We start from the raw sequence: 90,364 nt of genomic DNA on the forward strand, positions 1-90,364 counted from the left end.
CACAGCTTAATTTCATATGCCGCTTGCACAAATATGTATCTAATTTCTAGTGTAGTGTTATGATTATAATTTCATAAGGATGCATGTATATTCCATTTATAAGTTTGATTATTCACTTGGATATCATATGTATTGTAATAATTTGAATGAAAAAGTTAAGAAGTTATTTTGAGTTTTAATTTAAGCATTTAGTAATAAGAAGAGTAGTTAAATATTAACGAAACTTCGTTGAAGGTTATAGCCTTTTACTGAATTAACTGGAGAAATATAGGGTGTTTCTTATATTTCATAAAATTCATATTGCGTTCTTATGTAGTATATTTTGGTTTTATTACAACCATTTGGTTGTAATAAGTCGAGGTAAAAGGTGTTGGAAAAACATTATTTATTATAGTATGATATTTTAGAAAAAGTTATAAATTAAGAAATTATTTGTTAAAAAGGGATCTAAAGATATAGGTTATAAATACTAGCTCTTGAATGATACAATAATATATATAAATTATTAAATATAATGAGATGGGAGATTTCAAGATGAATACTGAAGAAAAGAAAGTAAATCAATTGAATACTGCGCAACTGTTGGTGAAGTGCCTTGAAGCCGAAGGAGTAGAATACATTTTTGGTATTCCAGGTGAAGAAAATCTAGAAGTAATGAATGCAATTTTGAACTCAAATATTAAATTTATTACAACTCGCCATGAACAAGGCGCAGCTTTCATGGCAGATGTTTATGGCCGCTTAACAGGAAAAGCAGGTGTTTGTTTATCAACATTGGGACCTGGAGCAACTAACTTAGTAACTGGTGTTGCTGATGCTGATAGTGATGGTGCTCCACTCGTTGCAATTACAGGACAAGTTGGTACTGAGAGAATGCATATTACATCGCATCAGTTTTTAGATCTCTGCAAGATGTTTGAACCAATAACAAGGAAAACCAAGCAAATTGTGCGCCCTGATACTGTAAACGAAATTGTAAGACTTGCGTTTAAATATGCTGAAAGCGAGAAGCCAGGAGCATGTCACATTGATTTACCAGTAAATATTGCAAAAATGCCTGTAAGCATTGGTGAAAAGCCTTTACAAAGAAAGGTTCAACCCAAAGAACATGCAGATTTAACAACTATCGAAGAAGCAGCAGGCGAAATATTTAAAGCTAAGAATCCTATTATTTTAGCAGGAAGTAGTGCTATTAGAAATAATTCTGGAAAAGCAGTTACAGAATTTGCATCAAAATTAAAGATTCCTGTAATTAATACAATGATGGCAAAGGGAATCATTCCTTTTGATAATAAATATTCAATGTGGACAATAGGTATTCCGCAAAAGGATTATGTTAACAAAATTATTGAAGAGGCTGATTTAGTGATTGCAATAGGATATGATATTGTAGAATATGCTCCGGCAAAGTGGAATATAAATGGAAATATTCAAATTGTACATATAGATACAAGTCAAGCTCATATTAACAAGCTTTATCAACCGGTTGTAGAAGTCGTTGGAGATATTTCAGATTCGCTTTATAATATAATGAGAAGAACCTCAAGAAAAGTAGAACCGATAAAAGCATTAGAGATAAAAGAAAAAATGGTAGCTGAGCATGAGAGCTATGCAGATGATAGTGCTTTTCCAATGAAACCACAAAGAATTTTAAATGATGTCAGAAAGGTTATGGGGCCAAGTGATATTGTTATTTCGGATGTTGGTGCTCATAAAATGTGGATAGCAAGGCACTATAATTGTTATGAACCAAATACATGTATTATTTCAAATGGTTTTGCCACTATGGGAATTGGTCTTCCAGGTGCAGTTGCAGCAAAATTAATAAATCCAGATAAGAAAGTACTAGCTATAGTTGGTGATGGCGGATTCATGATGAATAATCAGGAATTAGAAACAGCATTACGTATTGGAACACCAATTGTGGTTTTAATATTCAATGATAGTAATTATGGTTTAATAAAATGGAAACAAGAAGATCAATATGGCAAGAGCTGCTATGTAGATTTTACAAATCCTGATTTTGTAAAATTTGCTGAAAGTATGTATGCAAAAGGTTATCGTGTAGAAAAGGCAGAAGATTTAATTCCAACCTTGGAAGAGGCATTTAAACAAGTGGTGCCAGTAGTTATTGATTGTCAAGTTGATTATAATGAGAACGTAAAATTAACAAATCATTTAAGTGAAGTTTATAAAAATATTTAATATAGGCAAGTGAAATTGTTTTATATTAATTTAATACTTCAAATTTAAATAAGGTAGAAGTAGGGTTAGAATATGGTGAATTTTCTTAATTTAGAGTACTTTTTAGTGGTAGCAGAAGAACTGAATTTTACTAAAGCAGCAAAAAAATTATTTATTTCCCAGCAATCGTTGAGTTGTCATATTTCAAAGCTTGAAAGTGATTTAGAAGTAGAACTATTTAATCGAACAGTTCCATTAACCTTAACGCCGGCAGGAAAGAGTTTGGTGAAAAATGCTACAAAAATGTTAGATTTAAAGAAACAATCTGTAAAAGAACTGGTAGACATTAAAGACTTCAAGCGAGGAGATTTATATATAGGTATATCTCATACAAGAGGAAGAGCTTTTTTACCTGAGATATTACCGTTATATAATGAAAAATTTCCGAGCATTAGTCTGCATTTGTTTGAAGGAAATTCAAAGGAATTAGATGCAGCATTATTTCGCGGCAATGTAGATTTAATTATTGGAATGTTACCATTTAATGTTGAGAATGTTGAATGTGTACCGCTTTGTAATGAAGAAATTCTAATGATTGTTCCAGATAATATATTAGCTAAGTACTTTCCGGATAGTTATGGTATAGTAAAAAGAAAACTTGAAAAAGAGGTTGATATTTCATTACTAAAAAATTGTCCATTCTTAATGGTTAATGCAAAAAATAGCGTTAGAATTGTTGCGGATGAAATGTTTAAGGAAAAGCAGATAAAACCTAATATTATTTTAGAGACAGAAAGTATTGAAACAGTGTTAGCACTTTCAGTAAAGGGAATGGGGATTACCTTCTATCCTAAAACATTAATGAATAATAAAAAGTTGGTATTCGATGAGAATACCTTGCTTGGTGTTAATATTTATCAGTTACAATACAATAAGACACACGGCACACTTGCTATAGGTTATCAAAAAAATCGATATATATCACAAGCAGCAAAGGAATTTATTAATATAGCTAAAAAGAAATATAATGCTATTACTTAATTTCACATACATAAGAAATACCAACCATTAAAAGTATTGCATGCCATTAAATTAAAGAAGTTATATTATTTGGATATATATTGAATATTAATTTTAATTAGAATTTTATTAATATAAAAAATAAATAATAACTAAAGCATCTTCGATAATATACGACAAATAGAGTGAATAATTTATCGGATTGGAGGAAATACATATGATGCGAAGGTTTAATAACCTTAAAATGATGACTAAATTGATTTCTATATTTATATTTTTATCCATGTTTATAGGAATTGTAGGGGGAATAGGAATATATAATATGGATAAGATAAAGTCAAATTCAATGTTAATGCACGATGTCAATCTCAAATCAGTAGAACAACTAAATAACATAGAACAAAATTATCTTAATATTAGAGCTACATTATTAAAAATGACTTACAAGGAAAAAATAGAGAAAAGTGAATTAGACGGACTAGTAAATGATTTTAAGGATTCAACCAAGAAAGCTAACGACCTTTTAGTAAATTATAAGGATAATTTTTCTACAGATAAGGAAAATGCATCTTTAAATAAAATAGAAAATCTATCAAAAGAATATTTAGGCATAGGAGAGAAGGTATCTAATGCAGTTCTGGATGGAGATTATCCAACTGCTCAAAAACAGCTTTCTGGAATGACTGCTACTAGAACGGGTCTTTTTAAAGCACTTGATGAAATAATAAATACTAATATGAGTGAGGCAGACACCGCAGCTGAGAATAACTTAATAGCATATAATGGTTCTAAAATTATGGTTCTAGGAATTACAGCATTAGGATTAATTATAGCTATAATGCTTGGCGTTTTAATATCATTAGTTACTTCAAAGTCATTAAAGAAAATTGTTAAATTTTCTATTGCATTGGGTGAAGGGGATTTGACTAAAAATGTAGATATTAATTCTAAAGATGAGTTTGGTGAAGTTGCTAATTCTTTAAATAAAGCGAAAGACAACATGAAGGCGCTTATAACGGAGATAGTTAACAATGCAAGTGATATTAGTGCTGCTAGTGAACAATTATCAGCTACATCAGAAGAAGTATCTTCGAAGATGGTATTGGTTAATGAATCTACTGAGAGAATAGCTAGGGGAATTCAAGATTTAAGCGCTACAACTCAAGAAGTTAGTGCTTCAGCAGAAGAAATAGGAAATACAACAAATGAATTAACAAAGAAATCAAATATTAGTTTTAAGTCTGCAATTGAAATTAAAGAAAGAGCTATTAAGATAAAAGAAAAGGCAAATGATAATATAGAACAAGGAAATATAATATATGAAGAAAATAGGAAAAATATTTTGAAAGCGATAGAAGATGGAAAAGTCGTGCAAAGTGTTAAACTTATGGCAGATTCAATTGGTGAGATAGCTGAGCAAACAAATCTGCTTGCACTAAATGCGGCAATTGAAGCAGCAAGAGCAGGAGAAATGGGTAAAGGTTTTGCTGTAGTAGCGGAAGAAGTAAGAACCCTTGCAGAACAATCTTCAAATGCTGTTGTAAGTATTCAAGGAATGGTTTATAAAGTACAAGAAGCATTTGATAATATTTCACAAAGTGGACAAGAAGTATTAGAATATCTTGAAAATAACGTTAGACCAAGTTATGAATTACTTAAAGAAACAGGAGTTCAATATGAAAAGGATGCTGAATTTGTTAATGACGTAGCACGTGATATAGCAAATTCGTCTGAGCAGATGAATGAAGTCATAAATCAAATAAATCATGCATTAGAGGAATTAGCATCTACATCTGTAGAATCAGCTAATAATTCTGAGGATATATTAGTCAGTATAAATGAAACGACCCATGCAGTTTCAGAAGTTGCAAAATCAGCACAAAGTCAAGCTGAAACTGCTCAAGTATTAATTGGTTTAGCAGAAAAATTTAGTATATAATACTATTATAGAAGCAATTAAACAGCAGATCGTATTGGAGAAAAAACAATATAATCTGCATTTTTTATTGTGCAAATAAAGAAAATTATTGGATTTTAATTAAATGAAAGTTGAATTTTGTTAGCTTTAGAAATAACGTGATATATAGACTCAAGTGCTTAAATCTATAATAGTAAAGACCAAGAAATATTACTATGGTTGGAATTAAGATAGTATTTCGATATTAATTGTGATAAAATATCACGTGAATTAGCTAAATAATTTTGCATATAATGCAAAAAATATAAAAAAGATGCGTGGAGAAAATAAATGGATAGAAATAAGATGTTTGAAATAAACGAAGTGGCAATGAGGATTAGTGGCTTAGCAATTCAAGCTATGATATATGAAGTCTCTTGCTATCCATCGCCAGGATTAGTATCACCAGTATCTTGTGGTGCTCATAAAGATATGAACTTTTTCACATTTATTGATAGTGCATCAGCATTAAATCAATATTTTACACTATTTGTTCAAGAAGGATTTTCAGATAAGTCCTGTAAGGAAATATTTAATTCTATAAGGAAGATAGGTATAAAAGCTGAAAAAGATATGTTTCTAAAAACTAAAGGCATAAATACTCATAAAGGAATGTTGTTTCAAATGGGAATTACATGTGCTGCGATAGGAAAAGTTATTTATGAGAAAAAGAGTTTTGAACACATACAAGGTATCATAAAAGAGATGACAGCAGGAATAGTAAAGAAAGAACTTGAAACCTTAAAAAAATCTGATGCAAATAGCCATGGTGAAAAATTATTTTTAAAATATAAAACAGATGGAGTAAGAGGAGAAGTAGAAAGGGGTATTCCAACAGTTTTTGAATTTTCTTTAAATTTTTATAAAGAGAATTTTGAATTAAGTATTAATGATAGGTTAGTTCACACTCTTATTGGAATAATGCAAATTTGCAATGATTCTACTATTATCTATAGACATTCAGTAGAAGTGTTAGAAGAAGTTAAAGAATCAGCACGAGAAATAATAGCAATAGGAGGGATGAAAACGGCAAAAGGAAGAGAGAAAATAAATAATTTATGTACAGAGTTTATAAAAAGAAACATTAGTCCTGGGGGAAGTGCAGATCTATTAGGAATAACAGTGTTTTTGAGTCTTGTAGAAGAATATATAAAAGATATTAGAATATAAGTATAATATTATATAGAAAACAACATTTTTTTGTAAATATTGTAGCAATAACAATATAATAGTTGTAATATTTATATAAGATAAATAAAAGAATATAGACATGATGTAAGGAAGTGAATGAATGGACCAAATATTTGAAAAGATTGAGAGCACTGATTTAAGACCTATTAGGGAAATAGTACTTGAGAGGCTTAGGAAGGCAATCATGGATGGAAGTTTTGAGCCTGGAGATAGATTAGTAGAAACGTCTATTGCTGAGGGGATGGGAGTAAGTAGAACACCTGTTAGAGAAGCGTTTAGACAATTAGAAATTGAAGGTTTAGCAGAGAATGTTCCTAGAAAAGGTACTATCGTTAAAGGCATATCAAAGAGAGATATCTTAGAAATATATGAAATTAGAGAAGTTCTTGAAGGATTAGCATTTAGATTAGCGTGTGCTAATATTTCTGAAGCACGAATATTAGGGTTAAAAGAAATGCTTTTAAAAATGGAACAAAGTATTGATAATAATGATATTAAGGAATACTGGAGACTACATGGTGAATTTCATAATACTATAATGGATTTTAGTAATAATCAAAGACTTATAGATCAAATGAAACAGATTTATGAATATTTATCAAAGCTAAGAAATTTCACATTGGTTATGAATAAAAGAAGAATTATTGCCATGGAAGAACATAAAGCATTAATTAAAGCTTTTGAGAATAAAGATGAAATATTAGCTGAACAGATAGGTAGAGAGCATACATTAAATGCTAAGAGGTTTTTATCAAAAGAAATTCACTTGTTTTAATTTTAGTTGTATACAGGTATACTTTACATAGTATGAAAATGAATATCTGTATACAATGTGACATAAAGCGTAAATATTCCTGATTTTTTTTGTAAAAACGATTGCAATGTATTAAAATATATATTATAATATCAATTGTAGAAAGCAAAGTTTTTTATTTTAGTGAATTGTATACAGGTATACAATAGCTATTGCGATATATACAAAAAGTATTTTGATATATATTTTTACAAAACAGATTGTATACAGGTATACAAAAACATTCTATCTCTATTTCAAATTGTATACAGGTATACAAAAGTATAACCTTTATTAATCACAACTCCGAATATGATTTTAATCAGGTATATGTCATAAAAATCTTTGCTTTGTATTATTGAGAAGTGATGCTCAAAGCAGGTATGAAGCTATAAATAATGTAATGTGTATAAAATATTACTATAAATATGAAGGAAGTGATGGTATGGAATACCTTAATTTGGAAGTGGTAATTATTGAAGGTAATGATTATAAAAAATTGAATGAGGTAAAAGAGTTTCTTACCAGACAAGGCTTGAGATTTGATAACAATATAGAATACACAGTTGCATTGTATGATAATGGTAAGTTAATTGCTACTGGTTCATTCGAAAGTAAAGTTTTAAAATGTATAGCTGTAGATGAAGATTATAAAGGGATGGGGATATCAAATAAAATAGTATCTGATTTAATTAGTGAACAATATAGAAGAGGTAATAATCATTTATTTGTATATACAAAGCCAGATAATTATAAAATGTTTAAAGATTTTGGCTTTTATAAAATTGAAGAAGTGCCAAAAAAAGTTCTATTATTAGAAAACGATCCAAATGGAATAAGCAATTTTCTTGAAAGAATTCATAGTAAAAAGGTTGAAGGGAAAATAATTTCATCTGTAGTTGTAAATTGTAATCCTTTCACATTAGGACATAAATATTTGATTGAAAAAGCAGCTAAGGAAAGTGATGTAGTTCATGTTTTTGTGGTTTCAGAAGACAGATCAGTTTTCTCAGCTAACGTTAGATATAAATTAGTTGAAGAAGGATTAAGGCATCTAAAAAATGTAGTGCTGCATAAGGGTGAAGAGTATATAATTTCAAGTGCAACTTTTCCATCTTACTTTATAAAAAAATTAGATGAAGTTGTTAAAATTCATACTTTATTAGATATTAAAATTTTTGCAGAATATATAGTGCCAACTCTAGGAATTAACAGAAGATATATAGGTGAAGAACCGACATGTGAAGTTACTAAAACATATAATGAAACAATGAAAGAAATATTACCAAGTTATGAAGTTGAGGTTATTGAAGTTCCAAGAATAGGCTTTGGAAATAATATAACAAGTGCATCAAGAGTAAGGAAATTAATTAAGGAAAATAATTTCTTGGAATTGAAAAATTTAATTCCTGAGTCAACTTATAATTATTTAATATCAGCAGAAGCTAAGGCAATAATTAATAAGATTTAAAATTTAATAATTTTAAAATAACTAGAATTCAAGGTAGGAGGAAGAGTTATGGAAATAAAAAATACTGCTATGGCAGGAACTCTGGAATCAAGTGATATTACAATAGTAATTGAACCAAATTCAGATAAAGTGATATCAATAAATCTAAAAAGCTCAGTAGAAAAGCAATTTGGTGAACAAATTAAAAAAGTAATAGAGGGTACACTAAAAGAGCTAAATATAGAGAGTGCAATTGTAACTGCTAATGATAAGGGCGCATTGGACTGCGTTATAAAAGCAAGAGTACAGACAGCAGCCTTAAGAGCAGCAGAAGAAACTAACTTTAAATGGGGAGGCGAAAATTAATGTATAAACTAAGAAGAACCATGATGTATATACCAGGAAATAACCCTGGCATGATTAAAGATGGACACATTTATGGAGCAGACTCAATAATGTTTGACTTAGAAGATTCTGTGTCATTAAACGAAAAAGATGCTGCTAGATTTTTAGTATATAATGCATTAAAATCTATAGATTACGAAGGTATTGAAACAGTAGTAAGAATAAATGGATTAGATACATGTGGAATGGAAGATTTAGAAGCTATAGTTAGAGCACAGCCTGATGTTATAAGACTTCCAAAGACAGAAAGTGCACAGGATATTATAGATGTAGAAAATGAAATAGCAAGAATAGAAAAAGAAGCAGGAATACCAGTTGGAAAGACAAAGATGATGGCAGCAGTTGAAGGTGCATTAGGAGTAATGAATGCAAGAGAAATAGCAACAGCTAGCAAAAGACTTATGGGTATAGCAATTGGTGCTGAAGATTATGTAACTGATTTAAAGACAACACGTTCACCAGAAGGAATAGAATTATTATTTGGAAGAAGTCAAATAATATTAGCAGCAAGAGCAGCAGGAATATATGCTTTTGATACAGTATACTCAGATGTAAATAATGAAGAAGGCTTTGCTAATGAAGTTAAATTAATAAAGCAATTAGGCTTCGATGGTAAATCAGTAATTAATCCTAGACAAATAGGACCTGTTCATGAAATATATACACCATCGCAAAAAGAAATAGATAAATCTATTAGAGTAATAAAAGCAGCTGAAGACGCTAAAAAGAGGGGCTCAGGAGTAGTATCTTTAGATGGGAAAATGGTAGATAAGCCAATAATAGAAAGAGCTCAAAGAGCACTTATGTTAGCAGAAGCAGCAGGTGTATATGTTAATGAAGGAGGAGACGAAATTGCTTAAGAATAAAATTGGTAGAGAAGTACCAGAACATATAGAAGGACTTGGAGAACTAAAGGCTTACAATGGACCATTTGATTTCCAACCTGAAAAACGTAAATTTGGACGTAAAATATCTCAAGTGTTGCCTGGAGAAAGTAAATTATTGAATAGCATTGAAGATGCGGTTGTAAAATCTGGGCTTAAGGATGGTATGACAATATCTTTCCACCATCACTTTAGAGAAGGTGACTTTATTTTAAATATGGTTCTAGATGTTATTGCTAAACTAGGAATTAAAAACTTAACATTAGCTCCAAGTTCATTAAATGGAGTACATGAACCAGTAATTGAACACATCAAAAATGGAGTGGTTACTAAAATAATCACTAGTGGTGTTAGAGGACCTTTAGCTGAAGCTATCTCAAATGGAATTTTAGATACGCCAATTATAATTCGTTCTCATGGTGGTAGAGCTAGAGCTATAGAAGCAGGGGATTCACAAATTGATGTTGCATTTTTAGGTGTACCTTGCTGTGATGAATATGGTAATGCAAATGGATATAGTGGAGAATCATTCTGCGGATCATTAGGATATGCTAAGGTAGATGCAGAATTAGCAGATAAAGTAGTACTTATTACAGATAATATAGTTGGATATCCTAATGTGCCTGCAAGTATTGTTCAAACTGATGTAGATTATGTAATAAAAGTTGAGGCTATTGGTGATCCTAAAGGTATAGTATCAGGTGCTACAAGATATACTAAGAATCCAAGAGAATTATTGATTGCTAAATATGCAGCAGCAGCAATTGAAGCTTCTGGTTATTTTGTTCCAGGATTCTCTATGCAATGTGGTACAGGTGGTGCATCACTAGCAGTTGCAAGATTTATAAGAGAAAAAATGATTGAAAAAGATATCAAAGCTAGTTTTGCCTTAGGTGGAATTACAGGGCAATTTGTAGAAATGTTAGAAGAAGGGTTAATTTCAAAACTATTTGATACTCAAAGTTTTGACTTAACAGCAGCAAAATCAATAGGAGAAAACCCAAATCATTATGAAATAAGTGCATCCTTCTATGCTAATCCTCATAACAAAGGGTGTGCAGTTAATAAGCTGGATATAGTTATGTTAAGCGCATTAGAAGTAGATACTGATTTTAATGTTAATGTTATTACAGGTTCAGATGGAGTAATAAGAGGTGCTTCAGGTGGACATTGTGATACTGCAGCAGGTGCAAAACTTGCAATGATTGTTTGTCCATTGATTAGAGGAAGAATACCTACAATTGTAGATAAGGTTAACACAGTAATAACTCCAGGAGAAACAATTGATGTTGTAGTTACTGATAGAGGAATAGCAGTAAATCCATTAAGACAGGATTTAATTGAAAGATTTAAAAAAGCAAAACTTCCTGTATTTACTATAGAAGAATTAAAAGAGAAAGCAGAAAGTGTTACAGGAAAAGCAAAACCAATTGAATATGGAGACAAAATTGTTGGTATAGTAGAATACAGAGATGGAACAATTATTGATGTTATCAGACAAGTAAAATAAATTAAATGGGGAATTGATATGATTAAAGAAAAACAAGTACTTGAACAAATACTTGATGCAAGAGAGAAAAGAGCTGAAAAGCAGAGAGAATTAATTAATATTTATCAAAATACTTTGATTTCTTTTACATTAAATATTCCAGGAGTAGAAAAGCAAAATCCAACATTTACAAATATTCATAAAAAAGGGATTGAATTATTAGAAGAAGAATTGAGTAAACAAAATATAAAATTACTTTGTAAAATAGTTCAAACTACTGCTGATGGTGACGAAGCATTCTTAGTAGTTGATGCAGGTCAATGGGTCATAAAAAGAATTACTACAGCTATTGAAGAAAGTCATAAATTAGGAAGATTATTTGACTTTGATGTAATTAATAAAAATGCAGAACAAGTTAGCAGAAGTGAAATTGGCTTACATTTGAGAAAGTGTTTGTTGTGTAATAATAGTGCAAAAGCATGTGGAAGAAGCAGAAACCATTCGGTTAGTGAATTATTAGATAAGATATATGAATTAATTGATTATGAAAAATAATATACACAGCAACTACTAATACTTGAAAATCATGCAATCCAATTAATTGTATACAAGTATACAATTTAAAAATAAATATTTTACTTAATGGAAGGGTAGGTATAAAAAAGTGAAACAAAATATAACAAGAAAAATTCTACAATCACATTTAGTTGAAGGACAAATGATTGCAGGCGAAGAGATATCAATTAAAATTGACCAAACATTAACTCAAGATGCTACAGGTACAATGTCATACTTAGCTTTTGAAGCATTAGGGATACCAAAAGTTAGAACTGAAGTTTCAGTAAGCTATATTGACCATAATACATTACAAGCAGGTTTTGAAAATGCAGATGATCACTTATTTTTACAATCGATAGCTAAAAAACATGGTATATATTGTTCAAGACCAGGTAATGGAATATGTCATCAACTTCATACAGAAAGATTTGCAGCACCAGGAAAAACATTATTAGGCTCAGATAGTCATACTCCTACTTCAGGTGCTTTAGGTATGATAGCTATAGGTGCAGGAGGAATGAGCGTAGCAATGGCTATGGCAGGACAACCATTCCCATTAGTAATGCCACAAGTAATTAATGTTAAGTTAGCAGGAAAATTAAACCCAGGAGTTGCTGCTAAAGATGTTATTTTAGAAATTTTAAGAATTATGACAGTTAAAGGCGGAGTTGGAAAAGTATTAGAATATACTGGACCAGGAGTAGAAACATTAAGCGTAACTGAAAGACAAACAATAACTAATATGGGAGCAGAACTTGGTGTAACAACTTCTCTTTTCCCAAGTGATAAAGTAGCTTATGAATTCATGAAAGCGCAAGGAAGAGAAAAAGACTGGGTAGAATTATTACCAGATGAAGATGCTGAATATGATGGAGTAATGGAAATAAACCTTAATGAAATTGAACCAATGGTAGCTCAGCCTAGTATGCCAGACAAAGTAGTTAAGATAAAAGACCTTGAAAAAACTAAATTACATCAAGTATTTATAGGAAGCTGTACTAATGCATCTTACAGCGATTTAGCTAAAGCAGCAGCTATTTTAGATGGAAAATGTGTTCATCCAGATGTAAGTCTTTCTGTAGCGGCAGGATCAAAGCAAGTTTTTGAAATGATAGCAAGAGATGGAATACTTCAAAAATTAATTGCTTCTGGAGCTAGAGTACTTGAAAGTGCATGTGGACCATGTGTTGGTATAGGTCAAGCACCTCCATCAGCTGGAGTTTCTCTAAGAACTTCTAATAGAAACTTTAGAGGTAGAAGTGGAACAAAAGACGCACAAGTTTATTTATCAAGTCCAGAAGTTGCAGCAGCTAGTGCTATAGCAGGAGTAATAATAGATCCTAAGGATGTAGTAGATGTAAGTATTCTAGAAACAATAAAAGAATCAATGGATCGTATTGTAGATGACAGAATGTTAGAAGCACCTGTTGAAAATACAGATGATGTTGTTGTAAGAAGAGGACCAAATATTCAACCATTACCATTAAGGGGAGAATTAGATTCAGAAATAAATGCACCATGTCTTATTAAAGCAGAAGATAATATTACAACTGATGATATTATGCCTGCTGGTGCTAAAATTCTTCCACTTAGATCAAATGTTCCAGCTATCTCTCAATATGTATTTAATGGAATAGATCCTACATTTGCTAAGAGAGCTAAAGAAAGTGAAAATGGTGGATTCATAGTAGCTGGAGAAAACTATGGACAAGGATCAAGTAGAGAACATGCTGCTCTTGCACCTATGTATTTAGGAGTTCAAGTAGTACTCGCGAAATCTTTTGCAAGAATTCATCATGATAACTTAATTAATTATGGAATTCTACCATTGAGATTTACTGATGCAGCTGATTACGACAGAATAAATCAAGATGATAAATTAGTCATTAAGAATGTTAAAGAATTAGTAAATAAGAGTGAATTTGTTATATCAAATGAAACACAAGGATTTGAAATTAAGGCGTATGCAACACTTTCAGACAGACAAAAAGAAGTGTTGTTAGCAGGTGGACAATTAAACTTTATTAAGAAATTATTGTAATAATCAATACAATAAATTTTAAAAAGTACTATTATAAAAAACTCAATAATTATAAAAATTCTTTGGGATGCCATTAAAATTATGTGGTGTGATTCAATGACATCTCAAAGAATAAGTGATAAAAAATTATCTAAATATGATTTTACTATTTATTGAAAATTTACGCAAGATATTAACAGGAAGCGATATTTTAAGGGAGAGTTGAAAATGAATAAAGTAAAATGTGCTATAATGCGCGGAGGTACAAGTAAAGCGGCAGTATTTCATTATGATGATATGCCAAAGGATAAGACTAAATGGTCAGATTTCCTTTTAGATGTAATGGGAAGTCCTGATGCAAGACAAATCGATGGTCTAGGTGGAGCTAACTCATTAACAAGTAAAGTTGCTATAATAAAAAAAGCAGAAAGCAAAGAGTATGATGTGGAATATACTTTTGCTCAAGTTAGTTTAACTGATAGAGTAGTTGATTTTAAAGGAAATTGTGGGAATATTTCGTCAGTAGTAGGTCCATTTGCAATAGATGAAGGATTAGTGGAAGTTACAGGCGAAAAGGTAGCGGTAAGAATATTAAATACAAACACAAATAAATTAATAGTTGCAGAAGTAGAAGTAGAAAACGGGCGTGCAAAAACTGAAGGTGAAGCCTATATTCCAGGGGTACCTAATCCAGGTTCACCAATATATCTAGGATTTTGCAATCCTGAGGGATCTGTTACGGGGAAGCTTTTACCTACAGGCAATGTAATTGATTTCATTGAAACTTCAATAGGTAAAATAAGCATTTCAATTGTTGATGCAGCTAATCCTCTAGTTTTTATTAATGCTGGAGATATTGGATTAAAAGGTACTGAATTACCAGAAGACTTTACAGATGAAAAGTTAAAGCTAATAGAAGAAATACGCTCTATAGCAGCTGAAATGTGTGGATTTGCCAGTAAAGAAGAAGCAACAAAAAAATCGCCAGCTGTACCAAAGTCAACAATTGTATCAGCATCAGCTGATTATGTAGACTTAAGTGGAAATGAAAGAAAAGAAGAAGATATGGATTTAGTTGTTAGAATGATGTCAATGCAAAAGCCACATAAGGCGCTTGCAATAACAGGTGCGGTATGTATAACAGCAGCTGCTAGTATTAAAGGAACTCTAGTTAATAAGTTAGTGCAAAACAGTAGTGATAAAATTACAATTGGTCATCCAGGCGGTGTCACAGATACAATTGCTCAATCTAATGGGGAAAAAATTGAATCTGTAAAAATTCTTAGAACTGCACGTAGAATAATGGATGGTCATGTCTATACAAGAGGAAATTATTAAAAGTTTATTACAAAAGAAAAAATATGATAAATTTCTAAATTTGAAAGGGGAACATTATTATGCATTTTAATATTGGAGCTTTTACGTTAAATCAATTTGTATTATTATTTGCAGCAGCATTTTTAGGATTAGCGTTTGGAAAAATAAAAATTGGAAAATTCTCGTTTGGACTTTCAGGAACTTTATTTTCAGGACTTTTACTAGGTTGGGCAGCAGTTGCTTTTGCAAGAGGTATAGGAGAAGGAGATGCGTTATATAAGACAGCACAGAAAGTTGTGACTGGTGGAATTATTTCTAAAGATTTCTTTGATTTCTTCTTAATTCTATTTATCACAGCAGTTGGGCTTTTAACGGGAAAAGACATAGCAAGAGCCTTAAAAAAATATGGATTAAAATTCCTTATAATAGGTTTTGTTATTACATTTACTGGAGTAGCGGCAACATATGGATTCATTGTATCAAGTGATAAATATAGTGCATACCAAGTATCAGGTATATATACAGGTGCACTTACAAGTTCACCAGGATTAGCTGCTTCTCTTGAAACAGTAAAAAATCAAGCTGATAGTGTAGAAACAAGATACCAACAATTATCTAATGAAGATAAGACTAAAGTATTAAAAATGGTTGATAAATCAGGTGCATTAACACCAGAAAATACACCTGAATTAAGTAAGGAACAAATAGATAAGTTTATTAAGACAGCACAAAGTGATGTAAGTTTAGGACACACATTAGCGTTTCCATTTGGATTATTAACAATTATTCTTTCAGTAGTTTTCTTACCTAAACTTTTCAGAATTGATGTGGATAAGGAAAGAGAAGAATTTGCTGCAGGAATGCAAAAAGAAGCAGAAGGAATGAAAGAAGCAGCTGTAACTAGTGAAAAATCAGAAAATATTAAAGAAGGCAAATTTAATCTTATAGCTTTTGCTTTTGTATGTTTCCTTGGATATTTCTTAGGAAGTTTCAAGTTTAGCTTAGGTGCAGGTGAATTTAGCTTAGGAACATCTGGTGGTGTATTAGTAGCAGCACTTACTTGCAGCCACTTTGGAAAAATTGGACCACTTAACTTTAGAATGGATAGCAAAGTATTAGGTGTAGTAAGACAAATCGGATTAGGATTCTTCTTATCTACAGTTGGTTTAATGTATGGTTACGATGCAGTTAGTGTATTTGGAGGTTCAGGTGCAACTGTAGCCATGATGGGATTAGTAGTTGTTGTAGTATCAATATTAATGGGATTCATTGTGGGAAGATATGTATTCAAACTAAACTGGATGGTGTTAGCAGGAGCAATTTGTGGTGGTATGACATCAACACCAGGACTTGGAGCCGCTACTGATGCAGTAGGAAGTGATTACCCGGCAATAGGTTATGGAGCAACGTATCCTTTCGCATTAATATACAAAGTAGTGTTATTAATGATATTACACAAACTGTTTATAATTTAACATAAGAATAAAATCGATGCATTTTACCAAGGATGATTAACGTAATAGTGATTAATTAGTAGAATAAACAAGTAAAAATAAGAGAGATTTATTACTATAAAATAATTTTATAATGTAAATCCAATATAAAATGTACTAAATCTCTCTTAATTATCATTGCTAAATGTGTAACAAAGTATGTGATTTGGAAGAGTATTTAAAAAAGATTAAATAAAGAAAATTTATAAAAATAATAGGAACATTGAATTAGAAAATTATAATCATATGAAAAGGACTTTAATAGAAAATTAAGAGAAGAAAATTTCATAGGAATTAAAATATATTAAAATATTAAGGAGAAGATTCAAAGATGAGTATAAATTTAAATTATCTAAATATAAAACAATATAATAACTTATATAGAAATATTAGTGTAGAAGCACTAACAAAGTTTGCAACCGAAAGGGGAGAAGGTACCTTATCGGATAAAGGAGCCTTAGTTGTAAATACAGGAAAATACACAGGAAGATCTCCAAAAGACAGATTCATTGTTGAAGATGATGTTACAAAAGACACAATAAATTGGGGAGAAATAAACTTACCTATAGATGAAAAAGTATTTGATAAAATTTATGCTGATGTTATGGATTATTTAAAGGAAAAAGATCTATTCGTATTTGATGGTTTTGTTGGTGCTTTAAAGGAATATACCCTTCCAATAAGAGTTGTATGTGAATGTGCTTACCAAGCTATGTTTGCAAATCAAATGTTTGTTAGACCAACTGATGAGGAACTTTCTAAGCATATTCCAGAGTTTAACGTGATTTCAGCTCCAGGTTTTAAGGCTAAGGGAGTTGAAGATGGGTTGAATTCGGAAGCATTTGTATTAATGAATTTTTCAAAGAAAATAATTCTTATAGGTGGAACAGCTTATTCAGGAGAAATAAAAAAATCTATGTTTTCAGTAATGAATTTCTTACTTCCTCAAAAAGGTGTATTGCCAATGCACTGTTCAGCAAATAAAGGAGAAGATGGACAAACTGTCATTTTCTTTGGATTATCAGGTACAGGAAAAACAACATTGTCTACAGATCCTAATAGAAAACTTATAGGAGATGATGAGCATGGCTGGTGCGATAAAGGCGTATTCAATTTTGAAGGCGGCTGTTATGCTAAGGCAATAGGCCTTAATAAAGAAAAGGAAAAAGAAATATATGGTGCAATAAAATCAGGAGCTTTACTTGAAAATGTAGTGATAAATGAAGCTGGGGTTCCAGATTATAATGATGGAACACTTACTGAAAATACTAGAGTAGCTTATCCATTGCATCATATAGAAAATATTGAAGTTAGTGGTGTTGGAAACACTCCTGATAAAATTATATTCTTAACAGCAGATGCATTTGGGGTAATGCCTCCAATAAGTAAATTAACTAAAGAAGCTGCTATGTATCATTTTATGTCTGGTTATACAAGTAAGGTAGCTGGAACAGAAAGAGGAATAACAGAACCTAAAGCTACATTCTCAGCTTGTTTTGGAGAACCATTTATGCTTTTAAATCCAGCAGTTTATGCAAAATTATTAGGTGAAAAAGTTGATAAAAATAATGCAGAAGTTTACCTTATAAACACCGGCTGGGTAGGTGGAGCATATGGAAAAGGCAATAGAGTTAATCTTTCTTACACAAGAGAAATGGTTAATGCAGTAATTGGAGACAAGTTTAAAGATGTCAAATTCAATGAACATCCAGTATTTAAGGTACTTGTGCCAGAAATGTGTCCAAATGTTCCAGGTGAGCTTCTTGATGCGAGAGGTTTATGGGAAAATAAAGAAGAGTACGATAAAAAAGCTGAAGAATTAGCACAAAAATTTAATAAAAATTTTGCGAAATTTAATGATGTATCAGATGATATTGCAAATGCAGGACCAAGCCTATAAATATTTGCATGTAACTTGATGAGTCTATATAGTCCCTTGTACTAAAAGTTGAAGATAGTGATTATAAGGAATACTTACAATGGTATTGGAGGAACAGAATTTATGGGAAGGTTTATTATAGAAGAAGCTAAGAGATGTTTAAATTGTAAGAAGCCAATGTGTAAAGAAGGCTGCCCAGTTAATACCCCTATTAATGAAATTATAGAAATGCTTTTAAATGGAAACATTATGGACTGTGGAGAAAAACTTTTCGAAAATAATCCATTGTCAGTAATATGTTCACTAGTATGTCCGCATGAAAATCAGTGCGAGGGACATTGTGTTTTAGGAAGAAAAGGCAGTCCAGTTCAAATAAGTTTAATAGAAAACTATATATCAGACTATTATTTAAATTTCGATACTAATAAAACAATAAAAAAGGTTAACAAGAAAGTTGCAATAATAGGTTCAGGTCCGGCAGGAATTACTATAGCTATTATGCTTGCGACTAAAGGTTATGACATAACTATTTTTGAAGCACTTGATAATATTGGTGGAGTTTTATGGTATGGAATTCCAGAATTTAGATTACCTAAAACTGTTCTATTAAAATTAAAAGATAAATTATTAAACATGGGAATAAAAATAAGACCAAATACTTTAATTGGGTCGGCTATAACTGTTGACGATATATTTAGGGATGGATATGAAGCTATATTTATTGGCACAGGGGTGTGGAAACCTAGAAATTTAGGTATAAAAGGTGAAACTTTTGGACATGTTCATTATGCTATAGATTATTTAAAAAATCCATCAGTCTATAACTTAGGTAAAAGATTATGTATAGTAGGTGCAGGCAATGTAGCAATGGATGTTGCAAGAACAGCTCTGAGAAATGGCTGCACAGATGTTAATATAATGTATAGAGAAGGGCCTGAAAGTATTGAAGCAGAACCAATTGAAGTGGAATACGCTAAAATTGACGGTGTTAAGTTTGAATTTTATAAAGCCCCAATTGAAATAGTTGATGAAGGTATTAAATATGTGCAAACTAAAATTATAGAATGCACTGATGGAAGTAAAAAAATTGAATACTGTGAATCTACAGAGGCTATTTTTAAAGCGGATTCAGTAATTTTGGCAATTGGACAAGGACCTCGTTCAAACATTGTTTCCAACACTATAGGAATAAATGTTAATGGAGTTGGGTTAGTAGAGGTTGATCAATTTGGAAGAACTAGTAGAAAAGGAGTATTTGCATCAGGAGATGTAGTAACTGGTGCAAAAACAGTAGTCGAAGCTGTAAGAGTATCTAAAATGGTAGCACAGGCCATTGATGAGTATGTTTGTTCACTAGAAGAGTAGATATAAAATACGGTTTGCAATAATTTAAATTAATTGTGAAGGGGAGGTGAAATTGAACTATTACAAAGTAATAGTTCAATTGGCATATGGGTATAAATGTAAAAGAAGAATCGTTAAGATTACATAAAGAGAAAAAAGGTAAACTTGAAGTAGTAGGAACTATGCCATTAAGAAATGGTGAGGATTTAGCATTAGCCTATACTCCAGGTATAGCAGGTCCATGTTTAGAAATTGCTAAAGATAAAGAAAATGCATATGAGTATACAATAAAAGGAAGAAGTGTTGCTGTAATCACAAATGGAACAGCAGTACTAGGTCTTGGAAATATTGGATCACTTGCAGGACTTCCAGTAGTTGAAGGTAAGGCATTATTACTTAAAAGATTTGGAAATGTGGATGCAATGCCAATTTGTATAGATTCTACAGATTCAGATGATATAATAAATACAATAAAAAATATTTCAATAGGTTTTGGCGGAATACATCTTGAAGACATAAAAGCTCCAGAGTGTTTTTATATTGAAGAAAAGCTAAAAGAAATACTTGATATACCAGTGTATCATGATGATCAACATGGAACAGCTATTGCAGTTTTAGCAGGATTATATAATGCATTAAAAATAGTAGACAAAGATTTAGCTAAAATAAAAGTAGTTATAAATGGTGCAGGTGCTTCAGGTATAGCAACAGCTAAACTTTTAATTTCAGCTGGAGTAGAAAATATAATATTATGTGATATAAATGGTGTTGTTGTAGAAGGTGATGCTACATTAAATGAACCACAACAAAAAATTGCAATGGTTACTAATAAAGGTTTAGAAAAAGGAAAATTAGAAGATGTTATTAAAAATGCTGATGTCTTTATAGGTGTTTCAGATGCTAACACATTAACTAAAGAAATGGTAGAGAGCATGAATAAAGATAGCATAGTTTTTGCTTTAGCTAATCCAACTCCAGAAATCATGCCTGATGAGGCAAAAAAAGCAGGAGCTAGGGTTATAGCTACAGGAAGATCTGATTTCCCAAATCAAATTAATAATGTTTTGGTATTCCCAGGAATTTTCAAAGGAGCTCTAAAGTCTAGAGCTAAAGACATATGTGATGAAATGAAAATTGCAGCTGCAAAAGGAATTGCTAATTTAATAAATGATGATGAATTACATGAAGAGTATATAGTACCTACAGTATTTAATGAAGAAGTATGTGATGCAGTTTGCAATGCTGTTACTGAAACAGCAAGAAAGTTAGGTACAGCTATAGATTGGAAATAATCCGTATTAAGATAAGGTAGGATTGTTGCTATAAAAAAAGATTTACATATTAGTGAAAAAGTTAATCCAGAAAAGCTGTTGCAGATTCAATACGTCTGCAGTAGCTAGTTTCTTGCATTTGAAATATTGAGGGTACTTGCTATAACTAACATATATAAAAATAATCAGAAATGCTATTTGTAAAAGAGCAAAAAAATCTATCTTTTGGAGTAGGATTTCTATGCTCTTTTGACTCTTAAATAAATAACTATACTATATCAAGTAAAGAAGTACAGTAAATTTGTTATGATTTTAATATTTGAATTACCTCATCTTTAGTGTAAGTGGTTTTATCTTCTCTGCTTTGAATAGTTTTAATTTTTTCATTTACAATATAATCAAAAGTTTCAATAGAATTATTGAGTTCGTTATTTGTTATGCATACAGATTCATTGCAACATGCGCAAAATCCAAAGCCTGCACATTTTGTGTAGTGTGTACCATAGTCATTTTCATTATTTTTATAGCTCATAATATAAATTCCCCCTTGATTTTTATGTTAATTTTTATTTTCCAATATTTAATAGTTTAAACTAAATGTTTATATTAGTAGGTTAATTGCGCTTTATTAACCAGATTGTGAATATTCTGTAATATAATAATAAACTATAAAGTATAAATTGTAAACTATAAATTATAGTTTATTACTATTGTTTGTTGTTTGATATATATAATTTATCATGATAAACTTAGATTATGTGGTGTGTCAGCATGAAAATTGCTGCGAAATGGAGGTTAAAATGATTCAAAAGCGAAATTTAACAAAGGAAAAAATTATTCAAACTACTTTTTTGTTGGCTGATGAAATTGGGCTTAACCAGATTAGTTTTCCAAAAATTGCAGAAAAACTTAATATAAAATATCCATCATTATATAATCATTACGAAAATATAGAGGATCTTAAAATAAAAATGACAATATACTTTTTAAACAACTTAAATTCAGAGTTAATGAAAAGATTAATAGGAAAAAGTGGTGATAATGCTATTAGAGAGTTTTCAGATGTATATAGAGAATTTGCTATTAAAAATAAGAGTGGTTATAGACTCTATATGAACATTCCAAGTACTGAAAATGAAGAAGTAAAGCGTTTATCAAAAGAAATTAATACTATGATACATAAAATTTTAGAATTTTATAATGAGGATAATGCATTTATAACTCATAAAAGCAGAGCCTTGAGAAGTCTTTTACATGGGTTTGTGTCCTTGAGTTCTCATGGATATTTCCAAACGCCAGTGGATTTAAAGGAAAGTTTTAAAGTAATGATTGATGATTTTATATTTAATATATCGATATCTATACAAAATAATTCCAATATTTGAAGTTGAATTTTCATTATAAAAATTTAATGATTTTTCTAATAAACTATCTGTATTTGATTATAATTTTCTAATAGTCTTTTAAGCCTAAACATTAATAGAGTTAAGGTATTGCTTTATTTTTTGCTTAGTTTCTAAGTGAATTTTCTACATTTGCTGAAGGTGGTGCTTTAGCAGTACTTTGCAAGGGGTTATATTTAATTATTCATTAATAATCTGTAATAAAAGAAGTAAGAATCAATTTTAATTGATTTTTACTTCTTTTATTATATCTTAAAAGTGAGATGATTTTAAATTATTTTCTAATTAAAAAAGAAAATAATAATAATTATGTAATTGTGTGTATAAATATCTAAAAAATAAATGGAGTCAGTGTAAATGAAAAATAAAAACACAATCAATAGTGCAAGAGAATGTACTATAAATTTCAGTATTTGCAGATAAGTATTTATAAAAATAAATAAATTAAGAATAAATGAATGAGGTTGTTTGAAAAATTGCAAAAATAATTTTAAAAGTCTTGTGCGAGCATATAATGATGTGATATTATAAATATACAGTAATGATGGAAATGTGGATTTAAATAAATGTAAGAATTAACTCTTATAAGAGAGAAATTATATAGAAAAAACTACTTGTTAGAAAATAGCAATACAAAAAAACTAGTATTTGCAAGCTATTAAGTAAAATAGAAAGGATGATATTGATGAAGATTACTTATATTGAGCATAGTTGTTTTTCAGTCGAATTTGAAAATGTGGTTCTATTGTTTGATTATTATAAAGGACAGCTTCCTAAGTTTGAAAAAGACAAAATAATTTATGTGTTTTCAAGTCATATGCATCATGATCATTTTAATATGTCAATTTTTGAACTATTAAAAGAATATCCAAATATTAAGTATGTTTTTTCAAGTGATATTAAGATGGCTTTTGGACGGAATTTATTTAATATGCATGGGGTTACTGATGATATTTATGAAAAAATTGAATTCATGAGAAGTAATGATGTTCTTGAAACTATAGATTTAAAAATAGAAACTTTAAATTCGACAGATGAAGGAGTGGCATTTATTGTTACAGTAGATGGTAAGACAATTTATCATGCTGGCGATCTAAATTTATGGGTATGGAATTACAAGGATGAAGATTTTAATGAAAATATGCTGCAAGATTTTGAGAGAGAAATAGCAAAAATAAAAAATAGACATTTTGACGCTGCTTTCCTAGTTTTAGATCCTAGGCAAGGAGAATGGTTTAACTTAGGTTTTGATTATTTTATGAAAAATACTAATACAGATAAAGTTTATCCAATGCACTTTTGGAATGATAATTCAGTAATAAATATGCTAAAAGCAATGAATTGTTCTGAAATATATCGTGAGAGGATAATTTCATATTGATAATTAATAGAATAACTATAACAGTGAAAAATATTTAAATAATCTTAGAACTGAATAAAATAAAAAACATTTATGATAACACAATGCGTATAAAGAATCTTCTCTTGATTACAATAGAAGGTTCTTTATTTTTTTACATGCCAAAAATGGTGCTGTAAATGTCAATATCAAAATGTAACTTGAAAGTACAATGCAAGAATTATACTTATGCAACAATTACCGAAATCAGAGACATTTATCTTCCACAGGACTAGTGAAATTTTCGCTGGATGGGTTCTAAGTGGAAGGTTGCCCCCATTTCTGCATGTTCCTAAAGTAAATTTATGACAAGCAGAAAATGGAACAACCTTCCACTAATAACCATCATCAGCTCAATTTCACATGCCTGCTTCCAGAAAAATGTATCTAATTTATAGTGTAGTGTTGCGATTATAATTTCTCAATGATGCATGTATATTACATTTATAAGTTGAATTATTAATTTGGATATCTATATATAAAATAAAGTCTTAAGTCATCTGATGTGCACAAAACTAATGCTAAACTCCTCTGTTTATAAATTTAACTTCAAAATATGATTGACGAATCAAAATAAATATGCAATAATTTATTTATAGCAACTTACTAAAAGTAACAAAGTATAATTAAGTGCTTTTGTTGACAATAGTAAGTTTTGAGATTTTAATATATCAATTCAACAATTTTGATTAAGTTATTAATAATAAATAGGAGGAGTGCAAAATGTTAAAAAAGATTGATAATAAAAATATGGGGAGGAGTGATCTTGGATGGTTAAGAAGTAAATTTCATTTTTCCTTTGCAGAATATTATAATCCCAATAATATAAACTTTGGAGTTTTAAGAGTTATAAATGATGATTTAGTTGAAGTTAATACTGGATTTGATACTCATCCTCATAGAGACATGGAAATAATCTCATATGTAGTTGATGGCGAATTAACACATGGAGATAGTATGGGGAATAAAAATACAATAACACGTGGTCATGTTCAATATATGAGTGCTGGAACAGGGGTATATCATAGTGAACACAATTTAGGAAAAGATAGATTGAGATTTTTACAGATATGGATTTTTCCTGATAAACAAGGTTATAAACCTAACTATGGAGATTATAGATTTGATTGGAATAAAAGACAAAACAAATGGCTTCATATGGTTTCAAGCAAAGATGGAGATGCACCAATAAAAATAAATCAGGATATAAATGTTTATTCTTTAGAACTTGAGGAAGGAAAAGAGATAAATTTTCAAGTTGATGAAAGAAGACAGGCATATTTAGTTCAAATAGAGGGAAAGGCTTTAATAAACAGTATTGAGTTAGAGGATCGTGATGGAATGGAAATAGTTGAGGAAGATATTATAATCCATGCTAAAGAAAACTCCCACATTTTAATTTTAGAAATGAGTAAAGAAAACTAATATTAAATTAGTAGATTTTATTTATAAGAGAAATAATAAAAAAATTGCAGGCGACTGTGGATCCGTAGATTTTTTTACGCATCTGCCTTTTCGAACGTATGTGAGAAAAATGTGCACATTAGAAAAGGCAGCTATGCTGCATATAAGAACATTTTATGCAGGCGAATATGATTTGTTTTTTATTCTTTTCTTATACACAACTCACCTAAATAGAACTTTTCATATATTATCCACAGATTTTACTGAATTATAAATTACTAAAGAATAAAAAAATATTTTAGATAACTAGGAGGAATGATTAATGTCAAAAGATTTTTTAACTGCAGTAGCAGATAGACGTTCATATTATGGAATTAGTAAGGAAACAGTAGTTTCAGATGAGAGAATAAAAGAGATTATAGAGCATGCGGTTAAGCATACTCCATCAGCATTCAATTCACAAAGTGCAAGAGTGGTTCTCTTGCTTGGAGATCAGCATGATAATTTGTGGAATATTACAAAAGAATCTTTAAGAAAAATTGTACCAGCTGATCAATTCAGTTCTACTGAAGAAAAAATAGATTCATTTAAAAATGGGTATGGTACAGTTTTATTCTTTGAAGACAGTAGTGTAATAGAGTCACTTCAACAAAACTTTGCTTTGTATAAAGATAATTTTCCAATCTGGTCTCAGCAAGCAAGTGGAATGCATCAATTTGTTATTTGGACAGCACTTGAAATTGAAGGATTTGGAGCATCCTTGCAACATTATAATGAGCTTATTGAAAATGATGTGAAGAAAGAATGGAGTATACCCGACAACTGGAAGCTAATTGGGCAAATGCCATTTGGAAAGCCAACAGCAGAGCCGGATGAAAAGAAATTCCAACCATTAGAAGAACGTATAAAAGTATTTAAATAAACTAAAGGTTAGAATTAAAACAAATGATAATTATAAATAGTTGAGGAATTAAAAGATGATGAAATCAATAATTTCAAAGATAAAAAATACATTTAACTAAATATTTAACTTAGTTTGCCTTGTAATTTTAATAATAATTTATTAAAGACTAATATAGGAAATTTATTTGTTTTCTTATATTAGTCTTAATTTTTTCTCATAAATTAAAATTTAGGAAGTTTTACGTTAATTTTTATAGAGAATAATTTGTGCAAATAACAAAAGATATATAGAGTATATGTATATCTTTTCAGATTTAATTAACAATAATCAACGGAAAAGGAGTTGAATAGTAATGAAGAGAAAAATAAAACGTGTAATAATGTTCGTGATACTTATATCATTAACTCTAACTAATATAACCTATGCACAGCCAGCAACAAGGCAAAATGCACCATATGGTCCAAAAGTTGAGGATTTAAAAGGTAAAGAAGATATTATTCAAAACTTACAACAAATGAAAAAAATAAGAGCAAATTTAACTGTTATAGAAATAGCTGAGAGTTCAACAGAAGAACAACTAAAAAATACATATAAAAATTTAGAAAATTACATTCAACAATTAAATATTATTAGAACAAACTTAGAAAATCATAAAAATACATATAACGATTCTTTTCCAGATATATATTTTTCAGAAGAGATTTCATTTGTAGCTGAAAGTTATATTATAAGCATAAGGAATCAACAGAGCTTGATAACAGCTTTGGAAAATAGTAAGGCTGAATCGAAAAAACTATTTTATTCAAATTACTTAATACCTGTATATTATTATCTTACTTTAGGAGACCAAATGGTATCATACGTTGATACATATTTTGTAGTATCATAGTAGACTTAAAGAACAATTTGAAGTAGCATTTAGTAACTTTAATTTATAAAATGGAAGAACAAATTGGGGCAAATGATTAAAGAAACTGATAATTTAAAAAAGAAATTAGCAGTTATTAAATGAAAAGGATATTTTAAATATCTATAAATGGCTGTAACCCTTGAAAATTAAAACTTATAATAAATATTTAAATTAATATTTTGTAATTTGAATTTATCTTAGGTATAGTGCATGCAATATAATTTGTAAACCAAGATGAAACAGATATATTATTAAAATTAAAAAAATATTCAATAAATTATGTGGAAGAAAAGGGTGCTTAAGAAATTTGTGGATACGATACATAAAATATAATTACATTTAATTTGTAAATTCTTTATGACATATTAAATAGACAGTTATGATTAAGCTGGACTGTCTATTTTTAGTGTATATAAATAGTTAAAAAGAGCATTTGTTTAAAAGTAAACGATTGGCATTTCCAAAGCATTTTAGTTAGAGATTTATATGATACAGTAATATTATCAAATGATGAGTATGACTTAGTCAAAGAGACGTTTTACTATTAATTTATAGCGGTTTTTATATGTGGGTTATTAATTTATCTCTTATGAATAATTATAAAACAACTTTACAAAATTCAAAATAATGAAAGCGGGACTTTTTGAATAGCTAAATATCAGGATGAATATCATTTCAAAGAGTAAATGCTAGGAAAAGTAGCAACTTAAGGTAGGAATTTATTAACATACGTAGACTAGAGAATGTAAAAAAATCAAAATTATAAATAAAATTATTAAAATGAAAAAATTAAAAAAGTACTTTACAATTTAATGGAATAAATTTACAATTAAGTAAATAGAAAGTAATAATGAATTTGAAATAGTTAAGAGAGGAAAGTGGAATTAAAGCATATAAGTTTGCTGAAAACTTGACATAAAGCAGAGTACAGTTTAGCAAATTGAAAATAGAATAGCTTAAAAAATATCATTAGAACATAAACAGATATATATGGAAATTAAAATTATTGCATTAATTTAAGAAGGAAAATGAATTTTAAATTTTCATAAATGAAAAATAATAGCTAAATTTAAAAAGAAGTGTCTTGCTAGTAATGTATGTATACTATTATGTTTTAACATGCAAATTAATAGGAGTTACTCCATCTTTTGAAAGTCTTGTGCAATTTGAAATATTTTATGTGTGGGAGATGAATAGTTATGGCTGATGTTGTTATGTGGGTTAAATTTAAAGTGAATATGTATGAAGATACTAAACTTAAGATGATAGATAGTATGGAGAAAAGGGATTTATATCATTATATTTGGGCACGGTCTATTGTTTTAGCTGGTAAAATAAATCTTGGTGGATATTTGTACATTACTGAAAACATGCCACACACAATTAAAACGTTGGCCATAGAATTTAATAGAAATGTTGAAGAGGTAAAAGATGCATTTAAAATACTTAGAAAATTAGAAATGATTGAACTTACTGAAGATAAAGTTTTTAAAATTAAGAATTGGGAAAAGCATCAAAATGTTGAGGGGATGGAAAGGGCTAAGCAATTAAATATTAATAGAGTTGCAAAATGTAGAGCAAAAAAGAAAGCAGCTAATGATAATGGTGAAGGAGAAATTAAACCAGCTTCATCTGCAAGTGATGTTGTTAAAGCAGCTGGAAATGAAGCTGATATTCAAGTGGGTGAAAATACATCTAATGATATTAATCAAGATATCAAGGAAAGTCAAAATAACGATACTACAGAAAATAATAACAAAGATTCCTCAGATAAAAAGTGTAATGTTACATGTAATGCTGAAAATTCAAATTGTAACGTTACAGTAATGGAACAGAATAAGAAAGAGATTAAGAAAAAGAATAAGAATAAGAAGAAAGAGATAGAGAATGAAAATAGTTTGGGTGATATAAATAATAAAAGTTCAACTTGCAATGAGGATGTAAGTAAGTCTAGTCTCTTAGAAAATAATAATACCAAAAGTGAATCTTCAGAGGATGATATTAATCTCAAAGCTTTAGAACTTATACAATATCATGAGAAAATCACAGGTAAAGTTGGTGGATGTGACTATGTAGCACTTAGAGCAGCTATTGATATTCATGGTGTGAAGTGGGTTAAGATGGCTATGGATGTTGGCTTTGAGAAGAATTGTCCTGATATAAAGTATACCATTGGCATATTAAAAAACTGGAGAAGAGAAGGGTACCCAGAAGAAAATATGGAGGTGAAGAAGAATGGGGTTAGAAGCACTGGAACGAGTAACACAACAGATAAAAATATATTTGCAGGATTCAAACCAAAAGAACCACGAAAGCTTACAGAAGCTAAACGAAAGTGGGCAGAGGAAAACCTTATATAGATGCGATAAAGGTTGCTTTACTGGGTGTATTTTTTGTGTATAAAAAGGTATTTCAGCATTTAAAGATTTAATTGTTTATGAAGAATGCAGAAAGGCTTTGGGACAAGAGTAAAGATGCATGTATTGAAGAGTTCTTTGAAAGTTTAATAAGGAGGTTTTGACAAAATATGCTATAATACTAATAGATAAATTGTAATTTATTGATGAGTCATGATTAAAGGAATGAGTAGAATATATGGATAAAGAATATATAAAGAATAAAATTGAAGAATTACTTGATGATTATGAATTATTGAAACATATTGCAATTAAAATGGATACTAAGAATATAGAAATAAATTATGAGGATTGGTTTAATAAATATCCTATTGGAATTATTATAAGTGAATTAAATTTCGATTATGAGTATATTAAAAATAATATTCAGGAATGTTTTATTAAAGCAAAAATATTTGATTGTGCCTGCTCGGAAGAATGGAGTTTAGATTTTTTTAATATATTAGAAACAGAACGAGAAAAGTTAATGGATTTGCAATTTTATAAGAATATATTTACTTATAAGCAAAAAATAATGAGATTTGTAGAATACGATAAGTTTTCGAAAGAATTTATTTGGTTTACATCGTCTAATGGAATGAGCAAAGAGATGCAAAATTATTTTTTAGATGAATTTAAAGATGGAGTTATTATTGAAATAGGCGGTTGTTATGCTAGTGATCATGAATGTTATATTATAGGAGACAAAAAAGTATTTGTAGTTAATTATGGAATATGGGATTGACATATTTTGGATGAATTACAAATTTCAATTTGTAGTGTTGAACATATAAGTTATTATTTAACTTAAAAGGATTAAAATTGTAACGAAATAAATATGAACTAAAAAAATAGAAACTTATCCTAGATAAGCTTCTATTTTTAATCTCTAAACTAAGCTATGTCAAATTTAGTAACATGTCTTAGAGTAACTTGAACGCCTGATTTTTTAACTAAATTGCCAGAATTAGTTACAAAAGCATCCTTGGCAATTATAGTGTACATAAGTGAATTGATATCTTCTTTAGTAATATCTATTTTAACAGCCGGAACATTTAAAGTGCTTTTTTTCACCAGATGATGTTGGAAAAGTCATAGATAAAGTATATTCTATTAACAGGCCTCCAATTTAATTAAGGTAATGATATTAAGCATTAACTAAACTAGAGGATTCATTTACAAAGTAATCTCTAGTCTGAACTGATGAAACAGATTTTATAGTTTCAACGACATCATAGGCGTTTTGAGAAGCAGCATCTTTTCTAATATTGGAAAAAGTTTTTTTGTAAATATGGCATCGTCAGCTTTATCGGTTCCATTTTGTATCTCAGTGCTTAATGATGTTGTGTGAAGTGATTTTGTTACAGCTATAGTCTAAACCTACTTCATTTTGATTTCATATAGGATATATATAAGGCTTAGAAATATCACATTAATATTAAAAAAATTTAAATAAGAGGTTTTAATGTATAAGCACTGAAAAAATAACATCATAAATAAATGGTGTTATTTTTTTATGTATTTTTAATTTAGAAGTTATAGAGATTAGTTATTAAATTTTCAATGGTTAGTTAAATTTCCCGTTAAATTAAATAAATTCAAAATTATACTAAAGTATAATATGAAGTAATTGTAAAAAGTTTTATGATTAATAAAAGGATGATATAAGTGGAAAGTATTCAAATCTGGTGAGGAACCTAAAGATATAGATGAATCACAAATAAAAGAGGAATTAGGAGAATGAAAAGAATAATAATTAAAACGTTATTATCAATAATTGTATTGTTAATAGCATTTGAAATTTTTGCAGTAACAGTCTCTGTTCAGAGGGTTACAAAAGAGGTGACAACAGTTGAGGGGTCTAAAGAGCCTTTGGATAATAATACTACGGAGATATACTGTGAATATATTACTGGTGGTACTGCTGAGTGTGACTGTGTAGTAATAGGGAAAGATGGAGTCTTATTTAATAAATCTGATAATAAGAAATGGGAAGAAGTAATTGTCGTAGGGAATGTTCCTAAGGAAATAAATCATAATATATTGGGAAGTACATTTATATTTCAAGGAAAATATTTAGGTACTAAAAAAGAGAAAAAAGATAAATATTTTAAAGGGGAGAATTATGATTACAAAACATTTAGAGTAGAAAATTGGTATATTAAATATCCAATAAAAAGAAGTTCAATAGAAGAGTTTTATCCTAAAGATGGATTATGTTTAGAGGATATAATTGAATCAGAAGGAATGCCTATTCATGAAGTAATAGAAGATGATAATTAATCATTGGTTTAATGATAAACGAAAGAAAAATAAAAAAAATAAAAAATAGAAAGAGGTACATATTATGTATAACATTAGGCACTTCGGATTATTAAATCATGAAAGGCAATTAGAAATTTTAGAATGTTTTATAAAGGATGATGAAGATTTATTATTTCAGCATAATGGAAGGGATCCAATAAAAGAGGAAGACATTACTTACGAGTATATAATATATGAAAGAGATGATAATTTTGAGTACTTTTGTGATGATGCGTTTTTTTATTATGATAAAGCAGTGAAAGAAAATATAGATAAAGAAGTGAAGAAAATATTGTTTGAAAGTTTATATGATAAAAGTGATATTTATGATTTAGAGATGCGTAATAAAATTGAAGAAAAACTTCTTAAAGAATTAAAAGATGATAATTTAGATATAGATGATAAAGTTTTAGAAAAAATTAAAAATACAATATATATAGAAAATTATAATAATAACTATGATAAAGCAGAAGAAGAATTTGTATCCAAAAGACAGATGTTTATCAACAACTCTTATATAGATGAGGAAGGAGAAAAAAGTATTAAAGGAACAATGAAATGGTATAAACCACAAGATAAAAAGAATGCCTACATGCAATGAAAGCGGAAGTGTTTTATGTATGTATAGCATTGAAGAGAGGTTCAGATTTTGAAGAATATTCATATGCTTTAGCTTATTATGAGACAGCAGAAGATTATGATTTAATGATATTTGAGAAGAATGAGGATGATTTTAAAAATGTAGTTCTTAAAAAAATAGAAGTTAAGAACCCTGAAATTGCAGAAAATATTCATAAAATTTATTTAGAAAGTGATTTAAATTAATATAAAAAGGAAGTAATAGGCAAGCCTATTGTTAATCATCCAATACTCATATAAAAGAAGGTGGCCATTATGATAGAATCTGATATAGAAGCCATAATTATTTGTGAAAGGAATACACCATTTTATAATGAATATAGACCTGGACATTTAATTAAGGAAGATTATTTAACAACAGGAACTCATCAATATTATGGAGTTGAATGTATACCTAATGGTGAGTCGGCATTGGGGACGATAAAATTTATAAGCCCTGAAGAATATCCTCATTGCCTATGGGAAGGAAAAATAATAAATATTCAAGAGGGCAGTAATATTGTAGGTCATGCTGTTATTACTAGAATCTTTAACAATTCATTAAAAATAGAGTGATATTTTTTAAAGATAATTTGTGAATAATTAACTATTGTGATATATAAGTAAAAGTTTTGAATACTGTATTATTCAAGATATTGAATTGGAGTGATTTTTTTTGAAAACAGAAGATCTTATGGCAATAGTAATTATTAGTATATTGTTTTCGATTGCTGTAAAGGTGTTTTTTGAAGCTGCAAAAGATAGGAACAGATATATAAATATATTGAAAAAAGAAATGATAATTTTATTTCCTATAGGAGCATTAATGCTGGCGTATCAAATTTATAAATGTGGTCAATGGAATTTATCACAGGATACATATTGCTATATTGTTGTATTTTTTAATCTAGCGTGTACTTTATTGATTTTAAGTAATAAGTTTTTGAAATTTAGTAGGAATGATAATAATTTAATGGCTCTAAGTATAGGGATAGTCTTTGCTCCAGCAGTTACGATAAGTTTTTTTATAATGCTATGCTGGCAATAAAATTATCTAATAAATAATAATATTTATTAACAAACTAATTTAATAAAATTAGAACTACGTTATAAGTGGGGGGAGAATGTGAATTTAATAAATTATTCTGATGAAGAGATAACTAAACTATGGAATGACTATGCTGATAACAGAAATCAAGGGTTGAAAAAGATAGCTAATAAAAAGCTAAGAGACATGATTAATTTCATAAGCTTAAAAAATAAGGATGAAATCAAACAATTTGTTGATTTTATTTGTATAGAAAGATTTGAAAAAGAGAGTATAAAAGATTTTCAACAACCTCTTATTGAAGAGTTGATATTACCAATATTAATAGAAGGTGTAGAAGCTGAAATAATGCCATACTTAAGGTGGATTTATCAGCTTAAATTATATAGTAATAGTAACTATAAGAAAATTGATAATATAGAATACTATAATTCAGAGAAAATCTTAGTAAAGGCGAATTTAGTTGACCCTAATGATATAAGTACAGTCATATTATTAATGACTCTATATATTGATAATTTGTGGTTCGGTAGTCATCATTTTCCTGAATATATACTATTTGAAAAAGAATATGTAGATGAACTATTAAATAAATCAAGTAAAATAATCGAAACTTATAAAGAGAAATCTCCAAAGTTATCAGGTATGATAAAGGATATTCAATATTATAAAGATTTATATGAAAGTTGGTTCAAATATAAAAATGAATGTTTAAATATTTCTTTTACCGAATGGTGTGTACTAAATAATAAAAATTATTCATGGGTAAAAACATTCTATTATGATGAAAGAAACTAGAGATGATGCTTTGTATAATCATCATCTCTTTAAAAGTTTAATAATATTGCCTAAGGTCACTTGAAAATGAATTTGATTATATTCCAATACTATTTGTTGGATATGATAGTCTTATTGAGGATGCTGAATATCATTATAGAGATTATATTATTGAAAAGAATAATATAATACAGAATTATAGTAAAGCTATAATTGAATTTTTAAAAAAATTTCTAGGTGAGTTGTATTTGTAGGATAGTATATATGAGTGGAGTTGTATTCATAGAAGGGAATAGGCCGAGGTGTATTAGGCATGAACAAACAGGATATTGAATCGAAATTTTATAATGTATTAAGAGGAAATATAACTATTTCAGAATTTGAAGAGTGGGTTTATAGCATTGATGAAGAATTAATAAATGAATATCTTGGAAATGATTTTTTGCTTAAAAACATATTAGATTAACAATGTTAATATTTCTTTGATTTTAAGATAGAACTGTTATAATTGGAACTACTTGGATAGAAGTAGAGGCCTACATTGCAAATTTATAAGTAGAACTAAATTTTGGTGGAGAAATAAAATTATTTTTCAGAATATTTAATAAATTGTTGCAAAATAAATAACAGTTTATTATAATTGGTTTAGGCGCCATAATAAGTAAAATAGTTAAAAGTTTAACAATCAATACGGGATTTATATGAAGAATGAAATGAATGATTATGTTTTAAAGGGAAAAACTATGTTTTTCTTTTTAAAACGTTGATATTGATTGATATTTAACAAACAATGTTTTATGCATAAAATTGTGTTATAAGAGCGTAAACCTAATTATTAACCATTAGAAACCAAAAATAAACACAAATTATTAAAAAGGGGAGAATACTGATGAAGGTGACAAATATCGAAGAATTAATGAAAAAATTAGAAGAAGTAAGAAATGCTCAAAAGGAGTTTTCTACTTTCACTCAGGAGCAAGTAGATGAGATTTTTAGAGAAGCCGCTATCGAAGTTGCTCATCATAGAATCAGCTTAGCTAAAATGGCTGTAGAAGAGACTGGTATGGGAATTATAGAGGACAAGGTTATTAAAAATCATTTTGCATCAGAGTATATATACAATAAGTACAAGGATGAGAAGACTTGTGGAGTTATAGAAAGCGATGAAGCCTTTGGTATGACTAAGGTTGCAGAACCAATAGGAGTTGTTGCAGCTGTTATACCTACAACTAATCCAACCTCAACAGCAATATTCAAATCATTGATATCATTAAAAACTAGAAACGGTATAATTTTATCACCCCATCCAAGAGCAAAGAACTGTACTATAGCAGCAGCTAAAATAGTTCTTAATGCGGCAGTGAAAGCAGGAGCTCCGAAAGGAATTATTGGATGGATAGATGAACCTTCAGTTGAACTTTCACAAGAGTTAATGAGAGAGGCAGATATAACTCTAGCAACTGGCGGACCATCAATGGTTAAAGCAGCCTATTCATCAGGGAAACCAGCACTAGGTGTTGGACCAGGTAATACTCCGGTTATAATTGATGAATCTGCTCACATTAAAATGGCTGTGAATTCAATACTTCTTTCAAAAACATTTGATAACGGAGTTATATGTGCATCAGAACAATCAATAATAGCATTAGATTCAATATATGACGAAGTTAGAAGAGAATTTAAAGAAAGAGGAGCATATATACTTAGTCCTGAGGAAGCAGATAAAGTTAGAAAAGCAATATTTATAGACGGAAGCATAAATGGAAAAATTGTAGGTCAATCAGCTTATAAAATAGCTGAAATGGCAGGAATTAAAGTTCCAGAGACAGCAAAAGTTTTAATCGGAGAAGTTGAATCTTTAGGAGAGGAAGAACCATTTGCACATGAGAAATTATCTCCAGTACTTGCAATGTATAGGGCAAAGAATTTTGATAATGCCATAGAAAAAGCAAAAGTACTACTAGAATTGGGCGGACTTGGACATACATCTGTACTGTATGTAAATTCAATAACAGGTAGGGATAAAATAGCTAAGTTTGGTGGAGCCATGAAGACTGTAAGAACATTTATAAACATACCTGCATCACATGGGGCAAATGGAGATTTATATAATTTTAAAATAGCTCCTTCATTTACATTAGGTTGCGGTTCATGGGGCGGAAATTCTGTTTCAGAAAATGTTGGACCTAAACATCTTTTAAATATTAAAAGTGTAGCTGAGAGGAGAGAAAATATGCTTTGGTTTAAAGTTCCTAAAAAAATTTACTTCAAATTTGGATGTCTTGGATTTGCACTAAGAGAATTAAAAGAAATGAATAGAAAAAAAGCTTTTATAGTTACTGATAAAATATTAGAGGAACTAGGATATGTTGATAATGTTACAAAAGTTTTAGAAGAAATAGGAATTAGCTTTAGAGTGTTTTCAGAAGTAGAACCTGATCCGACTTTATCCACAGCTAAAAAAGGTGTAGCTGAAATGTTGAACTTCAATCCAGACACAATTATATCCATTGGAGGTGGGTCGCCAATGGATGCTGCTAAAATCATGTGGGTATTGTATGAACATCCAGAAGAAAAGTTCGAAGATCTTGCTATGAGATTTATGGATATAAGAAAGAGATTGTATCCATTCCCAAAACTAGGAGAAAAGGCAATGATGGTATCAATACCAACATCAGCAGGTACAGGTTCAGAAGTTACTCCATTTGCAGTTATAACAAATGAGAAATCAGGAATCAAATATCCGCTTGCTGATTATGAATTAACACCGGATATGGCAATCGTTGATGCAGAGTTAATGATGAATATGCCAAAAAGTTTAACAGCTTCTTCTGGAATAGATGCGTTGATTCATGGTATAGAAGCATATACATCAGTACTTGCGTCAGAATATACTAATGGACTAGCACTAGAAGCCATAAGATTAATATTTAAATATTTACCTGAAGCATATGAGGATGGAGCGACTAACGTAAAGGCAAGAGAAAAAATGGCTCATGCATCAACAACAGCAGGTATGGCTTTTGCTAATGCATTCTTAGGTGTATGCCACTCTATGGCACATAAACTAGGGGCAGAACATCATATACCTCATGGAATTGCTAATGCATTATTAATAGATGAAGCTATAAGATTTAATGCGGTGGACAACCCATTAAAACAAACAGCATATCCGCAATATAAATATCCAAATGTAAAGAGCAGATATGCTAGAATTGCAGATTACTTGAACTTAGGAGGAAATTCAGAAGAAGAAAAAGTAGAATTATTAATCAAAGCTATAGATGAATTAAAAGAAAGGCTAAACTTACCAAAGACAATTAAAGAAGCAGGGGTTTCAGAAAAGAAATTCTATGCAACTCTTGATGAAATGTCAGAACAAGCCTTTGATGATCAATGTACTGGGGCAAATCCAAGATATCCATTGATAAGCGAAATCAAGCAAATGTTCATAAATGTTTTTGATAAAGCTGAATAAGAAACTTAAGAGGAATATTGATATTAATAAATTGGGTGAATCTTTTTAGATTCACCCAATTTTATGTATAATTTTTTGATTTTTACATTTAAGTCTTTTTATTTTAACTGTCTACTATAAAGGAAGCATATCAGAAATATAGGTGTCTTTTTGCTACATGATAGGAAGATCTTGTGTTGAGTTCCAGTAGTTTTAGAATATCATAACAAATTAAATACAAAGAGTAATCGATAAAATTAATTTCATAAAGTACACAATAAAAATATCATTATATTAAAATATACAAAAATATATAAAAAGTAACATATTGAAAAAAAATACAAATATGGTAAAATAAAAAATGTAAGCAATTAGGGAAAAAGTATATTAAAAAAATACTTTTTTAGAATTGTTGTAAAAAATATAAAAGGGGTGGTTTTTGTGAAAAACAGAATTATTGCTACAATTATCGGGATGAGCATGATGTTAACTTGTAGTCCTGTCTTTGCAAGGGACAATACTATTGTTAAACACGTAAATAATGTCAAATTAGAGGACAAGTCTACTGAACTATCATCTAAAGCTTCAAATTCAGATATGTTTAAGACAAAATTGAAATTAGGTAAGCCAGAAATTAAATTTAATGAAAATTATTTAAAAAATGTAAAAGAAAATGTAAAATCAAAATCAAATTTCCTTGCAGCAGACAATCAGACTACAACTGGTTCAGCTGTTACTATTAATGATAGTCCAAATAATGCTTACACCATAGACATTGGATCTGTTTATGGTGATTCTATAACAAGTGAAGGGGCAGAAAGATGGTATGCTTTTAACAATTCATTTATTCAAAAGCTTACAGTAATTATGCAGGCACCAAACAGCACTAACATTGACTATGACTTGTATTTATTTAAATACAATGAGCAGACTAACGATTTAGATTTGGTTGCAGACTCATTATATTCAGGTAGTGCAAACGAACATTTAAGTACAATTGGCCAAAAAGGGATCTACTTTATTGGAATAAATTCAGTAAAAGGTTTTGATGATAAAAATCAATTTCAACTTGCAGTAATGTCTTCGGATAAATATGGTTCAAATGAACCTGATGATAACATATTTCAAGCAAAAGAATATGCTAATTCATTATCTATAGAGGATACGATAGATAATGAGTTTGATGAAGATTGGAGTAAACTTCAATTAAATGAAGATACGAATGGTATTTTATCATTCCAAAATTCATCAAGTAAAGGAGATTATGAGGTTAAATTATATGATGAAAACCGTTCTTTAATAGCTACTTTAAAAAATAATAATTCACTAGCCAAAACATTTCCTAAAGGAATTTATTATACAAGGGTGTTAAGTTTATCAGGTGCGGATCCAGATGCCACTTATAAGCTTAAGTTTGAAAAAAAGGTTCCAATAGATTCCAATATAACTCGAGCAACAATAACTAATATTTCTACTAATGCAAATGGTGGTTATATGGATTATGGATATGGAAAGAAATGGAGAGTATATTATGAAATGACTGTCCAAGGAACTGCTTATAATAAAGATGGTATTCCAGTTGCAAATCAACCAATTGCAGCAGGAACAGTAGTACGTTTAAATAATAAACCATGTAACCAAACTGGCATGACTGATGCTAATGGAAATTTTTCGATTTCAATACACCTAGGTCCAGCTGTTGGAGAATACTCATTCGATAATAGAATAAGTACACATTATTATGATATAATACCATTTTTTATGGTAGCTGGTAATGGCGAGATTTCTACAAATGTAAATTCATTATATCATTTTGCTTATTCTATGTATAACTAATTTGTACAATCTCTAATAAAAATTATTACATTAATAAAGTTACATAATATATAACGTAATTTATTATATATTGTGTAACTTTTATTTTTATATTTAATTTTAACTTTTATGACTATTCTATGAAATATTGTGGTGATAATGAGTATGGTGTTAATGGACTAATAGAAGATATAAGTAAATCTGATTATTGCCAATACACGTTTAGAATGCAAATATATAATAGCTCAGAAGCTATAAAAGTATTAAGAGATATAAAAATAGAATTTGTATTAAATGAAAAATCGATTATTACTAAACCTAGTAATAGTGTTAGTGGAATTAAAAGTGCAGGAGTTTATAAATATAAAGGTTTCATAAAATCAAGAGATAAAATAGAGATAGTATACATGGCAGAATTGAAATGAGCCAAGATACTATCTCTATTATTGTATTTGTGGGATAAAATGCGTACAACTTAATTAGTGGCGCAATATAAAATAGTATACATTTCTTATAATTTTAAATCTAATTCATTATCATTAAATTTTATATAAACATAAATTACACACTTATTTACATGGTTAATATAAGGTTATATATCAGAATTGTAATACTTATTATTGGCCAAGTAAAAAGTGAAGATTATCAAGTGTTACAGGATATAGATAATCAATTTTCATTTGTGGTTGCCAAATAAAACCATCGCTTCGAGTAATTTTACCTTGAACTTGATATAATTCTTTTGCAGCATATTGATTTGCTGGTAAAGGTAATGGTGATTGGAATCCTCCCATTTGTTCTATTCCATTGACAAGTTTATAAAATCCAATCCAATATGCTCCATTGCTATCATCAGAAATATACAGTTTTGAAATAAGAGCTTGGTTAGGGATAAAGGAAGCGTTACTTAAATCTATTTCTTGATATGGAGACAACCATGGACCACTGCTACCATAGTTGTTATTTCCAAAATTAAATTTCATGCCCAAATTCATATAACCGGTTGTACCACTTTTATATGCGCCTCCAAAATAGAAAGAGTAATTTTGTTGACTAAAGTTATTTTCTACCCCAGTTTTTGCGTCTACAACTGCATAATAAGTTCCTGGTTTACAGTTAAAATAAATTGCTTCAGGTGCATTTCCAGTTTGTACAGATTGTAGTCCTGCAATTTGTCCATTCGGAAGAATTTGCAATATATACAAATCATAATCGCAATTATTAGGTATATTAGTCAATAATGCGGCTGCTACTCCACCATTTGCATCTAAATCAGATTGAGTTATATCTATTTTATACCAATCCTCATCGGTAGCAGAATTAAGATTTGCTTGAATCATCTGATTTTTAATACCTGATGTTGCCACGCCAGAATTATTGTTTGGCTCATATTTATCAGGTGTGTATGGATCAGTAGCTGAAGCTAAAGTCTTTAAATTAGAAAATTTATTTAATTTATCTTTCAATTTTGACTGCACATTAGTGCTAAAATCATCCATATTTAAAACATTTACCTGTTTTTTGATATTATCCTCCATTGTAGTTTTAAGGGAATCATTTTTAAATGCTAAATCAGATTTGTCATTATTTTCTGCTGCGAAAACATTGCTTGAAAATAATAACTGCATAGCTGCTACTAATGAAATTATTTTATGAAACTTCATCCAATATTCCTCCTATTTCACAAAAATTTAAGTATCATGATATTTCATGACCTTTTGACATAATATTCCTTAAGGAAAAGCATTATTGTTTTAATTTCATATTTATATATTTATTGTATTGCAAATAAATATAACCCTATATAGGAAAAATAAAGCTTTATATGATTATATTACAATAATTAAGAGAGACAAAACATTATGTGAACATAAAAGAAGTAAATTTGGACGTATATGTAGATTAAGTAATGAATATTTACATTTAAGTAATTATATTTATATAGTAGGCTTAAAGTAGTTAAATGTTATGGAATAGAAGTTGTGATCCCTTTAATCTAGAAAATTAAGTTATTTATTCATAGTAAGTGATTTGGAGAAAATTTAGAGATAGTATAAATGACAGCATTGAGGTGAGTCATTGTACTATCTCTATTCTTACATTTAGGAATTAAAAAACATTATGTATAAAAATAGAAAAGAGTTTATGAAAGATCTAAAGCTTGTTTATAAATCAGATACAGAAGAAATTGCGCTAGCGCAGCTTGATGAGTTGAAGAAAAAAATGGGACAATCTTTATGATTCTGTAATTGATTCATGGTATGAAAACTGGGATAAATTATCTACATATCTTTCTTATACTAAAAAAATTAGAAAGATGATTTATACTACTAATACACTTGAAGGTTTTAATAGACAACTAAGAAAATTCACTAAAATTAGAACCGGATTTCCAACTGATGATTCATTACGAAAGTCCCTTTATTTAGCAACAGATTAAGTTATGAAAAAATGGACTTCACCATTTCCAAACTGGGGTGTTACCCTTTTGAAATTTGAGATAATGTTTAAAGATAGAATCAACGAAGTGTTAGCAGTATAGTTTATCCATTTTATGAAATTATGTATATATTATCTTTTGGTGCACAAACTAAAAATATAATACTATCCAGTTTTAGTATTTGAAAAGAAATATAAAAATATAACTGGAAATGAAGTTTCCAGCTATATAACATATCAAATATTTAATTTACACAAGTTATTCTAAATTCTCGTTCATCTCAATCTCAAAGGCTAATCATTGAAATTTATTTTATAAAACTGCTTGTGAATCAGTCATTCCATTTTAACAAATTTTTTATTCCTATATCTGAAGAACTATCAAGTTCCTCCGAAATAATTTTGATGCCCTTCTCTATTTTTTTTTCATCAACATTACTTATATTTAAGCAGATGCAATTTGTTTTTTTGTGCAGCGGTAGGTAGGAGCTATCTGCGGTCGCAATTTTTATATTTCGCAGTTCCAAAGAACTGACAAGTGAATGCGCATGGATATTTTTCGGAAGTTCTATACATGTAAAGCAGCCTGTGTCAGGTATTTGAGTTTTTATTTTAGAATTTAAATATTTACAGCATGCTTTTTTCAATTCATTCATTCTTGTACGGTAAATTTGCTTTATTTGCTTTATATGTTTATCGTACATACCATTTTTAATGTAAAGTTCAAGAGCACCTTGCTCTATAATGTTGCTACAGATCTTCACACCTTTGAATAAATCTGAAAGCTGGGATGGAAATACAATAATTCCAAGTCGCAGCCATGGGAAAAGTATTTTAGAATAACTTTTTATATAGATAACTCTGGATGAATCATCAGAAAACATTGGGTCTACTTTTTTATCTAGGTCGATCTCAGCAAAACAATCATCTTCGACAATATATACATTATACTTTTGAGCAAGTTTTAGTATCTTTCTCTTCTGTTCAGATGAAAATGAGTATCCTGTGGGATTGTGAAACCTTGGCATTGTATAAAAAAATTTGATGTTCTCATTTTTAAAAATATTTTCAAGCTCATCAAGGTTAATACCATCTGAATTTCGTTCTATGCCTATTGTTATTGCATTGCATAGCTTTAGAGCATTCAATATTTCTGAACATGTAGGTTGCTCAACAAGAATTTTTGTCTTTCTGTTTGGTAATTCATTATTTACTAAAATAGATATTGATTGTTGTGATCCTGTTGTTACAAAAACATTCTCTGGTTTGGTAAATATCTGTAAATTCTGCAACTGCTTTTGAATTGTTTCTCTGAGGCTAACGATGCCACCTGATACATCACTTACAGTGAGCATTTTCTCCTTATACAAATCAATTGACTGGTTGAAGCAATGTTGAAGTTCAATATCAGGTATCACTTTGCAACTGTAAATGTAAGGACAAAAATCGATACAATCTGTTTCTGAGATATAATTCTCACGTTCTGATTTTGAAACTAAATAATAGCCGCTTTTAGGTACAGAGTATGCAAGATGCTCTTTTACCAATTCGTTATAAGCATGTATTATGGTATCTTTATTGTATTGCAACATTTTAGAAACTTCCAAAATAGATGGGAGTTTACTTCCAGGTTTCAAATTTTTACTGATTATTTCTTGTTTGATAAAATCTAAAACAATTTGGTATTTCTTTTTCATTTTAATTCTCCAATCAAGAGTAAAATTATATTAATGAATATTACCTAGTTTGTAGGTAAGAATTATAGAATTTACAATAGATGGTGTACAATTTATCCAGTAATTTAATCTTTTCTTCTTAATTATAATCCATAATATTTTCAACACTTATTTTAATTTTATTATATAACAAAAATATGCATAATTCATTTTATTACAATAAGCATATACGATTTTTAGTGAGGAATCAACTATGTATACCTTGAATAGACTACAGGTAAGAGTGATGAGGATTATCAGTAACCCTTAATCTATACCCGTATACTTTGATAAAAACCAAATAGACACTAAGGCAAATTAGATTTAATATATGCTTAACAAAATAATAAAATTATATTAAAAAATTCAAAAAACAAAGAGAAAGGAACATATATTTATGAATAATCAGTTTGTTTACTTGGATCATGCTGCTACCACATCATTAAGGCCCCAAGTTTTGGAGGCAATGTTGCCATATTTTGATAAAAGGTTGTGGAAAGGTTAAGAGAAATGTCACATTTATATGAAGGGGTGAAAGGAGGAAAAAAAGAATATGCAATATAGTGAAAAGGTTATGGATCATTTCATGAATCCGAGAAATATTGGAATTATTGAAAATGCTGATGGTATTGGACAAGTTGGTAATCCACAGTGTGGCGATATTATGAAAATGTATTTGAAAATAGAAGAAGGTATTATTATAGAAGCAAAATTCAAGACCTTTGGCTGTGGAGCTGCTGTTGCGACAAGCAGTATGGCTACTGAATTAATAAAAGGTAGGACTGTTGAAGAAGCACTTAAAGTAACAAATGCAGCAGTTGCTGAAGCGCTTGATGGTCTGCCTCCAATTAAAATGCATTGTTCTGCTTTAGCTGAAGAGGCAATTAAATCTGCAATAGATAATTATAAGGGAAGAAATGGTCTTGTTGCTGAAAAGTGTGATAGTAATGATTATGTAAAAAGATGTTGCGAATTATATCAGTATGAGGAAGATGAATAAGTTTATGACTAGGAGGTATTTCTTTTGGAACAATTAAATCTACTTACAGAAAATAAAGTAACTAAGAAGGCTGTATTAATTTCAATTATGATATCTGCATTACTGCCTACATTTTTAAGTTCATCTGTTAATGTTGCTCTGCCTTCGATGAGTAATGAATTTGGGATGAATACCACTGCTTTAAGTTGGGTGTCGACTGCTTATTTGCTAGCTGCGGCAGCATTCCTTGTTCCTTTTGGAAGAGCAGCAGATATATACGGAAGAAGACGCATATTTTTGTGGGGGTTAATCCTTCTTGCAGTGTCATCAATACTATGTATATTTACTAGATACGGGTGGCAACTTATAGCACTGAGAGTGTTGCAGGGTATAGGAGGATGTATGCTGTCCAGTACAGGAATAGCTATTCTTAGTTCAGTATATCCTGGTAGTGAACGAGGAAAAGCTCTTGGAATGATTGGGATTACAAGCTATGCTGGAATGTCTGCTGGACCGCCTTTGGGTGGAATTCTAACAGAACACTTTGGATGGAGAAGTATATTTTGCATGAGTGCCTTGCTTGGGGTAATTATAATTATTATCGTACTGAAATATATGAATATGGAATGGACAGAAGCTAAGGGTGAAAGCTTTGACGTAGTTGGAACGATTATATTCTGTGCTTCACTGATTGCCTTGCTATGCGGATTCACATTTCTGAATGCAACATATGGTTTGTTTCTACTTGTAGCCGGAATTGCAGGAACAATTGCTTTTGGGGTATGGGCTTTAAAAGTAAAAAATCCTGTTGTGGATATTTCTCTTTTCAGAGGAAATAAAGCGTTTATATTTTCAACTTTCGCGGCATTAATTAATTATGGTCTTACTTTTGTTATTAGCTATGTTTTAAGTCTTTATTTGCAATATATTATAGGATTAAGTCCGCAATATGCAGGAATTGTCCTTATATCCCAACCGCTAATACAAGCAATATTCTCTCCATTTGCAGGAAGGCTTTCAGATAAAATGAAACCTGAGTTGGTATCAGCAATAGGGTTTGTTTTGAATGGAGTAGGACTTTTAATGTTCTTATTTTTAGGCAACCAGACTTCTGTGATTTTTGTAGTGATAGGTTTGATTATAGAGGGGTTAGGCTGTGCGTTCTTCATATCGCCAAATCAAAATTCAGTAATGAGATCTGTAGGTAAGCAGATATATGGAGTTGCATCGGGAATTCTTGCTACGATGAGATTTATTGGGCAAATGGTTTGCATGGGGATAGCTACATTAAGTTTTACAGCTTTTATGGGAAATATGAAAATTACACAACAGGTCTCTTTTCAAGCATTTCTAAAAAGTATGCATATAATTTTTATAGTAATGACTATGTTATGTGTACTTGGTATATGTGCTTCCCTTGCAAGAAAAAAGATTAAGGTAAATAGAGAAATTTAAAAATGAAAATGGAAATATGTATAGTTAAATTATTATGTTGTATTAATAGATAAATCAGCCTAAAGATATTGATGAAAAGTTTTAGGTAATAAAGGGGTATATACTAAAGCACTATAATAGGCTGATTGTAAAAGGCAACAGTTATTTTAAGTGGAGTACATGGACGAAAATAGAGGGTTATTATTTATGCAACATATATTAAAAATAATATAGGATAGTGTAGTGGGAGAAATATCTTTAAAACTTACAAAAAAATTTAAATAATTTTTTTTATTTTTCTACCTTCGATTTTAAAACCTTTATGTTTATAAAATGTATTTCTCCATTCTTTTTCTTGAATATCTATTTCATCTTTGGAGGAGAGTAAGCCATCTATATATTTAAAGTTATTACTAACTGCGTATTCTATTAGCATATCAATGGCAGCAGGCCCTCGTCCCAATCTTCTTGTGCTATTTAAATAATTTCCATACTCATTCTTATTTTCTAATTCTTCGCCATGCTTGTTGTCATCTATATGAATATAATCAGGTTCGGAAGCATTAGGAGATATATGTGTGGTATAAGAAATAAATTCAGTTTTTCCACTTTCATCATATACATAGACATAACCATTTTGATTGTTAGAATCTGCTTCTATATGTAATATTCCTATTGGAATGCTAGCTTATCATTTAAATATTTTTCGGATGTTTTTCTATTATTAGCTTCATAGTATTTAGCATGTTCAAGATGATATTCACAGGTATTACTTTTATATTTTTCATATGGATATATTTTTTTGATATTTGAAATTTAGGATTAGGGTTTGGAACTTTAGTATTTTCATCCCAATCAATATACATTCTTGATTGAAAGGTTTTTTTTAAATATGAAAGAATCTGGAATGGTAAGAAAAATTGATGCTTTAGGAAGATTTGTAATACCAAGTGAAATTAGAAATGTTCTTGGTATTAGTGAGGGAGATCCATTAGAAATAGTAAAGGTTAATAATGAGATAGTTGTTAATAAATATCATAGAGGCTGTATTTTTTGTGGGTGTGAAAAAGGTATTTTAGCATTCAAAGATTTAATTGTTTGTGAATGATGCAGAAAGGCTTTGGGACAAGAATAAAGATGCATGTATTGAAGAGTTCTTTGAAAGTTTAATAAGGAGGTTTTGACAAAATATGCTATAATACTAATAGATAAATTATAATTTGTTTTTAGGAGATATAATGAAAATAAGAGAACAATATACTTGTCCATTAGAATTAGTGCACGATATGATTAAGGGAAAATGGAAATCTATTATATTATGGCGATTGCGCCTAGGCGCTACATCATTGGCTAGATTAGAAAGAGAGATTGATGGAATTAATCAAAAAATGCTACTAGAACAATTGAAAGAATTGATTGAATATGGATTTGTAGAAAAGAAATCATTTGATGGATATCCTCTTCGTGTAGAATATTCATTAACAATAGGGATGGGGATGCAAATAGTCAATGCTCTAAAAATTATGCAATGCATTGGAATTAGCTATTTAAAAGAACATGGTATGGAAAAAGTATTAATTGAAAAGGAAGTTATTTCAGAGTAATACCCACAAAAAAGTTGGTAATTTACGTTATAGATGCTCTTTGCTATAATTTGCCTATAAATAAGAGTGTTGGAGGTAATTACAATGGTAATAACAAGTACAGGTATTATAAAAGGAATGATTCAAGATCAATATGGCAGTCGTGGAGAATATTTTAATGAAAATGGAATTCCTACTTTTTCCCTTCCATTAAAAATAGAAAATGCTCCTGCCAATACTGTTTCATTTGCAATAGTATTAGAAGATAAAGATGCTTATCCAGTAACAGGAGGTTTTGCATGGATACATTGGCTTGCTGCAAATATTAGACGTAATGAATTGAAAGACAATGAGAGTCAGACAGCAGATGATTTTATACAGGGTACAAATAGTTGGACTAGCTTACAAGGAAATCAGCAATTAAGAGAACTTTCTTGCTATTATGGTGGTATGATGCCACCAGATAAAGCACATGTTTATGAGATTCATGTTTTTGCTTTAGATAAAATATTGAATCTAGAAAAAGGTTTTTTATTAAATGATCTATATCATGAAATGGAAGGACATACTTTAGGACAATATACATTGAAAGGAACTTATGAAAAGTAGTCTTATAAAAAAATCAAAATAAACATTCGAAAAGTTACAGACAAATTCCAATTTCGTACTATATAAGTGTAGACATTAAGTGAAATATCACTTAACTATCTACACTTATTTCTTTTATAATAAGGGAATAATTGGTCTGACGTAATTCCAATTGGGTTATAACACCCGTTCGACAAACTGTCAGCCATTCTCTTATTGTAAGAATTCGGTTAAGCAGGTTGAAACCTTCAGAAGGCTTTCGTGTAACTAACGAAAATGAATTTCAATAAGTGTGGATGGAAACAATTATAAACTCATTAAACAAGGAGGTTACTATGATTAGTGTAGGTATTGATGTATCTAAGGAAAAAAGTACTGTGTGTATTGTAAAACCTTGTAGTGAAATTCTTATAAAGCCATTTAAGGTTAACTTAGATCCAGAACAATATTTAAAGTAAACTCAACAATATTTACACAATATTCATAAGATGTGTAGAAATAAAGATTTTGTATTTAGTACATTATTGTAAATAATTATGGTGGACAATTGGTTATGGAACTACATACGCAGTAACTCCAGAAGCTTTTCCAAATGGTTTAGGTTCGACTTGTACAAAAGAACAAGCAATAGAATGGCTTAAGGATGAAGCTAAAAATTGTGCTGAAACAATTAAGTCTGTTTTAGTTAATGCAAATGTTACATTAACACAAAACGAATTAGATGCTTGTATAAGTTTTGCATATAACTGCAGAACTGATGCATTATTAGGCTCTACATTCTGGAAGAACGTTATCTCTGGTGTAAGAGATACAGCTACAATTGTAGCTAATTTACAGACGTGGTCAAAAGCAAATGGAGTGACTAGTACTGGATTATTAAAAAGAAGAAATAGTGAATCAGCATTATTTTTAAATGCAGATTACACAGTAAATATATAATATGATATAATGCATGTGGCTGAATTGCATAAAAATTAGCGAATACAAGGTAGATTGAGTAGAAATACTTAGTCTACCTTTATTTTTTGTCTGAAAAGTTGTATTTGTAAATGTACTTAAATAAAAATAATTCATAGTATATATGTTAAAATAAGTTCTTAGCAATGATTATTGTTACTTTAATATAAAATTATAGGCTATATTTTTTTATCTAAAATAAAAAGTCAGTATCCGTAGCTACCCCACCAGTCCATTTTGCAAGACTAGTATAATTTATGTAAATACTTAATTTAATTTTATATTTAAATATCAATAAATAAAAATTAGTGTCCCATTTTATATATTTTATAGTTTATATAAATAATACTTAACATATAAAATGGAGCACTTTTTTATATAGATTAAGAATCAAATTTACAGAATTTTTAAATTGTCTCTACCTCCAATATTAAAAGCAGCAGAAGTACTATATAAATGAAATTTCTGTTCCTTTTTAACTATCAATTCCTACAACTGCAAATGCACTATCTATTGAGTTAACTTCACTACTAGTTGAACCATACAAATCAGTAGCAGCTTGAGCTAAAGCATCTTTAGCTCCAGAAAAATCAGTAGTTGGATACATATACTCGGTTAATGCTCTATAATATATTTTGGCAGTCTTCGCATTTCCTATGGATTTAGCTACTAAATAAGCAGCTTTGTTAGGAATACCTGAATTGGTGTGAACTCCGCCATCATCTGAGGAAGTATTTACATAGTTACTCATATTATCTGGTTGGTCATATAGTGTTGGATTAGCTAAACTTCTAAGAGCATCTCCTGCTATTTTAGGTGTATACACTTTATCGCCAACAACCCAGTCAGAGGGATCAAATTTCCATGTGCCACCATTTTTAACATTATATTTATCATAAGTTTCAATAAGAACTCCAAACACATCTGAGATAGATTCATTAAGTGCACCAGATTGATCTTCATAATTTAAGTCAGCAGTTCGTTCTGTAACTCCATGAGTCATTTCATGCCCAACAACATCAAGGTCTCCACTTAAATAAGTAAAGGTAGTTCCATCACCATCTCCATAGACCATTTGAGAGCCATCCCAGAATGCATTATTATACTTATTAGCATAGTGAACTGTGGATGTTAAATTCATGCCTTTGTTATCAAGACTAGTTCTTCCAAATAAATTCTTGTAAAAATCATATACAACTCCACCGTAGTAATGAGCACTAACAGCAGCTTTTAAAGTTTCAGTATTAAAAGTACTAGTAGTATTAGTGATTAAGGTTCCAGGTTCTGTTTGTTTATTATTTGCAGTATAAGTTAATATTTGACTTTTAGAAGAAGCTTTTGAAGTATCTTTCAATTGATATTTGCCTGAAGATAAGTAAATGTTGATATTTTTAGTTGTTCCGTCAACAGCAGTGCCTGTACCTGTTGTAGCACCATCATATCTAATTCTATCTTCTTTCTTTAAGATTGTTCCTGAAGAAGCCTCAACATATACATCATAGTTTGTTATAGAAGGTTCGTAAAATTTAATATTAACTTTATAGGTTTTATAAGCTTGTCCATCTTTAATGTAAGCTATGGTTTCAACTGTAGGCTCATAAGCTAATTCTTTATATGAAAATTCTTTTTTGGCTATTTCTACAGCATCTGCTGCATTAAGAGATTTAGTTCCTAGCTGTGAAATATTTTCGATTTTGCTTTCTACTTGTCCAGTAATGTTAGTTACTTGTCCATTTTTATTATAATGGATAGTAACAAATTTGTCTTTTACAGGTATACCAGCAATATATTGTCCAATTTTAACATGTGTAAATCCTAATGAATCCTTTTCGGATTTCTCAACTTTCAGTTTATCTTTTACATTGTCTAATTTAAAGAGTGCTTTGTTTTCATCAATAAAATTGAGTGCAGCTTCAGTACTTGTAATTTTTTCTGAAGATAAAGTTCCTGAAATAAAGAACTTTCCTTCAGATGAGTCGATATTGTACTTAAGATTATTTCCAGTTAAGCCCTTAAACTTTTGTAAGATTTGAGCTTCGGAATTTTGCGGAGAATTTGCAACGTCAGCGGCTGAAGCTGAAACAGATGGGAAGGTTAGGATTAAACCAAAACTTAGTAATAGAGAAATAATTTTTTTACTCATGAGAATACCTCCTAATAAAATATTTTTTATATAATGATTGCAAGATGCAATTATTACCGCGATTTATAAAGTAAGTAATGGATTTTAATACTATGCATTGATTTTGAAAATTTATTTAATTGTATATAAATGTAATTAAGGTTTTAGCTAAATACATTTATTAAAAAAAGGACATACACCTAATAATAGTGCATACCCTCTGGTTTTCCAGTCGGATGTATTCAATTAATATTTAACAAATTTTAGTTATCCTTGTTAAAATTATGTTAATTAGATTGTTTTGTATAATATAACACTAAAACCATAAAATGTAAATAAGTATTTGAAATAATATGTTGATTAACTTGTTTTGTATAATATAATATTTAAACTATAAATTGTAAATGAGCATTTGGAATAATATAATGCCACTTCAAGTAATAAATTTGAGAGAAAAATGTTAATTTAAGAAAATGTGTTACTTTCGAACTGGATATATATACGCTAAAATCAGATGTTTTTTCAATTAGCTTAGCTTGTTTAACAAGTGCCATATTTGCTAGTGGAGCATTATATGTTAATACAGTTACACCAGATGGCTATAAAGTTGATGAAAATGGGGCATGGTTACATTAGAATTAAATATTTATATTTTTAGGGCAGCAAAGAGGAATTAATCTCCATGCCGCCATTTTTAATTACCTATAATTTCTGCAAAAAAACAAACAATTTATAATTATTGTGAGAGTTTGTAGAGCAGTAGCCAGGAGCAATCAACTACTGCTTATTTTTGTGCAAAATTTTAAATAGCATGTTTACAAAATATGTTATAATTAATGCGTGATGATATAATTTAGCGAAATCAAAAGAGAGGATAAATTTGGTGTATACATGATTATCCGTTATTTGTATACTAAATTTAAATTGGAATTTGTTGGACAGTTTAAACTAAAAATTATTTAAGCGAGGTGTAAAAATGAGCGAGCATACGATGATACCGAAATTAGATATTCCAATACATGAATTTCCTGAAACAGATGAGTTGCCGCAAGGAGTAAAAACAGTAAAGTTAAAGGACACTTATGGCTATGGTATAGACTTTTTACCCAATGTTACATACATTAACAGAAAGGGCAAGGACTTAAGCTTACAAATACTAATTCCGAAAAAGGGCAAGGAGGGTGAAAGAGAGAAATGTCCTACGATTATTTATATTCAAGGATCTGGATGGCATAAACAATCACTATACGCAAGTCTTAATAAGCTAATTAGAATGGCTGAGAAGGGCTATGTTGTGGCAATTGTAGAGTACCGCCCAAGTGACGAGGCTATTTTTCCAGCACAAATAGAGGATGCTAAAACTGCATATAAATTCATGAAAATGAACAGTGAAAAATATTTTGTAGATACTGAGAACATGATTTTCTGGGGAGATTCTAGTGGTGGACATACCGCCTTGATGTGTGGAATTACATGCAACGACTACCCCATAACAGAGGATTATAAGGAGCAAGAAGTAAATCCAAAATGTATTGTAGACTGGTATGGACCTACAGAAATTTATGAAATGGCCTGTTACCCTAGTATCGGCGAGCATGATGCCCCAGACTCCCCTGAGGGAATGTTGATTGGTGGACTTAGAATTTCTGAGAACAGGGAGATAGCTGAAAAAACAAATCCTGGGAGATACCTTAGTAAGGAAAAGTCAACACCACCTATTCTTATAATGCATGGGGGAAGTGATGCATATGTACATTTTAATCAGTCCTGCCGCTTGTATGCAAAGTTAAAGGAGCTTAATAAAGAGGTAGAGTTTGTAAAGTTAATTAACTCAAACCACGGATTTTTCGGGTTTAACTGCGACGAATCCTTGAGTATCGTTGATGAGTTTATAAAGAAACATATTATATAGATCACAAACAAATCAAAAACAAATAATATTTTTGAAGAAATGTCATCCTAATAAATTCCAGTTTGTAGTGAAGTCTTAAAAATATATATTATCAACCATAGCCAAATTAAAAGTTTTTCACTAAAGTAATATATGATGAATTATTGATGAGTTAAAAAAATATAAGAAATGAGAGTGTTATTAATGAAATTTGAATATGCAAGTGAATTAGACTTTCAATTTATACTTGATAATGATAGACATTTACCAAAACAATTAATAAAAAATAAACTCAAAGAAAAAGAAATTATTATAGCAAAAGACCAGGATAACAAGGTTATTGGTTGGTTAAGATATAATTATTTTTGGGACAACACTCCTTTTATGAACATGCTATATTTAAATGAAAACTATAGAAATAAAGGAATGGGGAAAAAATTAGTTGGATTTTGGGAAAATGAAATGAAGAGTATAGGATATGAATTGGTTATGACATCGACATTGTCAAATGAGCAAGCTCAGCATTTTTATAGAAAGTTGGGATATAAGGATTCTGGCAGTTTACTATTAGATGACGAACCTTTAGAGATAATTTTTACCAAAGGCATATGATTCACATTTTTCTTAAGATGTATAGAAATAAAGATTTTGTATTTACTACATTATTGTAAATTATTGCAAATTAGTTTTTAAAGTAATAAACCTTAGATTTTTGAAGAAGGTTTAACTATTGAATATAATAAAACTTCTATATAGAAAGGTTAATGAGATGGATAAAGAAATTATTAGAGAAAAAATATATGCCTTATTGGGAGAAATGGGCTTTGAAAAGACATTTATAAACGGAATTGGGCTTTATTCATATGCTGAATGTTACTATAAAATAACTTACATAGAGCGATATAGTTCTTATGTGATTGAATATGCGAGTAATTATGATGAAGCAGTGAAAAATGTGTTTTGGGATGGGGATTGGTATCCAATTTCTTTAGGCGACGCTTTATTTGATAAGCTTAGATATGATTTAGCTAACTTTTATATGCATAAAAATTAAATCATGATATGACATAATTTTCTTAAAAGGTGTAAAAATAGTAATTTGTAGGGAGAAAAACAAAAGTTTATGTATTTAATGTTAGGGTGGGGTTTATGTGGATTCATGATAAAATAAAAAAAGATTTGGAAGATATTTATCCTGGAAGTATCAAGAAATTGAATAATATAAAAAGTATCCCATACGAGAAAGCGATTCTACTGACTGCGTATTTATGGGAAAGCTGTTTTGTTACAACTAATGATATTTGGGTGATTTCATGCCGAGGATTATTATGGCAGATTCCGAATGATTGGATAGAAATCAATGTTGAAGAAATATTACAACATGTAAAAATTGATTGGTCAGATGATTTTGAATATTCGAATATGTGTGCCGTGTTTGTACATATGCCAACTATATTAAAAATACTTATTGATATTGGGAAAAAGAAAGCGACTACATCTGCAGTATTAGAATTTGTTAATGATTTTGAAGAATATTTACCTAATGGGGATAGGTATATTTATCAAAAAACAATGGAGTTATTTGAAAGTGAGAAAGATTTATTAATAGATTAGCATATAGCAAATTCAAATTTGTCAATAACTATATCTGTTATTATTTGATTCGCAACAGGAAAATAGGCCGTAGATCTTAAATGAAAAATTTAAGCATAGATAAGGACTTTTAAGAAGTCTTTTTTATGCTTATTTTTATAGCAAAATTGAATTAAGGAAGGAGAATGATGAAAGTGATATATCTTAGTGTAATATTAGGAATAGCAACAATATATTCAATAAGCAAGTGGATATCATATTTTTATGGACTAGCAGGAATGATTCATTATATGGAAGAGAATAATATGAAGCCACCTACAGATGAAGAAATCAAGAAAGCTATCAAATGGTGTGTTGAAAAGTCATTTAATAGCCTAATGGTTAAATATAAATTTTTAAAGTTAAAGTATTTTACTAGAATTCACCATTAATTTTTTTCTTTATAACTTGTATTGCAATTTCTTTTATAAATGGCAGAGAAAATGTGCCAACCTTTTTACAACCACTTATAATATTATTCCAATTAGAAGGCTCTTTGATATCTTCTAAAAACTCATGACCTTGAAATGTTAAACCATTTATTGATCCTATTAGTGGAACATTTTGCATCATGGCAGGAAGTGTTTGCAGGTCTAAAAATCCACCTTCATACAATTTTAAACAAGTATAATGAATTTCATCTTTATTATATTGAGATAACTTTTCGCATAAGTTATTAAGTGTAATGTGAGCATTAAATTCATAGTCTTCAACTGCAAGAAGGGTATCTCTAATACAATTAGGATCTAATTTCATAAATCTCACCCCCTTTCAAATATATTTTAACATAACATGGGGGAATGCTAAAAATTTTAAAGTATTCTTTATGAGTGCTTTTATATTATGGAGGTGATTAAATAACTACATTAGGAGGAGCATTAATAGGCTTCTTTTTTTATGCAATTCAATGTGGAATATTTAATAAATAAGAAAGAGAGTGATATAAAAATGATAAAAGCATTAATAACAATTTTAGTGAAATTAGTAGAGGCTAAACTAGAAAAGGCAGGAGTAGAAACATTAATTTTAAAGAATGAAAATTATATTACTGTAGCAAAGCAAATATGGGATATGGTAGATGAAAACTTTAGAATTTCACAATCTATTGAAGAAAAATTATCATCAAAGATAGATACATTTAATCAGGCATTATTAAAAGAATTTCCTGAGTTGAAACAGGATGATGTTGATAAATTAAGACAATCTGTTTCTGGAAGTGTTAATGCTGGCAAACAAGCTGTGTTAGATAATTCAACAATTTTAAAACAACTACAAGAAAAAAATGATAAATTAATTGCAGAAAATACAGATCTAAAAAATAAATTAGCTAATATAAATGTTCAATCTACTGTAGTAAATACAGTTCAAGAAACTGTAGCATAAGCTTAGTATTTGGAGCGGTCTTTATGGCTGATCTAATTTTTCATCTAAAATAAGAAAGGAGGAGTAAACAATGAAAGGTTTAGATGTAAGTAACCTTAATGGAAATATAAATTTTAACCAGGTAAAAAGTAGATTGTGTCGAAGTTGTCTATATAAAAGCTACAGAAGGGACAACATATACAGATAGTTATCTAGAGACAAATTATTCAAATGCTCATTACGCAGGACTAAAGACTGGCTTTTATCACTTTTTAGTGGGGACTAATTCTCCTGAGACTCAGGCAACTAGTTTTTATAACGCTATTAAGAATAAAACAAATGATCTTATTCCAATGTTAGACATAGAAAAAAATTTTGACGGATTAATGGACTATGTTATTAGATTTATAAATAAGTTTAAAGAGCTATCAAGTTTTCCTATAGGAGTTTATACTTATACTGGATTTATGGATAATCTATATAATAGAATTGCAAATTATCCATTATGGGAAGCTAATTATAATGATGATCTATGAAACTTACCAAGTAATTCTATATGGAGTGCTAGAGCTGGGCACCAGTATACAGAAAGTGGTCAAGTAAGTGGCATTAATACCAAATGTGATATTAATGAATTTAATGATGGTATATTAATCCAAACAACTGGTTATGTAAGAACAGATTACCTTCCTAATGGTTATCGTGGAGATGGTAGTTTTGAAGGGGTAGATTTAGAATATGTATTGAGTTATTTCAAAGGTGTTAGATGCTATGTTAGATCAGATTCTAAAGGAATATGGATTGAAACTCAAATCTTACCTATAGAAAAATGCAAAGAGCTTCAGAAAACTTTAGGAAGTTGGTTTTATGATATAAAGTAGTTTTTTAAGGGTGTGGGAGTATATTATTCCTGTACCCTTTATTTTTACATAAAATCAATATTATGTTTAATTGTATTAACAGCACAAAACATGCAATAAGTGTAATAAAAGAAATATTTATACATATAATTACTTTAGTGTATAAATATGTACAACTAAAGTAAAAAGTATTTAATTATTTAAATGTTGATGTAACATATTATTTAAATAGCTAGCTATTAATAATATATTACATTAAAACCTATAAATAATAAAAATTAATTCAAATGGAGGGATGATCATGAACACTAAAAGAAACATTTTATCAATTACTCTAAAATTGTGCATGGTTCTTATACTATCTTTTGGTATATTTGCACCAGGTACAAAAGTTTTTGCAGCTTCAAACGATTCAACTGTCGTATCATTACTCAATGCTAGTTATGAATCCCACTATGGAAAATCACCAGAGCAAAGTATTTGGGGACAAGTTTTAGTAAAGAATCTTGCCTACGCAAAGAATGTAACTATTCATTATTCTCATAATGGAATTGATTGGCTTGATACATCTGCCAGTTTTTACAAAAAATTATCTAATAATGATGAAGTATGGAATTTTAAATTATCTGAAGGCTTAGATGTTGGTAGAAAGTATATATTTGATATAAGGTATGAAGTTAATGGTCAAATATACTGGGATAATAACAATGGACAAAATTACAGTATAGAAGGAACAGAGTATAATTCGGGGGTTCAAATTTTTAACAATGGTCCTGTTGAATTATACACTGCTAATAGTATTTTTGATATAAATGGTAATCAGTCAATTTTGGGGACTATAAGTTTACAAAATCTAGCATATGATAAAAATGTAAATGTACTATATTCTGATGACAACGGAAAAACTTATAAAGAAGTAAGTGCTAAATATGGCAATAGCTATAATAATAACAGTGTAGAAAACTGGACATTCTCTATAGACGGATTACCAAGAAACTCAAAAATAGAATTCGCAATTAAATACACAGTAAACGGACAAACTTACTTATGTAATAATTGGGGTTCTAACTTTGTATATAATCCTATTAAGTAAACAAGGGTAAAAGTATTACAATTTGAAAATAATATTTATGTAAAGATGAACCTTTACGTAAATAAGTACCTCGAGATCAGGGAATATAAATTATAGTTTTAAGCTTGTTTCCCCTATAGACTATAGTAAATATAGAAATATACCTGTCACGGGTGCAATGATATGCTCCCCTTATGGTAGAGACATTAAATAATAAAATGTCTATCATAAGGAGGAGTGTTTTTTATGTTAAAAAGAATTTCTAATGAAGTATAATGGTCATAATAAACTTAAACTTCTTGAACTGGAGGAATACATGTTATGACTAAGATATGCAGTCATTAATTTGGCTGCTTATTTTTTTGTGTAAAATTTTAAAAAATAAGTTGAAATACATTTTAAATCATTATAGTATGAATTTAGGCATCGATGTACTCTATAAAAAAGAAGGCAAACTATTGATATTAATATTGAAATGATACCATCATATCGCGTGGCTTATATACGAAGAACAGGCCCTTACGGTTCAGATAATATTAGGTATAGCCCAAGACAATCCTCAATTCACAGAGCCTAAAGATTGTCGTTATGATACATGTTTAGTTGTTTCGGATGAATTTACGGTTAATAATAAGTATATTAATTTTGGAAGAATTATTGGTGGAAAATATTGCATATTTAAAATAAGTCATACAGCAGAGGCTATGCAAAAAGCATGGAATGAGATATTTTCTGAGTTATCAAAAAAGAACCACGAAATTGATAATGAAAATAATATAATTTATTTATAAGGTGGAGAATATGAAAAAAACAATACTAAAACTTATGGTCAGCATGATTCTAATAGCCTGTTTTATATCATTATTAGCTTGTGGTAAGATCAACTTAAAAATCGGTAGTAGTACAAACAGTAATCAAAATAACAAAGAGAGCTTAAATCCCAATATTGACACAAATAAATCAAGATTTGATTCAGTTGAAGAGCAATCTAAAATCTTAAAGGATATGGAAGCATTATCAAGTAAGTTAAATAAAGCCCCTGATTCTAATTCAATTAAAGCTATACTTAATGAGTATTTTCAATCAAATAAAGATACAACTAATTGCATTTATTTTGCAAAAGAAAATGGAGAATTTTACCTTATTCCCAACCAACAACTGCCTGAAGATTATGATGCAAGAAAAAGGGTATGGTATGAAAAAGCTATTGAAAATAAAGTATATACTTCAAAGTTTCAAGATGTAGCAAGTGGAAAGAATATAAGAGCTGTTTCTCAAGCTATATCAAAAGATGGTACAAATATAGGCGTGATTGGAATTGATAAATTTACTGGTCAATCAATTAATAAATAATTATTCTTCTGTGGAATAATTAAGGATAAGAGTTTTAGAATAAGACACAATATTCATAAGATATGCAGTCATTAATTTGGCTGCATTTTTTACAGTAATTCTAAAAACCGAGTATAAGATATTGGGAATAATATTAAAATTTATGAATAAGAAAGTAAGCACTGGAACACCTAGTGTTATGAATAAGTGTTTTGAACTGAAAGAACTTAGGAAGTTGTCTCTATGCAATAAAATAAATTTGACATACTGATATCAATTCTCTTAATGCTTAATTTTGTGCATTTTATACCTATAGGTGGATTGATTACGATATATTTGACAAATTTTCCATATAAGATACAATATTATTATAAAATTTAAGGGGGGAATAACAATGGCTACTATATTTATATTATTGTTTTTAGCATGTATTGTTTGTCTCATTTTAGGAATCATAAAACCTACTTTGGTTATAAAATGGGGAGATTTAGAAAAAAGAAATAGGAAGAGCGTATTAAAATATTATGGAATAGGATTAATATTTACATTTATTTTAATCGCAGTTTTTTCGCCTAAAACTACAAATACAGTAGATAAATCTACAACAGCAAAAGTAGAGAATACAGTAAAAGAAGAACCAAAAGAGAAGACAGAAGAAGAAAAGGCTGCAGAAGTTGCTAAACAAAAAGCAGATGAAAAAGCAAAAGCAGATGCAGACGCTAAAATAGCAGCAGAAAAAGCTGCAAAGGATGTACCTAAGGAATATCAATCAGCATTAAAAAAAGCAGATTTATACGCTAACAAAATGAATTTATCTAAAAAAAGTTTATATGAGCAATTAACATCAGATTACGGAGAAAAATTTCCTAAAGAAGCGGCTCAATATGCTGTAGATAATGTAAAAGCAGATTGGAAAAAGAATGCGTTAGCTAAAGCTAAATCATATCAAAATCAAATGAATATGTCTAAGAGTGCTATACATGACCAACTAGTAGCAGATGCTGGAGAAAAATTTACTGAAGAAGAAGCACAATACGCTATAAATAATTTAGAAAAGTAAGAATGTAATTAAGGGCATGGGAGAAATTCTGTGCCTTTGTTTTTTTGTATAAAAATAGATTTGTTTGCATTAATTTGACAATTGTCATAAAGTATGAAGTATTAATAAAATTCATTTTTGAAGGCTGAATAATGCAATATTTTAAAGTATGATATAATAAACAGATAAATTAGAATTTACGGAGGCGGCAAAATGAATATTAAAAAAATTGTAATTCCAGTTGTTGGAGTTAGTGCATTGTTAACTAGCATATTATTAAAGAAAAAATTGGGATCGGATGCAACCAATGTCGTTTCAGAAGCATTAACAGAGCCTGAAGAAGTCTTTGGAGGTATCCCGTTGTCAAAGCTTAATGAATTAGCTAAAGAAGTTTATCATGGATTAAGTTGTACTATTGATCAGTACGGATATCTAATTTTTCATTCGAAATCGAATAGAGGTCATCAAACGTTTCATACACAAATGACATTAGATAAGGCTGGAAAATTAATAAATCTTGGTGGACATTATCCTGGACAATGGTGGTCGACGGCTGACAAATTTGCAAAAAAGGCTAATGAATTATTTACATTCAAGTAATGAATCAAAATAAACTATTAAAAATATATAGAAGAATAGTACAGAATATTCTTAAAAGGTGTAAAAATAGAAATTTGTAGGGAGAAAAACAAAAGTTTATGTATTTAATGTTAGGGTGGGGTTTATGTGGATTCATGATAAAATAAAAAAAGATTTGGAAGATATTTATCCTGGAAGTATCAAGAAATTGAATAATATAAAAAGTATCCCATACGAGAAAGCGATTCTACTGACTGCGTATTTATGGGAAAGCTGTTTTGTTACAACTAATGATATTTGGGTGATTTCATGCCGAGGATTATTATGGCAGATTCCGAATGATTGGATAGAAATCAATGTTGAAGAAATATTACAACATGTAAAAATTGATTGGTCAGATGATTTTGAATATTCGAATATGTGTGCCATGTTTGTACATATGCCAACTATATTAAAAATACTTATTGATATTGGGAAAAAGAAAGCGACTACATCTGCAGTATTAGAATTTGTTAATGATTTTGAAGAATATTTACCTAATTGGGATAGGTATATTTATCAAAAAACAATGGAGTTATTTGAAAGTGAGAAAGATTTATTAATATATTAGCATATAGCAAATTCAAATTTGTCAATAACTATATCTGTTATTATTTGATTCGCAACAGTAAATTATTACGAATGTAAATTTATTTTTAGATGGGGTATTTGTTATGGATATAATATTTGGTAATTTCAAAAATTGGATTAATAGTAAAAAAGAATTATGGAAAGAACAGGGTTTGATTATGGATGAAATTATTGAATCTACTCATGCTCACCAAATCCATATTAATTTACATTCAAATGATGGTTTTGGACATATCGGGTTGTTTGAGAGTAACAATATTTATTGGGTAGAATTTGAGGCGACCGCAAGAGAATTCGAGGACTTTTATAGGTATTTTGAATTTGAAAGATTACCATGTTTTGATAATGTTGAACAAGAATATATAAGGTTTATAACACTCAGGGAAGATAAATAACATATTAGTTTATTCTCAATATTCATAAAAGATAAAATGAAGAGCAGTAGGAACAATCCACTACTGCTTTTTTATTTACATAAAAATAGAGGCAGTTATACAGGAAATGGTCATAAAGCCACCTCTAAATAATAAATTATTAATCTTCAATAAGATGGATTAATCCCTGATTAAACACTTGTTTGACATGATCATTAGATAAAGAATAATATACTATTGTACCTTCTTTTCGATATTTAACTAATTTAGCTTGTCTTAGTGTTTTTAATTGATGAGATACTGAAGAACGATTCATATTTATTAGTGAAGAAATATCACATACACACATTTCAGATTTTGAAAGTACATGCAGTATTTTTATCCTTGTTGTATCACCAAATATATTAAACAAATCGGCTAAATCAGATAATATATTTTCTTCAAGCATATCTTTTCTTACTTCATCAACTATTTCATGGTGGATTGCTATGCAATTACAGTTATCTATTTTTTCAACTTCATTAAACATAATAAAAAAACTCCTTTAATTTAATTAGTTGTATATGTGTGCACATATACAACTGTTATATAACAATATATGCATAATGAAAAAAAACGACAATAAATTATTATAGAGATAGTATATGGCATCATTGAGGTGAGCGATACTATCTATATTATTATATTTAGGAGACAATATGTAGATATGACGAAGTAAATTATAGAAATGTTCTTTGAAAATTGAATAGTGCGATTTTTACAAAATATGCTATAATTAATATAGAATGGTAAATTATCATGTAACATAGAGGAGGTCATCGAATGGATAATCGTGAAATTCAAATTACCAACAAAAACTTAATTGAACCAAAGCATAAAAATGAGCATGAACCTTATGAATATTATAAGTATGAAGTAACAAAACGAAACAAAAATAGTCAATGTTACGTTGCTATATATGAAATTCCACCTCAGAAAGCAAATTACCCATATCACTACCATCTTAAAAATGAGGAAATTTTTTATATCATTAGCGGTAGTGGTATTTTAGAAACACCTGATGGCAATAAAAGAATTTCAGCAGGAGATATTATAGTTTGCCCTCCATTAGAAAATGGAGCCCATAGAATAATTAATTCTTCACATGATGAAATGCTCATATATTTAGATTGTGACACAGTTAATTATCCAGATATAGCATATTACCCTAAGTCTGATAAAGTAGGAATAATTTTAAATGGAGAGTTAAGTACATTTTATAGAAAGAATATCGATGTAGATTATTATGAAGGTGAATAAATATTTATATTCTTTAAATAAAGATAAATTTAGCACACAATATTAAAATATTGTGTATCAATAAGGAGGGGATAGCTTTGAGTACCATTGGAATTATGGTAAGTATATTTTTGTTAGTAGTCACAGTTCTTATTGTGGAATTCAGAAAGAAAAAGTTCACAATAAAGAAGGTATTTGAAATTATAATTATCATCTTACTTTTAATTAGTTGCATTTATAAGTATTTCCAAAGGTCAAGTAGTTTTATGTTTACAAAAACAACAACTCTTAGCCAAGAGAACATAGATGGTGTTCAAATGTATGAAAATATCGATAGCGAGGAATTTGTGCAAAAGTATGGGACAAAGATTGAAAGAATTGACAATGCTCTATTTGACTACTATAAACTAAGTGATGGTTTAGAAATTGCGACAAATAAACAGAGACAGATTATTAGAGTTATTATTAATAGTGGAACCAACAGTGATATTAAGACAAGCAAAGGTATTGGTTTAGGGAGTTCAGTTGACGATGTAATTAATGCTTATGGCACTAACTATTACAAGAGAACTGAGGAACAAATGCCTTCTTCGCCAGTAATTGGATACGTAGATCATGAAAGAAAGGTAACAATTGAATTTTGGAATGTAGAAAATAAAGTAGTAGAAATAAGATATGATATTACTTCTATGGAATAATATCATACATAAATATGAGCTCTTTAAGTATGAACCGAGAATGCCCAACCACTAGTATTATCATTTGGTATTTTAGAAAAAAAGAACAAAAGACAGTAAATCGTTAATTAATTCGCTGTCTTTTGGCAACCTGCCAAGCTATAAAAGATTAGCAATTGTAGTATTAGTAAATTGCCAATATTTATACTATGGATTATTTTAGCTTTATATAATATAATATTCCACAATAACATTAAGGTGGTGATTTTATTTTATGAAGAATGTGACTATAGATACAATCAAAGATACAATAAGAGATCTTCCGGAAGGTGAACAAGAAGTAATATTATACTTAGCTGAAATATTTAAAGGTGAAGAAGATAAAATATTAGAATATTGTATAAGCGAATTTATTAACGTTAACTAAATAATCATATAAATGCAGTCATTAATTTGGCTGCATTTTTTGGTGCAAAAAAGAGATAGTAATGGGCGTGTTATGGCATGAGTTAAGTAGTATCTCTAAAAAAATTGTAAATAGAGTTTTAGTATATTTGAATTATTGACACTATAAAAAATAAATTAAGTGAAGTGGGTGTATACTTTGGAAAAATTAGGTATTGAATTTGCTGAAGTGAAATCTGATTTTAAAGGAGTGGTTGAATGGGAAAATATAAATTTAATTAATCTGGTTGGAATATATCTACAAAAAACTATTACGAATTTTATAATGAAAATAGTTGATGCTATAAGTAAATTTATTCTTAACTAAAATCTATTTAGAAAGAATATATAAAAAATAATTAATTTAATTTATAATTCGTGGACATTATAAATTAAATTGTAGTAAATTTACAATTTATGTTATAATTAATTCGTGATTTTTTACGACGAACTAAAAGGAGAATTTATTTTGCAGGAAGTTTTAGAAGAACTAGAAATAATTCTAATATCATTACATAAAATGGGCTCTTATTATGGTGAAAAATTTCATACATATGGTGAAGAAATGTATCGTGGAGAATACGAGAAAGAGACAACACGTTTTATAGATGAATGGCGTGTTTGTGAGAAATTAGCAAAGGTAAGAAGTATTTTAAGTGATAGATTCGACCGTACATTAGGTGAAGATTATATGGACGATCTAGAAAGAGAAATGAATGAGATTAGGTATTGGAGTAAACCAGGAGATATGCTATAAAACAAAAATTAATAATTATAATTCGCAATATTCTTTAGAGACTTTATATTAAATTATGATGTAAAAAGTGCCTATTAGGAGGAGTGTATGTTAAATAACGATTATGATATTTGGATAGAAGCAGAACAGTGGGAAGATGTATTGGATGTACACAATGACAATACAGATGTAATAGTAGAATTTAAAAATGGTGCAAGATGGGGCGCTTCATTCTTTACATACAGCAATATAAGCAGACTTGTAGAAAAAAACAGAGTCACAGGAGAATGCTTGAGCGGAAAGTATTATTGGTCAAGTGATATGGTTCTTATAGATGAGATTAGTAGGAAGAGAATAGAGGAAGTTATAAATTACTTAATCTGTGAAGGAAAATTTGAAGTCATTTTTTGTAAAATTTCTGAATAAAAAGTTCACAGTTTTCTTAAATCATAAATTAATAGATATAGTTACAATAGTGTTTGTCCGTTATTTAATATAAATATCTAAATTGAAGAATGATCTATGCACCTGTTTATGGTGATGGTGATCCGCACATTGAAGAAATCTTACCTTACATGATTAACTGGAATCCGTTAAAAAAGCAATCTATGATTCATCATGAAGATGTCAACCAAGCACTATTACTTGCTGCTAGCACATCTGGTATTGGTGGCCGCATTATATAACGTTGCAGATGATAATCCTATTGCTATAGGCGAATTATATAAATTGTATGAAGCACCAGAGCAAACACCTACTGAAGATGGATGGCTTATGTCTAACCTATGGGAATTAACTGCGGATCCAGCTCGCATTAAAGAGGAACCAAATTTTAAGCAAAAATATCCTTCTATTTATGCTGCTAGGGATATGGGAGCTTTGTAATTGTAATTTACAAAAATGATATTTTGAAAATTACATAAATAATGATAAATTCTAAACAAAAAACAGTCATATGAGAGCTTTAAATTCATGACTTTGTAGGAAGTCATGAATCTAGTTGAAACTTTATATATGGCTGTTTTTTATATAAATTTTTGAAACAAAGTCATAAACTTTATACAAAATTACAAATAAACTAGAAAAACAATTTTATCCCTGCTAAAGCGGTCATTACAACGCTTAATTTTCTAAAAAACTTTTCATTAAGCTTTTTAATTGTTACTATTCCTAAAACAGCGCCTAACGTGATTGCAGGTATCATAGAAAAAGCAACAACACTAGTTTTTAATGAGATATTATGCCAGATTAGAATTTGTAGAGGGACTTTTATTAAGTTAATTATAAGAAAAAAACATGAATTTGTGCCTAAAAAGTCATTTTTCTTAAAGCCCATAGCTAACAAATACATTGTAAATACAGGCCCGGCAGTATTACCAATCATAGATGTAAACCCACCCTATAATTCAGTGTATTTTTTACTATTACCTCTTGCTTTTTCAATAGGATACTTTAGTTCATTTTTATCCATTTTAATATTTATAATTTCTTCTAAGTCAACATTTAAAGCATCAGCCATATGAATACAATAAACTATAACATCTGCAAGTTCTTCTAAAACATGCTATTTATTATAGTTCTCTTCATCCCATAAAAATTCTTCTAAGAGCTCCCCTGCTTCAATTGATATTGCTTTTGATAAATTAGCAGGCGTATGAAACTGATTCCAATCTCTATCATTCCTAAACTTTATTAGTCTATTTATTGTGTCTTTCATTATTATCACTCTTTCTATGTATCACCAGTTCTTATATTTATATCACAAATTTACATTTGTTAAATTTAGAGTAATCAACACAAAATGAAATTTCTTAAATTAAGCGTTATATTTGCCACATATCAAAAATATATTATTTAGAAACTTATCAATATAAAAATTACTTTTTACATAGTATATGTATTTATATATGTTATAATACCTGTATTGCTGTTTTTTAATAGGAGGACATATTATGATAGGGACATTACTTTTAAACAGATATAAAATATTAGAAAAAATTGGTGAAGGTGGCATGGGAATTGTTTATAAAGCAAAATGCACCTTATTAAATAGATTTGTGGCAATCAAAATATTAAAAGCTGAATTAAGTGAAAATGAAGATTTCATTGCACGATTTAGAAGAGAAGCTAATTCAGCTGCAAGTTTGTCACACCAAAACATAGTAAATGTTTATGATGTTGGCTCAGAAGGAAAAATTAATTTTATAGTTATGGAATATATTAATGGAAAAACATTAAAGAAATTAATAAAAGAAAATAACAAACTTTCTTATTCAGCCGCTTTAGATATCTCATTACAGATTTCAAAAGCGCTGTTATACGCACATAAAAATAATATAATTCATAGAGATATAAAACCGGATAACATCTTAATAAATGAAGAGAATGTAATTAAGTTAACTGACTTTGGAATTGCTAAAGTATCTGATTCTAAAACCTTAACCAATTCCAATAATATTATGGGTTCAGTGCATTATTTTTCACCAGAGCAAGCCCAAGGAAAGTTAGTTGATTTTAGAACTGATATTTATGCTTTAGGCATTGTGATGTATGAGATGTTCACAGGAAAAATACCTTTTATAGGTGATAATTCAATTTCAGTGGCAATTATGCATATTAAAGAACTTGTTACTCCGCCTAAGGAAATAGATTGTGAAATACCAGATAATATAAACTCAGTGATTTTAAAAGCTTTAGAAAAAGAACCTTCTAAAAGATTTAAAAGTACCACTGAATTTTCTGAAATAATAAATTTAATCAAGGAAAATCCTGAATTAGAAGTAAACTTTGAAATTTGTCATGATACTAAAACTGTTATTATGGATTCGTCAACTTTAACCTTCTCTGATACAAAAATTAATCCTACTGTGATAATGAAACAAGATGAAATTCAACAAACAGAATTAATTACAAAAACATTAGATATTAATAAAAAAAATAAAAGCAAAAATAGTAAAATTATTATAGTTTTTGGTTTTATTATTTTAGCAATTACTTCTTACGTTTTAGGAAGCTTTCTATATAAAGAGACTTCTCAAGATGTTAAAAACGAATCATCAGTAACAGATACTGATACTCCGAGTTCTTCCACCGCAAGTACAGTTGAAAACATACCAAAGGAAGATTCATATAAGCTTGTACCTTCACTTATTGGAAAAACTCAAGACATTGCTAATAGTATTATAAACAATAATGGCTTTACACTGGGCAACGTTACAATGCAATACAGCGATACTGTCCCTAAAGGTACAATTATTAGCCAATCACCTCCGCCAAATACTTCTTCTGAAAAAAATGAAAAAATAGATTTGATTATAAGTCAAGGACAAAAAATTACACAAATATCTCCTCAGTCAAAAGGAAACAATAATGGTAATGGAAACGGTAAAGACAGGGATGAAAAAAACAAACATAAAAATAAATGATCTAAGGTATATACTCTTAGATCATTTTTAATTTAAGCTAGAAAAAAATTATGCAATAGGATTTAAAGAACAAATTAAAAATGTGAATTTATTAATAAAGAACTCAGTCGGGAAAATAATAAAAAACACCAACAATTTAGTTTCCTAAATGCTGATGTTTACTAAAATGGTGACCCATACGGGAATCGAACCCATGATTTCACCGTGAGAGGGTGACGTCTTGACCGCTTGACCAATGGGCCGTACAACATAAATTAGTTTACACCTATTTTACTAATATGTCAATAATTTTTATATTTTTAATTTATCTTAAAATATTTTTGTCAAATTTTGATATTATATAGTTAGAGAGATTTTATATTATCTGATTTATTTGAAGCCTTTAAACATACTAATACATATTATCGAACCAAGCTTTCTTTAGAAGTTTTATTCCCTCAACAATATCTTGTTCTAGCATTGAGCCAAAACCAAGGAGAACCATATTATCTTTATATTTATGTTTTTGCATCCAAAATAATGAGACTGGATAGACTCGAACAGAGCAATTTTTAGCTGTTTCTATCAGAGCTTTCTCTGTTAATCCATTATTAACTTCTAGTAGAATATGTAAACCAGCATTCTGAGCATGAATGGTGACATTTTGGTTAAGAAACTCTTTAATAGCATTTATTAATATATTATACTTTCTCTTATTTATTAGATATATTTTACGTAAATGTCTTTCATAATGCCCTAGCTTTATAAATTGTTGAATTATTTTCTGTTCAAGTAATGGGACTGGGGATTGGTACATTTTAAAATTTTGATGATACTTCTCTAATAAATTATTTGGCAAGACCATATAATTAATGCGTAAGCTTGGCGATAATGCTTTTGAAAAGGTTCCTATATATATAACTGTTCCATTAGAATCAATGCTTTGAATTGATGGAATAGGCTTTGAATTATATTTAAATTCGCTATCATAATCGTCTTCTATTATAATTCCTTGATTTCTTATTGACCAATCCAGCAATTTTAATCTTTTGGCAATTGGTATAACAACGCCAGTAGGAAATTGATGTGATGGTGTTACATACACAATTCTTGATTTACTATTTTCTAATTCATTAATATCAATTCCATCTGCTTCTAAATTTATAGGGTTTACTTTATATCCATTATTAATGAAGATATCTTTTGCTCCAGTATAACCTGGATCTTCTAATGCAATTTGGTTAAAATCTTCCCTCAATAATTGGCATAACAGACTTAAACAATAGCCCATGCCAGAAGAAATAATTATCTGTTCTGATTTACAAGTTACTCCTCTGGATCTTTTTAAATAGTTCATAATTTCTATTTGCAATTCATTTTCTCCTGTACGGGAACCATATGATATCATATCTTCAGCATTTAAAGTAGATAAGCATTTATTTGATATTCTTTTCCATATACGTAAAGGAAAATCAGAAGCACTTAATTTGCCATATTCAAAATTATATTGATAATAGTCATCTGAGCTATTATCAAAGGAATTATAAATGTCATTAGAGATGTTACTGTTTTTTTGTGTATTAGGTTCTATTTTCTGAGATGACATATTTTTATTTTTTAGATTAGATATAAAAGAATTATCTAATTTTAGAGAAAAAAATCCGCTGCCAGCTTTACTTTCAATATAACCTTCAGATGAAAGCTGCATAAATGCACTTTCTACTGTGTTTCTGCTAACATTCAATTGGATTGACAACTTTCGCGTTGAAGGGAGTTTACTACCAGCTATAATTTCACCGGAAATTATCTGGTCTTTTAATTGATTATAAATTTGTAAGTACAATGGAGTTTTTGAATCAATATCTAATACAATCATCTATATAAATCTCCTTATAACTGTATCCTATAAAATAATAAAAACTGGAACTTTTAATCATTACAGTTAGATTGTATAATCAAGATTGTAAAAAGTCAATTAATTGTGTAGCTGCGTAATTTAATTAGTTAAAGCAGTTAAACGATAAATTAAAAAGAATTTAGGAGGAATATAAATGATAAATGAAAAATTACTTGAGGTAATGTCAAATGAAGGTGTGGTGTCTATAGTATCTTGGAATAATGAAGAAGCGCATGTAGTTAATACATGGAATTCATATCTTACGGTAGTAGGAAGTGATAGATTTTTAATACCAGCGGCAGGAATGAGAAGAACACAAAAAAATGTTGAGATAAACGACAAAGTTAAAATTACTTTAGGAAGTAAAGAAGTTATGGGGCATAGAAATATGGGAACAGGATTTTTAATTGAAGGAACTGCAAAATTTGTTGAAGCAGGAACAGAATTTGAAATGATGAAAGATAAATTTCCTTTTTTAAGCAGAGTATTAGAAATAACAGTTATATCAGCAAAACAAACATTATAAATAAAAAATAAGAAGGAGTCTTTGCAGTCAAATTTAATCAACAAATCATAATTTTCAAAATATTTAAAAAATGCACTTGTTTTTTAAGAAAAATCTGTTAAACTATTATTTAGTTAGTAATTTAAATAGAGGTGTATATTACTATTTGATATACTCATCGCTCCTCTAGTATGACTAATAATCATACGAAATTACGACTCCTTTTTAATATTTTGTGGGATATCCATTGGAATTTAACTGGTAGCAGCTAAATTTTAATGGGTATTGTTTTTGTTTGAATTTATTGATATGGATTTTGTGGAAAGAAACTAGAATATAATTAGTAATACTTACTTTGGAAGATAGAGGAGATAAGTATTATTAAAGAGCTGCTTATAAAATTAAAAATCCCTAAAAGGGATTTTTAATTTTCAAGCCAATCTAGAACTGCTGGATTAGCACATGCTGAGGTTTTAGCATCTATCTTTGTAACAAAAATTATATCACCTTTGTTTGCTACAGAACTAACTTCTTGGAAGATCTCATTAGCTGACAAGGTGGTTTTTACAAAGAAACCTTCTGGCATGAATTGAGCCCATCCACCTAGAGATTTTATTTTTCCTACTATATTAGCGGCTCCATGTACATTTTCGTGTTCGTGTTCATGTTCATGTGAGTGGTCTTCACCGCAACCACAATTTTCATCATGAACATGACCGTGAGTATCGCTTATAAAATATGTAATCATATATACTGACATATTAATCAATCCTTTCTAAATTTATATTAGTACAATTAGATTATACATTAATGATGAGAAAAGTAAATAAAATAGTAGAAAAGAATAGGTAAAATGAGAGTTTGAATAATATATTGAATGGGTATACAATATATATTGAAGAGCTTTTATATCTTTTAAATTTAGCATATATACATATATAAGAAAGGTCTTAAAATTATAATATTATAATCGAAGTTTATTTTGAGCTAAAATTGGAGGGAACGAGTAAGATGAATTATGATGTAATAATAGTAGGAGCAGGTCCAGCAGGAATTTTTACTGCATTTGAATTAAATAAGTTAAAACCAGAAGCTAAAATTCTTTTAATTGAAGAAGGCAAAAGAATTGAAAATAGAAAGTGTCCTAAAGAAAAAACTAAAGAATGTGTTTCATGTAAGCCAAATTGTCATATAACATCAGGTTTTTCAGGAGCAGGTGCTTTTTCAGATGGAAAATTGTCACTTAGTCATGAAGTTGGTGGAGATTTACCAAACATAGTTGGAAATGACTTAGCTCAAGAATACATAGAGTATACAGATTCAATTTATTTAAGCTTTGGCGCTGATACTAAAGTTGAAGGTTTAGGTAATAATGAAGCTATTAAGGAGATAAGAAGAAAAGCAATACAAGCAGGCTTAAAGCTAGTGGATTGCCCAATCAGACATTTAGGAACTGAAAAGGCTCAAGAAATATACCTTAAAATACAAAATCATTTATTAGAACATGGAATTGAAATTAAATTTGATACAAAGGTTAAAAATTTATTGGTTGAGGACAGCAAAATAGCAGGAGTTTTAATTGCTGATTCTTCTAAACTAGAAAATGAAGAAGAGATTTATGCAGAGAAAGTTGTTGTAGCTACTGGTAGAAAAGGTGCAGATTGGCTTAAGGATATGTGTATAAAACATAACATAGACCATTCTGCAGGACCAGTAGATATTGGCGTTAGGGTAGAGCTTAGAAATGAAGTAATGGAAAGTGTGAATAATGTTCTTTATGAATCTAAGCTTATTGGATATCCTGCGCCATTTAAGAATAAGGTAAGAACTTTCTGTCAAAATCCAGGAGGATTTGTTAGTCAAGAAAATTATGATAATAATTTAGCTATAGTAAATGGTCACTCTTATAAAAATAAGAAATCAGAAAATACGAATTTAGCTATATTAAGCTCACACAGCTTTTCAAAACCTTTTAATCAACCAATTGAGTATGGTAAAAAGGTAGCTGAACTTGTTAATATGCTTGGAAATGGCAAGATATTAGTTCAAAGATATGGTGATATTTTGGATGGTAAAAGGACTTGGGAAAAAGAACTTTATCAATCAAATCTAAGGCATACTCTTGTAGATGCTGAAGCAGGAGATTTAACTTCAGCAATTCCATATAGAACAATGACAAACATATTGAATTTCATACAAGCTATGGATGTAGTCGTTCCAGGTTTTGCAAGTCCTGAAACTCTACTATATGGGCCTGAAATTAAATTTTATAGTAATAGAATAGTTTTAGATAAGAGTTTTGAAACAAATATAAAAGGCTTACATTGTCTTGGTGACTCAAGTGGCTGGACAAGAGGATTAATGATGGCTTCAGCAATGGGCGTTATGATGGGAAGAATGCTTTAAATGCTTTGAAATAACTACGGTTGAAGGTGAAAAGCGTGTATATAAAAATGTGTTTATGATGGCATACATCAACAGCACTTTCTTTAATTTTTATAAATTAAGGGGTGCTGTTTTTTTGTTGTTAAAAGATATTTTAAACGAGTTTGTTTATGAATTGAAATTAAAGATATTAATGCGTCATTGTCAGATATGATATAAACTTAAAATAAGTGTAAATAACATTAAAGACTTAAATAAAAGGTTTTTTTTTGTTATCCATTTTAAGTAAGATGGTATAAATATTGATAATGAAACATGTAAAAATTTACTGAATTTCTTAGATATAAAGGAATTTGTATTACGATTATAGTTGGATTTAACTGGTATTAGAACTAAAATAAATATAAGGAATGCGCATTCATTTATTATTGAAAATAAGGGAGAAATGATAAATGAGAAATTACTTTAAAAAGTTTAGTATTATGTTTATGATGGCTTTAGCTATTATTGGAATTGGAATGATATATGGTGGAAATGGTGCTAATGCAGCTACAGTTGGACAACAGTTAACATCACCAGAAGATGGATGGAAAAGAATTGACGAAGTGGATAAAAATATTATATACAACGGTACTTATGATAATTCACCTCAAACAGGCAATTCTTGGGGAAATTATGTTAGAATATTAAAACTTAATGGTGGTATTAAATTCAAATTTTATGGAACCCAATTTAGACTTATTGGTATTAATGATCCTAATCAACAGTCATCTAATATACAAGTAAAGATAGATGGAAATCCAGTCGACGCTTTTTCTCAAAGAAAGAGTCCTTGGCAAGGTTACATACTTAGTTATGAAAGTGCTGAATTATCAAATTCTGTACATGAAGTTACAATGACTGATTTGGATTCAACTCATTCTATAAGTAATTTTGTTGTAGATGCAATAGACATTAAAGGAAACTTATTACCATATAATGAATCAATATCACTTGATAAATCAACAATGAATCTAACAGAAGGAGATTCAGGACAATTAATAGCAACAACAACACCAGCAGCAGTAGGAGTAACATGGACTTCAAGTGATCCTTCAATAGCAACAATAGAAGTAGATCCTACTAATGGTAAGCTTATAAAAGTAAATGCGATTAAAGAAGGAACTTGCACAATAACGGCAACTACAACAGATGGCAACAATTTAAGTGCATCATGTACTATAAATATAACTAAAAAAACTGAACCAATACCAACACCAGATCCTCAACCAACAGACACAGAGTATATAACTAATATTGCTCATGCAAAAGGTACCAATACTAATAACCCTGGTGGAGAGGTTACAATTATATTTCATGGAACAGCTGATACTATATTGAGTATAGTAAAAACAGCAGATGTAAAAGACGTATGGGTAGGAGATAATTTCACATATACTCTTGTAATAACTAATACTGGGACAAAGACAGCTAAAGCAGTAGTTGTAAATGATCCAGCACCAAACCATATTGACTTTAATGTTAGTGGAGTAACAACTACTCAAGGAACAGTTGATTCAAGCTCAACAACTAAAAATATTATAGTTAACGTTGGAGATATACTACCTGGAGAAACAGTAACAATTAAAATACCTTCAACTGTAATAGCATAAAATAATTGTTTGAAAAGATAATTAAATATAAAGTTTATAAAAGATACTTGCAGAAATGTAGGTATCTTTTTATGTTGCTACATACTAGGAGAAATGGATGAAACAATCCGATAAAATAGGAGTAGTTATTATTTGAAATATATCACTCCAATTTTTATATAGAATAATTATAAATTAATGTTTGGGAGATAAGAGATTATGAAGCAAAAGATAAACTTATATGTTGATGATTTACGAGACTGTCCAAATGAATTTCAAATAGCAAGAACAGTAGAGCAAGCAAAATACTATCTTGAAAATTTTAATATTGGAATATTATCTCTTGACCATGATTTAGGAGTTGATGAAGAAGGAGATTATTTCTTTTTTAGAACCAGAACTTCATGATGATTGTGGATATGAATATTATAAAAGGCATTAGAATATGATGAACATAGTATAGATGCAAGAGTTGGAATTTGTATAATTTTTTATGAATATCCAGCACCAAAATATAATGTGATTACAGAAGAAGAATATTTAGAACACTTACAAATTTTAATAAATAAATTTGATGAAATTACAGATGAAAATAAGAAATCTAATATAATTCAACTTATGAAAAATTTAGTTGAGTACAGATTAAAAATAATCAGTAAATAAGCATATCAAAGAACTTAGTAAAAGTATATAAGCTTTACTAGGCTTTTTAATATAATTATATAATGTAAAAAATGACAGAAATACTAAAAATATAGCTTGTTTTGCAAGAAAAATATGATATAATTATGAAAAGAGAATATATTTTGATATATTTCGACAATTACTGTATTTTATAATGTTGGGAGTGATTTGAGATGCCAAATGAATACTTAACTCAAATAATATTAGCGATTCGAGAAACTAAATATGATATAATAATGGTGTTTAAAAACAGATTAACCAATGAGGAAAGCAAGTTTATAAGTGATGTTGCTATGGAATACAGTAAAACAGTGTTATTTGCGTCAATGCAAACAATGCTATTTAACAATAATAAAAACGTACTTATTATGAAAGATTAAATTTAATAAGATATTCAAAACAGCTTTATTTTTTATAAGCTGTTTTTTTTGTTGTTAACTCTTGAAGTTAACGGAATATGATTTCATGTATACAATAATATTTTAAAGGTTATTTTTAAAAACAAATAAAATTGGAAACAAAACTCAACATAAAGCATATAACATAATAAGTAAGATAAATTATATAAGGGGAGGTGGAAATAATATGGATATTGCACAATATATTGCTCAAAATGCTTTAATTTTGATTCCTGTTTTATATATTATTGGAATGATTATAAAGAATACAGAGCAAATAAATGATAAATATATACCTGTTATATTATTAATAATAGGAATTTTAGGAGCTATTGGAATAATGGGGGTTAATGCTAATTCGGTGATACAAGGTGTATTAGTAACAGGTGTTACAGTTTATACAAATCAACTAATAAAACAAACTAGTAAAAAAGAATGAAATTAAATTTTAGTCACATATAATGATTAAATCCCATAAAATGTAGTAGCCAATTAACAAAGGAGGAGTTTCAATGGGAAACAATTATAATAATTGCGGCTGCTATCGTAAAGAAAATAAGCATGAAGAAAAATCTTATAAAGTAAAATGTCATAACCATGAGTTTGAAGCAAGTACAGATTTTGAGAGAGATGATGAAGGTAGAATACACAATCATCGTATCGCTGGAGTGACAGGCCCTGCAATAAAATATGGTAAAACTCATGTGCATAAGGTAAATGAGTTGACAGATACTTTTGATGACCATTTTCATGGAATTTGTGAAACTACAGGACCAGCAATTTATCTTCCTAGTGGTAAACACTTTCATGTAATATCTGGAAGTACAACTGTTAATGATGGTCATAAACATGATTTTTATTTTATAACTCAAGTTGAAGATGTTACAAACGTGCCAGAAGACGATAAATGTTAAGTGATTAATATAGGGATAGCTCGATTTTAATAGATAGAAAATTTAGGGGATACAGATAATATTTCTGTATCCTTTATATTTTTTATTGAATAAAGTACTGTTCTAATATATAATTTAAGCAATGATTTTTAGGTTCATATATAATTATTATATGATTAAAAGGGAAAGTGGTTAAAATCCACTACAGCCCCCGCTACTGTGATGGAAGACTAATCTCTAGAGCATATTGAAGTTTAGATATGCAAAAATCCACTGGGAGTTTTCTTGGGAAGGAAGAGAATGTAGGATGAGGCCAAAGTCAGGAGACCTGCCTAAAGGTTTATGTAATGCTACTTCGGAGGGAAGGAACATAACAAAGGATAGAATGTGTTTGTGAAATTATATATTCTTAATTTGTTACATTTTTCCTCTTTATCGGTGATAAGGAGGATTTTTTTATTTGGATATAAGGTCTAATTAAGATTTTTAATCTCTCATCAAGAAATCCTGAAGGGGTTTCTTGACTAATAACAATTGATAATTAGAACATATGTATTAAAAGGAGGATATTATGAAAAAAGCAATTCTAGTAGTTAGTTTTGGAACAAGTCATTTAGATGCACTTAAAAATTCAATTGAGAAAGTTGAAAATAAGATTAAAGGTGAATTTAAGGAATACGAAGTTTTTAGAGCTTTTACAGCGCATTTCATTATAAAAAAATTAAAAAATAGAGATGGGTTAAATATTTTAACGCCTGAAGAGGCTTTGGAAAATTTAAAAACTAAAGGGTTTGAAGAAGTAATCATTCAACCACTGCACTTAATTCCAGGGGAAGAATTTGATTATATAAAAGGGATTTCAGCAAGATGGGAGAACGAATTTAAATCATTAAAACTTGGAAGGCCAATATTCTATTATCAAGGAATGAATGGACTACCTGAAGATTATTCTTTGTTTATAAATAGTATAAAGGAAGTAATTGAAGGAGAAGAAAGTGTAATTTTATTTGGTCATGGTACTGAGCATCCTGCTAATGCTGTTTATGGTATGCTTCAAACTGTGTTGATCGATGAAGGCTATGAAAATGTATTTGTAGCAACTATAGAGGGATATCCAACTATACATAATGTATTGAAAAAGCTAAAAAAGAAAGATATAAAAAAAGCAACGCTTATTCCTCTATTACTAGTTGCAGGAGATCATGTTAAGAATGATATGGCTTCTGATGAAGATGATTCCTTAAAGAGTATACTTGAAAGTGAAGGGATAGAAGTAAAATTACATATGCATGGTCTTGGTGAATTAGACAAGTTTGCTGAATTATATATTAGCAGAATTTATGATTTAATTGAAGATAGATACTTAAATGCAGGAAGAACAAAAAAGCTATAAATTATGTATGCTGCAAAAATAAATATTTAAGATATAAAGACTTCCAAAGGAAATCAATCTTCATTGATATTTTAACATTGACAATTGAAATAAATATATATGAAAGAAATGGAGTGCTGATTATAATGAATAATGCTAATATAAAGGAAATGGAAGGCAAAGAAGTATTTAGCATATCAATAGTAGTAGATAAGCCAATTCTAGTGGGGCAAGATGATATTGTTGGAAGACGTCAGTTAATACCAATATTATCTGGTGAAGTAAAAGGTGAGGGATTTAATGGAGAAGTTCTACCTGGTGGCATCGATAGCCAAATTATTAGACCAGATGGAAAGTGTGAACTTTCAGCAAGATATGCAATTAAATTAGAAGATGGTGCAGCAATTTATATTGAGAACAATGGAATGCGTACAGTTCCAACTGAATATATTGAAGATGTTAAAGCAGGAAAGTTTGTTGACCCTAGTGTGTACTATTTTCGTACAATCCCAACCTTTGAGACATATGATAAAAAATATAAATGGATGATGGATAATATCTTTGTATGCTATGCTACTAGGCTACCAGAAAATGTTTTATTGAAATTTTATAAAGTTTTGTAATTTTAACTTAAGCTTATATAAGTTCTATAGATATCCGAAGCAAGAATTAGACATATGCGGAACGTACCGAAACTAAACGCGCTTAGAAAGGAAAATATTATGAAATCCATAATCATATCATCGAATTGTAGTGGTGGAGGAAAAACAACCTTCACTCTTGGATTAATGAAGGTACTTAAAAATAGGGAATTAGAAGTTCAAGGCTACAAGGTAGGACCAGATTATATAGATCCAGCCTTTCATAAAGAAGTAACCAAGAAGGCGTCGAGAAATTTAGATGCCTTTTTAACGGGTAAGGATGGCGTGGTTAAAAGCTATCTTAAAGGAAATGGTGACGTTGGAATTATTGAAGGCGTAATGGGGTTATATGATGGAATTGGAGCAGGTGAAGAAGCATCAACCTATGAAGTTTCGAAGCTTTTAGGGAACATGCCAATTATATTAGTGCTGTCACCTAAGGGGCAAAGTGCTAGTATATGCGCTGAAATCAAGGGCTTTAAAGATTATAGAAATGCTAATATTGTTGGAGTAGTATTAAATTCAGTAAGCGAAAAGTATTATAATTTATTGAAATATTCAATAGAGAAAAATTGCAAGGTTAAGGTTTTTGGATATTTACCTAAAACTTCAGAAATAATGTTAAGCAGCAGGCATTTGGGGCTTGTTCAAAGCATGGAGGTTCTTAACCTAGAGGAAAAATTGACTATATGTGAAAAGTTAATAGAAGAATATGTGGATGTTGATAGTATCATTAATGAAATGAAAGAGTTTATTCCAAAGCTTGAGCATAAAGAGGACTCCTTTGCTGATTTTAAAAGAAAACAATCTAAGTCATTAAAAATTGGAGTTGCATCAGATAAAGCTTTTAGTTTTTACTATAAAGATAACTTAGAATATCTAGAGGTCTTAGGTGAAGTGATTTATTTTAGTCCCATAAAGGATAAGGCACTACCTGAAGGGCTAGATTTCTTATATATTGGTGGGGGATATCCTGAAGTTTTTAAAGAAGAATTAGCAGCCAATAATACAATGAAGTCAAGCATTAAGGAAGCACTGGAGAATGGCTTGAAATGTTATGCAGAATGTGGTGGACTTATGTATTTAACTGATTCTATAGATGGAATGGAAATGGTTGGCTTTTTTAAAGGTGAAAGTTTTATGACAAATAAGCTTCAGAATTTTGGTTATTGTAAAGTAAGAATTATAGAAAATTGCTTTGGAAAAGAATTAGAAATAAATGCACATGAATTTCATAAATCACGGGTTGATTTAATGGAAGATCAAGTATATGAAATAGAAAAGACTCAATATAATGGTGAAATAGTAAAATGGCAATGTGGTTATTTTAAGAAAAATACTCTTGCTGGGTATGCTCATATTAATTTTTTAGGTAATGAAGAGTTTATATTGAGACAAATTTAGGTTAAGAGTATAATTTGAAAGGATGGTTTAAAGTTAAATGGATTATTTAAAAAATCCTATGGGAATTGAAGAAAAAAGTTTTGAAATTATAGGTAAAGAAATGGGAGCACATTCTTTTACAGAGGAAGAGCTTCTTATAATAAAGAGAACAATACATACTACTGCTGATTTTGAGTATAAGGAATTAGTGGAAATAAGTGAAACTGCCATTGAAACTGCAAAAAAGATTTTTGCTAAAGGTGCTAAAATTTATACAGACACAAATATGGCTTTAAATGGAATTAATAAAATGGCCTTAGCTAAAACAAATAGTAAAGTTATTTGCTATGTAAATGAAGAGATTGTCCATAAAGAAGCAAAAGAAAAAAACATAACTAGAAGTATGGCAGCAGTTGAAAAAGCTTGTAGTGATGATGTAGATATTTTTGTATTTGGAAATGCGCCTACGGCACTTTTCAGGCTTAAAGAATTAATAAAAGAAGGAAAAGCTAATCCAAAGCTTATCATAGCAGTACCAGTTGGTTTCGTAGGTGCTGCTGAAAGTAAGGAAAATATGGATGAGCTAAATATTCCTTATATAAGAGTAAGAGGAAGAAAAGGTGGAAGCACAGTTGCAGCAGCAATAATCAATGCTCTTATGTATATGGTAGTTGAAAGAGAATAAGGCACTATTAAATAAATAACAAGTCCTCTTGCTAATATAAGTTCCTTATTGCAGCAGAACTGCTCTTTTCTAAGGTGCCTATTTTTGAGCTGTTATTTATTTTGATGAGCCTAACTAGAGGTGAATTGATGTTTGAAATGTATATTGAAGCTAATGGGCAGAAATTAAGATGCGGATATACAACGGGAGCATGTAGTGCAGGTGCAGCAAAAGCAGCAACTATGATACTCTTTAATAAGTGTGACGGAATTATAGAAATAGAAATTGCATCTCCAAAAGGAATTAATATAGAAATGCCTATAGAAGCAATTGAGAAAATTGATGATTATATAGAATGCACTATTTTAAAAGATGGTGGAGACGATCCAGATGCTACTCATGGAATAGAAATAAAGGCTAGAGTGAAAAGAATAAAGGAGTCTATTGGAGTAAGTGAGCAGGAAAGAGTTGTTCTTAAAGGTGGAATTGGAGTAGGAGTTGTTACAAAGGATGGGTTATTTGTACCTAAAGGTGAGCCGGCCATTAATCCAGTTCCAAGGAAAATGATAATAGATGAAGTGATGAAGGTCTTACCAGAAGGAGAAAAAGTTGAAGTGACAATCTTAGTACCACAGGGGGCCGAGATTGCAAAGAAAACTTTCAATAAAAGGCTTGGTATTGAAGGTGGAATTTCAATACTAGGGACTACAGGAATTGTTCATCCTATGTCAGAAGAATCACTTATGGCATCAATCAAATTAGAAATTAATCAAAAAGCTATAAATAATGAAAAATTAGTATTAACTTTTGGAAATTTAGGCGATAATTATTGTAAGGGACTTGGTTATAAAGAAGAAGAAATTGTGATTTGCTCAAATTTTATAGGATATGCATTGGAAGCATGTGTTTCATCGAAAGTGAAAGCTGTTATCATAGCTGGACATATAGGAAAAATGAGCAAAGTTGCTTATGGATGTTTTAATACTCATAGTAAAGTTAATGGTGTAAGACTTGAAGTCATTGCGCTAGAACTTGCTCTTCTTGGTTATGATATTTCTTTGGTACAAAGTGTTTTAAAGGAGAAAACTTGTGAAGGCGCAGTAAAGATGCTTGGAAGTGGGTACGATAAACTTTATGAGAATATAGGTGAAAAAATCATTGAAAAAAGTTCAGAACACGTTTATGGAGAGTTAAAAGTTGATGCACTTATGTATTATGGTGCAGTAAAACCTATATTACTTTGGAAGTCTGGAGGTGTAAGGTAAGTGATTTATATAGTTGGCTTAGGTCCAGGACATAAAGACTATATTATGCCTAAAGCAATAGAAACACTAAAAAAGTCTAATATTATTTTGGGTTTTAAGAGAGCAATTGATTCTTTAGATTTTATAAATAACAAAAAAATATACATAAATAAATTAAGCGATGTAGATAAATTAATTGGTGAAAATAAAAACATTGATATTTCCATAGTAGCATCTGGTGATCCGACTTTCTATGGTATAGCAAACTATATGAAAAATAGAATAACTTCAGAAATTCAAGTAATACCAGGATTAAGTTCCTTTCAGTACTTAACCTGTAAATTAAATATGTCTTGGAACAATGCTTACTTAGGCAGTCTTCATGGAAGAAAGGAAGATTTTTTAGATATAATACTTAAAAATAAATTAAGTATTTGGCTTACAGATAAGGATAATAATCCAGCAGTCCTGTGTAAATTATTACATGAAGCTGAAATTGATTGTAAAGTTATTGTTGGCGAAAATTTATCTTACACTGATGAAATAATAACAGTAGGAAAACCTAAAGAATTTTTAAATAAAATATTTAGACCGTTAAGTATTTTAATCATTGATTACGAAAATTGATTATTAATATTTAATCAGCAGCTGTTAAGTTTTAGAATTAATAAATGAGTATTAAAAATGAAATTCTGATCATTGAAAATTGATCATTATCCAAAGAGGAGGTAAATTGGTGGTTTTTATAAAAGATGAGGAATTTATTAGGGGAAAATGTCCGATGACTAAAGAAGATGTCAGGATACTATCTGTTATAAAAATGAATATTGAAGAAGACTCTACAGTTTTAGATATAGGAAGTGGGACAGGGACAATTACAGTTCAAGCAGCTAAGCTTGCAAAAAGGGGTAAAGTACTTTCTGTAGAAAGAGATATGGATGCTTATAATATAACACGAGCTAATGTTGATAAATTTGAATGTGAAAATATCAAAACTATAAATAAAGAAGCTGGAGCAGTATTAGATGTTTTGATTTTTCAAGGTTTAAAGTTTGATTCTGTATTTATTGGAGGTAGTGGTGGAGATTTAGAGAAAATATTACTTAAAGTAAATACAGTAATTAAGAAAAATGGAACAATTGTCATGAATTTCATTACTTTAGACAATGCATATAGAGCTTTGGAAGTGATTAAAAATTTAAATTACAAATATGAAGTTTCTTTAGTTAACATAAGTAAAAATCGTGAAAATACTTTAATGATGATAGCAAATAATCCAATATACATTATTCAATGCATAAGAAAATAATTAATTATAATATTGGTAACTATATATTGCAGTTTACAGTTTATGTCCTTTATAGGTATCTGTGAGTAATTGTGGTTTTAGGTCAAAAAGAAGGTTCGAGGAACGAAATGTGCACCGATAAAAGAAGCAGCTATGCACATGTGAAAAGAGTGGCACTGCTACAATACGGAACTTTCCTGCAACCAAGAACTAATTCACTTTTTGATTCTCACATCAAGATTTCAAAATGGAATCAATCTTCACTTAAAATTGATCAGTGAGTATTAAATATTGATAATTGCAATAAATATATAAATAAATTAGTTACTTAAGAAGAAAGGAAATTTAGAAAATGGCAACATTATATGGAATAGGAGTGGGACCTGGCGATTCAGAACTATTAACAATGAAAGCTGTTAAAACAATAGAAAAGTGTCAGGTTATTGTTGCGCCATCTGCAACAGAAAATGGAGAAAGTATTGCTCTTGAAACAGCAAAAGAATATATAAAGCCAGGTACAGAAGTCGTAATTAAACATTTCCCAATGGGAAAAAAAGATAGAGTTATAAAAGCATTACAGGCTTATGAATTTATAGAAGCTAGACTTAGAGAAGGTAAGGATGTTGCATTTTTGACTATTGGGGATCCTTATGTGTATAGTACATATAGTCACATGCTTAAGCACGTTAGAGATTGTGGCTTTAAAGTTCAAACAATTCCAGGAATAACTTCTTTTTGTGCAGCTGCAAGCTTAGTTAATGAAACATTAGTTGTTGGAAATGAAAGATTAGTAATAATGCCAGCAGCAAATGTTAAAGAAATTACAGATGAAAAATTTGTAGTTGTAATGAAAGTATACAAGCATGAGGAAGAAGTACTAGATGTTTTAGAAGAAAAAGGTTTTGAATATATTTATGCAAGTAGAGTTGGAAGAGAAGGAGAAACAGTCTTAACCAACAGAGAAGAAATACTAAAATTAAGAGATTACATGTCCTTAATTATAGCAAATAGAAAGTAAAATAATTATGGGTTTACAATTAAAGGGAAATAACTCTGGTTTACAATCAGAAAAATATAATAAAAAATATATAAGTTCTAATACTGTAAATTGTAAACTGTAAACTGAAAAAAGAGGTGTTAATAATGATATATTTTATAGGAGCAGGTCCTGGAGCTGTTGATTTAATAACAGTTAGAGGCCGTGATTTACTTGAAAGAGCAGATGTTGTAGTATATGCTGGTTCTTTAGTTTCTAAAGAACATTTAGAATATTGCAGACCAGATGCCCAAATTTATAATTCTGCTAATATGACTTTAGAAGATGTAATGGAAATTATGACAATGGAAGAGCAGATGGGAAAACTAGTTGTAAGATTGCATACAGGAGATCCATCTATTTATGGAGCAATAAGAGAGCAAATGGTGGAATTAGATAGAGTTAGTATTCCTTATGAAGTCGTACCAGGAGTTAGTTCTTTTACTGGGGCAGCAGCAGCAATAAATAGAGAATTTACCTTGCCAGGAGTATCACAAACTGTTATTTTGACAAGAATTGAAGGTAGGACTCCAGTTCCAACAAATGAAGATCTTGAGGTACTAGCATCTATAGGAGCATCAATGGCTATATTTTTATCAATTTCTATGATTGACAAAGTAGTCGATAAATTAAGAAAAGGATATAAGAAGAATGTTCCAGTGGCTGTAGTTGAAAGAGCAACTTGGCCTGATGAAAGGATAATCCTTGGTCATTTAGATGATATTGCAGATAAAGTTAAGGAAAATAATATTACTAAATGTGCTCAAATTCTAGTTGGAGACTTTATAGATAGTGATTTCGAAAAGAGCTTGTTATATGATAAGAGTTTTTCACATATGTTTAGAGAAGCTGAAGCTTCAACTAACGAATAACATTAAACTTCAAATTGGTAATGCTGGAGATAGAACATAATGAATAATGAAGATATGCAAAATTGTGAAGAAAAGAAAGACAATATAATTTTGGAAGAATCAATAAGTATAATATGTCCATCGCCTAAAGGGAAAGAAATTGCTATAAAATTGCAGAAAGCTTTGAATGCTCAGCTTTATATTAAAGAAAATGAAGAATTTAAATTACACGAGATTACTAAGCAGGTTATGAAAGAATCAAAAGCAATTATATTTATTTCTTCAACAGGAATCGCAGTTCGAGCAATAGCTCCTTTTCTTGAAGGTAAAGATAAAGATCCGGGAGTTGTTGTTGTTGATTTAGCTTGTAAATATGCAATCAATATTTTGAGTGGACATATCGGTGGTGGAAACAAACTTACATGTAATGTTTCAAAGATATTAAATATTATGCCTATTATTACTACAGCTAGTGATAATTTGGGGATAATTGCCCCAGACCTTTTAGCACAGCAAAATAATTTAGTGATTGAAGACTTAAAAAAGGCAAAGCATATAGCAGCAGTATTGGTCAATAATGAAATTATTGGAATAAAGGATGATTATGATATGCTTGAAATTAGCAAAGGTTATGAGAAGATAAAAGAATTAACTGAAAACTGTATTTGGATAACTCATAATTTAAAGGATCATACTCTGCAGGAAAACGACAATAATGCAATAGATTATTCTAAAGTTTTGCGCCTTATTAAGAAAGATATAGTTTTGGGGATAGGATGTAGAAGGGGTACATCCTATGAAAAATTAAAAGAGTTTGTAGAAAATTATTTAGTAAAATACAATTTTGATATTAAAGCAGTAGCAACCATAGTTTCAGTTGATGTAAAAGCTAACGAAGAAGGAATAATTAAATTGGCTAAAAACCTTAATTGCCCCTTTAAAACCTTTAGTAAAGAAGCAATTAGAACAGTTCAAGATAAATATGAAAAAAGTGAATTTGTTTTAAAAACTCTTGGAATAACTGGTGTTTGTGAACCATGTGTTGATTTGGCAGGTGGGAAGGTAGTTGTTAGTAAATTAAAACATGAAGGAATGACTTTGGCTATTGGGCTGCTATAAGCCTTATATTGTACTAGTAGTATGAAGATGTGGTATAATATTACCGTATATAGTATTTTTTAGAGTATTACATTGGGAATCAAAGTAAAATGATAGGGGGAGAAATTATGACCATTTTAGACATGCTGAATAAAGTGAATACAGGAAATAATTCAATGGAAAAAGCATTAGAGATTATTAAGGATAATTTTACTAACTTGGTAAATGACAATTATGAATTAGTCATTAGGGAGAATGGAGAATTAAATGTCAAAATTCCAAGCTTAGAGAAGAGAAATGAATATGTATATAAAGATCTCGCAGAATATAAATATCCATTGATAATGTGCATGAGAGTGCAAGAGTTAAAGAATCCAGAGGCATATAATTATATTTTGACAAAGTTTATGGAATTATATAAGGATAAATTAGATTTGTTCTTTAAAGATGTAAATACAATCTATAAACTTAAGGATAACATAGTAAAAACAAAAAATAATACAGACTACATAACATATTCTTCTATGACAATGGGGGTTGTTGGAGCAATATCTTTATGTATATTTAACTTTAATGATATAACAAGACAGATATTTATATTAAGTATTATAGTATTTTTTATTTTGTCAATGGTGCTACAAACAACGAAGGAGAATAGGGTTAAAAAAGTAATAGATGCATATTTAAGTTTGATTAAAACTGACTGGTATCATGAAGAACTTTTAAAAGAAGCTGCTTTTCTTGCAAACTTCATAGGATAAGATGATTCAAGTTAAATGATGAATTATGGAATTTAAAAAAATGAGAATTTGATTGAAGAGTCGAATTCTCATTTTTATCTTTATTTCTAGAGGGGCAATTGACAAATATTTCATTGTATGATATTGTTTAATTTATAAAGGATTTATTGAAAAATAAATCTTATGAAAGGAGAAATGGTAATATGACAAAGAGTGTAAAGGTGATTACTGTTTAAAACTTAATATGGGCGAAAGTGCATTTTGAAAGGTAACATACCTTTTATTTGTGTTAGATTTTCGCAGTTTAAGATAACCTTTCATAAATATACTTACTATTAAGGACGAATAGTGTAACAGGGTTGCCTGTTCTTTTATTATTCCCGCAGATAGAAGCCAGTTTTGAGGTTTGTGTCTGCGGGATTTTTATGCCCATTTTTAAGAATTAGTCATAAAAAAATTATTAAGTGTGTATTTTATGTATTGCTTTCTAAGACTAAAAAAACAGTAATCAAAAAAGGAGAGATGTATAATGAAAAATTTAAAAGTAAGATTTATTAAAAAATTAATAAAGGCATGTTTCAAAGAATAATAAGAAGATTATTTAATGTCATATGCCTAGTTATGGAGGAATATGATGAACAACAATGTAATAAGAAAATATGGATATGATGATTATTATGAAGGAAAAATTAGTGAATTAAATTTATCCTTAGATGAATTAATTCCTGCAAGGGTTATTGAGGTTCAAAAAGAACAATATAAATTAATAACAGAATATGGTGAAAGCTCTGGAAAATTGAAAGGGTCATTATTTTATAATGATAAAATATTAAATGTTTATCCGACTGTTGGCGATTTTGTTTTGGCTAAGCATAATCCTATTGGAGATGATATTATTTATCATGTGCTTGATAGAAAAAGTAAATTTTCTCGACTGGATTCTTTTAATAAAGTTGAACAAATTGTAGCTGCTAATTTCGATTATGTATTTATAATGGTTTCACTTAATAATGATTTTAATGTAAAAAGAACTGAAAGATATTTAACTGCAGCATGGCAAAGTGGGGCAATGCCAGTAATAATACTTACTAAACGTGATTTGTGCAGTGATTATAGTTCCTATGTTGAAAAGCTTGAAAAAGTTGCTCCATTTGTTCCAGTTATTGCAGTAAGTTCAGTTACTGGGGAAGGTATAGATGAATTGTGGAATTATGTTAAGCCTTATAAAACCGCTGTATTTTTGGGTTCTTCTGGAATTGGTAAATCTTCATTAGTTAATGCGCTTTCAGGGGAAGAGATAATGAAAGTTAATGGAATACGAGAAGATGATAGTAAAGGACGTCATACAACTACCCATAGGCAATTAATAAGGCTAAAAAATGATGCTATTGTTATTGATACACCTGGTATGCGTGAACTTGAAATGTGGGATGTATCTGAGGGGTTAGATATAGCTTTTGAAGATATAGAGAATTTAGCTAAAGAGTGTAAATTTGCAGATTGTAATCATGGCAAAGAACCAGGCTGTGCTGTAAAAGCAGCTCTAGAAAATGGAGAGCTATCGGGAGATAGGTGGAATAGTTATTTAAAGCTAAAAAAGGAAACAGCATTTGCAGAGAGAAAAGAAAATATAAATCTCAAATTGAAAGAAAAAGCTAAATTTAAAAGTTTATCCAAATTTCAAAAAGAGGTAAAGAGGAGAGGTTAAAATGCAGGAAATAAATCAAAAAATAATTACAAAACAATATTTAATGGAAAAAGAATATAAAGAATTAAAAGAACTTGAAGAAATTATTAAGTTAGTGGATAAAGTTAATTTAAAGTTAGAGTTGGATTATAAATTAGAACTAAATAATGTTTCAGTATGTGGAACAGAAAGAATAAATGAATTTTTATATTATGAGGATGGTGTTTTAGTTTCCTACCTTGGTATCTCATGTTTTGGAGGAAATCTAGCTGAACTTAATGGTATGACTCATCCAAAATGGAGAAGAAAAGGGAAATTCAAAAAGCTTTTTGAACTTGCAAAGAATGAATGCATTAACAGAAATTTTAAGAAGATATTGCTTTTAACAGATGGCATTTCTGATTCTGGGAAGGAATTTATAAAAGCTGTAGGTGGACAATACGATTTCACTGAATATGGGATGGAGTTATTAAAGCAGACCTCTTTAAAAAATGAAATTACTATTAATTTAAGGAAAGCTGAAGAGTCAGACAACCTAGAAATAGCGAGGCAGGATTTAATATACTTTTCTGATAAGGAAGATGTTGAAAATGTTGAAGAAATAGAAGAAGACAAAATAAGAATAGAAACTGCTAATATTATTGAACTAAATAATATTACAATTGGTAAAATCCATATAAAATATGAGGATAATTCAGCTTTCATATTCGGTTTTGGTATATTACCAGAATTTAGAGGGAAAGGTTTTGGGAAAGCAGCACTTAAAGAAGCTTTGAAAATAATTAAAGAAAGAAATATTAGGAATGTAGGATTAGATGTAGCTGCTAAAAACAAAAGGGCACTTAATTTATATAAATCATGTGGCTTTGAAGAAAAATCGATTATGGATTATTATAAGATCTAATATATAATCTAAAGTAAAGTTTTGAGAATATACATTTTATTATATATATCCAAATTAGTAATTCAACTTATAAATGTAATATATATGTATTATTGAGAAATTGTAATCGTAACGCTATACTAGGAATCATATACATTTTTCTGGAAGCAGGCATGTGAAATTGAGCTGATGAAGGTTGTTAAGCAGATAAGTGAAAGTCCAAATCTATGATTTGGTTTCTTGAACTTAGTTAACTCATTCATGAGT

90 protein-coding genes, 1 tRNA gene, 6 pseudogenes and 1 riboswitch are annotated in these 90,364 nt (G+C 29.4%); of the genes and pseudogenes, 83 read left to right on the forward strand and 14 right to left on the reverse strand.

Annotation, left to right across the window (positions count from 1 at the left end; all coding sequences use genetic code 11):
• The first annotated feature begins 534 nt into the window (after positions 1–534).
• From L3B98_RS24255 to L3B98_RS24330, 16 genes are all read left to right on the forward strand, one after another.
• The gene (locus L3B98_RS24255; RefSeq protein ID WP_238918553.1) at positions 535–2,205 is read left to right on the forward strand and encodes an acetolactate synthase large subunit; all 1,671 of its coding nucleotides are present in this window, start codon (positions 535–537) and stop codon (positions 2,203–2,205) included.
• Positions 2,206–2,277: 72 nt separating this feature from the next.
• Complete coding sequence (locus tag L3B98_RS24260) at positions 2,278–3,225, forward strand: LysR family transcriptional regulator (protein WP_077364320.1); 948 nt, start codon at positions 2,278–2,280, stop codon at positions 3,223–3,225.
• A gap of 196 nt (positions 3,226–3,421) precedes the next feature.
• The gene (locus L3B98_RS24265; RefSeq protein ID WP_238918554.1) at positions 3,422–5,143 is read left to right on the forward strand and encodes a methyl-accepting chemotaxis protein; all 1,722 of its coding nucleotides are present in this window, start codon (positions 3,422–3,424) and stop codon (positions 5,141–5,143) included.
• A 309-nt stretch (positions 5,144–5,452) separates the two neighbouring features.
• Positions 5,453–6,331, forward strand: coding sequence for a triphosphoribosyl-dephospho-CoA synthase CitG (gene citG, locus L3B98_RS24270; RefSeq protein ID WP_015393819.1), 879 nt, complete (start codon positions 5,453–5,455; stop codon positions 6,329–6,331).
• Positions 6,332–6,452: 121 nt separating this feature from the next.
• Positions 6,453–7,127: a GntR family transcriptional regulator gene (locus tag L3B98_RS24275; protein ID WP_015393818.1), complete on the forward strand. Its 675-nt coding sequence runs from the start codon at positions 6,453–6,455 to the stop codon at positions 7,125–7,127.
• 463 nt (positions 7,128–7,590) lie between these two features.
• Positions 7,591–8,616, forward strand: a complete 1,026-nt coding sequence (citC, locus tag L3B98_RS24280; protein ID WP_238918555.1) for a [citrate (pro-3S)-lyase] ligase — start codon at positions 7,591–7,593, stop codon at positions 8,614–8,616.
• A gap of 48 nt (positions 8,617–8,664) precedes the next feature.
• Complete coding sequence (citD, locus tag L3B98_RS24285) at positions 8,665–8,961, forward strand: citrate lyase acyl carrier protein (protein WP_238918556.1); 297 nt, start codon at positions 8,665–8,667, stop codon at positions 8,959–8,961.
• Complete coding sequence (citE, locus tag L3B98_RS24290; protein WP_238918557.1) at positions 8,961–9,860, forward strand: citrate (pro-3S)-lyase subunit beta; 900 nt, start codon at positions 8,961–8,963, stop codon at positions 9,858–9,860. The genes citD and citE overlap by 1 nt, the downstream gene beginning before the upstream one ends.
• Positions 9,853–11,394 (forward strand): citrate lyase subunit alpha, encoded by a 1,542-nt coding sequence (gene citF / locus L3B98_RS24295; protein ID WP_238918558.1) that lies wholly within the window; start codon positions 9,853–9,855, stop codon positions 11,392–11,394. Before citE ends, citF begins: the two co-directional genes overlap by 8 nt.
• Positions 11,395–11,412: 18 nt before the next feature.
• Positions 11,413–11,928 carry a citrate lyase holo-[acyl-carrier protein] synthase gene (gene citX, locus L3B98_RS24300; protein ID WP_238918559.1) on the forward strand — a complete coding sequence of 172 codons (516 nt, stop codon included), beginning with the start codon at positions 11,413–11,415 and terminating at the stop codon, positions 11,926–11,928.
• Between the two features lie 109 nt (positions 11,929–12,037).
• Positions 12,038–13,972: an aconitate hydratase gene (locus L3B98_RS24305; RefSeq protein ID WP_238918560.1), complete on the forward strand. Its 1,935-nt coding sequence runs from the start codon at positions 12,038–12,040 to the stop codon at positions 13,970–13,972.
• Between the two features lie 207 nt (positions 13,973–14,179).
• Positions 14,180–15,289 carry a PrpF domain-containing protein gene (locus L3B98_RS24310; RefSeq protein WP_238918561.1) on the forward strand — a complete coding sequence of 370 codons (1,110 nt, stop codon included), beginning with the start codon at positions 14,180–14,182 and terminating at the stop codon, positions 15,287–15,289.
• A gap of 59 nt (positions 15,290–15,348) precedes the next feature.
• Positions 15,349–16,743: a hypothetical protein gene (locus L3B98_RS24315; RefSeq protein ID WP_238918562.1), complete on the forward strand. Its 1,395-nt coding sequence runs from the start codon at positions 15,349–15,351 to the stop codon at positions 16,741–16,743.
• Positions 16,744–17,092: 349 nt separating this feature from the next.
• The gene (pckA, locus tag L3B98_RS24320; RefSeq protein WP_238918563.1) at positions 17,093–18,661 is read left to right on the forward strand and encodes a phosphoenolpyruvate carboxykinase (ATP); all 1,569 of its coding nucleotides are present in this window, start codon (positions 17,093–17,095) and stop codon (positions 18,659–18,661) included.
• Between the two features lie 102 nt (positions 18,662–18,763).
• On the forward strand, positions 18,764–20,005 hold the full coding sequence (locus L3B98_RS24325) for an NAD(P)-dependent oxidoreductase (RefSeq protein ID WP_077364304.1): 1,242 nt from the start codon (positions 18,764–18,766) through the stop codon (positions 20,003–20,005).
• A gap of 86 nt (positions 20,006–20,091) precedes the next feature.
• Positions 20,092–21,276 carry a malic enzyme-like NAD(P)-binding protein gene (locus L3B98_RS24330; protein WP_238918564.1) on the forward strand — a complete coding sequence of 395 codons (1,185 nt, stop codon included), beginning with the start codon at positions 20,092–20,094 and terminating at the stop codon, positions 21,274–21,276.
• Between the two features lie 283 nt (positions 21,277–21,559).
• On the opposite strand, the gene L3B98_RS24335 is transcribed toward L3B98_RS24330, so the two are convergent.
• On the reverse strand, positions 21,560–21,787 hold the full coding sequence (locus L3B98_RS24335; protein WP_238918565.1) for an alpha-1,2-mannosidase: 228 nt from the start codon (positions 21,785–21,787) through the stop codon (positions 21,560–21,562).
• A gap of 268 nt (positions 21,788–22,055) precedes the next feature.
• Between L3B98_RS24335 and L3B98_RS24340 the strand changes: the two genes are divergently transcribed.
• The 7 genes from L3B98_RS24340 (at position 22,056) to L3B98_RS24370 (ending at position 30,416) form a co-directional block, all read left to right on the forward strand.
• Complete coding sequence (locus tag L3B98_RS24340; RefSeq protein ID WP_077364298.1) at positions 22,056–22,640, forward strand: TetR/AcrR family transcriptional regulator; 585 nt, start codon at positions 22,056–22,058, stop codon at positions 22,638–22,640.
• A gap of 703 nt (positions 22,641–23,343) precedes the next feature.
• On the forward strand, positions 23,344–24,039 hold the full coding sequence (locus L3B98_RS24345) for an MBL fold metallo-hydrolase (protein WP_077364296.1): 696 nt from the start codon (positions 23,344–23,346) through the stop codon (positions 24,037–24,039).
• A gap of 741 nt (positions 24,040–24,780) precedes the next feature.
• Positions 24,781–25,482, forward strand: coding sequence for a pirin family protein (locus L3B98_RS24350; protein WP_238918566.1), 702 nt, complete (start codon positions 24,781–24,783; stop codon positions 25,480–25,482).
• Positions 25,483–25,783: 301 nt separating this feature from the next.
• Entirely contained in the window at positions 25,784–26,383 is a 600-nt protein-coding gene (locus L3B98_RS24355) for a nitroreductase family protein (protein WP_238918567.1), read from the forward strand.
• 334 nt (positions 26,384–26,717) lie between these two features.
• Positions 26,718–27,254 carry a hypothetical protein gene (locus L3B98_RS24360; RefSeq protein WP_015393801.1) on the forward strand — a complete coding sequence of 179 codons (537 nt, stop codon included), beginning with the start codon at positions 26,718–26,720 and terminating at the stop codon, positions 27,252–27,254.
• Positions 27,255–28,474: 1,220 nt separating this feature from the next.
• Positions 28,475–29,635, forward strand: coding sequence for a phage replisome organizer N-terminal domain-containing protein (locus L3B98_RS24365; RefSeq protein ID WP_238918568.1), 1,161 nt, complete (start codon positions 28,475–28,477; stop codon positions 29,633–29,635).
• Positions 29,636–29,870: 235 nt separating this feature from the next.
• Positions 29,871–30,416 carry a hypothetical protein gene (locus L3B98_RS24370; protein WP_238918569.1) on the forward strand — a complete coding sequence of 182 codons (546 nt, stop codon included), beginning with the start codon at positions 29,871–29,873 and terminating at the stop codon, positions 30,414–30,416.
• A 149-nt stretch (positions 30,417–30,565) separates the two neighbouring features.
• Here L3B98_RS24370 and L3B98_RS24375 read toward each other — a convergent pair.
• Together L3B98_RS24375 and L3B98_RS24380 are read right to left on the reverse strand one after the other, a co-directional pair.
• Positions 30,566–30,785: pseudogene (locus L3B98_RS24375) on the reverse strand (DUF2922 domain-containing protein).
• Positions 30,786–30,818: 33 nt separating this feature from the next.
• Positions 30,819–31,042 (reverse strand): annotated as a pseudogene (locus L3B98_RS24380) (DUF1659 domain-containing protein).
• A 369-nt stretch (positions 31,043–31,411) separates the two neighbouring features.
• Between L3B98_RS24380 and L3B98_RS24385 the strand changes: the two are divergent.
• From L3B98_RS24385 to L3B98_RS24430, 10 genes are all read left to right on the forward strand, one after another.
• Positions 31,412–31,954: a hypothetical protein gene (locus tag L3B98_RS24385; RefSeq protein ID WP_238918570.1), complete on the forward strand. Its 543-nt coding sequence runs from the start codon at positions 31,412–31,414 to the stop codon at positions 31,952–31,954.
• A 64-nt stretch (positions 31,955–32,018) separates the two neighbouring features.
• The gene (locus L3B98_RS24390) at positions 32,019–32,576 is read left to right on the forward strand and encodes a hypothetical protein (RefSeq protein ID WP_238918571.1); all 558 of its coding nucleotides are present in this window, start codon (positions 32,019–32,021) and stop codon (positions 32,574–32,576) included.
• Positions 32,573–32,800: a hypothetical protein gene (locus L3B98_RS24395; protein ID WP_238918572.1), complete on the forward strand. Its 228-nt coding sequence runs from the start codon at positions 32,573–32,575 to the stop codon at positions 32,798–32,800. The genes L3B98_RS24390 and L3B98_RS24395 overlap by 4 nt, the downstream gene beginning before the upstream one ends.
• Before the next feature lie 69 nt (positions 32,801–32,869).
• Positions 32,870–33,169 carry a hypothetical protein gene (locus tag L3B98_RS24400; RefSeq protein WP_238918573.1) on the forward strand — a complete coding sequence of 100 codons (300 nt, stop codon included), beginning with the start codon at positions 32,870–32,872 and terminating at the stop codon, positions 33,167–33,169.
• Positions 33,170–33,269: 100 nt separating this feature from the next.
• Positions 33,270–33,641 carry a hypothetical protein gene (locus L3B98_RS24405; protein WP_238918574.1) on the forward strand — a complete coding sequence of 124 codons (372 nt, stop codon included), beginning with the start codon at positions 33,270–33,272 and terminating at the stop codon, positions 33,639–33,641.
• Positions 33,642–33,719: 78 nt separating this feature from the next.
• Complete coding sequence (locus L3B98_RS24410; RefSeq protein ID WP_238918575.1) at positions 33,720–34,439, forward strand: hypothetical protein; 720 nt, start codon at positions 33,720–33,722, stop codon at positions 34,437–34,439.
• Between the two features lie 292 nt (positions 34,440–34,731).
• Positions 34,732–34,884, forward strand: a complete 153-nt coding sequence (locus L3B98_RS24415; RefSeq protein ID WP_238918576.1) for a hypothetical protein — start codon at positions 34,732–34,734, stop codon at positions 34,882–34,884.
• A gap of 423 nt (positions 34,885–35,307) precedes the next feature.
• Positions 35,308–37,896, forward strand: coding sequence for a bifunctional acetaldehyde-CoA/alcohol dehydrogenase (gene adhE, locus L3B98_RS24420; protein WP_238918577.1), 2,589 nt, complete (start codon positions 35,308–35,310; stop codon positions 37,894–37,896).
• 420 nt (positions 37,897–38,316) lie between these two features.
• On the forward strand, positions 38,317–39,711 hold the full coding sequence (locus L3B98_RS24425) for a hypothetical protein (RefSeq protein WP_238918578.1): 1,395 nt from the start codon (positions 38,317–38,319) through the stop codon (positions 39,709–39,711).
• Between the two features lie 119 nt (positions 39,712–39,830).
• Positions 39,831–40,115: a hypothetical protein gene (locus L3B98_RS24430; protein ID WP_238918579.1), complete on the forward strand. Its 285-nt coding sequence runs from the start codon at positions 39,831–39,833 to the stop codon at positions 40,113–40,115.
• Positions 40,116–40,307: 192 nt separating this feature from the next.
• On the opposite strand, the gene L3B98_RS24435 is transcribed toward L3B98_RS24430, so the two are convergent.
• Complete coding sequence (locus tag L3B98_RS24435) at positions 40,308–41,354, reverse strand: hypothetical protein (RefSeq protein WP_238918580.1); 1,047 nt, start codon at positions 41,352–41,354, stop codon at positions 40,308–40,310.
• Between the two features lie 445 nt (positions 41,355–41,799).
• On the opposite strand from L3B98_RS24435, the pseudogene L3B98_RS24440 reads away from it, so the two are divergent.
• Positions 41,800–42,232: pseudogene (locus L3B98_RS24440) on the forward strand (transposase); the annotation flags it as partial.
• A 229-nt stretch (positions 42,233–42,461) separates the two neighbouring features.
• Here the strand turns inward: L3B98_RS24440 and L3B98_RS24445 are convergent.
• Positions 42,462–43,826, reverse strand: coding sequence for a PLP-dependent aminotransferase family protein (locus tag L3B98_RS24445; protein ID WP_238918581.1), 1,365 nt, complete (start codon positions 43,824–43,826; stop codon positions 42,462–42,464).
• 571 nt (positions 43,827–44,397) lie between these two features.
• Between L3B98_RS24445 and nifU the strand changes: the two genes are divergently transcribed.
• Both nifU and L3B98_RS24455 read left to right on the forward strand, forming a co-directional pair.
• The gene (gene nifU, locus L3B98_RS24450; protein WP_238918582.1) at positions 44,398–44,844 is read left to right on the forward strand and encodes a Fe-S cluster assembly scaffold protein NifU; all 447 of its coding nucleotides are present in this window, start codon (positions 44,398–44,400) and stop codon (positions 44,842–44,844) included.
• 24 nt (positions 44,845–44,868) lie between these two features.
• Complete coding sequence (locus tag L3B98_RS24455; protein ID WP_238918583.1) at positions 44,869–46,278, forward strand: MFS transporter; 1,410 nt, start codon at positions 44,869–44,871, stop codon at positions 46,276–46,278.
• Positions 46,279–46,534: 256 nt separating this feature from the next.
• Here L3B98_RS24455 and L3B98_RS24460 read toward each other — a convergent pair whose 3' ends face one another.
• On the reverse strand, positions 46,535–46,720 hold the full coding sequence (locus tag L3B98_RS24460; protein WP_238918584.1) for a hypothetical protein: 186 nt from the start codon (positions 46,718–46,720) through the stop codon (positions 46,535–46,537).
• A gap of 429 nt (positions 46,721–47,149) precedes the next feature.
• Between L3B98_RS24460 and L3B98_RS24465 the strand changes: the two genes are divergently transcribed.
• The 4 genes from L3B98_RS24465 to L3B98_RS24480 all read left to right on the forward strand — a co-directional run bounded on the left by L3B98_RS24465 (position 47,150) and on the right by L3B98_RS24480 (position 48,886).
• Positions 47,150–47,365 (forward strand): AbrB/MazE/SpoVT family DNA-binding domain-containing protein, encoded by a 216-nt coding sequence (locus L3B98_RS24465; protein ID WP_238918585.1) that lies wholly within the window; start codon positions 47,150–47,152, stop codon positions 47,363–47,365.
• Between the two features lie 130 nt (positions 47,366–47,495).
• Positions 47,496–47,861: a helix-turn-helix domain-containing protein gene (locus L3B98_RS24470; RefSeq protein WP_238918586.1), complete on the forward strand. Its 366-nt coding sequence runs from the start codon at positions 47,496–47,498 to the stop codon at positions 47,859–47,861.
• 84 nt (positions 47,862–47,945) lie between these two features.
• Complete coding sequence (locus L3B98_RS24475; protein WP_238918587.1) at positions 47,946–48,449, forward strand: YbhB/YbcL family Raf kinase inhibitor-like protein; 504 nt, start codon at positions 47,946–47,948, stop codon at positions 48,447–48,449.
• Positions 48,450–48,763: 314 nt separating this feature from the next.
• Positions 48,764–48,886, forward strand: coding sequence for a hypothetical protein (locus L3B98_RS24480; protein ID WP_275298500.1), 123 nt, complete (start codon positions 48,764–48,766; stop codon positions 48,884–48,886).
• Positions 48,887–49,860: 974 nt separating this feature from the next.
• Here the strand turns inward: L3B98_RS24480 and L3B98_RS24485 are convergent.
• Complete coding sequence (locus L3B98_RS24485; protein WP_238918588.1) at positions 49,861–51,528, reverse strand: M4 family metallopeptidase; 1,668 nt, start codon at positions 51,526–51,528, stop codon at positions 49,861–49,863.
• Between the two features lie 955 nt (positions 51,529–52,483).
• Here L3B98_RS24485 and L3B98_RS24490 point away from each other — a divergent pair.
• The 5 genes from L3B98_RS24490 (at position 52,484) to L3B98_RS24510 (ending at position 55,422) form a co-directional block, all read left to right on the forward strand.
• Positions 52,484–53,419 carry an alpha/beta hydrolase fold domain-containing protein gene (locus tag L3B98_RS24490; protein ID WP_238918589.1) on the forward strand — a complete coding sequence of 312 codons (936 nt, stop codon included), beginning with the start codon at positions 52,484–52,486 and terminating at the stop codon, positions 53,417–53,419.
• 183 nt (positions 53,420–53,602) lie between these two features.
• The gene (locus L3B98_RS24495) at positions 53,603–54,010 is read left to right on the forward strand and encodes a GNAT family N-acetyltransferase (protein WP_015393779.1); all 408 of its coding nucleotides are present in this window, start codon (positions 53,603–53,605) and stop codon (positions 54,008–54,010) included.
• 118 nt (positions 54,011–54,128) lie between these two features.
• Complete coding sequence (locus L3B98_RS24500) at positions 54,129–54,452, forward strand: hypothetical protein (protein ID WP_238918590.1); 324 nt, start codon at positions 54,129–54,131, stop codon at positions 54,450–54,452.
• A gap of 95 nt (positions 54,453–54,547) precedes the next feature.
• Positions 54,548–55,012: a hypothetical protein gene (locus L3B98_RS24505; RefSeq protein ID WP_236907738.1), complete on the forward strand. Its 465-nt coding sequence runs from the start codon at positions 54,548–54,550 to the stop codon at positions 55,010–55,012.
• A gap of 167 nt (positions 55,013–55,179) precedes the next feature.
• Entirely contained in the window at positions 55,180–55,422 is a 243-nt protein-coding gene (locus tag L3B98_RS24510) for a hypothetical protein (protein ID WP_238918591.1), read from the forward strand.
• Here L3B98_RS24510 and L3B98_RS24515 read toward each other — a convergent pair.
• A complete protein-coding gene (locus tag L3B98_RS24515) occupies positions 55,406–55,786 on the reverse strand; it encodes a DUF2513 domain-containing protein (RefSeq protein ID WP_238918592.1) in 381 nt (126 codons plus the stop codon). The genes L3B98_RS24510 and L3B98_RS24515 overlap by 17 nt on opposite strands.
• 192 nt (positions 55,787–55,978) lie before the next feature.
• On the opposite strand from L3B98_RS24515, the gene L3B98_RS24520 reads away from it, so the two are divergent.
• The 9 genes and pseudogenes from L3B98_RS24520 (at position 55,979) to L3B98_RS24560 (ending at position 62,299) form a co-directional block, all read left to right on the forward strand.
• Complete coding sequence (locus L3B98_RS24520; RefSeq protein WP_238918593.1) at positions 55,979–56,413, forward strand: hypothetical protein; 435 nt, start codon at positions 55,979–55,981, stop codon at positions 56,411–56,413.
• A gap of 70 nt (positions 56,414–56,483) precedes the next feature.
• Positions 56,484–57,273 (forward strand): annotated as a pseudogene (locus tag L3B98_RS24525) (GH25 family lysozyme).
• A 280-nt stretch (positions 57,274–57,553) separates the two neighbouring features.
• The gene (locus L3B98_RS24530; protein ID WP_238918594.1) at positions 57,554–58,345 is read left to right on the forward strand and encodes a carbohydrate-binding protein; all 792 of its coding nucleotides are present in this window, start codon (positions 57,554–57,556) and stop codon (positions 58,343–58,345) included.
• Positions 58,346–58,781: 436 nt separating this feature from the next.
• Positions 58,782–59,115, forward strand: a pseudogene (locus tag L3B98_RS24535) (GyrI-like domain-containing protein).
• A gap of 10 nt (positions 59,116–59,125) precedes the next feature.
• Positions 59,126–59,677, forward strand: coding sequence for a hypothetical protein (locus L3B98_RS24540; RefSeq protein ID WP_238918595.1), 552 nt, complete (start codon positions 59,126–59,128; stop codon positions 59,675–59,677).
• A 373-nt stretch (positions 59,678–60,050) separates the two neighbouring features.
• Positions 60,051–60,716, forward strand: coding sequence for an Ltp family lipoprotein (locus L3B98_RS24545; RefSeq protein WP_238918596.1), 666 nt, complete (start codon positions 60,051–60,053; stop codon positions 60,714–60,716).
• A 192-nt stretch (positions 60,717–60,908) separates the two neighbouring features.
• A complete protein-coding gene (locus L3B98_RS24550; protein ID WP_238918597.1) occupies positions 60,909–61,295 on the forward strand; it encodes a hypothetical protein in 387 nt (128 codons plus the stop codon).
• Between the two features lie 124 nt (positions 61,296–61,419).
• Positions 61,420–61,884: a hypothetical protein gene (locus tag L3B98_RS24555; protein WP_238918598.1), complete on the forward strand. Its 465-nt coding sequence runs from the start codon at positions 61,420–61,422 to the stop codon at positions 61,882–61,884.
• A 103-nt stretch (positions 61,885–61,987) separates the two neighbouring features.
• The gene (locus L3B98_RS24560) at positions 61,988–62,299 is read left to right on the forward strand and encodes a hypothetical protein (protein WP_015393776.1); all 312 of its coding nucleotides are present in this window, start codon (positions 61,988–61,990) and stop codon (positions 62,297–62,299) included.
• 139 nt (positions 62,300–62,438) lie between these two features.
• Here L3B98_RS24560 and L3B98_RS24565 read toward each other — a convergent pair whose 3' ends face one another.
• Complete coding sequence (locus L3B98_RS24565; protein ID WP_015392374.1) at positions 62,439–62,807, reverse strand: metalloregulator ArsR/SmtB family transcription factor; 369 nt, start codon at positions 62,805–62,807, stop codon at positions 62,439–62,441.
• Positions 62,808–63,100: 293 nt separating this feature from the next.
• On the opposite strand from L3B98_RS24565, the gene L3B98_RS24570 reads away from it, so the two are divergent.
• The 7 genes from L3B98_RS24570 to L3B98_RS24600 all read left to right on the forward strand — a co-directional run bounded on the left by L3B98_RS24570 (position 63,101) and on the right by L3B98_RS24600 (position 66,298).
• A complete protein-coding gene (locus L3B98_RS24570) occupies positions 63,101–63,577 on the forward strand; it encodes a cupin domain-containing protein (RefSeq protein WP_238918599.1) in 477 nt (158 codons plus the stop codon).
• Positions 63,578–63,654: 77 nt separating this feature from the next.
• Positions 63,655–64,254, forward strand: a complete 600-nt coding sequence (locus tag L3B98_RS24575) for a hypothetical protein (RefSeq protein ID WP_238918600.1) — start codon at positions 63,655–63,657, stop codon at positions 64,252–64,254.
• A 253-nt stretch (positions 64,255–64,507) separates the two neighbouring features.
• Positions 64,508–64,660: a hypothetical protein gene (locus L3B98_RS24580; protein ID WP_015393769.1), complete on the forward strand. Its 153-nt coding sequence runs from the start codon at positions 64,508–64,510 to the stop codon at positions 64,658–64,660.
• A gap of 177 nt (positions 64,661–64,837) precedes the next feature.
• The gene (locus L3B98_RS24585; protein ID WP_207718186.1) at positions 64,838–65,005 is read left to right on the forward strand and encodes a hypothetical protein; all 168 of its coding nucleotides are present in this window, start codon (positions 64,838–64,840) and stop codon (positions 65,003–65,005) included.
• Between the two features lie 141 nt (positions 65,006–65,146).
• A complete protein-coding gene (locus L3B98_RS24590; RefSeq protein WP_238918601.1) occupies positions 65,147–65,434 on the forward strand; it encodes a hypothetical protein in 288 nt (95 codons plus the stop codon).
• An 87-nt stretch (positions 65,435–65,521) separates the two neighbouring features.
• Positions 65,522–65,839, forward strand: a complete 318-nt coding sequence (locus L3B98_RS24595; RefSeq protein ID WP_238918602.1) for a hypothetical protein — start codon at positions 65,522–65,524, stop codon at positions 65,837–65,839.
• Between the two features lie 198 nt (positions 65,840–66,037).
• The gene (locus L3B98_RS24600) at positions 66,038–66,298 is read left to right on the forward strand and encodes a hypothetical protein (protein ID WP_238918603.1); all 261 of its coding nucleotides are present in this window, start codon (positions 66,038–66,040) and stop codon (positions 66,296–66,298) included.
• A 193-nt stretch (positions 66,299–66,491) separates the two neighbouring features.
• On the opposite strand, the gene L3B98_RS24605 is transcribed toward L3B98_RS24600, so the two are convergent.
• Both L3B98_RS24605 and L3B98_RS24610 read right to left on the reverse strand, forming a co-directional pair.
• Positions 66,492–66,797, reverse strand: a complete 306-nt coding sequence (locus L3B98_RS24605; protein WP_238918604.1) for a TSUP family transporter — start codon at positions 66,795–66,797, stop codon at positions 66,492–66,494.
• A 15-nt stretch (positions 66,798–66,812) separates the two neighbouring features.
• A pseudogene (locus tag L3B98_RS24610) lies at positions 66,813–67,130 on the reverse strand (nucleotide pyrophosphohydrolase).
• 235 nt (positions 67,131–67,365) lie between these two features.
• Between L3B98_RS24610 and pknB the strand changes: the two are divergent.
• On the forward strand, positions 67,366–68,838 hold the full coding sequence (pknB, locus tag L3B98_RS24615) for a Stk1 family PASTA domain-containing Ser/Thr kinase (RefSeq protein ID WP_238918605.1): 1,473 nt from the start codon (positions 67,366–67,368) through the stop codon (positions 68,836–68,838).
• Positions 68,839–69,005: 167 nt separating this feature from the next.
• Here the strand turns inward: pknB and L3B98_RS24620 are convergent.
• Positions 69,006–69,080 (reverse strand) — tRNA-Glu (locus L3B98_RS24620).
• A 149-nt stretch (positions 69,081–69,229) separates the two neighbouring features.
• Complete coding sequence (locus L3B98_RS24625) at positions 69,230–70,693, reverse strand: PLP-dependent aminotransferase family protein (protein WP_238918606.1); 1,464 nt, start codon at positions 70,691–70,693, stop codon at positions 69,230–69,232.
• Between the two features lie 175 nt (positions 70,694–70,868).
• Here L3B98_RS24625 and L3B98_RS24630 point away from each other — a divergent pair, with 175 nt between their 5' ends.
• Positions 70,869–71,240, forward strand: a complete 372-nt coding sequence (locus L3B98_RS24630; protein WP_238918607.1) for a pyridoxamine 5'-phosphate oxidase family protein — start codon at positions 70,869–70,871, stop codon at positions 71,238–71,240.
• A 403-nt stretch (positions 71,241–71,643) separates the two neighbouring features.
• Here the strand turns inward: L3B98_RS24630 and L3B98_RS24635 are convergent, their stop codons facing one another.
• The gene (locus tag L3B98_RS24635; protein ID WP_238918608.1) at positions 71,644–71,979 is read right to left on the reverse strand and encodes a hypothetical protein; all 336 of its coding nucleotides are present in this window, start codon (positions 71,977–71,979) and stop codon (positions 71,644–71,646) included.
• Between the two features lie 251 nt (positions 71,980–72,230).
• On the opposite strand from L3B98_RS24635, the gene L3B98_RS24640 reads away from it, so the two are divergent.
• From L3B98_RS24640 to L3B98_RS24735, 20 genes are all read left to right on the forward strand, one after another.
• Positions 72,231–73,625 carry an FAD-dependent oxidoreductase gene (locus L3B98_RS24640; RefSeq protein WP_077364158.1) on the forward strand — a complete coding sequence of 465 codons (1,395 nt, stop codon included), beginning with the start codon at positions 72,231–72,233 and terminating at the stop codon, positions 73,623–73,625.
• Positions 73,626–74,056: 431 nt separating this feature from the next.
• Complete coding sequence (locus L3B98_RS24645) at positions 74,057–75,256, forward strand: Ig-like domain-containing protein (protein WP_238918609.1); 1,200 nt, start codon at positions 74,057–74,059, stop codon at positions 75,254–75,256.
• 198 nt (positions 75,257–75,454) lie between these two features.
• On the forward strand, positions 75,455–75,643 hold the full coding sequence (locus L3B98_RS24650) for a cyclic-phosphate processing receiver domain-containing protein (RefSeq protein WP_077364152.1): 189 nt from the start codon (positions 75,455–75,457) through the stop codon (positions 75,641–75,643).
• 111 nt (positions 75,644–75,754) lie between these two features.
• Positions 75,755–75,898 carry a hypothetical protein gene (locus L3B98_RS24655; RefSeq protein ID WP_238918610.1) on the forward strand — a complete coding sequence of 48 codons (144 nt, stop codon included), beginning with the start codon at positions 75,755–75,757 and terminating at the stop codon, positions 75,896–75,898.
• Positions 75,899–76,092: 194 nt separating this feature from the next.
• A complete protein-coding gene (locus L3B98_RS24660) occupies positions 76,093–76,299 on the forward strand; it encodes a hypothetical protein (protein ID WP_015393708.1) in 207 nt (68 codons plus the stop codon).
• A gap of 205 nt (positions 76,300–76,504) precedes the next feature.
• Positions 76,505–76,756, forward strand: coding sequence for a phage holin family protein (locus tag L3B98_RS24665; protein ID WP_015393707.1), 252 nt, complete (start codon positions 76,505–76,507; stop codon positions 76,754–76,756).
• A 73-nt stretch (positions 76,757–76,829) separates the two neighbouring features.
• Complete coding sequence (locus L3B98_RS24670; protein ID WP_077364150.1) at positions 76,830–77,231, forward strand: YmaF family protein; 402 nt, start codon at positions 76,830–76,832, stop codon at positions 77,229–77,231.
• 113 nt (positions 77,232–77,344) lie between these two features.
• Positions 77,345–77,561: riboswitch (cobalamin riboswitch) on the forward strand.
• A gap of 220 nt (positions 77,562–77,781) precedes the next feature.
• Complete coding sequence (locus L3B98_RS24675) at positions 77,782–78,603, forward strand: sirohydrochlorin cobaltochelatase (RefSeq protein WP_238918611.1); 822 nt, start codon at positions 77,782–77,784, stop codon at positions 78,601–78,603.
• A 125-nt stretch (positions 78,604–78,728) separates the two neighbouring features.
• On the forward strand, positions 78,729–79,205 hold the full coding sequence (locus L3B98_RS24680) for a DUF3237 domain-containing protein (protein WP_238918612.1): 477 nt from the start codon (positions 78,729–78,731) through the stop codon (positions 79,203–79,205).
• Between the two features lie 99 nt (positions 79,206–79,304).
• Positions 79,305–80,627 (forward strand): cobyrinate a,c-diamide synthase, encoded by a 1,323-nt coding sequence (locus tag L3B98_RS24685; RefSeq protein ID WP_238918613.1) that lies wholly within the window; start codon positions 79,305–79,307, stop codon positions 80,625–80,627.
• A gap of 37 nt (positions 80,628–80,664) precedes the next feature.
• On the forward strand, positions 80,665–81,291 hold the full coding sequence (locus L3B98_RS24690; RefSeq protein ID WP_015393702.1) for a precorrin-8X methylmutase: 627 nt from the start codon (positions 80,665–80,667) through the stop codon (positions 81,289–81,291).
• A gap of 128 nt (positions 81,292–81,419) precedes the next feature.
• Entirely contained in the window at positions 81,420–82,535 is a 1,116-nt protein-coding gene (gene cbiD, locus L3B98_RS24695) for a cobalt-precorrin-5B (C(1))-methyltransferase CbiD (RefSeq protein ID WP_238918614.1), read from the forward strand.
• Positions 82,536–83,141: a precorrin-6y C5,15-methyltransferase (decarboxylating) subunit CbiE gene (gene cbiE, locus L3B98_RS24700; protein WP_238918615.1), complete on the forward strand. Its 606-nt coding sequence runs from the start codon at positions 82,536–82,538 to the stop codon at positions 83,139–83,141.
• Positions 83,142–83,250: 109 nt separating this feature from the next.
• On the forward strand, positions 83,251–83,823 hold the full coding sequence (gene cbiT, locus L3B98_RS24705; RefSeq protein ID WP_077364138.1) for a precorrin-6Y C5,15-methyltransferase (decarboxylating) subunit CbiT: 573 nt from the start codon (positions 83,251–83,253) through the stop codon (positions 83,821–83,823).
• A 331-nt stretch (positions 83,824–84,154) separates the two neighbouring features.
• On the forward strand, positions 84,155–84,820 hold the full coding sequence (locus L3B98_RS24710) for a cobalt-factor II C(20)-methyltransferase (protein WP_015393698.1): 666 nt from the start codon (positions 84,155–84,157) through the stop codon (positions 84,818–84,820).
• 125 nt (positions 84,821–84,945) lie between these two features.
• Complete coding sequence (gene cobM, locus L3B98_RS24715; protein ID WP_238918616.1) at positions 84,946–85,710, forward strand: precorrin-4 C(11)-methyltransferase; 765 nt, start codon at positions 84,946–84,948, stop codon at positions 85,708–85,710.
• 39 nt (positions 85,711–85,749) lie between these two features.
• Positions 85,750–86,808 carry a cobalt-precorrin 5A hydrolase gene (gene cbiG, locus L3B98_RS24720; RefSeq protein WP_238918617.1) on the forward strand — a complete coding sequence of 353 codons (1,059 nt, stop codon included), beginning with the start codon at positions 85,750–85,752 and terminating at the stop codon, positions 86,806–86,808.
• Positions 86,809–86,915: 107 nt separating this feature from the next.
• Entirely contained in the window at positions 86,916–87,548 is a 633-nt protein-coding gene (locus L3B98_RS24725) for a hypothetical protein (protein WP_238918618.1), read from the forward strand.
• Positions 87,549–88,161: 613 nt separating this feature from the next.
• The gene (gene rsgA / locus L3B98_RS24730) at positions 88,162–89,235 is read left to right on the forward strand and encodes a ribosome small subunit-dependent GTPase A (protein WP_238918619.1); all 1,074 of its coding nucleotides are present in this window, start codon (positions 88,162–88,164) and stop codon (positions 89,233–89,235) included.
• A gap of 1 nt (position 89,236) precedes the next feature.
• Positions 89,237–90,118 carry a GNAT family N-acetyltransferase gene (locus tag L3B98_RS24735; RefSeq protein WP_238918620.1) on the forward strand — a complete coding sequence of 294 codons (882 nt, stop codon included), beginning with the start codon at positions 89,237–89,239 and terminating at the stop codon, positions 90,116–90,118.
• Positions 90,119–90,364 lie beyond the last annotated feature (246 nt).

Source organism: Clostridium sp. YIM B02555, assembly GCF_022320955.1.
Classification (GTDB): Bacteria; Bacillota; Clostridia; order Clostridiales; family Clostridiaceae; genus Clostridium; species Clostridium saccharoperbutylacetonicum.

Excerpts from the sequence above, each read along its gene's own strand:
- L3B98_RS24255 (WP_238918553.1), top strand. The coding sequence starts at position 535 with ATGAATACTGAAGAAAAGAAAGTAAATCAATTGAATACTGCGCAACTG.
- L3B98_RS24260 (WP_077364320.1), top strand. The coding sequence starts at position 2,278 with ATGGTGAATTTTCTTAATTTAGAGTACTTTTTAGTGGTAGCAGAAGAA.
- L3B98_RS24265 (WP_238918554.1), top strand. The coding sequence starts at position 3,422 with ATGATGCGAAGGTTTAATAACCTTAAAATGATGACTAAATTGATTTCT.
- citG (WP_015393819.1), top strand. The coding sequence starts at position 5,453 with ATGGATAGAAATAAGATGTTTGAAATAAACGAAGTGGCAATGAGGATT.
- L3B98_RS24275 (WP_015393818.1), top strand. The coding sequence starts at position 6,453 with ATGGACCAAATATTTGAAAAGATTGAGAGCACTGATTTAAGACCTATT.
- citC (WP_238918555.1), top strand. The coding sequence starts at position 7,591 with ATGGAATACCTTAATTTGGAAGTGGTAATTATTGAAGGTAATGATTAT.
- citD (WP_238918556.1), top strand. The coding sequence starts at position 8,665 with ATGGAAATAAAAAATACTGCTATGGCAGGAACTCTGGAATCAAGTGAT.
- citE (WP_238918557.1), top strand. The coding sequence starts at position 8,961 with ATGTATAAACTAAGAAGAACCATGATGTATATACCAGGAAATAACCCT.
- citX (WP_238918559.1), top strand. The coding sequence starts at position 11,413 with ATGATTAAAGAAAAACAAGTACTTGAACAAATACTTGATGCAAGAGAG.
- L3B98_RS24310 (WP_238918561.1), top strand. The coding sequence starts at position 14,180 with ATGAATAAAGTAAAATGTGCTATAATGCGCGGAGGTACAAGTAAAGCG.
- L3B98_RS24315 (WP_238918562.1), top strand. The coding sequence starts at position 15,349 with ATGCATTTTAATATTGGAGCTTTTACGTTAAATCAATTTGTATTATTA.
- pckA (WP_238918563.1), top strand. The coding sequence starts at position 17,093 with ATGAGTATAAATTTAAATTATCTAAATATAAAACAATATAATAACTTA.
- L3B98_RS24325 (WP_077364304.1), top strand. The coding sequence starts at position 18,764 with ATGGGAAGGTTTATTATAGAAGAAGCTAAGAGATGTTTAAATTGTAAG.
- L3B98_RS24330 (WP_238918564.1), top strand. The coding sequence starts at position 20,092 with ATGGGTATAAATGTAAAAGAAGAATCGTTAAGATTACATAAAGAGAAA.
- L3B98_RS24335 (WP_238918565.1), bottom strand. The coding sequence starts at position 21,787 with ATGAGCTATAAAAATAATGAAAATGACTATGGTACACACTACACAAAA.
- L3B98_RS24340 (WP_077364298.1), top strand. The coding sequence starts at position 22,056 with ATGATTCAAAAGCGAAATTTAACAAAGGAAAAAATTATTCAAACTACT.
- L3B98_RS24345 (WP_077364296.1), top strand. The coding sequence starts at position 23,344 with ATGAAGATTACTTATATTGAGCATAGTTGTTTTTCAGTCGAATTTGAA.
- L3B98_RS24350 (WP_238918566.1), top strand. The coding sequence starts at position 24,781 with ATGTTAAAAAAGATTGATAATAAAAATATGGGGAGGAGTGATCTTGGA.
- L3B98_RS24355 (WP_238918567.1), top strand. The coding sequence starts at position 25,784 with ATGTCAAAAGATTTTTTAACTGCAGTAGCAGATAGACGTTCATATTAT.
- L3B98_RS24360 (WP_015393801.1), top strand. The coding sequence starts at position 26,718 with ATGAAGAGAAAAATAAAACGTGTAATAATGTTCGTGATACTTATATCA.
- L3B98_RS24365 (WP_238918568.1), top strand. The coding sequence starts at position 28,475 with ATGGCTGATGTTGTTATGTGGGTTAAATTTAAAGTGAATATGTATGAA.
- L3B98_RS24370 (WP_238918569.1), top strand. The coding sequence starts at position 29,871 with ATGGATAAAGAATATATAAAGAATAAAATTGAAGAATTACTTGATGAT.
- L3B98_RS24385 (WP_238918570.1), top strand. The coding sequence starts at position 31,412 with ATGAAAAGAATAATAATTAAAACGTTATTATCAATAATTGTATTGTTA.
- L3B98_RS24390 (WP_238918571.1), top strand. The coding sequence starts at position 32,019 with ATGTATAACATTAGGCACTTCGGATTATTAAATCATGAAAGGCAATTA.
- L3B98_RS24395 (WP_238918572.1), top strand. The coding sequence starts at position 32,573 with ATGAAAGCGGAAGTGTTTTATGTATGTATAGCATTGAAGAGAGGTTCA.
- L3B98_RS24400 (WP_238918573.1), top strand. The coding sequence starts at position 32,870 with ATGATAGAATCTGATATAGAAGCCATAATTATTTGTGAAAGGAATACA.
- L3B98_RS24415 (WP_238918576.1), top strand. The coding sequence starts at position 34,732 with ATGAACAAACAGGATATTGAATCGAAATTTTATAATGTATTAAGAGGA.
- adhE (WP_238918577.1), top strand. The coding sequence starts at position 35,308 with ATGAAGGTGACAAATATCGAAGAATTAATGAAAAAATTAGAAGAAGTA.
- L3B98_RS24430 (WP_238918579.1), top strand. The coding sequence starts at position 39,831 with ATGAAATATTGTGGTGATAATGAGTATGGTGTTAATGGACTAATAGAA.
- L3B98_RS24435 (WP_238918580.1), bottom strand. The coding sequence starts at position 41,354 with ATGAAGTTTCATAAAATAATTTCATTAGTAGCAGCTATGCAGTTATTA.
- L3B98_RS24445 (WP_238918581.1), bottom strand. The coding sequence starts at position 43,826 with ATGAAAAAGAAATACCAAATTGTTTTAGATTTTATCAAACAAGAAATA.
- nifU (WP_238918582.1), top strand. The coding sequence starts at position 44,398 with ATGCAATATAGTGAAAAGGTTATGGATCATTTCATGAATCCGAGAAAT.
- L3B98_RS24465 (WP_238918585.1), top strand. The coding sequence starts at position 47,150 with ATGAAAGAATCTGGAATGGTAAGAAAAATTGATGCTTTAGGAAGATTT.
- L3B98_RS24470 (WP_238918586.1), top strand. The coding sequence starts at position 47,496 with ATGAAAATAAGAGAACAATATACTTGTCCATTAGAATTAGTGCACGAT.
- L3B98_RS24475 (WP_238918587.1), top strand. The coding sequence starts at position 47,946 with ATGGTAATAACAAGTACAGGTATTATAAAAGGAATGATTCAAGATCAA.
- L3B98_RS24480 (WP_275298500.1), top strand. The coding sequence starts at position 48,764 with ATGATTAGTGTAGGTATTGATGTATCTAAGGAAAAAAGTACTGTGTGT.
- L3B98_RS24485 (WP_238918588.1), bottom strand. The coding sequence starts at position 51,528 with ATGAGTAAAAAAATTATTTCTCTATTACTAAGTTTTGGTTTAATCCTA.
- L3B98_RS24490 (WP_238918589.1), top strand. The coding sequence starts at position 52,484 with ATGAGCGAGCATACGATGATACCGAAATTAGATATTCCAATACATGAA.
- L3B98_RS24495 (WP_015393779.1), top strand. The coding sequence starts at position 53,603 with ATGAAATTTGAATATGCAAGTGAATTAGACTTTCAATTTATACTTGAT.
- L3B98_RS24505 (WP_236907738.1), top strand. The coding sequence starts at position 54,548 with ATGTGGATTCATGATAAAATAAAAAAAGATTTGGAAGATATTTATCCT.
- L3B98_RS24510 (WP_238918591.1), top strand. The coding sequence starts at position 55,180 with ATGAAAGTGATATATCTTAGTGTAATATTAGGAATAGCAACAATATAT.
- L3B98_RS24515 (WP_238918592.1), bottom strand. The coding sequence starts at position 55,786 with ATGAAATTAGATCCTAATTGTATTAGAGATACCCTTCTTGCAGTTGAA.
- L3B98_RS24520 (WP_238918593.1), top strand. The coding sequence starts at position 55,979 with ATGATAAAAGCATTAATAACAATTTTAGTGAAATTAGTAGAGGCTAAA.
- L3B98_RS24530 (WP_238918594.1), top strand. The coding sequence starts at position 57,554 with ATGAACACTAAAAGAAACATTTTATCAATTACTCTAAAATTGTGCATG.
- L3B98_RS24540 (WP_238918595.1), top strand. The coding sequence starts at position 59,126 with ATGAAAAAAACAATACTAAAACTTATGGTCAGCATGATTCTAATAGCC.
- L3B98_RS24545 (WP_238918596.1), top strand. The coding sequence starts at position 60,051 with ATGGCTACTATATTTATATTATTGTTTTTAGCATGTATTGTTTGTCTC.
- L3B98_RS24550 (WP_238918597.1), top strand. The coding sequence starts at position 60,909 with ATGAATATTAAAAAAATTGTAATTCCAGTTGTTGGAGTTAGTGCATTG.
- L3B98_RS24555 (WP_238918598.1), top strand. The coding sequence starts at position 61,420 with ATGTGGATTCATGATAAAATAAAAAAAGATTTGGAAGATATTTATCCT.
- L3B98_RS24560 (WP_015393776.1), top strand. The coding sequence starts at position 61,988 with ATGGATATAATATTTGGTAATTTCAAAAATTGGATTAATAGTAAAAAA.
- L3B98_RS24565 (WP_015392374.1), bottom strand. The coding sequence starts at position 62,807 with ATGTTTAATGAAGTTGAAAAAATAGATAACTGTAATTGCATAGCAATC.
- L3B98_RS24570 (WP_238918599.1), top strand. The coding sequence starts at position 63,101 with ATGGATAATCGTGAAATTCAAATTACCAACAAAAACTTAATTGAACCA.
- L3B98_RS24580 (WP_015393769.1), top strand. The coding sequence starts at position 64,508 with ATGAAGAATGTGACTATAGATACAATCAAAGATACAATAAGAGATCTT.
- L3B98_RS24595 (WP_238918602.1), top strand. The coding sequence starts at position 65,522 with ATGTTAAATAACGATTATGATATTTGGATAGAAGCAGAACAGTGGGAA.
- L3B98_RS24600 (WP_238918603.1), top strand. The coding sequence starts at position 66,038 with ATGTCAACCAAGCACTATTACTTGCTGCTAGCACATCTGGTATTGGTG.
- L3B98_RS24605 (WP_238918604.1), bottom strand. The coding sequence starts at position 66,797 with ATGATTGGTAATACTGCCGGGCCTGTATTTACAATGTATTTGTTAGCT.
- pknB (WP_238918605.1), top strand. The coding sequence starts at position 67,366 with ATGATAGGGACATTACTTTTAAACAGATATAAAATATTAGAAAAAATT.
- L3B98_RS24625 (WP_238918606.1), bottom strand. The coding sequence starts at position 70,693 with ATGATTGTATTAGATATTGATTCAAAAACTCCATTGTACTTACAAATT.
- L3B98_RS24630 (WP_238918607.1), top strand. The coding sequence starts at position 70,869 with ATGATAAATGAAAAATTACTTGAGGTAATGTCAAATGAAGGTGTGGTG.
- L3B98_RS24635 (WP_238918608.1), bottom strand. The coding sequence starts at position 71,979 with ATGTCAGTATATATGATTACATATTTTATAAGCGATACTCACGGTCAT.
- L3B98_RS24640 (WP_077364158.1), top strand. The coding sequence starts at position 72,231 with ATGAATTATGATGTAATAATAGTAGGAGCAGGTCCAGCAGGAATTTTT.
- L3B98_RS24645 (WP_238918609.1), top strand. The coding sequence starts at position 74,057 with ATGAGAAATTACTTTAAAAAGTTTAGTATTATGTTTATGATGGCTTTA.
- L3B98_RS24650 (WP_077364152.1), top strand. The coding sequence starts at position 75,455 with ATGAAGCAAAAGATAAACTTATATGTTGATGATTTACGAGACTGTCCA.
- L3B98_RS24660 (WP_015393708.1), top strand. The coding sequence starts at position 76,093 with ATGCCAAATGAATACTTAACTCAAATAATATTAGCGATTCGAGAAACT.
- L3B98_RS24665 (WP_015393707.1), top strand. The coding sequence starts at position 76,505 with ATGGATATTGCACAATATATTGCTCAAAATGCTTTAATTTTGATTCCT.
- L3B98_RS24670 (WP_077364150.1), top strand. The coding sequence starts at position 76,830 with ATGGGAAACAATTATAATAATTGCGGCTGCTATCGTAAAGAAAATAAG.
- L3B98_RS24675 (WP_238918611.1), top strand. The coding sequence starts at position 77,782 with ATGAAAAAAGCAATTCTAGTAGTTAGTTTTGGAACAAGTCATTTAGAT.
- L3B98_RS24680 (WP_238918612.1), top strand. The coding sequence starts at position 78,729 with ATGAATAATGCTAATATAAAGGAAATGGAAGGCAAAGAAGTATTTAGC.
- L3B98_RS24685 (WP_238918613.1), top strand. The coding sequence starts at position 79,305 with ATGAAATCCATAATCATATCATCGAATTGTAGTGGTGGAGGAAAAACA.
- L3B98_RS24690 (WP_015393702.1), top strand. The coding sequence starts at position 80,665 with ATGGATTATTTAAAAAATCCTATGGGAATTGAAGAAAAAAGTTTTGAA.
- cbiD (WP_238918614.1), top strand. The coding sequence starts at position 81,420 with ATGTTTGAAATGTATATTGAAGCTAATGGGCAGAAATTAAGATGCGGA.
- L3B98_RS24710 (WP_015393698.1), top strand. The coding sequence starts at position 84,155 with ATGGCAACATTATATGGAATAGGAGTGGGACCTGGCGATTCAGAACTA.
- cobM (WP_238918616.1), top strand. The coding sequence starts at position 84,946 with ATGATATATTTTATAGGAGCAGGTCCTGGAGCTGTTGATTTAATAACA.
- cbiG (WP_238918617.1), top strand. The coding sequence starts at position 85,750 with ATGAATAATGAAGATATGCAAAATTGTGAAGAAAAGAAAGACAATATA.
- L3B98_RS24725 (WP_238918618.1), top strand. The coding sequence starts at position 86,916 with ATGACCATTTTAGACATGCTGAATAAAGTGAATACAGGAAATAATTCA.
- rsgA (WP_238918619.1), top strand. The coding sequence starts at position 88,162 with ATGAACAACAATGTAATAAGAAAATATGGATATGATGATTATTATGAA.
- L3B98_RS24735 (WP_238918620.1), top strand. The coding sequence starts at position 89,237 with ATGCAGGAAATAAATCAAAAAATAATTACAAAACAATATTTAATGGAA.